The following is a 115,343-nucleotide window of genomic DNA, read 5'->3' on the forward strand; positions in this document are numbered from 1 at the left end:
CCCATACTAAGCCGAAGCATGTGCCCGGCACGCCGTACTGGGTGATCACCAACACCAATACTGGTCGTAAATGCAGCATGGTCGAACATATCATGCTCTCGATGCAGTTCCCTGCGGAACTGACCGAGAAAGTTTGCGGCACCATTTAAAACTTTAGCGTCAGGGAGCAGCGCCAATGGCCAATCACCCACGTGCCGGGCAACCCGCCCAGCAGAGCGATTTGATTAACGTTGCACAATTAACGTCACAATATTATGTCCTGCAGCCCGATGTGGCGAACCCGGAACATGCGGTGAAATTTGGTACTTCTGGCCATCGCGGCAGTGCAGGGCGTCAAAGCTTCAACGAGATGCACATTCTGGCGATCGCTCAGGCGATTGCTGAAGAGCGTAAAAAGAATGGGATCACCGGGCCTTGCTACGTTGGTAAAGACACCCATGCGCTGTCTGAACCGGCCATCCTGTCGGTACTGGAAGTGCTGGCGGCGAACGGTGTTGATGTGATCGTGCAGCAGGACAATGGCTATACGCCGACACCTGCAATCTCGAATGCGATTCTTGAGCACAACAAAGCGGGTGGCCCGCTGGCTGACGGCATCGTGATTACGCCGTCGCACAACCCACCGGAAGATGGCGGCATAAAGTACAACCCACCTAACGGCGGACCTGCAGATACCAACGTCACCAAAGTGGTGGAAGATCGCGCTAATCAGCTGATCAAAGAGGGGCTGAAAGAGGTGAAACGCCTGCCGCTGGAACAGGCTCTGGCGAGCGGTCATGTGGTCGAGAAAGATCTGATCCAGCCTTATGTTGAAGGTCTGGCGGAGATTATCGACTTTCCGGCGATTCAAAAAGCGGGCCTGAAGCTGGGTGTTGATCCACTGGGTGGTTCCGGTATTGCTTACTGGCAGCGTATTGCTGAGCACTACAAGCTGGATCTGACGCTGGTAAATGATGCGGTCGATCAAACCTTCCGCTTTATGCACCTGGATAAAGATGGTGTGGTGCGCATGGACTGCTCGTCTGAAAGCGCAATGGCAGGCCTGCTGGCCTACCGTGACAAGTTCGATCTGGCGTTTGGCAACGATCCTGATTATGACCGTCACGGCATTGTGACCCCGGCAGGTCTGATGAATCCCAACCACTATCTGGCGGTGGCGATCAACTATCTGTTCCAGCACCGTCCACAGTGGGGCCAGGATGTTGCCGTGGGTAAAACCCTGGTCTCCAGCGCCATGATTGACCGTGTGGTCAACGACATTGGTCGCAAGCTGGTGGAAGTGCCGGTTGGTTTCAAATGGTTCGTTGATGGTCTGTATGACGGCAGCTTCGGTTTCGGCGGCGAAGAGAGCGCTGGTGCCTCATTCCTGCGTTTCGATGGTACGCCGTGGTCAACGGACAAAGATGGCATCATCATGTGTCTGCTGGCGGCTGAAATTACTGCTGTGACCGGTAAAAATCCGCAGCAGCACTATGACGAGCTGGCTGAGCGCTTTGGCGCACCAAGCTACAACCGTCTGCAGGCGTCAGCCACTTCAGCGCAGAAAGCCGTGCTGTCGAAGCTGTCACCAGAAATGGTCAGTGCAGATACCCTGGCGGGTGATCCTATCACCGCGCGTCTGACGGCAGCGCCAGGCAATGGTGCATCGATCGGCGGTCTGAAAGTGATGACGGACAATGGCTGGTTTGCTGCCCGTCCGTCAGGCACCGAAGATGCCTACAAAATTTACTGTGAAAGTTTCCTCGGCGCAGAACACCGCGCGCAGATTGAGAAAGAAGCCGTAGAGATTGTCAGCGAAGTGCTGAAAAACGCCTGATAAGTCTGGCAGAGAAAAGGCGCCTCTGGCGCCTTTTTTTATGGCATAAAACGGTAGCCGATCCCGGTTTCGGTTAGCAGATGGGCCGGTTGTGTCGGATTCGCTTCCAGCTTCTGGCGCAGATGGCCCATATAGATGCGCAGATAGTGGCTGTGCTCCACTGCATTGGGTCCCCATACCTGGCTCAGCAGCTGCCGCTGCGTCAGCACTTTGCCAGCGTTGTTAAGCAGAATACTCAACAGACGAAATTCAATCGGGGTGAGGTGAATCTCGCTGCCGCCGCGCTGTACCCGTCGTGCGGCGAAATCGACGCTGACATCGGCAAAATGAATTCTGGCGTCGGGCTGCTGGCCGTTATGACGTCGTAGTGCAACCCGGACGCGCGCCAGCAGTTCGCCGATGCCGAACGGTTTAGTCAGATAGTCATCCGCCCCTGCGTCCAGTGCGGCGATCTTATCCAGCTCATCGCTGCGTGCCGACAGCACAATCACCGGCATAGCACTCCACTGGCGCAGGTCACGGATAAAATCAGTGCCATCCCCATCCGGCAGGCCAAGATCGAGGATGACTAAATCGGGTTTGCGGGTCGCCGCTTCAATCAGTCCGCGCTGCAAAGTATCGGCATCAAACACTCTAAGGGCTTCATTTTCCAGCGCCAGCCGGACAAAGCGGCGAATCTCTTTTTCATCTTCAACGAGCAAAACCGTAGTCACGCAATACCTGCTTTGAGTGAGGGCCGAAGCGCTACTTTATCAATATTTTATGCTGCCGTCCGCGGGCTTCGGCTGTTGGGTTTCTCAACTCTCGCGTCACCTTACTGTTACTTCCCTGTAACTTAGTTACAGGTTGATTCTTAAACAATAAAAATAGCGGCAAATAAGTGGTCAGATGAGTAGTAAAATGACACAACCTGGCGTAAAGTCAGACACAGATCACATTTACTGGCTTTCATTTTACCGGGAGGAGAACCATGTATCAGGCTTATCCACGTTACAAAATTGTCGCGCGACGTACGCTGGTGGTTCTTATCGGCGTACTGGCGCTTCCCGTCATGCTGTTTCGACAGGATCGGGCACGTTTCTATAGCTATCTGCACCGCGTGTGGTGCAAAACCAGCGCCAAACCGGTGTGGCTGGCGCAGTCTGAAGCCGGTGGTGGGGCGTTCTGGTAATTTGCCCTGCCGCAGAACAGGCCTGGTCAACAGACCGGGCTTTTTTGCGTTTTTTCTGAGGATAAGCGGTACGGAACCGCGTTTTAACGCTTTATTCCTGACCATTTTGCGCTACACTTAAACCTCTACAAGATTTTAGAGGTTGTACAAGTATGAGCAAAAAAATCCCCGTTGGAATCAGTGCATGCCTGCTTGGCGATAGCGTCAGGTTTGATGGTGGACATAAGCGTCTTACTTTTGCGACCGACGATCTCACCCCATTTGTCCGTTTTGAGCCTGTCTGCCCGGAAATGGCGATTGGCCTGCCAACGCCGCGTCCGGCACTACGTCTGGTAAAGCAGGGTGATGATGAGCTGCATCTTTGCTTCAGCAAAGATGGCGGCGAAGAGGTTACTGCACAGATGCGTGACTGGTCTGCTGAGCGGGTTAAATCGTTGCATCATCTCTCCGGCTATATCCTGTGCGCCAAATCACCCAGCTGTGGCATGGAACGGGTTCGGGTCTACGAATCTGACAACAACAACAATCGCAAAGTGGGTACCGGTATTTTTGCTGAATTCCTGCAGCGCGAAATGCCCTGGCTGCCGCTGGAAGAAGATGGTCGTTTGCATGATCCCGCCCTGCGTGAGAACTTTATCGGCCGCATCTGTGCGCTGCATGAGTTTAATCAGATGTGGGAAAACGGGTTGACCCGTCAGGGGCTGATCGCCTTCCACAGTCGCTACAAATTGATGATGCTGGCACATTCGCAGGAGAAATACCGCGAACTGGGACCGTTTGTCGCCTCCATGAGCGAGTGGGAGTCGCTGGACGCCTTTGCCTTTGAGTACCGCAATCGCGTGATGGCGCTGATGTCACGACCCGCCTCGCGTCGTAACCATACCAACGTGCTGATGCATGTGCAGGGTTACTTCCGCCGCCAGCTGAGTTCACCTCAGCGTCAGGAGCTGGCAACGCTGATTGACCGCTATCGTCAGGGCACACAACCCCTGCTGGTGCCGATTACCATTCTTAAGCACTACATGGCGGAGTTCCCGCATCCATGGCTGGCACAGCAACGTTATTTCGATCCCTATCCCGAAGCCTTGTGCTTACGCTACGGGCAGTAAATCAGGAGGCGTATGACCACCCATCTGGTCTGGCTGCGTAACGATTTACGCATTAACGACAATCTGGCGCTTCATGCCGCCTGCCGCGACAGCGATGCAAAAGTGAGTGCGGTCTATTTTGCCACGCCAGAACAGTGGCAACAGCATGATATGTCACCAAAGCAGGCGGCGTTTATCCACGCCAGCCTGTTGCAGGTGCAGAGTGCGCTGGCGGAGCGAGGCATTGAGCTTCACTATCTGGCGTGTCAGACCTTCAGCGACAGTATTGATGCGCTGGAGCAGTTCTGCGCGAAGCACCAGGTCGATCAGCTTTTTTACAATTACCAGTATGAAATTAATGAGCGCCAGCGCGATGCGGAAGCTGAAAAGCGTCTCGATGAAGCGGGCGTAATCTGTCAGGGCTTTGATGACAGCCTGTTGCTGCCGCCCGGCAGTGTGCAAAGCGGCGATCGCTCGATGTATAAGGTGTTCACTCCATTCAGCAAGGCCTTTGTCCGTCGGTTGCAGCAGGGGCTGCCGGAGTGCGTGCCTGCACCGAAAGCGCGCGAAAGCGCACCGTTGAAAACGGCCCCGATTCCTGCCTTTGACTATCCGATTGAAGCATTTGATCAGGATCTGTTTCCGGCAGGCGAAGCGGCCGCGCTGAAGCGGTTACGCCATTTTGCCACGCAGCCGATCATGGATTATCCCGCTAAACGCGACCTTCCGGCGCTGGATGCCACCAGTCGTCTGTCGGTTTATCTGGCGACCGGCGTGCTGTCGCCACGTCAGTGCCTGCATCGCGTGTTGCATGAACATCCCAATGCGCTGGAAAACAGCCGGGCGTTTACCTGGCTGAATGAGCTGATCTGGCGCGAGTTCTACCGTCATCTGCTGGTTGCTTACCCAGCGCTGTGTCGGCACAAACCGTTTATCGACTGGACGCGTAACGTTGAATGGCAGCATAACAACGCGCATTTCGACGCCTGGAAAGCGGGTAAAACCGGCTATCCCATTGTCGATGCTGCGATGCGTCAGATGAAGGCGCTGGGTTGGATGCACAACCGCTTACGGATGATTACTGCTAGTTTTCTGGTCAAAGACCTACTGATCGACTGGCGCGAAGGCGAACGCTACTTTATGCAGCAGCTTATTGATGGTGACCTGGCCGCGAACAATGGCGGCTGGCAGTGGGCGGCTTCAACCGGCACGGACGCAGCACCCTATTTTCGCATCTTCAACCCGACCACGCAGGGTGAGCGCTTCGATGAGCAGGGCGAATTTATCCGTCACTATCTGCCGGAACTGGCCGACGTCCCTGACAGCGATATTCACCAGCCGCACCTCTGGGCGGAGAGGCATCACAAGAAACTCGATTATCCGGTACCAATCGTGGATCATAAGACGGCACGTAAAAAGACATTAGACGCCTTTGAGCGCGCCAAAAGCGCAGCCTGAGGCCTCGAAGGAGCCTGAATGAACCATTACGAATTAGAGACGCTGATTAATCAGTATCTCGACAGCCATAGCTTCAGCGATTATGCCCCCAACGGTTTGCAGGTTGAGGGACGCAGCGAGATCAAAACGGTTATTACCGGCGTCACCGCCTGTCAGGCGTTGCTGGATGAGGCGGTGGCACGTCAGGCCGATGCGATAATCGTCCATCATGGCTATTTCTGGAAAAGTGAACCGGCCGCGATTAAAGGCATGAAGCGCCGCCGTCTGCGTACCCTTCTGGCCAACGATATCAATCTCTATGGCTGGCACCTGCCGCTCGACGCGCATCCCGAATCAGGCAACAACGCCCAACTGGCGAAACTGCTGGATATTGAAGTGCGCGGCGAAGTGATGCCGCTGGTGTTCTGGGGTGAGCTGGCTGAGCCTATCTCCGGCGAACAGCTGGCCCGCCGAATCGGTGACCGACTGAAACGTGAACCGTTGCATTGTGGTGAAAACGCGCCCGCGCTGATTCGTCGTATCGCCTGGTGCAGCGGGGGCGGGCAGGGCTTTATCGACCAGGCGGCTGCCGCAGGCGTTGATGCCTATATCACGGGTGAAGTCTCTGAGCAGACCATTCACAGCGCGCGCGAGCAGGGACTGCATTTCTTTGCCGCAGGCCATCACGCCACCGAACGCGGCGGCGTAAAAGCGCTGGGCGACTGGCTGGCACAGCACCATAATCTTGATGTGACCTTCATCGATATTCCCAACCCTGCCTGATCCCCTCCGTTGTCCTGCGCGTCTGCGCAGGACCTAAATCTGTTGACACATCCCTGTCACTTTCGCATAACTGTTTGCTTTAAGTCGATAAGCAATGGGCAGGTCCGGGAAGGCCGGCCAGGCGCGATCTCAACTGAGCGGGAGGTAGCTGTTGCAACGAGCACGGTGTTATTTATTGGGTGAACGCGCTGTCGTGCTGGAACTGGAACCGCCGGTCTCCCTGAAGAGCCAGCAACGTATTTGGGGGCTGAACCAGCGGCTGCAGTCGTATGCCAGCGTGCTGGAGGTGATTCCCGGCATGAACAACATCACCCTGATCCTGCGTGATCCTCAGCAGAGCGCGCTGGACGCGATAGAGCGGCTTCAGCGCTGGTGGGAAGAGAGTGAAGCGCAGTTGCCAGAGTCGCGTCAGATAGAGATCCCGGTGATCTACGGCGGCGAGTCTGGCCCCGATCTGGCGGGGGTGGCAGAACATGCCGCGCTGATGCCTCGTCAGGTGGTTGAGCTGCATAGCAGCAGCGACTATGTCGTGTTCTTTATCGGCTTCCAGCCCGGTTTCCCCTATCTTGGCGGATTGGAGCCGCGCCTGCACACGCCGCGTCGCGCAGAACCCAGGGTTAGCGTGCCAGCCGGTTCGGTTGGCATCGGCGGCAGCCAGACCGGTGTTTATCCGCTCGCATCGCCTGGCGGCTGGCAGCTGATCGGCCAGACGCGCACCGCGTTGTTTGATCCGCTGCAGCAACCGCCCGTGCTGCTCCGGCCCGGTGACAGAGTCCGCTTTGTGCCGCAACAGGAGGGCGTATGTTGAACATTCTGCGAGCCGGGCTGGCTGCCTCTATTCAGGATGCTGGCCGCTACGGCTGGCGCCAGTATGGTATCAGTCCTGGCGGGGTGCTGGATCAGCCCGCCATGTTCACTGCCAACGTGCTGGTAGGCAATGCTCCTGACAGCGCCGTGCTTGAGATGGTTCTCGGCCAGTTCAAAGCAGAATTTACCCGCGATGGCTGGTTTGCGCTGACCGGCGCAGGTTGTCAGGCGGAGCTTGACGGTCAACCGGTATGGACTGGCTGGCGCACGCCCGTAAAACGGGGACAGGTCCTGTCGCTGGCGATGCCGCAGCGCGGCATGCGCAGCTATCTGGCGGTACAGGGCGGTTTCGACATCCCGGCGGTGCTCGGCTCTGCCAGCACCGATCTTAAAGCAAAATTTGGCGGATTCCAGGGGCGCGCTTTACAGGATGGCGATCAAATCCCGCTGGGTAAACCGACTCGCACGTTCGATCGCAAAGTCGGGGTGCGGCAGTTGCTGTGGGGGAACCGCATTCGCGCATTACCTGGCCCGGAGTATCACGAGTTCAGCCGCGAAGCGCAGCAGGCGCTCTGGCGCACCGCATGGAAACTCAGCCCGCAAAGTAACCGGATGGGATACCGACTGGAGGGACGTGAGCTTAAGCGTGAGCGCCCACGCGAATTGCTGTCGCACGGCGTGCTGCCAGGTGTGATTCAGGTACCGCCGAATGGACAGCCCATCGTGCTGATGGCAGATGCCCAGACCACCGGCGGCTATCCGCGCATCGCCTCGGTTATCGAAGCCGATCTCTACCACCTGGCGCAAATCCGTTTGGGTGAACCGATTCACTTTATTCACTGCACCCTGCCGGACGCGATGATGGCTCGTCAGCATCAGCAACGCGCACTGGATCAGATGATGTGGGGACTCAATGAAAATTGATTTAAACGCTGACCTGGGCGAGGGCTGTGCCAGCGATCAGGCGCTGCTTCAACTGGTAAGTTCCGCCAACATTGCCTGTGGCTTTCACGCAGGTGATGCGCAGACTATGCTGCAGTCGGTACGCTGGGCACAGGCATATGGCGTCGCGATGGGTGCGCATCCAGCCTTTCCCGATCGGGATAACTTTGGCCGCAGCCCCATGAAGCTGCCGCCGGAAACGGTCTACGCCCAGATGATCTATCAGATTGGCGCGCTGAAAAGCCTGGCAGAAAGCGAAGGTGCGCGACTGGTTCACGTCAAACCCCACGGCATGCTCTATAACCAGGCCGCAACGGACCCGGTGCTGTCTGACGCCATTGCCCGCGCTATCCGGGCAGTTGACAGCCAGCTGATTGTGGTGGGACTGGCTAACAGCGAATCGATCCGTGCTGCAGCACACTATGGCTTACGCACGCGGGAGGAAGTGTTTGCTGACCGTGGTTATCAAAGCAGCGGTGCGCTGGTGCCGCGCAGCGAACCGGGCGCACTGATTGAAGATGAACATCTTGCTATCAGTCAGACGCTGACGATGGTGCAGCAGGGCAAAGTCAAAAGTATCAGTGGAGAATGGATTGTGGTGAATGCACAGACCGTCTGCTTACATGGCGACGGCGCGCACGCCCTGCAATTTGCACAGCGGTTGCGTGATGCGTTTGCCGATCAGCAGATTCGTGTCACCAGCAACTGAATAACCACATTTAGCCCGGCGTATGCCGGGTTTTTCAACTCTGAGGGAAATCCATGGATAGTGCAGTAAATCTCTGGCCATTGCTGGGCATCGCCGCCATCGTCGTCGGCTTCCTGTTACGGTTCAATCCGGTGCTGGTGGTCATTGTCGCTGGATTCGTAACCGGTCTGGCCGCAATGATGCCGCTGGCGGACATTCTGGAAAAGCTCGGGGCGGGTTTTCTGAACACCCGTAACCTGCCGTTGATTCTGCTGCTGCCGCTGGCGGTCATTGGTCTGCTGGAGCGTCACGGACTGAAAGAGCGGGCGCAGGCATGGATTGCACAGATCAAAACGGCAACAGCCGGACGCCTGCTGATTGTCTACCTGTTGGTGCGCGAAATGACCGCCGCGCTGGGGTTAACCAGTCTCGGCGGACATCCACAGATGGTACGTCCGCTGCTGGCACCGATGGCGGAAGGGGCAACTGAAAACCGCTATGGCGAGATCTCACCTGAGCTGCGCCATCGGTTGCGCGCGATGTCAGCGGCGACCGATAACGTTGGCCTCTTCTTCGGTGAGGATATCTTCGTGGCATTTGGCGCGATTATCTTTATGCATAACTTTATGCAGGCGTCGGCCGGGATTCAGACTGAACCGCTGCACATTGCCTTATGGGGCATTCCGACCGCCATTGCCGCGTTCCTGATCCATTCTGCGCGTCTGGTGCGCCTGGACCGTCAACTGGCGCGTGAGCTACAGCTGCTGAACAGTCAGGCGCTGAAAGCCAAAGGAGGCGAGTCATGTTCCAGCAACAGTATCTGATGTGGCTGGCGGGCATTATTCTGCTGGTGGTGGCAATTCTCTCCTGGCGTGACAGCGCGAATCCACGTCGATTTACCACCGGGCTGTTCTGGGCCTTATATGGCCTGGTTTTCCTGGTCGGTGACTGGACGTCGCAACTGATGAGTGCCTGGCGGGGATCGGCCGCGGACGGGACCCGTATGCTGCACATCGGCATCGGTGTGATTGTGGTGGTGATGGCGCTGATTGCGGGTTTTGGCGGTGTCCGGCTGGGGCGCTATCATCAGCGCAGCGATGAAGAGAAACAGGCCAGTGCGTTGCGTCTGCGCAATAAACTGTTTCTGCCTGCGCTGGCGATTCCGGTTGTGACCGTGGTCGGTGTGCTGGCGTTTAATCATATTCCCGGTTTACAGGATGCGGTGTTCGGTCCCGGTAATCACGCCACGCTGGTCACACTTTTTTCAATGATGGTAGGTTGCATAATTGGCTGGCTGGTGGCATTAAAACTAACCCATGAAAAAGCGGTGCAGTCGATGCAGGAGACCCGCCGCCTGCTGGATTCGATTGGCTGGGCCTTTATCCTGCCGCAGATCCTCGCCACCCTGGGACTGCTGTTTACCAGCGCCGGCGTGGGCAATGCCATTGCGCACCTGACGGAAACCTGGCTGGCGGTAGATAGTCGCTTTGTCGCGGTAACGGTCTATGCCGTCGGGATGGCGCTGTTAACGATGATCATGGGCAACGCCTTTGCGGCGTTTCCGATTATCACCGCAGGCGTCGGCATTCCGATTCTGGTATTGCAGCACGGCGGAAACCCAGCGGTGATGGCGGCGATTGGCATGTTCTCCGGCTACTGCGGCACGCTGATGACGCCGATGGCGGCCAACTTCAATATTGTCCCGGCGGCGCTGCTGGAACTGCCCGATCGGAACGCGGTGATCAAGGCTCAGATTCCGACCGGTGTGCTACTGTTAATCGTTAACATTTTCCTGCTCTATTTCCTGATGTTTCTGTGAGGCCGCATGAAAACTGTCCTGATGACCGCCTTTGAACCTTTTGGCGGGGAAACGATTAACCCTTCATGGGAAGCGGTGCGCGCGCTGGAAGGCAAAGAGATTAGCGGGGCGACAATCGTGATCCGCCGGTTGCCGGTGGTCTTCAGTCAGGTACTCACTGTGCTGAATCAGGCTCTGGCAGAGGTCAAACCGGATGCGGTGCTGTCTGTAGGGCAGGCGGGTGGCCGCAGCGACATTACTGTTGAACGCATCGGTATTAATGTCGATGACGCCCGTATCCCTGACAACACCGGTTACCAGCCGGTGGATGAGCCGATTGTGGCAGGCGGCCCGGCAGCCTATTTCTCCCGTTTGCCAATCAAAGCGATTGTGGCGGCGGTGCGCGAGGCGGGTATACCTGCATCTGTCTCGCAAACCGCAGGCACCTTTACCTGTAACCGGGTGATGTATGGCCTGCTGCACTGGCTTGAGCAGCATCAAAGTCCAGCGCGGGGCGGTTTTATCCATATTCCCTATCTGCCTGAACAGGCGGCGCAGCACCCCGGCGCGCCGAGCATGGCGGTGGAGACCATTATTCAGGCGCTGGAGATTGCGGTAAAGGTCACGCTGGAGACCGGCGACGATATTAAACAGGTTGGCGGTGCCACCCATTAAAAGGATGAACGATGCCTGAAGGACCGGAAATTCGCCGCGTGGCGGATAAACTTGAAGCCGCTATTGTAGGTCAGCCTTTAACGGAGGCATGGTTCGCGTTTCCTCAGCTCAAAACCTACGAACCTTCACTGATTGGTGAGCAAGTACAGGCGATTGAAACGCGGGGCAAAGCGCTGCTGACTCATTTCAGCAATGGCCTGACACTGTACAGTCATAATCAGCTTTATGGTGTCTGGCGCATTGTGAAACCCGATACCGAACTGAATACCACGCGTCAGTTGCGGGTGCGGCTGGCAACGGCAGGCAAAGCGATTCTGCTCTACAGCGCCTCAGAGATTGAACTGCTTAACGCGGATACGCTGGCGGCGCATCCGTTTCTTACCCGCATCGGACCGGATGTGCTGAACAGCGCGCTGACAGTAGAGGAGGTGAAAGATCGGCTGCTTTCACCCCGTTTCCGGCGGAGACAGTTCAGTGGTCTGCTGCTGGACCAGGCTTTTCTGGCCGGACTGGGAAACTACCTGCGTGCCGAAATTCTCTGGCTGGCACAGTTGCTGCCGCAGCACCGGGCGCAGACGCTCAGTGAAGATCAGCTGACTGCATTCAGTGAGGCGCTGCTCTCGGTACCGCGTCATGCCTACCGTATGCGTGGAACCATGAAGAAATATCATGAGGAAGCGGCATTTCAGTTTGAAGTATTTCATCGCCAAGGCAGGAAATGCAGACGCTGTGGCACGATGATTGAAAAGGGGACGCTCTCATCACGGCCTTTTTACTGGTGTCCAGGTTGCCAGAGATAGAAAGGGGATAAAGGCAAAAGCGTGTGAGGGCAGACACAGGTTGCTGTGAGACCGAGCCTGCTCAGATAACACGGTCAGATCGGAAAGACGCGAAGGCCGACATCCCTGTCATGCTCGGCCCTCGCCATCCATGGCGCGGGACGCTTTCCTCTTCTGACCGTGTTATCTGCGCGTTGGATTTAATCGTTGCGGCCAGATTAACTCCTATGCAGGCTTCTCAACGGGCTCAGCGGAGATCTCTCTCCGCTATCAACCGAATCTTACTTTTTCAGCTGTGAGCTAAACTCGCGCTCGGTATAACCGGTGTAAAGCTGACGCGGACGGGCAATCTTCATGCCTTCATCATGCATCTCTTTCCAGTGTGCAATCCAGCCAACCGTACGGGCCATTGCGAAGATCACCGTAAACATGGAGGATGGAATACCCATTGCTTTGAGAATAATCCCTGAGTAGAAATCCACGTTTGGATAGAGTTTGCGCTCGATAAAGTAAGGATCGTTCAGCGCAATGTGCTCCAGCTCCATCGCCACTTCCAGCAGGTCGTCCTTCATACCCAGCTCATTCAGGACTTCATGGCAGGTATCGCGCATCACGGTCGCGCGAGGATCGTAGTTTTTATAAACGCGATGACCAAAGCCCATCAGACGGAATGAGTCATTTTTGTCCTTGGCGCGTTTAACAAATTCCGGAATGTGCTCAACGGTGCTGATCTCTTCCAGCATACGCAGCGTCGCTTCATTCGCACCGCCGTGCGCCGGTCCCCACAGGGAGGCGATCCCGGCGGCGATACAGGCAAACGGATTCGCGCCGCTTGAACCCGCAGTACGTACGGTCGAGGTTGAGGCATTCTGCTCATGGTCAGCATGCAAAATCAGGATGCGGTCCATGGCGCGTTCCAGCACAGGATTCACTTTGTACTCTTCGCACGGTGTCGCGAACATCATGTGCAGGAAGTTACCCGCATAAGAGAGGTCGTTGCGCGGATAGACAAACGGCTGGCCGATAGAATATTTGTAACACATCGCTGCCATGGTCGGCATTTTAGAGAGCAAACGGAATGCCGCGATTTCGCGGTGGCGCTCAATGTTTACATCCAGCGAATCATGGTAAAACGCAGCCAGTGCGCCAGTGACGCCGCACATTACTGCCATCGGATGAGAGTCACGACGGAAACCGTGGAACAGGCGGGTGATCTGCTCATGAATCATAGTGTGGCGGGTAACCGTCGTGCGGAACTCATCAAACTGTTTCTGGTCTGGCGCTTCGCCGTTAAGCAGGATGTAACAGACTTCCAGATAGTTAGAGTGGGTCGCCAGCTCAGAGATAGGGAAACCACGGTGCAGCAGAATACCTTCATCACCATCAATAAAGGTGATTTTAGATTCGCAGGACGCTGTAGAAGTAAAACCGGGATCGAAGGTGAACAGGCCACTTGAACCCAGAGCGCGGACATCAACCACATCCTGGCCCAGCGTGCCTTTCAGCACGTCCAGTTCAATAGATGTTCCATCTTGTAGAGTTAGCGTTACTTTTTTATCTGTCATTTTCGTCTCCATAGCGCCTTATGTAGGTAAGGATCTTTAGACACCTGAAACGCGTTCATGTTGCGGTTGGCAAAACTACACAGTATCACTCTGCGGGGATAAAGCCGGTGCAGGGTACAGAGTGAGCGGCGCGTTCCTGGCGGGAACCGGTGAGCCATGGACATGCTGCATATCGCGGTTGTTAAAGATCCGTTCAGGACATAACTTCTTGGTAACCAATAACCTGATGCTTTTTAAAAGCTCTTTATCGCAATGTTACATAACTTGCGCTTAGGTGAAAGTGTATCCCCATAACTTTTGTGCATCATAGGAATTTCCAGGCTTAGTTTGTAACTGAATTGTTGAACTATTGTCAAATCAGATAATTAAATTTGTATCAATTGTGAAAATCGTGAGTAGGATCACTGTTCCACCTAAAATATACCAAAGAGTTTGTAGGGGAATTGTAATCAGAATGTGATCCTTCTATACTCCAGGCAGGTCTCCGGAACACCCTGACACCAGGAGCCACCCAGCGTTTACTACCGCGTCAATTAACACTGGATGTTGCTTTTTTGGTGACGGTTAAGTCTGCCACGCGTTGTGATTAGACTCCGCCTCAGGTCCGGAGGAAGCAAAATAAAAAAGAGCTGTGTGGGCAAAACCGTGAAAAAACAAAGACCTGTCAACTTGGATCTCTCGACGATCCGGTTTCCCGTTACTGCAATATCGTCCATTCTTCACCGTGTCTCCGGCGTAATCACATTAGTTGCTATTGGCATCCTGCTGTGGCTGCTCGGTCTTTCTCTCTCTTCTCCTGAAGGTTTCCAGCACGCTGCGTCCATCATGGATGGCTTCTTCGCGAAGTTCATTATGTGGGGCATTTTAACGGCGCTGGCCTATCACGCGGTGAGCGGGATTCGTCATATGTTGATGGATTTTGGTTATCTGGCTGAAACGCTGCAGGTTGGTAAGCGTTCTGCTCATATGACTTTTGTGATCACTGTCGTGCTGGCAATTCTGGCGGGAGTCCTCGTATGGTAAGCAATGCATCCGCTTTGGGTCGCAACGGCATTCAGGACTGGCTGCTGCTGCGGGCAACTGCAATTCTCATTACGCTCTACATTGTCTACATCCTCGGTTTCGTGGTGATGACAGACACGCTGACTTATGATCTTTGGCGTGGCTTTTTCGCTTCCGCATTCACCAAAGTGTTCACACTGCTGACGCTGTTCTCCATTTTGATCCACGGCTGGATTGGCATGTGGCAGGTGTTAACAGACTACGTCAAATCACTGCCAGCCCGCTTGCTGTTGCAATTTGTGATTGTCGTGGCGTTGTTGTGGTATGCGATTTATGGATTTGTTGTGGTGTGGGGTGTGTAAATGAGTTTGCCAATCAGAGAGTTTGATGCCGTGGTGATCGGCGCAGGTGGCGCAGGAATGCGGGCCGCACTGCAAATCTCCCAGGCCGGCCAGAGCTGCGCCCTGTTATCTAAAGTTTTCCCGACCCGTTCCCACACCGTATCTGCGCAGGGCGGTATTACCGTTGCGCTGGGTAATACCCATGAAGATAACTGGGAATGGCATATGTACGACACCGTCAAAGGTTCCGACTATATCGGCGACCAGGATGCGATTGAATATATGTGCAAAACCGGCCCGGAGGCGATTCTTGAGCTGGAGCATATGGGCCTGCCTTTCTCGCGTCTGGATGATGGTCGCGTTTATCAGCGTCCGTTTGGGGGCCAGTCGAAGAATTTCGGTGGTGAGCAGGCGGCACGTACGGCGGCTGCGGCTGACCGTACCGGTCACGCGTTGCTGCATACCCTTTATCAGCAGAACCTGAAAAACAAAACTACCATCTTTTCTGAGTGGTATGCGCTGGATCTGGTGAAAAACGCCGATGGCGCGGTAGTGGGTTGTACGGCTATCTGCATCGAGACCGGCGAAACGGTCTATTTCAAAGCGAAGGCAACCATTCTGGCTACTGGCGGCGCGGGCCGTATTTACCAGTCCACGACCAATGCACACATCAATACTGGCGACGGCGTGGGTATGGCACTGCGTGCGGGCGTACCGGTGCAGGATATGGAAATGTGGCAGTTCCACCCAACCGGTATCGCGGGTGCGGGGGTGCTGGTCACGGAGGGCTGCCGTGGTGAAGGTGGCTATCTGCTGAATAAACATGGCGAACGCTTCATGGAGCGTTATGCGCCGAACGCTAAAGATCTGGCGGGCCGTGACGTGGTTGCGCGCTCGATGATGATTGAAATCCGTGAAGGCCGCGGCTGTGACGGCCCATGGGGTCCACATCTCAAGCTGAAACTGGATCACCTGGGTAAAGAGGTGCTTGAGTCACGTCTGCCAGGCATCCTTGAATTGTCACGCACCTTTGCTCACGCCGATCCGGTGAAAGAGCCGATTCCGGTGATCCCAACCTGTCACTATATGATGGGCGGTATTCCGACCAAAGTGACCGGCCAGGCACTGCGCGTGAATGAGCAGGGCGAAGATGTGGTGATCCCAGGCCTGTTCGCTGTCGGCGAAATTGCCTGTGTATCGGTCCATGGTGCTAACCGTCTGGGCGGTAACTCACTGCTCGACCTGGTGGTCTTTGGCCGTGCTGCGGGTCTGCATCTGCTGGAAAGTATTCAGGAGCAGGGCGAACTGCGTGATGCCACAGAAGATGAGATCGCCGTGGCGATGGCGCGCTTCAACCGCTGGGAAAACAACACCACCGGTGAAGATCCGGTTGAGATTCGTAAAGCGCTGCAACGCTGCATGCAGAATAACTTCTCTGTATTCCGCGAAGGCGATGCGATGGCACAAGGTCTGGAAGAGCTGAAAGAGATTCGCCAGCGCCTGAAGTCAGCGCGTCTGGATGACCGCTCGCCTGATTTCAACACGCAACGTATTGAGTGCCTGGAGCTGGACAACCTGATGGAGACGGCCTTTGCCACGGCGGTGGCGGCTAACTACCGTACCGAGAGCCGCGGTGCGCATAGTCGCTTCGACTTCCCGGATCGTGATGATGAAAACTGGCTGTGCCACAGCCTTTATGTCCCGGAAACCGAAAGCATGACGCGCCGTGAGGTGAACATGCAGCCGAAACTGCGCGCGGCCTTCCCGCCGAAAGTGCGTACCTACTAATTTCGGAGACGATCATGAGACTTGAGTTTTCAATTTATCGCTACAATCCGGATGTTGATGACAAGCCGCGCATGCAGGATTACACCCTGGAATCGGAAGATGGTCGCGACATGATGCTGCTGGATGCGCTGATTCGCCTGAAAGAGAAAGATCCGACTCTGGCGTTTCGTCGCTCCTGCCGTGAAGGTGTCTGCGGCTCCGATGGCCTCAACATGAACGGTAAGAACGGACTGGCCTGCATTACGCCCGTCTCGGCACTGGGCAACGGCAAACAGAAAATTGTTATCCGACCATTGCCTGGCTTACCGGTTGTGCGTGATCTGGTCGTAGACATGAGCCAGTTTTATGCACAGTATGAGAAAATTAAGCCTTTCCTGTTGAATAATGGGGAAAATCCGCCAGCTCGTGAGCATTTGCAGTCGCCGGACGAGCGCGAACACCTGGATGGCCTGTACGAATGTATTCTTTGTGCCTGCTGCTCAACCTCATGCCCATCATTCTGGTGGAATCCTGAGAAATTTATTGGTCCTGCCGGCCTGCTGGCCGCATACCGCTTCCTGATTGACAGCCGCGATACCGAAACCGATGCGCGCCTCGACAATCTGAATGATGCTTTCAGCGTATTCCGCTGCCATAGCATCATGAACTGTGTGAGCGTATGCCCGAAGGGGCTGAACCCGACGCGCGCCATCGGCCATATCAAGTCGATGCTGCTGCAGCGCGGCGCATAATGAGTCTTTGCCGGGAACCTCAGGTTCCCGGTGTTTTACGGAAGCCTTTGTAAGCGCGGTGATTACCACGTTTACAAAGGTTCCCTTACGGGCCACGCGCGCTGCGCAAAGTGCTCGTATCGCTGAACTCACTACGGCAAACCGCGAAAGCGGCAACAAATGAAACCTCAAAAAAGCATAGCAATGCTTAAGGGATCACAATGCAGAACAGCGCGATGAAGCCCTGGCTGGACTCTTCCTGGCTGGCCGGCGCGAATCAGTCTTACATAGAGCAGCTCTATGAGGATTTCCTGACCGATCCTGACTCTGTCGATGCAGTGTGGCGCTCGATGTTCCAACAGTTACCGGGCACCGGAATGAAACCTGAGCAGTTTCACTCCACCACACGTGAGTATTTCCGTCGCCTGGCGAAAGATGCATCTCGTTACACCTCATCTGTCTCCGATCCGGAAACCAACTCTAAGCAAGTAAAAGTGCTGCAGCTGATAAACGCGTTTCGTTTCCGCGGACATCAGCACGCAAATCTTGATCCCCTCGGCCTGTGGAAACAGGACCGGGTAGCCGATCTCGATCCCGCTTTTCACGATTTGACCGAGGCCGATTTTCAGGAAAGCTTTAACGTTGGCTCTTTTGCCATCGGCAAAGAGACTATGAAGCTGGCCGAATTGTTCGGGGCGCTGACGCAGACTTACTGTGGCTCGATTGGCGCAGAATATATGCACATCAACAACACCGATGAGAAACGCTGGATTCAACAGCGTCTTGAGTCGGTCGCGGGCCGTGCATCCTTCAGCAATGAAGAGAAAAAAGGTTTCCTGAAAGAGCTGACCGCGGCAGAAGGGCTGGAAAAATATCTCGGCGCGAAATTCCCGGGCGCCAAACGTTTCTCGCTGGAAGGCGGCGATGCGCTGGTCCCGATGCTACGCGAAATGATCCGTCATGCCGGTAAGAGCGGTACCCGTGAAGTTGTACTGGGTATGGCACACCGTGGCCGTCTCAACGTGCTGATCAACGTGCTGGGCAAAAAGCCACAGGATCTGTTCGACGAGTTCGCCGGTAAGCATAAAGAACATCTTGGCACCGGTGACGTGAAGTACCATATGGGCTTCTCCTCTGACGTGGACACCGAAGGCGGCCTGGTTCACCTGGCGCTGGCGTTTAACCCGTCGCATCTGGAAATTGTCAGCCCGGTGGTCATGGGGTCTGTTCGCGCCCGTCTTGACCGCCTGGATGAGCCCGCCAGCAACAAAGTATTACCGATCACTATTCATGGTGATGCAGCCGTGATTGGCCAGGGCGTGGTACAGGAAACCCTGAACATGTCGCAGGCACGCGGTTATGAAGTGGGGGGTACCGTTCGCATCGTGATCAATAACCAGGTGGGCTTTACCACCTCCAACCCGAAAGATGCGCGTTCTACTCCTTATTGCACCGATATCGGCAAAATGGTGCTGGCGCCGATTTTCCACGTCAATGCTGACGATCCGGAAGCGGTCGCCTTTGTGACCCGTCTGGCGCTTGATTATCGCAACACCTTTAAGCGTGATGTATTTATCGATCTGGTCTGCTATCGCCGTCATGGTCATAACGAAGCGGATGAGCCAAGTGCGACCCAGCCGCTGATGTACCAGAAAATTAAAAAACATCCGACGCCGCGCAAAATCTATGCCGACCGTCTGGAAGGTGAAGCCGTTGCCACGCAGGAAGATGCGACCGAAATGGTCAATCTTTACCGTGATGCGCTGGATGCGGGCGAATGTGTGGTGCCGGAATGGCGTCCAATGAGCCTGCACTCCTTTACCTGGTCGCCTTACCTGAATCATGAGTGGGATGAGCCTTATCCGGCTCAGGTCGACATGAAACGTCTGAAGGAGCTGGCGCTGCGTATCAGCCAGGTCCCTGAAGAGGTGGAAGTACAGTCGCGTGTTGCCAAAATCTACAACGATCGTCGACTGATGGCAGAAGGCGAGAAAGCCTTTGACTGGGGCGGCGCGGAAAACCTGGCGTACGCCACGCTGGTTGATGAAGGTATTCCGGTGCGCCTGTCGGGGGAAGATACCGGTCGCGGAACCTTCTTCCACCGTCACGCTGTGGTGCATAACCAGGCGAACGGCTCAACCTATACCCCTCTGCACCATGTGCACAGTGGTCAGGGCCAGTTCAAAGTGTGGGACTCCGTGCTGTCAGAAGAGGCAGTACTGGCCTTTGAATATGGTTATGCCACCGCAGAGCCGCGTATCCTGACCATCTGGGAAGCACAGTTCGGTGACTTCGCCAACGGCGCACAGGTTGTTATTGACCAGTTCATCAGCTCCGGTGAGCAGAAATGGGGCCGGATGTGTGGCCTGGTCATGCTGCTGCCGCACGGTTATGAAGGTCAGGGGCCAGAGCACTCCTCTGCGCGTCTGGAGCGTTACCTGCAACTCTGCGCTGAGCAGAATATGCAGGTCTGCGTGCCTTCTACCCCAGCGCAGGTTTACCATATGCTGCGTCGTCAGGCACTGCGTGGGATGCGTCGTCCGCTGATTGTGATGTCGCCGAAATCACTGTTGCGTCATCCGCTGGCAATCTCCACGCTGGATGAACTGGCTAACGGCAGTTTCCAGCCGGCGATTGGCGAAATCGACGATCTTGATCCGCAGGGTGTTAAACGCGTCGTGCTCTGTTCCGGTAAAGTCTATTACGACCTGCTGGATCAGCGTCGTAAAAATGAGCAGACCGATGTGGCTATCGTGCGCGTCGAGCAACTCTATCCGTTCCCGCATCACGCGGTTCAGGAAGCCTTAAAACCGTATTCTCACGTGCAGGATTTCGTCTGGTGCCAGGAAGAGCCGCTGAATCAGGGTGCCTGGTATTGCAGCCAGCATCATTTCCGTGAAGTTGTGCCGTTTGGTGCCACCTTACGTTATGCAGGCCGCCCGGCATCCGCCTCTCCGGCCGTGGGATACATGTCCGTACACCAACAACAGCAGCAAGACCTGGTTAATGACGCGCTGAACGTTAATTAATTAAAAGGAAAGATAATGAGTAGCGTAGATATTCTCGTTCCCGACCTGCCTGAATCGGTTGCCGATGCCTCTGTGGCAACCTGGCACAAAAAACCAGGCGATGCCGTCACTCGCGATGAAGTTCTGGTCGAAATCGAAACCGACAAAGTGGTGCTGGAAGTGCCAGCTTCCGCTGACGGTATCCTGGAAGCGGTTCTGGAAGAGGAGGGCGCCACCGTCACTTCCCGCCAGATCCTTGGTCGTCTGAAAGAAGGCAACAGCGCCGGTAAAGAGAGCAGCGCGAAGTCTGAAAGCAAAGAGTCCACCCCGGCTCAGCGTCAGACTGCGTCACTGGAAGAAGAGAGCAATGATGCGCTCAGCCCGGCTATTCGCCGTCTGATTGCTGAGCACAATCTTGATGCCTCGCAGATCAAAGGCAGCGGTGTCGGCGGACGTCTGACCCGTGAAGATGTCGAAAAACATCTGGCGAATAAACCGCAGGCTGCTAATAAAGTCGCCGCGCCAGCTGCTGATACGGCCACCGCGCAGCAGTCAGTAGCTAACCGCAGCGAGAAACGCGTGCCGATGACCCGTCTGCGCAAGCGTGTTGCCGAGCGTCTGCTGGAAGCGAAGAACAGCACTGCGATGCTGACCACTTTCAACGAAATCAACATGAAGCCGATCATGGATCTGCGCAAGCAGTATGGTGAGGCGTTCGAGAAGCGTCACGGTGTGCGCCTGGGCTTTATGTCCTTCTACATCAAAGCGGTTGTTGAAGCACTGAAACGCTATCCAGAAGTGAATGCTTCCATTGATGGTGAAGACGTGGTGTACCACAACTACTTCGACGTCAGCATTGCTGTCTCCACGCCACGTGGTCTGGTCACACCGGTCCTGCGTGACGTTGATGCGCTGAGCATGGCGGACATCGAGAAGAAAATCAAAGAGCTGGCAGTGAAAGGTCGTGACGGTAAGCTGACGGTTGACGATCTGACCGGCGGTAACTTCACCATTACCAACGGCGGCGTCTTTGGTTCACTGATGTCTACCCCGATAATTAATCCACCGCAGAGCGCCATCCTGGGCATGCACGCCATCAAAGATCGCCCGATGGCGGTTAATGGTCAGGTTGTGGTACTGCCGATGATGTATCTGGCACTCTCCTACGACCACCGTCTTATCGATGGCCGTGAATCAGTTGGTTATCTGGTTGCAGTGAAAGAGATGCTGGAAGATCCGGCGCGCCTGCTGCTGGATGTCTGATTTTCACCGGGCGCGCTTTACCGTGCGCCCACCCTCATTACTCTTTTCAGACCTGAATGGATAGAACATCATGAACTTACACGAATACCAGGCGAAACAACTTTTTGCACGGTATGGCATGCCGGCACCAACGGGTTACGCCTGTACTACACCACGTGAAGCGGAAGAAGCAGCCTCTAAAATTGGCGCTGGCCCGTGGGTAGTTAAATGTCAGGTTCATGCCGGTGGCCGCGGTAAAGCGGGCGGTGTGAAAGTGGTTAACAGCAAAGAAGAGATTCGTGCTTTTGCTGAAAACTGGCTCGGCAAACGCCTGGTGACCTATCAGACAGATGCAAATGGCCAGCCGGTAAACCAGATTCTGGTTGAAGCGGCGACCGATATCGATCAGGAGCTCTATCTGGGCGCGGTGGTCGATCGCGCAACGCGTCGCGTTATTTTCATGGCCTCCACTGAAGGCGGCGTGGAAATTGAAAAGGTCGCGGAAGAGACCCCGCACCTGATCCACAAAATGGCACTGGATCCGCTGACCGGCCCGCAGCCTTATCAGGGCCGTGAGCTGGCATTCAAACTTGGACTGACCGGCAAGCTGGTTGGCCAGTTCACGAAGATCTTCATGGGTCTGGCGACACTGTTCCTGGAGCGTGATCTGGCGATGGTTGAGATCAACCCGCTGGTTATCACCAAACAAGGCGACTTGATCTGCCTGGATGGCAAACTGGGTGCTGATGGCAATGCCCTGTTCCGCCAGCCAGAGCTGCGCGAAATGCGCGATCCAAGCCAGGAAGATCCGCGTGAAGCCCATGCGACACAGTGGGAACTGAACTATGTTGCGCTGGAAGGCAACATCGGTTGTATGGTTAACGGCGCGGGCCTGGCGATGGGCACTATGGACATCGTTAAACACCACGGCGGTCAACCAGCGAACTTTCTTGATGTCGGCGGCGGCGCAACTAAAGAGCGCGTGACCGAAGCCTTCAAAATCATCCTGTCTGACGATGCGGTTAAAGCCGTATTCGTTAACATCTTCGGCGGTATCGTACGTTGTGACCTGATCGCTGACGGCATCATCGGCGCAGTCGCTGAAGTGGGTGTGAACGTGCCAGTCGTGGTACGTCTGGAAGGTAACAACGCCGAGCTGGGCGCCCAGAAACTGGCGGACAGCGGTCTGAACATCATTGCAGCAACCAGCCTGACAGACGCCGCACAGCGTGTTGTTGCTGCCGCGGAGGGTAAATAATGTCCATTCTTATCGACAAAAACACCAAAGTCATTTGCCAGGGTTTCACCGGTGGCCAGGGGACTTTCCATTCTGAGCAGGCGCTGGCATACGGCACTCAACTGGTTGGCGGCGTAACGCCAGGCAAAGGCGGCACTACTCACCTCGGCCTGCCGGTGTTCAACACCGTGCGCGAAGCGGTAGAAGCCACAGGCGCGACCGCCACCGTAATCTACGTTCCGGCACCTTTCTGCAAAGATGGCATTCTGGAAGCGATCGAAGCGGGTATTAAACTGATCATCACCATCACCGAAGGTATCCCGACGCTGGATATGCTGACTGTGAAAGTGAAGCTGGATGAAGCAGGCGTACGGATGATCGGTCCAAACTGCCCAGGCGTGATCACCCCAGGCGAATGTAAGATCGGCATCATGCCGGGCCACATTCATCAGCCGGGCCGCGTGGGTATCGTTTCTCGTTCAGGTACTCTGACCTATGAAGCGGTTAAGCAGACCACCGATATTGGCTATGGCCAGTCAACCTGTGTGGGGATTGGCGGCGACCCGATCCCTGGCTCTAACTTCATCGACATCCTGAAAATGTTCCAGGATGATCCACAGACAGAAGCGATCGTGATGATCGGCGAAATCGGTGGTAGCGCAGAAGAAGAAGCCGCAGCTTTCATTAAAGAGCACGTCACTAAGCCGGTTGTGGGCTACATTGCTGGCGTTACTGCGCCGAAAGGCAAGCGTATGGGCCACGCTGGCGCGATCATTGCTGGTGGTAAAGGCACAGCAGATGAGAAATTTGCTGCGCTGGAAGCGGCAGGCGTGAAAACCGTTCGCAGCCTGGCCGACATCGGTGACGCGGTGAAAGCCGTATTACCGGCAAAATAAGTCACTGCCATCTGAGACTAAGCCACCTTCGGGTGGCTTTTTTATTTTATGCCGGTCACTGACAGAGAAAACGCTGGCCGCTAAAAAATGGGCGCGGTTATTTGACCTGCCCGCCCCTCATTGCGTTAATAAAAAGTGGCAAAGGTAATCTACTTTCTTCAAATTTATTTCAATAATGACATCCCATTAACATTGACCCTACCTGACCATATCTGGAAACTTAGTGCGTTAATCCAGATCAATTAATCGCGATTTATAACCAACTATTTCTCTGGCAAAGCGCAACGCTAAGGGCGTAAATTGCGCTGCATCAATCCAGCCTTTTACAAACACGTTTCAAACGTCTGCTCAACCCGGGATGACACCCGCCTTCCTCCTGTTAAAGCACGCGTTGATAAAAGTGCTGATTGACAATTTTCAGAGCTGCTTCATTCGCTACTCGCCTGGTCGGGCAGCTCACAGACCTGTTCTGCGGGTAATAAAAAACTGGAATCAATAAACAGCCGTTCCTGTCGCTGATTACGTTCGATTTAATCGTGCGCGTGACGGAGACAAAGCGAGGAGCAAGGAGTCCTTATGTTAGATATCGTCGAGCTGTCGCGGTTACAGTTTGCCTTAACGGCGATGTACCATTTTCTGTTCGTCCCTTTAACGCTGGGTATGGCATTTTTGCTGGCGATTATGGAAACGGTATATGTCCTGAGTGGCAAACAAATTTATAAAGATATGACGAAGTTCTGGGGCAAGTTATTTGGTATTAACTTTGCGCTGGGTGTCGCCACCGGACTGACTATGGAATTTCAGTTCGGAACTAACTGGTCATATTACTCTCACTACGTTGGCGATATCTTTGGCGCACCGCTTGCCATTGAAGGTCTGATGGCATTCTTTTTGGAATCGACCTTTGTCGGCCTGTTCTTTTTTGGCTGGGATCGACTGGGTAAAGTGCAGCACATGGCGGTGACCTGGCTGGTGGCGCTGGGCTCGAATATGTCCGCGCTGTGGATTCTGGTGGCCAACGGCTGGATGCAGAACCCCATCGCCTCTGAGTTTAACTTCGAAACCATGCGCATGGAGATGGTCAGCTTCTCAGAACTGGTACTGAACCCGGTGGCTCAGGTGAAATTCGTTCACACCGTGGCGGCCGGTTACACCACCGGTGCGATGTTTATTCTGGGCATCAGCGCCTGGTACATGCTCAAAGGCCGCGACCTCGCTTTTGCAAAACGCTCGTTTGCTATCGCGGCCAGCTTTGGCATGGCGGCGGTGCTGTCCGTGATTCTGCTGGGTGATGAATCAGGTTATGAAATGGGTGACGTGCAGAAAACCAAGCTGGCCGCGATTGAAGCGGAATGGGAAACCCAGCCCGCACCCGCCTCATTTACGCTCTTTGGCCTGCCTGATCAGGCCACCCAGGAGAACCGATACGCAGTCCAGATCCCCTGGCTGCTGGGCCTGATCGCCACGCGATCCATCGATAAGCCGGTCACCGGTCTGAAAGATCTGATGGCACAGCATGAAGTGCGCATCCGCAACGGCATGAAAGCGTACACCCTGCTGAATGAACTGCGTAGCGGCAGCCAGGATCCGGCGGTACGCGATGCGTTTAACCATCACAAACAGGATCTCGGCTACGGCCTGCTGTTGAAACGCTATACCGACAACGTGGCTGATGCGACTGAAGCGCAAATCAAACGGGCGACGCAGGACTCTATCCCGCGGGTTGCCCCGCTTTATTTCGCGTTCCGTATCATGGTGCTGTGTGGCGTGCTGCTGCTGGGCATTATCGCTCTCTCGTTCTGGAGCGTAATACGCAACCAGGTTGGCAAAAACCGTTTGTTACTGAAAGCGGCACTGTTTGGTATTCCCTTACCCTGGATTGCTGTCGAGTCGGGCTGGTTTGTCGCGGAGTATGGTCGTCAGCCTTGGGCTATCGGTGAAATTCTGCCGACTGCAGTGGCCAACTCTTCTTTGACCACTGGCGATCTATTGTTCTCAATGATCCTAATCTGCGGACTCTACACGATGTTCCTGGTGGCTGAGATGTATCTGATGTTCAAATTCGCCCGCCTTGGGCCGAGCAGCCTGAAAACCGGGCGTTATCATCATGAGCAGATTACGGCAACCACCCAACCGGTTCAGGGATAAGGAGAGCGACTATGTTTGATTATGAAGTTCTGCGCTTTGTCTGGTGGCTGTTGATTGGCGTGCTGCTAATCGGCTTTGCCGTCGCAGACGGTTTTGATATGGGCGTTGGAATGCTGACGCGCATTCTGGGGCGCACCGATACTGAACGTCGCATCATGATTAACAGTATCGCCCCGCACTGGGACGGTAACCAGGTCTGGCTGATCACCGCCGGTGGCGCACTGTTTGCCGCCTGGCCGATGGTCTACGCAGCGGCCTTCTCTGGCTTCTACGTGGCGATGATTCTGGTGCTTGCTTCGCTGTTCTTCCGTCCGGTCGGCTTTGATTACCGTTCGAAGATTGAAGACAACCGCTGGCGTGGGGCCTGGGACTGGGGCATTTTCATTGGCAGTTTCGTGCCGCCGCTGGTGATTGGCGTCGCGTTTGGCAACCTGTTACAGGGCGTGCCTTTCCATGCCGATGAGTATCTGCGCCTGTTCTACACCGGTAACTTCTTCCAGCTGCTGAATCCGTTTGGTCTGCTGGCGGGCGTAGTCAGCGTGGCGATGATTCTGGCGCAGGGTGCAACCTATCTGCAGATGCGTACCACCGGCGAACTCCATCTGCGTTCCCGCACCGCAGCACAACTTGCTGCGCTGGTAATGATGGTCTGCTTCATCCTGGCGGGTGTCTGGGTGAAATACGGTATTGATGGCTATGTGGTGACCAGCACCATGGATCACTTTGCCGCCTCTAACCCATTGGGTAAAACTGTGGTGCGCGAAGCGGGTGCCTGGATAGTTAATTTCCAGAATCATCCTGTGCTATGGCTGTTCCCGCTGCTGGGCGTGGTGCTGCCGCTGCTGACCATACTCTGCTCACGGGTTGAGAAGGGCGCCTGGGCGTTCCTGTTCTCTTCTCTGACGCTGGCCTGCGTCATTATGACAGCCGGCATTGCGATGTTTCCTTTCATCATGCCATCCAGCACCGTGCCGGGTACAAGCCTGACGATGTGGGATGCAACGTCCAGCCTGCTGACGCTGCAAACCATGACCGTTGCTGCTGCTATCTTCGTTCCGATCATTCTGGCTTACACCACCTGGTGCTACTGGAAGATGTTTGGCCGTATTACCAAAGAGCATATTGAAAGCAACAGTCATTCACTCTATTAATTAAGGAGACAACGCATGTGGTATTTTGCCTGGATTCTTGGCACGTTGCTGGCCTGTGCCTTTGGTATCGTGACCGCACTGGCGATTGAGCACGTTGACGCGCAGGATGAGCCTCACTGATGCGAACGCCAATTCGGATGCTGTATGATCTGATGGAAAAGGGGCCGCTACGGGCCCTTTCACTGCTGCTTGCGCTGCTGACGGCAGGCGGCGTGATGTGGGATCCGACGCGCTTTGCCAGCCACGCTGGTCAGTTACCTGCTCTGCAAGGAATGGCGCTGATTTGGGCGGTCTGCAGTGGGGTAATTCACGGCGTGGGCTTCCGGCCACAGAAAACCCGATGGCAGGCGTTGTTTACCCCGTTACCCGCTATGCTGGTGTTGTTAATTGCGCTTTACCGTTTTTATCTTTAACACCCCGCCTCATCAGCGCTGTCAGTGAATATTTGTCAGCGTCCGGTCAAGAAATCTCCCTGAAATCGTTCCGTTTGTTACGGAACGATAATTATTTTCGCCTGGCTCTGGCGAGCCATTCCCAACCCCAATTCTCTTGCGTATAGTAGCAACGTTTAAAACGAGGCCGGGATGTAGAGTGAGTACAACGCTGTTTCGCTGGCCGGTTCGGGTCTATTACGAAGATACTGATGCCGGTGGTGTGGTTTATCACGCCAGCTATATCGCTTTTTATGAACGAGCACGTACCGAAATGTTGCGACAGCATCATTTCAATCAGCAGACGCTGTTAGAACAGCAGATCGCTTTTGTGGTGCGACGTATATCGGTGGACTATCTGGCGGCAGCACGTCTTGATGACCTTCTGGAGATCCAGAGCGAGGTCACATCAATGACGCGGGCTACCATGACGTTCACTCAGCGTATCGTGAATACTGAAGGCAAAGTGCTCAATGAGGCAGAGGTCCTGATTGCCTGCATTAACCCACATCTAATGAAGCCGATTGCGCTTCCCAAGTCTATTGTCGCGGAGTTCAAGCAGTGACTGACATGAACATTCTTGATTTGTTCCTGAAGGCGAGCCTTCTGGTCAAACTTATCATGTTGATTTTGATCGGCTTTTCTATTGCCTCCTGGGCCATCATTATTCAGCGCACACGTATTTTGAATGCGGCGGGAAGAGAAGCGGAGGCGTTTGAAGACAAATTCTGGTCTGGCATCGAACTCTCGCGCCTCTATCAGGAGAGCCAGGAGCGCCGGGAAGAACTGGGCGGCTCGGAGCAGATTTTCTATTCCGGCTTCAAAGAGTTTGCCCGCCTGCATCGCGCCAATAATCATGCGCCGGAAGCGGTCATTGACGGGGCGAGTCGCGCTATGCGCATCTCAATGAACCGCGAGCTGGAAGCGCTGGAAAACCACATTCCATTCCTCGGCACCGTCGGCTCTATCAGTCCTTACATCGGGCTGTTCGGTACCGTCTGGGGAATTATGCACGCCTTTATCGCGCTGGGCGCGGTGAAGCAGGCGACGCTGCAGATGGTGGCACCGGGTATTGCTGAAGCACTGATTGCGACCGCTATCGGTCTGTTTGCCGCGATTCCGGCGGTAATGGCGTATAACCGTCTGAACCAGCGCGTGAACAAGCTGGAGCAGGGCTACGACAACTTCATGGAAGAGTTCACTGCCATTCTGCATCGCCAGGCATTCTCCAGCGATAGCGCTAAGTAAATAGAGGTTAATGATGGCCAGAGTACGTGGTCGCAAACGCCGTGACCTGAAGTCGGAAATCAACATTGTTCCGCTACTGGACGTCCTGTTGGTGCTGTTGCTGATCTTCATGGCAACGGCGCCCATTATTACCCAGAGCGTGGAAGTGGATCTGCCTGATGCGACCGATTCTAAAACTGTTGCCAGCGATGATAATCCGCCGGTGATTGTTGAAGTGGCGGGCGTGGGGCAGTACAGCCTGGTCGTGGATCACGATCGCATGGATCAACTGCCGCCAGAGCAGGTGATAAGCGAAGCGCAGCGTCGACTGGAAGCGAATCCTAAGACGGTCTTTTTGATCGGGGGCGCGAAAGAGGTGCCCTACGATGAAATTATTAAAGCGCTCAACCTGCTGCACCAGGCGGGTGTTAAATCTGTCGGTTTGATGACGCAGCCGATTTAAAATCGAACCGTTTTTTGGGAACCGAGTGTGTCGAAGGCAACCGAGCAAAACGAGAAGTTAAAGCGCGCGATAATCATTTCGGTGATTCTGCATATCGTGCTGATTGCGCTGCTGATTTGGAGCTCGTTTAATGAGCACGTTGACCCGAGCAGTGCGGGTGGCGGAGGCAGTGATATCGATGCGGTGATGGTCGATCCTGGCGCCGTTGTGAGTCAATACAATCGTCAGCAGAACCAGCAGAGCGACAGCCAGCGCGCTGAGCAGCAGCGTAAAAAGCAGGCGCAGCAGCAGGCTGAAGAACTGCAACAGAAACAGGCTGCAGAACAGCAGCGTCTGAAAGCGCTGGAAAAAGAGCGTTTAGCCGCGCAGGAAACGGCGAAAGAAGAGGCTAAACAGCAGGCTGAGCAGCAGAAAGCGGCTCTCGATGCCGCTAAACAGGCTCAGGAGCAGCAGAAAGCCGCTGAAGCAGCGACGGCCAAAGCCAAAGCGGATGCAAAAGCGCAGGCGGATGCGCAGGCTAAAGCGACGGCTGAGCAGGCGAAACAGGCTGCAGCCGAGGCAAAGAAGCAGGCTGATCAGCAGGCGAAAGCTGCCGCAGCCGCTGCGGCAAAAGAGAAAGCCGTTGCGGAAGCGAAGGCAAAATCTGAAGCAGATGCGAAAGCAGCGGCTGAGGCCAAAGTAAAAGCGGCTACAGAGGCAAAAGCTAAGGCGGCCGAAGAGGCTAAACAAAAAGCCGCAGAAGCTGCCAAAGAGAAAGCGGAAGCGGCTAAAGAGGCGGCCAAAGAGAAGGCGGAAGCGGCAGCTAAAGCGAAAGCCGATGCCGCGGCGAAAGCCAAAGCGGATGCAGCTGCTAAAGCGAAAGCCGATGCTGCCGCAAAGGCCAAAGCTGATGCCAAAGCCAAAGCCGCCGCCGATGCTGCCAATGACAGCGATGTCGATGATTTGCTGGGTGGACTCGCTTCCGGTAAAAATGCACCGAAAAGCGGAACCTCTGGCGGTGCAGCAGGGCAGGGAAACCAGAAGAAAGCGGGGGCGTCGGGCGCGGAAATCAACTCCTACATGGGGCAGGTCGTCAGTGCGATTCAAAGCCGATTCTATGATGCGGATTTGTATCGCGGAAAAACCTGTGATTTGCGGATTAAACTTGCGCCTGATGGCTTGTTGATTGATGTTAAATCAGAGGGTGGCGATCCCGCGCTCTGTCAGGCTGCGATTGCTGCCGCCAAACAGGCACGTATTCCGAAGCCGCCTTCGCAGGCGGTCTACGAAGTGTTTAAAAACGCCCCAATGCGTTTTAAACCGCAATAATGCAGTAACGGTCGGCAAGTTGATCTATGTTTAGCTTGCCGTACTTAAGTTGTAATCGTGGTTTCCAGGAACAGTGCCAATTATCGTGGACTGAGGTTCAGATAAGGGAGATAAAATGAAGCAAGCTCTTCGCGTTACGTTAGGCTTTTTTATCCTGCTGTGGGCAGCCATGCTGCATGCAGAAGTTCGAATTGAGATCACCCAGGGTGTCAACACCGCACGCCCGATTGGTGTGGTACCGTTTAAATGGACCGGTTCTGGCGCAGCGCCGGAAGATGTCGGTGGCATCGTGGCGGCTGACCTGCGTAACAGTGGCAAATTCAATACACTGGATCGTTCGCGTCTGCCCCAGCAGCCTACCAGCGCGCAGGAAGTTCAGCCTGCTGCCTGGAGCGCACTCGGCATCGATGCCGTTGTCGTGGGTCAGGTCGCAGCTAACCCGGATGGTAGTTATCAGGTCTCTTACCAGTTGGTCGATACCGGCGGTGCGCCGGGTACCGTGCTGTCACAGAACAGCTATAAAGTGACTAAACAGTGGCTGCGCTATGCCGCTCACACGGCCAGTGATGAAACATTCCAGAAGCTGACCGGCATCAAGGGCGCTTTCCGCACCCGTATCGCCTATGTGGTGCAGACCAATGGCGGCCAGTTCCCGTATGAACTGCGCGTGGCTGACTACGATGGTTACAACCAGTTCGTGGTGCATCGTTCACCACAGCCATTGATGTCACCAGCCTGGTCTCCGGATGGCAGCAAAGTTGCCTATGTAACCTTTGAAAGCGGCAAATCCGCACTGGTGGTACAGACGCTTTCTAACGGTGCAATCCGTCAGGTCGCTTCTTATCCGCGCCACAACGGTGCGCCGGCGTTTTCGCCAGATGGTTCTAAACTCGCTTTCGCGCTCTCTAAAACGGGCAGTCTGAACCTCTATGTGATGGATCTGGCCTCAGGTCAGACGCGTCAGGTGACGGATGGTCGCTATAACAGCACTGAACCAACCTGGTTCCCGGATAGTCAGACCCTGGCTTACACCTCCGATCAGGCGGGTGCGCCTCAGATTTATAAAGTAGGACTCAATGGCGGCACGCCACAGCGTATTACCTGGGAAGGGGGTCAGAACCAGGATGCGGATGTCGCAACAGATGGTAAATCTATGGTGATGATTAGCACCAACGGTGGTGCTCAACACGTCGCCAAACAGGATCTGGAAACGGGAGCCGTTCAAACGTTAACGGACACGTTCCTGGATGAAACGCCGAGCCTGGCTCCAAACGGCACAATGGTAATCTACAGCTCTACTCAGGGTATGGGTTCCGTGTTGCAGTTGGTTTCAACCGACGGTCGTTTCAAAGCGCGTCTTCCGGCAACTGATGGACAGGTAAAATTTCCTGCCTGGTCGCCGTATCTGTAATGTCTGACATCTCAGACATCGCAAACAATAAACAATAATGGGATTCTTGAAATGCAACTGAACAAAGTGCTGAAGGGTTTGATGCTGGCTCTGCCGGTTCTGGCAGTAGCGGCTTGTAGCTCACACAAAAACAACAACAATGACCAGACTGGCATGGGTGCTGATGGCGCTTATGGTGCAAATTCTGGCATGAACGGCAACGGCGGCAACATGTCTTCTGACGAGCAGGCTCGTCTGCAGATGCAGCAGCTGCAGCAGAACAACATCGTGTACTTCGGTCTGGACAAATATGACGTTCAGTCTGATTACGCACAGATGCTGGATCAGCATGCGACTTTCCTGCGCAGCAACCCATCATACAAAGTGACCATTGAAGGTCACGCGGATGAGCGCGGTACGCCGGAATACAACATCGCCCTGGGCGAACGTCGTGCTAACGCCGTTAAAATGTACCTGCAAGGCAAAGGCGTGTCGGCTGATCAGATGTCTATCGTTTCTTACGGTAAAGAGAAGCCAGCCGTTCTGGGTCATGACGAAGCAGCATATTCTAAAAACCGTCGTGCCGTACTGGTCTACTAAGAGAATCACATGGTTAGTAACTTCAGACGTCATCTGTTAAGTCTGTCGTTACTGATTGGCGTAGCGGCCCCCTGGGCCGCTAATGCCCAAGCGTCAATCAGTAGCGTTGGCTCCGGCTCGGTCGAAGACCGTGTCACCACTCTTGAACGAATCTCTAATGCCCAGGCACAGCTGATGCAGCAATTGCAGCAGCAGATGAGCGATAACCAGCGCGATATCGATGCGCTGCGTGGGCAAATCCAGCAAAACACCTATCAGTTGAATCAGGTGGTTGAGCGGCAGAAGCAGCTTTACCAGCAGATTGACAGCCTGAGCAGCGCCAGCACCAGCGGCGGTCAACAGGCCGCGGGCAGTGATGCCGCAGCGGATACCGGCGCAGCAGCAACCGCAGGCGCGGCAGCCTCAGCGGATAGCGCACCTGTGCAGACCGGTGATGCTAACAGCGATTACAATGCGGCTGTGGCGCTGATTCTGGAGAAGAAACAGTATGACCAGGCGATCAGCGCGCTTCAGGCGTGGGTAAAACGTTACCCCGATTCGACCTATCAGCCGAACGCCAATTACTGGCTGGGTCAGCTGAACTACAACAAAGGCAAAAAGGACGACGCGGCTTACTATTACGCCACCGTAGTGAAAAACTATCCGAAGTCGCCGAAAGCTGCAGAAGCGTTGTTGAAAGTGGGTGTCATCATGCAGGAGAAAAAAGACACGGCGAAAGCCAAAGCGGTCTTCCAGCAGGTGATCAAACTTTATCCAGGCACCGATTCTGCTAAACAGGCTCAGAAACATCTGGCAAGTCTGTAATCTGTCCGGTTCAGACCAGATATCGTGTGATTTCTGGTCTTGCCGTATGAAAGGTAAGCAACTGAAGCATTTAGCAGAAATAAGAGTTGCGCTACCCCGCTAAATCAGTAATATATGCCGCCGTTGCCGGGACACATTGCAAAGTGTCTGGTCAGCCTGAAGATGGGTCGTTAGCTCAGTTGGTAGAGCAGTTGACTTTTAATCAATTGGTCGCAGGTTCGAATCCTGCACGACCCACCATCTCCTTCAGATGCGTTTTTCACCGCGCAGTTTTAAGAAGAACACTTCAGCATTGCTTCACAACCTAAGATGGGTCGTTAGCTCAGTTGGTAGAGCAGTTGACTTTTAATCAATTGGTCGCAGGTTCGAATCCTGCACGACCCACCATCTTATCTCAGCCGCCTGGCGCGTTGAACGGTTGTAAGCCCCGAGCGGGTCGTTAGCTCAGTTGGTAGAGCAGTTGACTTTTAATCAATTGGTCGCAGGTTCGAATCCTGCACGACCCACCAATTAAGAAAGAAGCGCCCTTTGGGCGCTTTTTTCGTTTCCGCGGCACGGACGTCATCGTACAGGGTGAGAACCTGCGGTATCTGACTCATTTTAATTGTAAAAATCACCGGCGTTTGGGATTTTGCTGAGGTTTGCGGCAGCCCGCTGTGAGGTAGAGCCTGCGCAGAAAACACGGTCAGATCGGAAAGACGCAAAAGCTGTCATCCATGGCCTGCTCGGCCCACGCCGTCCCTGGCGCGGGACGCTTTCCTCCTCTGACCGTGTTCCCTGCGCTTTAAACTTATTTATTGCGGTCAGATTCAGCCGGATGAAGGTTGGCCAGCAGATTGGAAGCTTCTTACGGCGCTTTTATGATTTCTGCGATACTGCCTGTGCAAGTCTGGGTGATAACCTGCATCCCTGTATCCATCCTCACGCCTTTTTCTTCACTTTTGCCACCGCCAGGCTCTCCCAGATATGCATCACCGCATAGCTGCGCCACGGACGCCATGCCTGCGATCTCGTTTCCGCGTCTTTCGCTGACATGCCGCCCAGGTTATTACGGATGGCGATATCCTCTTTGGGGAAAGCATCTGGCCAGCGCAGGGCGCGCATCGCGATATAATGCGCAGTCCACGGGCCAATGCCCGGCAGGCTGACCAGTTTTTTTATTACCTCGTCAGGCGGCTGAGCGGCACTGAGACGCAGATCCCCGCTGGCGCAGGCGGTGGCAAAGGCAATGATGGCACGGGAGCGCGCGGCGCTGACAATCCCCATAGGCGCAACATCATCCACCGTCAGTCCAGCGATGCGTTCAGGGTGTGCGGTGTAGCGAGTCAGATCGGGGAACGGCGTCTCACAGGGCTCGCCAAAGGCGGCGGCAAAGCGGCTGCTGACCGTGGTGGCTGCTTTGACCGTCACCTGCTGGCCGATAATCGCGCGCACGCCCAGCTCAAAGGTGTCAAATGCACCAGGCACACGCAAACCCGGATGCGCGATCAGGCTGGGAGCCAGCAACGCATCCTGCGCTAAACAGGCGGCGATACGCTGCGGTTGTGCATCGAGATCGAACAGGTCACGCAGACGGCGCAGCAGCAGCGGCAGCACCGGCGTTAGCGAGGTTGAAAGCGTCACCTGCAACGCGTTCTTCTGCGGCAGATGCGAAACGCTGACCCAGCCCCGGCAGCGGCCCAGCGCCACAGTGCGTCGCCAGCTACCATCGTCCACCGCTTCGACCTCCTTCATCAGGTGCGTCTGTAAAAACCAGAGCATCGCCGCCCAGTCGTAGGGTGGGCGATAGGCCAGCCGGAGCGTCACGCGGTCGCCGGGCTGCGCACGCTGAGTGCCCGTATCGTCCCGCCGCAGCGCGCTCGGCGTCATTCGGTAACGTGCCTGGAACACATCATTAAACCGGCGCAGGCTACTGAAGCCGCTGGCGTAGGCGACCTCCGTGACCGGCAGTTGCGTCTCTGTCAGCAGTTGCTTTGCCAGCAGCATACGTCGGGTCTGCTTCAGCTCCAGCGGCGAAACGCCAAGTTCACGCTGCACGATACGGCGCAGCTGACGCAGGCTGAAACCGAATTCAGCAGCGATCGCCTCCAGTCCTTCGCGTTCCTCCAGCATGCCTTCCTCAATGCGCTGAATTAGCCGCTCCGCCACACGATGCGGTTGATCAACCGGCGCATTGCCGGGAGCCAGTTCAGGCCGGCAGCGCAAACAGGGGCGAAAGCGCGCTTTCTCCGCCGCCTCGGCGCTGCTGAAGAAAAGGCAGTTCTTCTGCATCGGCGCTCTGACCGGGCAGACCGGACGACAATAGATCCCGGTGGAGGTTACGCCCACAAAGAAAACACCGTCAAAGCGGGTATCACGAGAGGTCAGCGCCTGGTAGGCAATTTCGGGATCGAGCATGGTATTCCTCCGGTAAATACGCGCAGCCTACGCCGGTAAAACCCGACAGACTGGCTGTTTTCGGACAGCACAACAGTTTATCGCCATGACCGAAAACAGCCAGTCAGACTGATGAAAAGTGCGATACTGGGTGACCAAACCGTGACGGGAGAATCACCATGTACTACTTCAAGCCGATAGTTACTCCGGTGGGCGAGCTTAAACTGGTCGCCAGCGATAACGGCCTGGCGGGCATTTTGTGGGAAAACGACAATCCGAAACGCACCCGGTTTTTGCCGCAAACGCGCAATGACGATCATCCCATTCTGATCGAAACCGAGCGTCAGCTTTGCGAATACTTCACTGGCGTTCGTCGCTGTTTTGAACTCCCGCTCGACTTCGTCGGCACCGACTTTCAGAAAAAAGTCTGGCAGGCGCTGGTGGCGATCCCGTTTGGTGAGACGCGCAGCTACAGTCAGATTGCGCGGGAGATTGGCCATCCGTTGGCGGTGCGTGCAGTCGGGGCAGCCAATGGTCGTAATCCTCTCTCGATTGTTGCACCGTGCCATCGCGTGATTGGTGCCAACGGTAAGCTGACCGGCTTTGCAGGGGGTTTGGATATCAAAGCCTTTCTGCTGGCACGGGAAGCGCCGCAGAAACCGCGGGTGCTGGCGGATGAACCGCAGTCGGGCAGGGCAGACGCTGTGATGCAGGCAGAATAAATATCTCACGACACCGTTCGGCTTTTCCGTTATCTTGTTTAGCATATAAAACACGATGGCAGATTCAATGCCATTATTCGCCTCATCGGGTGATTTTCGTTAATTAGATAAAACGAGAGCTGTGTCATGAGTGTGATGTTTGATTCTGAAAGCGCCGTTTACCCTTTTCCGCCCAAACCCGCCCGCCTGAGTGAAGACGAGAAGGCGTTCTACCGCGAGAAAATCAAAGCGCTGCTGAAGGCGCGTAACGCGGTGATGGTGGCGCACTACTACACCGACCCGGAAATTCAGGCGCTGGCGGAGGAGACGGGCGGCTGTGTCTCCGATTCGCTGGAGATGGCGCGCTTTGGCAGCAACCATTCAGCAACCACACTGCTGGTAGCGGGTGTGCGCTTTATGGGTGAAACCGCCAAAATCCTCAGCCCCGAAAAAACCGTGCTGATGCCGACACTGCAGGCGGAGTGCTCACTGGACCTCGGCTGCCCGATTGACGCGTTTAATGCCTTCTGCGATGCCCATCCCGATCGCACCGTGGTGGTCTATGCCAATACCTCGGCGGCCGTAAAAGCGCGAGCCGACTGGGTGGTGACCTCAAGCATTGCGGTTGAGTTGATTGAACATCTCGACAGCCTGGGCGAAAAAATCATTTGGGCGCCAGATCGACATCTTGGCCGCTACGTTACCCGGAAATCAGGTGCGGACGTGCTGTGCTGGCAGGGCGCTTGTATTGTCCATGACGAATTTAAAACCCAGGCGTTGCAACGCATGAAAGCGCTCTATCCTGACGCGGCAGTGCTGGTGCATCCTGAGTCACCGCAGGCGATTGTTGACCTGGCAGACGCCGTCGGTTCGACCAGCCAACTGATTCAGGCCGCTCAATCTCTCCCGCATCCGCAGATGATTGTGGCCACCGATCGCGGCATCTTCTATAAAATGCAGCAAGCGGTACCGAATAAAGAGCTGCTGGAAGCGCCGACTGCCGGTGAAGGTGCCACCTGCCGCAGCTGTGCGCACTGCCCGTGGATGGCAATGAACGGCCTTAAAGCCATTGCAGAGGCGCTGGATTCGGGTGGCATGGAACATGAGATTCAGGTCGATAGGACGCTGCGTGAGGCGGCGTTACTGCCGCTGAACCGCATGCTATCCTTTGCAGCGAAACTTAAACTCAACGTGAAGGGAAACGCTTAAGCGTTTACCGGACAGGTGCTCTGCATGGACTTTTTCAGCACACATAATATTCTGGTTCACATTCCTCTGGGTGCCGGAGGTTACGATCTCTCATGGATTGAGGCTATTGGCACGCTGGCGGGCTTACTCTGCATCTGGTTTGCCAGCCTGGAAAAAATCATTAACTACCCTTTTGGCCTGATTAACGTCACGCTGTTTGCGGTGATCTTCTTTCAGATCCAGCTTTACGCTAGCCTGTTGCTGCAGCTCTTCTTTTTTGCTGCCAATATCTATGGCTGGTATGCCTGGAGTCGACAGACCGAAGATCATCAGGCGGCCCTGAAAATCCGCTGGCTGCCGCTGCCTAAAGCGCTGGCCTGGACGGCGGGCTGCGTGATTGCGATTGCGCTGATGACACTCTATATCGATCCGGTGTTTGCGCTGTTAACCCGTGCGGCCGTGACGCTGATGAACGGCCTCGGCCTGGCGGTGGCGATGCCCGCACTGCAGCCGGATGCATTCCCATTCTGGGATGCCTGCATGATGGTGTTGTCGATTGCGGCGATGGTAATGATGACGCGCAAATATGTTGAGAACTGGCTGCTGTGGGTCATCATCAATGTGATAAGCGTGATGATTTTCGCCCGTCAGGGCGTGTATGCGATGTCGCTGGAGTATGTGATTCTGACGCTGATTGCGCTGAACGGCTCACGCATGTGGATCCGCAGCGCGCGGCAACAGGGTTCCCGCGCGCTGTCGGCTCAGTGAGTGTGCGCTTCGCCTTTAGCGTGAGCCGGGTCATGATCGTGAGCATGACTGTGATCATGGCCGGAGGCCGCTGCGCTGCTTAAGCCAAGTTCACACTCGGCACCGGCACAGGGCTGATACTCCATCTGCACCGTCGCATGCTCAATCTGGTAGTTCTGGCGCAGGTAGTCGTGAATACGATGTAGCAGCGCATCGTGGTCGTAAGGCGGGATCACCTGCGCATGCAGGGTGAGCAGCGGCTTTTCGCCGACCTGCCACAGATGTACATGGTGAACATTGCGCACTTCGGCGATGTTCAGCGTGAGATCCCGTATCAGCCGGTTCACATCAAGTGAATGCGGTGCCCCTTCCAGTAACTCCTGCAGACTCTCACGCAGCAGCGACCAGGCGCTGCGCAGCACCAGCAGGGATACCAGCAACGACAGAATCGGGTCGATGGGCGTCCAGCCGGTCAGCAAAATAATCACCGCCGCCACGATCGCGCCTACCGAACCCAGCAGGTCACCCATGACATGCAGCGCGGCGGCCCGCACGTTGAGGTTCTTCTCTTCGCTGCCGTGATGCAGCAGCCAGAACGACAGAATATTGGCCAGCAGGCCGCCAATTGCGATCCCCAGCATCAGTCCGCCGGTCACCGGTTGCGGATCGGTAAAGCGGCGCACCGCTTCCCAGACGATCAGCGCGGTAATGCCCAGCAGTGCGATGGCGTTAATAAATGCGGCCAGCGTGGTCAGACGCAACAGGCCAAAGGTGTGGCGTGCATTGGGTTTACGGCGTGAGAACTGCACTGCCAGCAAGGCCATCAGCAGCGCTGCAGCGTCGGTCAGCATATGACCGGCGTCCGCCAGCAACGCCAGTGAACCTGAGAGCCAGCCGCCAATCACTTCAGCTACCATAAAGACAACGGTCACCCCGAAGGCTGCCGCCAGACGCGTGCGATTACTATCCTGCCCGCTATGAGTGTGGGTATGTGCCATAAGATTCCAGTTTTTTCAGTAACCTGTTTGCGAATAATATCAGTAATTGCCACGTCTCAGACGTGTCCTGATGCTGTTTAACCTGATCTGTCAGTTGCTGGCTGAGTTGCGCACCATGCTCCAGTCCCACCAGTAACCAGCTTCCTTTCATCCTGTGTGCCGCTTCGGCAAACTGCGTCCAGTCTGCGCACTCACGCGCCTCGCGCATCGCAATGAGATCCTGCGTCACCGCGCTGTGCAGTGTCTGGCTCAGACGGCTGAGGAATTTGTCATTCTGTTGTGCCAGTTGCCAGAGATTGTTATCCAATGCCGCCAGCGGATCTGCCTGCCATTCCGCCAGCAGTGAACTGAGATCGGCTAGCTGCACCGGTTTTATCAGTACCCGCTCACGCGCCTCAAGCGGTCGTGACAGTAGCTGAGCGTCTGCCGAGCAGAGCACCCGCATCGCCTGACGACCTCGCTGGCGGTCACGCCGACGCAGCAGCCGCAGCAGCAATGTGCCGTCAGGACGCGGCATCATCTGGTCGATAAACAGCAGGTCATAGGGCTGCTGTGCATCGGCCTGTAGCAGCGCGCGTCCCTGTTCAAAGATGTCAGCCTGAATAGCAAAGCGCGCCAGCTGCTGCTGCAGCACCAGCAGATTGGCTGGATGGTCATCAACAATCGCCACCCGTAGCTGTGGAAAGCCGGGTAGGGTAGTCTCGTCTGCGTGGCTTACCGGCGCACAGATCTGCAGCGGCAGTGTCACGGTGACCAGGGTGCCGCGACCTGCTTCAGAGACGAGGCGGATCTCGCCGCCCATCCGCAGAACTATTTCCCGGCAGATAAACAGTCCCAGCCCGCTGCCCTGTACCGAAACAGATTTTCCAGACGGGGCCTGATACCAGGGATCAAACAGCTTCTGTTGTTCATCAGGCGGGATACCGCTGCCGCTGTCGCTCACCGTCAGAACCAGCTGCTGTTGTGCGGCCAGGGTCAGACGAATCGCGCCGTGACGGGTAAATTTCAACGCATTGGTCATCAGGTTGTTGACTACCTGCTGCAGGCGATCGGCATCGATCAGCACCGTGTCAGGCAGCGGCGTCAGCGCCTCGACGACCAGATGCGGGCCGTCAGTGCGCATTAACGGATGATAAAAATGCTGCTGCTGATTGAGCCACTGTGTCAGCGCCAGCGGACGGGGCGCCAGCGTAAAGCTATTGCTCTCAATGCGCGCATGATCCTGCAGGTCATTCAGCAGGGTCAGCAAAGATTGTGCGCTACTGTGCAGCAGCGTCAGGTTCTGACTGCTGTGCTGCTGCTTCTCCAGCTCTAAAAGCCCGAGTATCGCCTGCATCGGCGTGCGCAGTTCATGGCTGACGGTCGCCAGGAACTGGCTCTTCATCGCATTAGCGTGCTCAGCCTGTTCACGCTGCTGCCGCTCCCGGCGCTGCTGCCAGTAGCGACGCGCCAGCAGCAACAGCAGCAGCGCAATAGCCGCACCGGCTACCGCCAGCACCATCATCGGCAGTGAACGCATTATCATCACGCTGCCGGGCTGCGGCGGGGTTGACCAGCTATCGCGCATCTGGCTCTGAGTGTCGGCCGGGATCTGCTGCAGAGCACGATCCAGCAAGGTGCGAAGCACCGGTTGCCCGGACGTTATGCCCAGCGCGATAGGCCAGGCGATGTCGCTGGCGGCAAAGGCAAGGTGGATGCGTGCATCAGCGCGGCTGGCGATACGCCAGCGGGCGGAGAGCACGTTATCGACCAGCACGTCGATCTGTCCTTTTGCCAATGCGTCATAGAGGCGATTACGATCGGCGAACTGCTGCGGCTGCAGATCTTCGGGCAGCAGACGCAGCGCCAGGTCATCCTGCAACACGCCAATCCGCTTGCCGCGCAGGTCGCGCCAGTGTGCCAGCGTATCGGGCTGGATGCTGTAGATGCCCCACAGCGCGCGCCACACCGGCAGCGAGGTGCTCTGCATCGCATCACCGTTCAGCGGCTGCATCAGTTGCAGCATCGCTTGTTGCTGCTCAATCAGCGTGCTGGCCTGGCGAGGATTGCTGACCCACACCGGTTCAAACTGCAACCCGGTACTCTGGGCGATCGCTTTCAGCAAATCCACGCCATAGCCTCTGGCGGTTCCGCTGGCATCGCGATAACTCCAGGGGTAGTTGTCCGCTTCGGCGGTGTAAGTAATACGCGGATGGTTGGCAATCCAGGCACGTTCATTGGGGCTGAGCATCAGGGTCTGCGTATCCTGATAGCGTGGCAGGCTACTGCTCCAGCGCGCCTGCAGCGTATTCATCAGTTCTGCAGGCAGCTGGCGCAGGCTCTGATTCAGCCAGCTGATAAGCTGTGGATTGCGGGAGAGCGCGCGCAGGTTGAGCTGTCCGGCCTCGATATGTGAGGCGATCTGATAAATCTGCCCCTGCTGCAGCTGACTCAGCAGAAAACCGGCGCTGGTCTCATCTGCCACTACATAATCATTCTGCTGGTTCAGCAGAGTGTAGAGTGCCTGTAGATCGCTGCTGTAGCGTCGCCAGTTGTGGCGGGCCGCCAGCGCAGGCGGCAGTTGTGCCAGTGTATCGTCACTGATCGCAAGCGATGCATTCTGGCTGTTAAACATCACGGCACGCTGGTTTTGCTGATTGCGGTAGACCCGTAACGGGCTGCTGTACCAGTTATCGCTACTCAGGGTGCCGGGTGGCAGGGGGGAAATCCACATGCCAAGCGCAAAATCGATCTGGCCGCTGTCCAGCGCCTGTATCAGATGCGACTGATCGCTGTAAAGATTGAGACTGAACTGTGCGCCGGTCAACTGTCGTAGCGCATAAAGATAGTCGGCATTAATGCCATAAAGGTCCTTGCCGATGCGCATCGCCCAGGGCGCGTGATTCTCTTCCAGCAGGCCGACGCGCAGGATTTTGCCCTGCATGGTTTCTGCATGCGTCACCGGCAGCATCATCGGTAGATTGACGCTGCTCACCGGACGCAACTCAGCCAGACCGGAGCCGCACAGCAACAGCAGGATCAGCAGGAGATATTTCACTGCTGCGCCTTCCACAGGTCAGCCAGTTCCACTACTGATCCGGCGCCCGTTTTTTCCAGAATGTTCTTTTTATGGGTGCTGACCGTTTTGTTGCTGATGTGCAACTGGGCGGCGATTTGCAGATTGGAGAGGCCGCTGGCCAGCAGTGCCAGAATCTGACGCTCTTTGCGGGTCAGCGGGAGCTCAGGCTCATCATCCATCACCGGAAAGGCGGTCTGCCCGCCGAGCACCGCCAGGATAGCGCTCAGCAGTTGCGCCATGCGCTGACTTTTTACCACATAACCGGCTGCACCCAGCGTCTGAGCGCGACGCACATAGTAACGGGTCTGCTGCGCGGAGTAGATGAGGACCGGGCAATCGGGCCGATGAACCTTCAGGCGACGCAGAAACTCCAGCCCATCGCTGTCCGGCAGGCCGATATCCAGCACAATAATGTCCAGTGGCTGCTGAAGCAGGGGACGGGCGGCTCTTTCACTGTTGGCAGAGAGGAGCTGAACCGGAATAGGCGACTGGCTCAGGGCGGCTTCAAGTGCCACTTCAACCAGCGGATGATCGTCAATTAAAAGCAAAACGGCCATGAAGGAGTTCCGGTAAATTTCACAGGATTAGCATAGCGGAAGAGTGAGGCAGAGGGGAGGAAAACCAGGAGCCAGGAGAACGCGGGTTCTCCTGGTGATACAGAATTACTGCGAAGTACCGTCGGTTTTAGTGTTTACGTCACCGCCACCCACTTTAGTCTGAACTTTTTTATTGATGTTCGGGCATTTGCCATCTTTACACTGGCTGTTCTGGTCCATTTCGTTAGCAGACATAGTACCCTTGCTGGTAGTGCTGCCAGACGTTGCAGGATTGGTATCGTTGCCAGTGTTATTAATTTTACTGTTATCGACATTATTTGGTGGCAGATTTTCTTTCGCTCCACCCGCTACTGCACCTGCACTGGCTGCCTGATTCGCTGTGCCGTTATTGCTGCTGCTGTCCGCAGCCAGTACCGCGCCGCTGCTCAGTGTCATTGCTGCTGTCAAAAAGAGTAAGGCAAACTTTTTCATCATTATGCTCCCGTTAATAAATGAAGATGCGTTAAGCCCAGAGGTGCAATTTCGGGTAAGAAAATCCATGACGAAATATAATTCGCCAATTGGCTTAAACAGGGTGATCAAATTGTGTAAGCGAGACATTCCTTAATGCTTACCAGTAAAAAGTTTAGTCGCTAACCTGATTAATGCAAATATCACCCGCACATTTAACCGGTAGCGGGAATTTACACCCCTGGCGCTTCGGGCTACATTGGACAGGTTGTGTCCGGCGGGCGCCGGACCAGAAATAATATGGAATCAGTATGAATTACCAGAACGATGATTTACGCATCAAAGAGATTAAAGAGCTGTTACCTCCGGTTGCGCTGCTCGAAAAATTCCCGGCCACCGATCGTGCTGCACAGACCGTTGCACAGGCCCGCCAGGCGATTCATCAGATCCTGCAGGGCAAGGACGATCGCCTGCTGGTGGTGATTGGACCCTGCTCAATTCATGACACTGAAGCGGCGAAAGAGTATGCCGAGCGCCTGCTGGCGCTGCGTGATGAGTTGAAAGGCGAGCTGGAAGTGGTGATGCGGGTCTATTTTGAAAAGCCGCGCACCACAGTGGGCTGGAAAGGGCTGATCAACGACCCCTATATGGACAACAGCTACCAGCTTAATGAGGGTCTGCGCCTGGCACGTAAGCTGCTGCTGGAGATTAACGACAGCGGCTTACCGGCGGCGGGCGAGTTTCTGGATATGATTACCCCGCAATATGTGGCTGACCTGATGAGCTGGGGCGCGATTGGCGCGCGCACCACGGAATCCCAGGTACACCGTGAGCTGGCGTCAGGTCTCTCCTGTCCGGTCGGTTTCAAAAACGGCACCGATGGCACGATCAAGGTCGCGATCGATGCCATTAACGCTGCGGGATCGCCACACTGTTTCCTGTCAGTCACTAAATATGGTCACTCCGCCATTGTGGAAACCAGCGGCAACGGTGATTGCCACATTATCCTGCGCGGTGGCAAAGAGCCGAACTACAGTGCGCAGCATGTTACTGCTGTCAAAGAGGGCCTGGCACAAGCCGGTCTGCCACCCCAGGTGATGATTGACTTCAGCCACGCCAACAGCAGCAAGCAGTTCCAGCGTCAGATGGTCGTGGCAGACGATGTCGCACAGCAGCTGATCAACGGTGAGCAGGCGATTGTTGGTGTGATGATTGAAAGTCATCTGGTGGAAGGCAACCAGAGCCTGGAGAGCGGCGAACCGCTGGTCTATGGCAAAAGTGTTACCGACGCCTGTATCGGCTGGGAAGATACGGACAAGGTGCTGCGTCAGCTGGCGGCAGCGGTGAAACAGCGCCGCGGCTGATTGAAATAACTGACAAGGTCTGACCCGGTTAGCTGTGAGATTGCACCAGCACAGGGAACAGGGTCAGATCGTAAAGACGCAAAACCGTCATCCCTGACAGCCCGGCTCGCGTCGTCCATGGCGCGGGATACTTTCCTCTTCTGACGCTGTTCCCTGTGCTTCTAAGCATTGAGCGTCGGTTTCCAGAGGCGTAAAGCAAAAAAAAGGCCAGACTCGCGTCTGGCCTTAGTGTTTTTCAGCGCGAAATTACTTCGCTTTACCCTGATTCGCCACGGCTGCGGCTTTCGCGGCAATCTCGTCCTGGTCGCCCAGGTAGTAGCGTTTCAGCGGTTTGAAGTTTTCATCGAACTCATAGACCAGCGGTACGCCGGTAGGGATGTTCAGTTCGAGGATTTCATCTTCGCTCAGGTTATCCAGATATTTCACCAGCGCACGCAGTGAGTTGCCGTGTGCGGCAATGATCACTTTCTCACCGCTTTTGATGCGCGGCAGAATGGTTTCGTTCCAGTAAGGGATAACGCGGTCGATGGTCAGCGCCAGGCTTTCGGTGGTTGGCAGCTGCTCTGGGGTCAGTTTCGCGTAACGCGGATCATGGCCCGGGAAGCGCTCATCTGAACGGTCCAGCTCTGGCGGGGTTACGGCAAAACCGCGACGCCACTGCTTAACCTGCTCGTCGCCATATTTAGCGGCTGTTTCCGCTTTATCCAGACCCTGCAGCGCACCGTAGTGACGCTCGTTCAGACGCCAGGTTTTCTCAACCGGCAGCCAGGCCTGATCCAGCTCATCCAGCACATTCCACAGGGTGTGAATAGCACGCTTCAGTACCGAGGTGTACGCGAAATCAAAAACAAAGCCCTCTTTTTTCAGCAGCTGACCTGCTGATTTGGCTTCGCCACGACCTTTATCAGAAAGGTCAACATCATACCAACCGGTAAAGCGGTTTTCGTTGTTCCACTGGCTTTCGCCGTGTCGCACCAGAACCAGCTTAGTTACAGCCATAGCTTAACTCCTTAATACTGTGATGTTTCTGTGAGATTGGAAACCTGCTGCTGCCCGCCTGAAACACGAGCTGTTTGCGCCATACCATAACGGAAAAGCGGGCAGCGCGTAAGCCTGTGTGTGACGCACTGCGCGTTTTTCAGCCGGAGGCTCAGCGTGGCGTGAAGCGATAACGCGTCACGGATTCCCAGCGATCTCCCGGCTGCAGCCAGCAATCAGGCTGAGGCCACTCAGCATGATTGGGCGAATCCGGTAAAAATTCACTCTCCAGCGCAATACCCTGAAATGCAGTATAGCTCCCCTGCTCACGGGCACGGGTGCCCGCCAGGTAGTTGCCGGAGTAGAACTGCAACGCCGGTGCCGAGGTGGTTACGCTGAGCTGCAGTCTGCCATCTTCAGACCAGAGTTCTGCCGCAGGCTGACTGTCGTCGCCTGCGCTGTTGAGCAGAAACGCATGGTCATAGCCCTTCACCGCCCGCTGGTCGTCGTCTGCCAGAAACGCCTGCGCCACAACTCTGGCCTGACGGAAATCAAAACCGGACCCGGCGACGGCTTTCAGCGGCGCTTTGGGAATCCCTTCGCTGTCGACCGGCAGATAATGGTTGGCGTGCAGTTGTAAGCGATGCTGGCGGGCGTCGCCATGATGCGCATCAAGGTTAAAGTAGGCGTGATTAGTCAGATTCACCGGGCAGGGCTGATCGCAGCGCGCTTCGTAGCTGATGCTCAGGCAGTTCTGGTCATCCAGTTGATAACGCAGATCGGCAATCAGATTGCCGGGATAGCCCTGATCGCCATCAGGCGAATCGATGCGGTAGTGCACTTCGTTGTCTGACTGGCTGACAATCTGCCAGCGGCGTTTATCAAAGCCTTCTGGTCCGCCATGCAGCTGATGAGCGCCCTGATTAGGCACCAGCTGGCGGTTCAGTTTGTTGAGTTTTGCCCCCGCGATGCGGTTAGCGTAACGGCCCACCGTGGCACCCAGATAAGCATCCTGATGCAGATAGTCAGAGGGCGTAGCGCAGCCGAGCAATGCTTCACGCACCGTGCCATCCTGCATCGGTACGCGGGCTGAGAGCCAGGTCGCGCCCCAGTCCATAAACGTGGCCAGCATGCCGTTGGCATTGCGCAGCACCGTTATGCGCCACGGCTGACCGTCGGGCGCATGGGAGTTGACATCTTTCAGCATTGACCGGCTCCTTCAGAAGCTTTGCAAACGTAAAAGGTCTCTTTAATGCCGGTCTGCGCTTCATACTGCTCCGCGACGGCAGCTTTGACCTGATCGACCAGATCCAGCGGCATCAGGGCAACAATGCAGCCGCCAAAGCCGCCGCCTGTCATGCGAACGCCACCACGCTCACCGATCTGCGCTTTCACAATCTCAACCAGGGTATCGATCGGGGGCACGGTGATTTCAAAATCGTCACGCATAGACGCGTGCGATTCCGCCATCAGCTGACCCATACGCGTCAGGTCGCCCTGGGTCAGCGCATCGGCCGCTTCCAGCGTACGGGCGTTTTCGGTCAGGACGTGACGCACCCGTTTTGCCACCTGCGGGTCGAGCTGCGCTTGCGCCGCTTCAAACTCAGACAGTTGGACGTCTCGCAGCGCCTTCTTTTTGAAGAATCGCGCGCCCGCTTCACATTGCTCACGGCGGGTGTTGTATTCGCTCCCGACCAGGGTACGACGGAAGTTGGAGTTGATGATCACCACTGCGATATCTTCCGGCATCGACACCGGACGCGTGCCCAGGGTGCGGCAGTCGAGGAGCATAGCGTGATCTTTCTGGCCCAGCGCTGAGATCAGCTGATCCATGATGCCGCAGTTACAGCCGACGAACTGGTTTTCTGCCTCCTGACCATTAACCGCAATCGCCGCCCCATCCAGCGGCAGATTATAGAGTTGCTGCACCACGGTGCCGACCGCCACTTCCAGCGAAGCAGATGAGCTGAGGCCCGCGCCCTGTGGCACGTTACCGCTGATCACCATATCGATGCCGCCGAAATCGGCATGACGCTGCTGCAGATGTTTTACCACCCCGCGCACATAGTTGGCCCACATCGGTTCCTGCACGCTGACAATCTCTTCATCCAGCGAGAAGGTGTCCTGCGCATTTTCATAATCCGCAGCGACCACCCGAATCTGACGATCGTCCCGGCGGGCACAGGCGATTACCGTCTGATAATCGATGGCGCACGGCAGCACAAAGCCATCGTTATAGTCGGTATGCTCGCCAATCAGGTTAACGCGGCCCGGTGCCTGAATGGTATGCGTGGCGGCGTAACCGAAGGTGTCAGAGAAAAGCTGCTGCGTGATGGTTTTTAAGCTCATTATTGTGCCTCACGGAAGTGAACATCGCTGACAGAACGCAGACGTTCCGCCGCCTGTTCCGCCGTTAAATCGCGTTGGGTTTCGGCCAGCATTTCATAGCCAACCATAAATTTACGTACCGTTGCTGAGCGCAGCAGCGGCGGATAGAAGTGCGCATGCAGCTGCCAGTGATCGTTGGCTTCGCCGTTAAACGGCGCGCCATGCCAGCCCATTGAGTAGGGGAATGCGCACTGGAACAGGTTGTCGTAGCGACTGGTCAGCCGCTTCAGCGCCAGCGCCAGGTCGGTCCGTTGCGCCGCATTGAGGTCGGTAATACGTCTGACGTGTGCTTTGGGCAACAGCAGGGTTTCAAACGGCCAGGCGGCCCACCAGGGCACGACCGCCAGCCAGTGATCGGTTTCCACCACGGTGCGGCTGCCATCCTGCTGCTCGCGTGCCAGATAATCGACCAGCATCGGCGAGCCATGTTCAGCGAAATAGTCGCGCTGATGATTATCTTCGCGCTGCGCTTCATTTGGCAGGAAGCTGTTGGCCCAGATCTGACCATGCGGATGCGGGTTAGAGCAGCCCATCGCCGCGCCTTTGTTCTCAAACACTTGCACCCACGGATAGTGCTGACCCAGATCGGCCGTCTGCGCCTGCCAGGTGCGCACGACCTCTTCCAGGGCATTCAGTGACATCTCTGGCAGGGTTTTGCTGTGATCGGGTGAGAAGCAGATGACCCGACTGGTGCCGCGTGCACTTTCACAACGCATCAGCACATCGTCGCTCTCGGGCGCGTCAGGCGTATCGGTCATCAGCGCAGCAAAGTCATTGGTAAAGACGTACGTGCCAGGATAGTCCGGGTTTTTATCGCCGGTGATGCGGGTGTTGCCGGCACACAGGAAGCAGTCCGGATCATGCGCCGGTAAGGTATTGACCGTCGGGGTTTCCTGCGCGCCCTGCCACGGACGTTTGGCCCGATGAGGTGAAACTAAAATCCATTGATCAATCAGTGGATTGTAACGGCGATGCGGGTGATCGACCGGGTTGAATTTTTCCATGTGAGATCCTGGTAAGCGTCAAAAGCCAAAGAGGCATCGGTAAAAAGTAGCACATCATCGCGCCTGAAAGCGTGATCAAGTCTGGATAAATGGTATCGCTTACACAAGCTGAATATTCTTATTCCGTGGCATTGTGTGCGATGACATGGAGTAAAAGGTGGGGTGCTTAATGGTATCGCTTACACAAGAGTGAATCAGAACGCCGCAGCGATGGCGGCGGCGGCGGACGAAGCGGCGAGGGAGAATTAGTGCAGCGTTTCCTGCTGATAGTGATAGCCGCCCTCAAAGGCAATAAAGCTCAGGCGATGCGTGATGCAGGCGGGCGCATCTTCGGCATGATGCGAAACAAACAGCAGCTGAGTGCGTCCTTCGCCAATCAACACATCGACAAAGCGCCGCACCAGCTGGCGGTTAATCGGGTCAAGTCCCTGGAGCGGCTCATCCAGAATCAGCAGCGTCGGATGCTTAACCAGCGCGCGGGCAATCAGCACCAGCCGCTGCTGTCCCCAGGAGAGCGAGTGGAATGGCGCATCAGCCTGTCCGTTATCCATCCCCAGCAGCGCCAGCCACTGCTGCGCCAGCGCTTTCTGCCGGTCAGACGCCGCCTGATAGAGACCAATGGAGTCGAAGAAACCCGACAGGATCACTGTCCGCACATTAGTGCTGACGCGGTAATCAAGATGCAGACTGCTGCTGACATAGCCAATATGCTGCTTAATATCCCAGATGGTTTCGCCACTGCCGCGACGGCGGCCAAACAGGGTTAAATCATTGCTGTAGCCCTGGGGATGATCGCCGGTCACCAGACTTAGCAGGGTCGATTTCCCTGCGCCGTTCGGGCCGGTGATCTGCCAGTGCTCGCCTGCGTTAACCTGCCAGTTCAGCCCCTTTATCACAGGCCGATCGTTGTACGAGACGGTGCCGTTGCGCAGAATAACGCGCGGCGCATCATCTGCCAGTGAGGGCAGCTGATCCGGTGCATCCGCTTCAGGTAATGCCATGCCCATCAGCTGTTCACTGTGTGCCAGCTGCGCCACCAGCGCTTCCATTAAGATGGTCTGGCGCGGCCCGCTGTGGGTGAGGGTACACTCCGCCAGCACGCCAATCTGCTGAATGAAATCAGGAATATCGTCAAAGCGATTAAGCACCAGCACCAGGGTAAACGCCGGCTGCTGCAGGCTGCGCAGCGTGTCGGTCAGGCTGGCGCGCGATGCCACATCCAGACCGTCAAACGGCTCATCCAGAATCAGCAAATCTGGCTGTTTCATCAGTGCCTGACAGAGCAGGGTTTTTCGGGTTTCGCCGGTAGAGAGATATTTGAAGCGGCGTGACAACAGCGGTTCGATGCCGAACTGCTGTGCCAGTTGACTGCAACGATCGGGCTGCTGCACCTCCGACTGGATCACCTCTGCCACGGTCAGCCCGGTATCTTCTTCACCTTCGCTGAGCATATCGGTGTTGTTGCGCTGCCACTCCTGTGCCACCAGCATTTGTAATTGCTCCAGCGACAGCCGGACCGGTCGTCTGAAATCGCTGCTGACTGAACCGGACAGCGGCGGCAGTTCGCCGGAGAGTGCGCGCGCCAGCGATGATTTACCGCTGCCGTTGGCACCGACAAAGGCCCAGCTTTCGCCGCGCTGCAATTCCACCTGATTCAGGTTTAGTATCCGGGTCTCGCTGAGACGAAAGGTGCTTTGCGAAATGTGCAATGAAGCCATGTTCTGTTCCATTTTTTGCATCGTGTCACTGAGTTGTAATCATTGACCGTAATGAAGTCAAATCAACGGCTAGAGCAGGGTGGCAACGATGGCGTTTTCGGCATTGAAACTGGCGATGACCGCATCGCCGGACTGCAGTTTCAGCTGCCGGAGCTGATCGTTGCTCAGCGTGGCGCACAGCGTTTCGCCGCTGGCGAGCTGCATCAACACTTCACTCATCTGCTCGCCGGGTTCGATGGCACTGACCGTGGCTGCCAGCTGATTGTCTTCCTCTGCGGCATCTCGACTGATGCGGATCCACGGTGCCTTGACAAGCACCAACACCTCTTTACCCGCGGCCAGTTGCAGACGATCGGCACTGCGCTGGGTCAGTGCCACGCTGAGCTGCGTGACGCCATCAGCCAGTTGAATCATCAGATGCTGAACCACCCGTTTCGCATCGTTGCTCACCACGGTGCCAAACAGTTGATTACGGGCGCTGGTCTGCAGAGAGAAGCGGGCGATGGCTGCCAGCATACTGTCGAGCGGCAGCGTATCCTGCTGCAGTGCATCAAAGGCTTTCTGCTGGATCTGCTCCATTAGCTGAAACAGCTGAATCAGGCGTTCACCGTAGCGAGTCAGCGTCGCACCGCCGCCGCCTTTGCCGCCGGTGGCGCGCGCTACCAGCGTTTCGTCCGCCATCTGGTTCATCTCATTAATCGCATCCCAGGCGCTTTTGTAGCTGATGCCAGCCAGTTTTGCCCCCTGGCTGATTGACCCGGTCTGTTGTACGCGTTTCAACAGCTCAATACGCCGCGGATCGGCAAACAGTTTCTGTTGTAAACGGATATGAAGGGACAGTTCGGCTTCCATGACAGCTCCGGCAAAGGGTTAAGGCGAAGGTCGATGATAGCGGCGTTTTGTGACCAAAGTAAAAGCACGAAAAGGGCTGCGCAAAATTTTCCTGACCCGTTACAATCACTTTTTTTGTTAGCAGAGTGAGACTCTCCATGCTGGAATTACTGAAAAGCCTCGCCGTAGCCGTACTGATGGTTCCTGTGGTGATGGCGCTCATGCTGGGTATGATTTATGGCCTGGGTGAAGTGTTTAACGTCATTTCTAAATTTGGTCATCGCGAAAAATCCTCAGCCCGTTCGCACCATTGATTCCTGCCACGCCCGCCATCCGTGCGGGCGTGGTCGTTTTTGCCTCGCCCCGATTCAACCTTTTGTTCCTCCTGCCGATAATTTACTAAACCTCCCTGACATTGCGTTATATTATCCGCTACACAACGAATAGCCGGAGAAGATCATGTCATTTAAACACTATCGCTGGGGCGCAGCGGCGCTGATCACCGTTTCGCTGGCCGGGCAGGCTGTGGCCGCCGACAACATTACCGTGTTTGCTGCGGCTTCACTGACCAACGCGATGCAGGATATCGCCAGCCGGTATAAGCAGGAAAAGGGGGTAACGATCATCTCCTCATTTGCCTCCTCTTCAACGCTGGCGCGGCAGATTGAGCAGGGTGCGCCTGCTGACCTGTTTATCTCTGCCGATCAACAGTGGATGGATGATGCGGTAGCGAAAAAAAGTGTGATCACCAGCAGCCGCTATACCCTGCTGGGCAACGATCTGGTGCTGATTGCGCCTCGCAGTGCCGCAGCAAAAGCGGTGACGCTGGACCCGCAGACCGACTGGAAAACACTGCTGCGCGGTGAACGTCTGGCGGTCGGCGATCCGGACCACGTTCCGGCGGGTATTTACGCCAAAGAGGCGCTGCAAAAGCTGGGCGCCTGGCAGAGCGTTGCGCCTGTGTTAGCGCCAGCCAATAACGTGCGGGCGGCGCTGGCGCTGGTCGAGCGCAATGAAACGCCTTATGGCATTGTCTACGGTTCCGACGCGGTCGCCAGCGACAAAGTGCAGGTAGTCGGGCGTTTTCCGGCAACCAGTCATAAACCTGTGGAATATCCGATGGCGATCGTGAACGATCACGATAACAGTGTCGTTAAAGCGTTTTATGATTACCTGAAAGGGCCGCAGGCCGCGGCGATCTTCAAACACTACGGATTCACACCGACGAAATGATACTCAGCGATCCCGAATGGCAGGCGGTACTGCTCAGCCTTAAAGTCTCTGGCATAGCCGTGCTTGGCAGTCTGCCGTTTGGCATCCTGATGGCCTGGATTCTGGTGCGCTGCCGTTTTCCTGGCAAAGCGCTGCTGGACAGCCTGATCCATCTGCCACTGGTGCTGCCGCCAGTGGTGGTGGGTTATCTGCTGCTGATTAGCCTTGGCCGGCGCGGCATTATCGGCGAAAAGCTGTTTGACTGGTTTGGTTTCAGCTTTGCCTTTAGCTGGCGCGGTGCCGCACTGGCTTCTGCCGTCATCGCCTTTCCGTTAATGGTGCGGGCCATCCGCTTGGCGCTGGAGGCAGTGGATATGCGGCTGGAGCAGGCGGCGCGCACGCTGGGCGCCGGACGCTGGCGGGTATTTTTTACCATTACGCTGCCGCTGACGTTGCCAGGCATAATTGTCGGGACGGTGCTCGCTTTTGCCCGATCGCTGGGTGAATTCGGGGCCACCATCACCTTTGTTTCCAATATCCCCGGCGAGACGCGCACGCTTCCACTGGCGATGTTTACCCTGATAGAGACGCCCGGCGCGGAAGGGGCAGCGGCGCGTCTCTGCGTCATCGCGATCGTGCTGGCGCTGGCGTCACTGCTGGCGTCGGAATGGCTGGCACGCGCAGGCCGTAAGCGGATGGGAAACTGATGCTATCACTCAACTTTATGCAGCAGCAGGGCAATCACCAGCTGGAGGTCGACCTGCAGATCCCAGCCAAAGGGATCACCGCTATTTTTGGTGTGTCCGGCGCTGGTAAAACCTCGCTGATCAACGCGATCAGCGGACTGACCCAGCCGCAGCGTGGACGAATCCAGCTAAACGATCGTCTGTTGTTTGATGCAGAGCAGAAGATTGCGCTGCCGCCGGAAAAACGGCGTATCGGTTATGTGTTTCAGGACGCGCGACTGTTTCCGCACTATCGGGTCCGTGGCAACCTGCAATATGGCATGGCCCCGGCGATGAAAGCGCAGTTCGATAGCCTGGTCTCACTGCTGGGTCTGGAGGCGCTGTTGCCGCGCTTTCCGCTGTCGTTGTCGGGCGGTGAAAAACAGCGGGTAGCGATTGGCCGGGCGCTGCTGACCGCACCGGATATGCTGCTACTGGATGAGCCGCTGGCGTCGCTGGATCTGCCGCGCAAACGAGAATTGATGCCGTATCTGCAAACGCTGGCGAAGCAGGTCGAGATTCCGATGCTTTACGTCTCGCACAGTCTGGAGGAGATCCTGCAACTGGCTGATAACGTACTGGTGCTGGATGCGGGCAAGGTCAAAGCCTTTGGTCCGCTGGAACGGGTCTGGAGCAGCAGCGCGATGCGGCCGTGGTTGCCGGTGAGCGAACTGACCAGCGTGCTGCGGGTGCAGGTGCTGGAGCAGCATCCCGACTATCCGATGACCGCGCTGTCGCTGGGGGATCAGCACATCTGGGTCAGCCGGGTGAATCAGCCGATTAAAACCCCATTGCGTATTCGCATCGCCTCGGCCGATGTCTCGCTGGCGCTGCAACCGCCGCACAATAGCTCCATCCGCAACATTTTACCGGCACAGGTGGTGGAATTGCTGGAGGTCGGGGATCAGGTTGAGGTGAAGCTGCGCATCGGCATTAGCGAACTCTGGGCGCGCATCACGCCGTGGGCGCGCGATGAGCTGGGCATCCGGCCTGATCAGTGGCTCTATGCCCAGATTAAAAGCGTCTCCGTCACGCCCTGATTACAACACGTACTGATAGAGGGTATCGGCAATACCGGTTTCAAGGTTGGTGCCGATCACCTTTTTCGCCCGCGCTTTAATCGCCTCATCGGCATTCCCCATCGCGACACCCAGCCCAGCCGTTTCCAGCATGCTAAGATCGTTATAGTTATCACCGAATGCGATCACATCAGACATATTCAGCCCCAGTGATTCGACCCACTGCGCCAGCCGCTTGCCTTTACTGTTGCCGCCTTTAGCGATATCAACCTGATCGTGCCACGACCACTCGCAGGCCAGTCCCAGTTCCGCTTCCACACGGGTGGCGAATTGCTGCAGTGCCGGGATGTTGTCGTGCGACAGGGCAAACTTCCAGATCGAACCGGCGTCACGCGCCGCCTGGGCTAAGTCGGGCACCTGACGGAATAACGGGCGCTGGTGGACGGGCAGCGATTCTGCCCACTTCAGCGTGCGCGTCACGTGTCCGGTCGGCGTCTGATAGAGCATCGCATCATCCACGTAGAGCAACCCATGAATCTGCTGCTGGTTCAGCATCTCAATCACCTGTAACGCCCGCTGCGGGTCGAGGGGATCGGACGCCAGCACCCTTTTTGTCTGGTAATCATACAAATAGGTGCCATTACAGCAGATTGCGGGTGTATCCAGTTGTAACGCCTGATAAAAAGGATGGATGGCGCAGTGATGGCGTCCGGTCACGATAGCGACATGAACGCCCGCCTGGCGTGCCTGGTTTAGCGCTTCGATTGACTGCGGCAGAATCGTTTTGGCTGGGGTCAGCAGCGTGCCGTCGAGGTCGAGGGCAATTACACGGTAGTTCATTTATCCTCTCGTTTTTCCAGGTTTGCAGGGGCCAAAGTCTACACCTGACCATGGCCCGCAGACAAAAAACAGGGCACAAATGATTCCAGCGTGGGGCAATAAAACGCGCTACAGTGATTGACAGATCATGATCAGGCAGCAAAAAAGGAGAATGCATGAAACAAGTTGTCTACACCGCCAGTCCCGAGAGTCAGCAGATTCATGTCTGGCAGATGAATGATGAGGGTGGGCTGACGTTGCTTCAGGTGACCGATGTCGCCGGCCAGGTTCAGCCGATGGTGGTGAGTCCGAAACACGATTTTCTCTATGTCGGTGTACGCCCCAATTTTCGCGTGCTGGCGTTTCGCATTGCCGCCGATGGCACGCTGACCGAAGCGGGTCAGGCACCGTTGCCTGGCAGCCCGACCCACATTTCTACCGATCGTGAGGGCAGGTTCCTGTTCTGCGGTTCCTACAACGATGCCTGCGTCAGCGTCAGCCCGATTGGCGACGACGGCATTCCGCAGGTCCCGCTGCAGGTGATTAACGGACTGGATGGCTGTCACTCTGCCAATATCGACACTGACAATAAGACGCTCTATGTGCCGGCACTGAAGCAGGACCGTATCTGCCTGTTTGCGCTGGGCGCAGACGGTCAACTGACGCCGCGTAAACAGGCGCAGGTCACGACGGTAGAAGGCGCAGGCCCACGTCACATGCAGTTCCATCCAGGCGGCCAGTATGCTTACTGCGTAAACGAGCTCGACAGCACGGTTGAGGTTTGGGCATTAAATACGGGTGAAGGCGAAGCAGAAAGCGTGCAGACACTGGATATGATGCCGCCCGACTTCAGTGGCACGCGCTGGGCAGCGGATATTCATCTGACGCCGGATGGCCGTTTCCTCTATGCCTGCGATCGCACCAGCAGCACCCTGGCCGTCTTCAGCGTCAGCGAATTGGGCGACGAGCTGAACCTGGAAGGGTTTCAGCCGACCGAAACGCAGCCGCGCGGGTTCAATATCGATCACAGCGGACGCTATCTGGTGGCGGCGGGACAGAAATCTCATCACATCGAAGTTTATGCGATTACCGAACCGAAAGGGCTGTTACAGCCGCGGGGACGTTATGCAGTAGGGCAGGGCCCGATGTGGGTTGTGATTCATCAGTTACAGGCGTAACCCACTACGAAAAACGCCTTTCCTGACCAGGAGAGGTGTGAGAGTGTTGACGAAGTCTGCCACGGCCAGCGGTGAGATCGTGCAGAGACAAGGAACAGCGTCAGAGGGGAAAGAGGCAAAAACCGCCATCCATGGCACGCTCGGCCCCCGCGATTACGCACCTCATCCCTGAGGTGCGCCCGTAGCCGGGCCAACGCTTTGCGTTGTTCAAAAACGCTTCCGGCGTTTTTGTCCCTGGGCGCGGGACACTTTCCTCCTCTGACGCTGTTCCCTGTGATTTGAGCTAATGCGTTGCTGCCAGGTCACCCAGCCCTGGGTTTGTCAGCAGTCTGGCGTGCGGAATTACTGATAATTCACGGTCAGCGAGGCGTTCGCCAGGATGTGGAAATGCACATTAAAGCCGACCATTGCGCCACTGGCGCCTTCATCCACCTCAATCGCCTCCACATCCAGTGCATGCACGGTGAAAATGTAGCGATGGGTTTCGCCCGGTGGCGGAGCCGCGCCACCGTAGCCCGCCTGACCGAAATCGGTACGGGTCTGGACAGCGCCTGCTGGCAGCGACGCTTTGCCGGAACCGGCACCCTGCGGCAGCGACGTGGTGCTGGCCGGAATGTTCGCCACCACCCAGTGCCACCAGCCGGAACCGGTCGGGGCATCAGGATCGTAGCAGGTCACCACAAAACTTTTGGTGCCTTCTGGTGCCGCTTCCCAGGCCAGATGGGGAGAGATATTCTCGCCCTGATAACCCATGCCGTTGAAAACATGCTTTTCTGGCATCTTCTCGCCGTCATTAAAATCCTGACTAAAAACGCGCATCACATCTCCTTAATTGCCGATGAATAGCTTTTCATCATAACCAAAAGCGTCGTCAGTGCCAGCGGTCAGCCCGCCTCAGGCGGCAAAATGTTGAGAATGCGCCAGTGCGCCAGCAATCGCCTGCACCAGTTTGCTTAGCGCCTGGGGCGTGATGATGTAGGGCGGCATCAGGTAGATCAGCCGGCCAAAAGGCCGAATCCAGACGCCCTGTTCCACAAAGAACTGCTGCAGCGCCGCCATGTTGACCATCTGATGGGTTTCCACCACGCCAATCGCACCCAGCACGCGCACATCGGCCACCTGCGGTGCCGCCCGCAGCGGCAGCAGCTCAGCACGCAGTTGCTGTTCGATCGCGGGCACCTGACGCTGCCAGTGACCTTCCCCCAGCATACTCAGGCTCTCCGCCGCCACCGCACAGGCCAGCGGATTGCCCATAAAGGTCGGGCCATGCATAAAACAGCCCGCCGCACTGCGGCTAATGGTATCCGCGACCTCGCGGGTGGTCAGGGTTGCCGCTAGCGTCATCATGCCGCCGGTCAACGCTTTACCGACGCAAAGAATATCCGGGGTGATGCCTGCGTGTTCACAGGCAAAGAGTCTGCCGGTTCGGCCAAAGCCGCTGGCAATCTCATCCGCTATCAGCAGCACGCCATAGTGGTCGCACGCCTCCCGTACCTGCTGCAGATAGCGTGGATGGTAGAAACGCATGCCGCCCGCACCCTGCACAATCGGCTCCAGAATCACCGCCGCCAGTTGATGGTGATGCTTGTCAATCTGTCGGGCGAAATCATCGAAATCATGGCTATCCCACTCATCATCGAAGCCACAGGCCGGGGCCGCCGCGAAATGGTGCTCGGGCAGATAGCCGCGCCACAGGCTGTGCATTGAGTTCTCAGGATCGCACACCGACATTGCTGCAAAGGTATCGCCGTGATAGCCGCGTTTCAGCGTCAGAAACTGCTGGCGTGTCTCGCCACGACCCAGCCAGTATTGCAGCGCCATCTTCATCGACACTTCCACTGCCACCGAGCCGGAATCGGCCAGGAAGACGCACTCCAGCGCCTCGGGCGTCATTGCCACCAACTGACGGCAGAGCGCCACCGCCGCCGGATGGGTAATGCCGCCGAACATCACGTGCGACATCTGCGTGACCTGCTCTGTCAGCACCCGGTTCAGGCGCGGATGGTTGTAGCCGTGGATCGCCGCCCACCATGAGGACATCCCATCCACCAGCTCACGGCCATCGGCCAGTTTCAGCTGAAAACCCTGAGCGGCAACCACGGGATAGCAGGGCAGCGGATCCTGCATGGAGGTATAGGGATGCCAGATATGCTGGCGGTCAAAATGGCGATCTTCTGAGGAGAAAACGGGGAGAGTCATCGGAGTTGTAAACCAAAATAAAAAAATATAGTTTACAAGTATACCCCTGCTTTTCGTCGGGATGACACCCTTTTCTGGAGTAAGTAATGGCTCAACGCTGGACAATTGCACAGGCGCAAGCGCTGTTTGATCACCCTTTTCTTGAACTGATGTTTAAAGCACAGCAGGTGCATCGTCAGCACTTCGATCCGCGCCAGGTGCAGGTCAGTACGCTACTGTCGATTAAAACCGGCGCCTGCCCGGAAGATTGTAAATACTGCCCGCAGAGTGCGCGCTACAAGACCGGCCTGGAGTCGGAACGGTTGATGGAAGTGGAGGAGGTGCTGACCTCCGCGCGTCAGGCCAAAGCCGCCGGTTCAACCCGTTTCTGCATGGGTGCCGCCTGGAAAAATCCTCACGAGCGCGACATGCCTTATCTGGAAAAGATGGTCGAAGGCGTGAAGGCGATGGGCATGGAAACCTGCATGACGCTCGGTACCCTCAGCGAACAACAGGCGCAGCGACTGGCGGGTGCAGGTCTCGATTTCTACAACCATAACCTGGACACCTCACCGGAATTCTATGGCTCCATCATTACCACCCGCAGCTATCAGGAACGGCTGGATACATTGGGCAAAGTGCGTGACGCCGGGATCAAAGTCTGTTCCGGTGGGATTGTCGGCCTGGGCGAAACCGTAAACGACCGCGCCGGTCTGCTGGTGCAGTTAGCCAATCTGCCGACGCCACCGGAGAGCGTGCCGATCAATATGCTGGTCAAGGTGAAGGGCACGCCGCTGGCTGATAACGATGACGTCGAACCGTTCGATTTTATCCGCACCATCGCGGTGGCGCGCATCATGATGCCAACCTCACATGTGCGCCTCTCAGCGGGCCGCGAACAGATGAGTGAGCAAACCCAGGCGATGTGCTTTATGGCCGGGGCAAACTCGATTTTCTACGGCTGCAAACTGCTGACCACGCCAAATCCGGAAGAGGATAACGATCGGGTGCTGTTTCGCAAACTGGGGCTGAATCCGGAAGCTGTTCACACCCAACACGGCGATGAGCAGCAGGCGCAGCAACTCAGCGAGCAGCTATTCCATGCCGACACTGAACAGTTCTACAACGCGGCGCTGTAATGAGCTGGCAGCAACGTATCCAGCAGTCGCTGGCGCAGCGCCGTGCGGCCGATGGCTGGCGGCAGCGTCGGGTCATTGATCAGCAATCGACCCGCACACTGCAGAGTGGCGGCCGGGGTTATCTCCACTTCTCCAGTAATGATTATCTCGGCTTAACCCGGCATCCGGCGGTGATCGCCGGCTGGCAACAAGGCGCGACGCTGGCGGGGGCGGGGGCGGGTGCTTCGGGACATGTCACCGGCTATCACCGTCAGCACGCCGATCTTGAAGTGCAGCTTGCCGACTGGCTTGGCTACGACCGTGCGCTGCTGTTTATCTCCGGCTTTGCGGCTAATCAGGCGGTGATTCATCTGCTGGGCGAGAAAAACGATCGTATCCTGGCCGATAAACTCAGCCATGCCTCGCTGCTCGACGCTGCCAGCCATAGCCCGGCGCAACTGCGACGTTTCAGCCACAACGCACCGGAGAGCCTGGCGGCGCGGCTCGCCTCATCCTGCGAGGGCGAAACGCTGGTGGTGACAGAGGGAATTTTTAGCATGGATGGCGACAGTGCGCCGCTGGCCGCTCTGGCGCAACAGACGCGGCAGGCTGAGGGCTGGCTGCTGGTGGATGATGCGCACGGCATCGGCGTGGTGGGTGAGCAGGGGCGCGGCAGCTGCTGGCAGCAGGGCGTTAAACCGGAACTGCTGGTGGTCACCTTTGGCAAAGCCTTTGGCGTCAGTGGCGCGGCGCTGCTCTGCGACGCGGCTACCGCTGACTATTTCCTGCAGTTCAGCCGGCATCTGATCTACTCCACCGCGATGCCCGCGGCGCAGGCCACCGCGCTGCAGGCGGCGCTGCACGAGGTCCGGCAGGGCGATGGGTTGCGCCAGCAACTGCAGCAGAACATCCAGCATTTCCGGCGCGGCGCGGCCTCGCTGCCGTGGCAGTTGATGGACTCCGCCAGCGCGATTCAGCCGCTGCTGGTAGGCGAAAATGGTGATGCGATGGTGCTATCTCAGCGGCTGGCTGAGGCAGGCTGCTGGGTTAGTGCGATACGGCCACCCACCGTACCGCCGGGGACAGCCCGGCTGCGCATCACCCTGACCGCGGTGCATCGCCCTGAAGATATCGATCTGCTACTGGAGGCGCTGCATGACGCTGCGGGTTGACAAGCAGGCCGTAGCACGCGCTTTTGGCCGGGCGGCCTGCCATTACGATGCCCATGCTGCGCTGCAACGCCTCAGCGGCGATGCCTTGCTGGCACAGGCACCCGTGCACAGCGGTCTTCAACTGCTGGATGCCGGCTGCGGCACCGGCTGGTACAGCAGGCTGTGGCGTGAGCGGGGCAAACAGGTCACGGCACTGGATCTCTCTTTGCAGATGCTGCAACAGGCACGGGCCAACAACGTGGCGCAGCACTATCTGGCGGGTGACATCGACGCGCTGCCGCTGGCGGATAACACGATTGATCTGGTGTGGAGCAACCTGGCGGTGCAGTGGAGTGAGGATCTGCCTCGTGCGCTGGGCCAGTTCCGTCGCGTGCTGCGTCCCACGGGCACGCTGCTGTTTTCTACGCTGGGCGATGGTTCGCTGCACGAGGTTCATGAAGCCTGGTCTCATCTGGATGCATTACCCCACGCTAACCGCTTTCTCAGCGAGCCGCAGATTGCGGCAGCCTGCCACGCACAGCAATTGCGCTGCACGTCAGAGTGGGTGACCCTGCATTTTCCCGATGCGCTCAGCGCCATGCGTTCCCTGAAGGGGATTGGTGCGACCCATCTGCACGAGGGGCGCGAAGGGCAGGTCCTGACCCGGCCACGGCTTAACCAGTTAGAGGCTCACTGGCCGCGCGATCGGCACGGCTATCGCCTGAGTTACCATTTAATTTATGGAGTAAGTGCATCATGAAACGCTTGTTTATCACCGGTACCGACACCGAAGTCGGTAAAACTGTGGCCAGCGGCGCACTGTTGCAGGCGGCGGCTGCCGCAGGCTATCGCTGTGCGGGCTATAAACCGGTTGCTTCGGGCTGTGAGATGACGGCAGAAGGCATTCGCAACAGTGATGCGCTCGCGCTGCAGCGCTACAGCAGCGTGCCGTTAAGTTATCAGCGGGTCAATCCGCTGGCGTTTAGCGAACCGACGTCGCCGCATATCGTCAGCGCTGAAGAGGGCAGGCCGATCACGCATCTGGCACTGTCGGCAGGTCTGGCCGCGCTGGAGCCGCTGGCAGACTGGATTCTGGTAGAGGGCGCAGGCGGCTGGTACACCCCGCTGTCAGAGACGCACACCTTTGCGGACTGGGTTGTCAGCGAGCAGTTGCCGGTGATTCTGGTGGTGGGCATTAAGCTCGGCTGCATTAACCACGCCATGCTCACTGCAGAGGCGGTGCGTGCGTGCGGCCTGCCGCTAATAGGCTGGATTGCCAACACCGTTGAGCCACCAGGCAAACGTTATCAGGAATATCTCTCCAGCCTCAGACAGCGACTGCCTGCACCCTGCCTTGGCACAATTCCCTATCTCACCGATGCGACGCAGCAGGCGTCTTGTGGTCACTACCTGACGCTGCCTGAGTAAGCGCCTGGCCAACAGGCTATTTTATTTGTCAGTCTGAACCTGGGCGGTGCTCACAATCCTCACGTACTACCTGTACGTTTCGGTTGTTCCACGCTGTCCATGTCCAGACTGGCTGCAACCATTACGTCTGCCGGGCCAGGCTCTGAGCATCAGGCGACCGTCAGCCATTTATCGACGGTGTGGTCATCGAGCTGTTCCATGCTGCCCTGCGCCACATTGCGGCCGCGATGCAGCAGCAGGAAATAGTCCGCCACGCGACGGATCAGCGACAGGCGCTGCTCCAGCAGCAGGATGGTCAGCCCGTAGTCGAGGTTAAGCCGGCGGATAAGGTTACCCATCTCTTCTTCCAGCCACGGCGACATCCCGTCGGTGGGTTCATCCAGAATCAGCAGTTTAGGCTGCAGCACCAGCGCACGCGCCAGGGCCAGCTGTTGCTGTTGATCGATAGGCAGATCGCCGCTGCGCTGCTGGCGCAGTGAGTAGAGCGCCGGGAACAGGTCGAACACCATTTCTGGAATAGCGCGATGGCGCTCACGCTGGCTGGCGCCCGCCAGCAGTGCAATCAGCAGATTATCTTCCACACTCATCTGGGTAAAAATATGGCGACCCTGAGGCACATAGCCAATCCCCATCTGCGCCCGCTGTTCAGCCGGTTGGAGCAGCAGATCTTCCGGCGGTGAGCCATCCTCTTTCCAGGATATTGAGCCGCTGTTAATCGGTAGTCTGCCCATGATGCAGTTCACCAGCGTAGTTTTACCCATGCCAGGACGGCCCAGAATGCCGGTGCAGGTGCCAGGCGACAGATCCAGGTCCACATCCCACAGAATATGGTTTTGGCCGTAAAATTGATTTACCGAACGTAAACTCAGCATCTGACATTCTCCTTCCCGATCATTAGCCTGATTGCTTCCGCTCTCTGTCGTCTGGCAAACAAGTCATCAGCAACGGCAGCCTCGCCATTGCAGCACAGTGCGCGTTGAGCGCGGTGACGCTAATGAGTATTGCAATTCCCAGGCCAGATCTAAAAACGGACCTGTTTCCTGCTGCAGTGCTCTGTTTCAGGGTCAAAAGGTGAGCAAAACTTATCAATTCCCTGCGGTGGTCACGCGGTTGCACTTTTGCAGTGCTTCAGGGTGATGTTTCTGGTGCAGCCGTGCTGTGACGAGGCAGGGAGTCTGATTAAGAATGGTAGTCTGAGCCGTGAAAATAGGTGTGATGTCACCGATGACAGTTTAAAAATGCAGAATAATCCGTCAGCAGCCGATGCGAAAATTAACGCAAAAAAAAATATTTTCACCGTGTCGGGAGGGCAGGGAAAAATTATACACAGCTGATGGCGGCAGGGCTGCCATCAGTTATCCACCATTCCTGTGGATAACCTTGTGCATTAGGTAATGAAAACCAGTTGGAAGCGAGGAAATACGCGGCCTGGTAACATAATGACGAGAATCTGGCCTTAAGGTCTTAATTCAATAAAATCAGCTTGTTATCAAAAAACAAGCCTGAGAATTATCTGTCAGGTAACCGAACTGTAATTTTGTGACGTTCTATTGACAAATGTTAAATCAGATCCCGGCCTGGGGATAACATTGCGCAATACACTTTGCAGCACGTTTGTCACCCTGCAGGCGTTAACATTGCACCAATACTGTTTTTATATCCAGTGTTATTTTCTGGCAAAATCACCATAGCAGAGTAAAATAAGTGCCTGCCCGCCGACTTCTCCAGCAGGAACTGCATTCATGAGTAAAGCCTTTAAATTGAACTCCGCCTTTAAACCTTCGGGCGATCAGCCTGAGGCGATCCGTCGCCTGGAAGAAGGGCTGGAGGATGGACTGGCCCATCAGACCCTATTAGGCGTAACCGGCTCCGGTAAGACCTTTACCGTCGCCAACGTGATTGCCGACCTTAACCGTCCGACCATGGTGCTGGCACCAAATAAGACGCTGGCCGCCCAGCTCTATGGCGAGATGAAAGCGTTTTTCCCGGAAAACGCTGTCGAGTTTTTCGTCTCTTACTACGACTACTATCAGCCGGAAGCCTATGTGCCGAGCTCCGACACCTTTATCGAAAAAGATGCGTCGGTGAACGAACACATCGAACAGATGCGTCTGTCGGCCACCAAGGCGCTGCTGGAGCGGCGCGATGTCATTGTAGTGGCATCGGTTTCTGCTATTTACGGTCTGGGCGATCCCGATCTCTATCTGAAAATGATGCTGCACCTGACTCGCGGCATGATTATCGACCAGCGCAGTATTCTGCGCCGCCTGTCGGAGTTGCAGTACACCCGAAATGATCAGGCGTTCCAGCGCGGCACCTTCCGGGTGCGTGGTGAAGTGATCGATATCTTCCCGGCGGAGTCAGACGATATTGCGCTGCGCGTCGAGTTGTTTGATGAAGAGGTGGAGCGCTTGTCGCTGTTTGACCCATTGACGGGCCAGATCGATTCGGTGGTGCCGCGCTTTACCATCTACCCCAAGACGCACTACGTCACGCCGCGTGAGCGTATTCTCCAGGCGATGGAAGACATTAAAGTTGAGCTGGCTGACCGCCGGCGGGTGCTGCTGGAGAACAATAAGCTGCTGGAAGAGCAGCGCATTACCCAGCGTACCCAGTTTGACCTGGAGATGATGAGTGAACTGGGTTACTGCTCCGGCATTGAGAACTACTCACGCTACCTCTCCGGACGCGGGCCGGGCGAAGCGCCACCGACGCTGTTTGACTATCTGCCCGCCGATGGCCTGCTGGTGGTGGATGAATCGCACGTGACCATTCCGCAAATTGGCGGCATGTACAAAGGCGACCGGGCGCGTAAAGAGACGCTGGTGGAGTATGGTTTTCGTCTGCCGTCGGCGCTGGATAACCGCCCGATGAAGTTTGAAGAGTTTGAGGCGCTGGCACCGCAGACCATCTATGTCTCGGCGACGCCAGGCAAATATGAGCTGGAAAAATCGGGCGACGAAGTGATCGATCAGGTGGTGCGTCCTACCGGCCTGCTGGACCCGATCATCGACGTGCGTCCGGTCGGCACTCAGGTCGACGATCTGCTGTCCGAAATCCGCCAGCGCGTGGCCATCAACGAGCGTGTGCTGGTGACGGTGCTGACTAAACGCATGGCGGAGGATCTCACCGAATATCTGGCGGAGCATGGCGAGAAGGTGCGTTATCTGCACTCCGATATCGACACGGTGGAGCGCATGGAGATTATCCGCGACTTACGTTTGGGTGAGTTTGATGTGCTGGTAGGCATTAACTTACTGCGTGAGGGTCTGGATATGCCGGAAGTGTCGCTGGTGGCGATTCTCGATGCGGATAAAGAGGGCTTCCTGCGTTCAGAACGATCGCTGATTCAGACCATTGGCCGTGCGGCGCGTAACATCAACGGTAAAGCGATTCTTTACGGCGATAAAATTACGCCGTCGATGGCGCGCGCCATTGAAGAGACTGAGCGCCGCCGCGAGAAACAGCAACTGCATAACGAACAGAATGGCATTGTGCCGCAGGGCCTGAATAAAAAGATCACCGATATTCTGGAACTGGGCAAAAACGTGGTGAAAACCCGCGGCAAAGCGAAACCGGCACGTCCTGGCGAAGCCCAGGCACAGGCCGACTTCCAGTTGTTAACGCCGCAGGCCTTGCAGAAGAAAATTCACGAGCTGGAAGGGCAGATGCAGCAGCATGCGCAGAACCTGGAGTTTGAACAGGCGGCAAGCGTGCGCGATCAGCTGCACGAGCTGCGCACGCTGTTTATTGCTGCATCGTAGTGCCGTTAAAGCCCTGAATGGCGTGTTCCAGCGCCACCCGTAGCAGCTGGCGGTCGTGACGATATTTAATGTCGGCGGCCTCCAGCGGTTCACGGACAATCAGCCGGTTTTCAATGCCACGGGTATCTACGGCCGGGCTGACGACTAAAGCATCAATCACTCGCTTGCCGATATACCGCTCCATCATCTGAAGCTTGTCGGCCACCGAGAGACTGGCGGCGGCGGGACTGAGCTCACGACCCAGATTGCCGATGAACACCATGGTGGCAGGCGTGCGACGCAATGCCTGTGCCATCTCTTCCATCAGCAGAATCGGCATAAGGCTGGTGTAAAAGCTGCCGGGTCCAATCAGGATCAGATCCGCTTCACCAATCGCCTGCAGCGCCTCACGCGTCGGCTGCACATTGGGATGCAGCATCAGCTCCTGCGGTGGCTGCTTCATCTCGTCAATCGCGGTTTCGCCATAAACCATATTGCCTTCGGCATCCATCGCGACCAGATCCACCGGCTGCTCCGACATGGGGATTAAAAAGGCATCCACTTTTAACAGGTTACGAATGATGTTGATGGCTTCCAGCGGACGCACACTCAGATGATCCAGCGCCCGCAGCATCAGATTACCAAGGTTGTGTCCGGCCAGTTCGCCGTTACCGGCAAAACGGTATTCAAACATCGCCGACGCGACGCTGGGTTCCGCAATCAGCTGGTTAAGGCAGTTGCGCATGTCGCCCCAGGCGATGCCGCCTTCTGCGCGACGAATACGGCCAGTTGATCCGCCGTTGTCAGTGGTGGTGACAATGCCAGTGAGACGCGAACCCAGCGGGGAAAGGGCAGACATCACGCGGCCTAAACCGTGTCCGCCGCCCAGTGCCACAACACGATCCAGATCGGCCAATGTGCGATTCATGCTTCTCCTTACTATTTCGTCGCGTGGCGTGGCTCTAAACGCGAAGCCCGCGCGGATGACTTACGTCAAAATCTGGATCGCATTTTAACGCATCCTGTCGCGAAAATGCGGTGAAAATTCGATATGTATAAGAATATATAGCGAAAAGAGCAAATGGAAGAGTAGCGAAAATCACGCTACCATCATGCTTACCGCGCTGATCAACGGGTCAGCGTACACTCAAGCCTGAATGCCTACGTCTGCGGATAGGGGGTTCAGGCCGTAGCCGTTGAGCTGCCAGGGTGCAGGAAGAAATGACTGCATCTCCCAATCTGGAAAGGTGTTCTGGTGTCACAATTTACTGATGCATACGCGCGTAAGTTCTATTACCTGCGCCTGTCGGTCACGGATGTCTGTAATTTCCGCTGTACCTACTGTCTTCCTGACGGCTATAAGCCGCAGGGAATTCGCAACAAAAGCTTTCTTTCTCTCGATGAAATCCGCCGCGTCACGCGGGCTTTCGCCGCTGCCGGAACGGAAAAAGTGCGGCTCACCGGTGGCGAGCCGTCGCTGCGCCGTGATTTCACCGACATCATTGCGGCAGTGCGTGAAAACGCCTCTATTCGCCAGATCGCGGTGACCACCAACGGTTACCGGCTGGCGCGTGACGTGAAACGGTGGCGTGACGCGGGTTTAACGGCCCTCAACGTCAGCGTCGATAGCCTGGATGCCCGTCAGTTTCACGCCATCACCGGTCAGGATAAGTTCCATCAGGTGATGAACGGCATCGATGCCGCTCTGGACGCCGGTTTTCGCCAGGTCAAAGTCAACAGTGTGCTGATGCGCGATCTTAACAGCCGTAATCTGGCGACTTTCCTCGACTGGATCCGCACCCGTCCGATCCAGCTGCGCTTTATCGAACTGATGGAGACCGGCGACGGGGGCACGCTGTTCCGTGATCAGCACGTTTCCGGCATGGTGATCCGCGATCAGCTGATCGGCCAGGGCTGGCAGCGTCGTGAAAGCGGACGCAGCGACGGACCAGCGCAGGTCTTTTACCATCCCGATTATGTCGGCGAAATTGGCTTGATCATGCCCTACGCCAAAGATTTTTGTGCCAGTTGCAACCGTCTGCGCGTCTCGGCACAGGGTGATCTGCACCTGTGCCTGTTTGGCGATGGCGGCGTACCGTTGCGCGATCTGCTGGCATCAGATGAGCAGCAGGCCGAACTCCAGGCGCGCATTGCCAGCAGCCTGGGGCAAAAAAAGCAGACTCATTTTCTGCATCAGGGCAATACCGGCATCACACAGAATCTCTCTTACATCGGCGGCTAATTTCAGGAGGCAATATGGGCAAATCAGCCAGCGAATTTCAGGCAGTGCAGATTGCGGTGATGACCGTGTCAGATCGTCGTGATACCAGCAACGATACTTCCGGCGACTACCTGCGTGCGGCGGCGGCGGAAGCAGGTCATGAAGTGGTCGATCACGCTATCGTGCCGGATAATCTCTATCGCATTCGCGCCACCGTGTCGCGCTGGATCGCCAGTGAAGATGTGCAGGTGGTCATCATAAATGGCGGAACCGGCTTTAACCTGAAAAACAGCACGCCGGAAGCGCTGTTGCCGCTGTTTGACCGCGAGATTGATGGTTTTGGTGAGCTGTTCAGGATGATCTCCTATGAAGAGATTGGCGGTTCGACGCTGCAGTCGCGCGCCATTGCCGGTCTGGCTAATCAGACACTGATCCTGGCCGTGCCGGGTTCAACCAGCGCCTGCCGTACCGCCTGGGAACGCATTATCGCTGACCAGCTTGATGCGCGAACCGCGCCCTGTAATTTTGTCTCACATCTGAAGAAACGGTAAGTATGTCTCAACTCACACATATTAACACTGCAGGTGAAGCACACATGGTGGATGTCTCCGCCAAGGCTGAAACTGTGCGCGAAGCGCGGGCAGAAGTGCTGGTGCTGATGCAGCCGGAAACGCTGCAGAGGATTATCGATGGCAGCCACCACAAAGGGGATGTCTTCGCCACCGCGCGCATCGCCGGTATTCAGGCGGCGAAACGCACCTGGGAGCTGATACCGCTCTGTCATCCGCTGATGCTGAGCAAAGTGGAGGTAAACCTTGAGGCTGAACCGGACTATAACCGGGTACGCATCACTACGCTCTGCCGTCTTTCCGGCAAAACCGGCGTGGAGATGGAAGCGCTGACCGCAGCCTCCGTTGCTGCGCTGACCCTCTACGACATGTGCAAAGCGGTGCAGAAAGATATCGTCATCGATCACTTGCGCTTGATCAGCAAGAGCGGTGGCAAAAGTGGCGATTTCCAGGCGGTCGCACATGATTAAGGTGCTATTTTTCGCGCAGGTGCGTGAGTTGACCGGCACCGCATCGCTTGAGGTCAGCGCTGACTATGCGGATGTGGCCGCGTTGCGGCGTGCGCTGGCAGAACGTGATGACCGCTGGACACTGGCGCTGGAGCCTGACAGGTTGCTGGCAGCAGTAAATCAGACGCTGGTGCCGATGAGTCACCCGCTGCGATCCGGTGATGAAGTGGCCTTTTTCCCGCCTGTGACCGGAGGCTAAGATGGAAACGCAGATTCGCGTCGGCCCCGCGCCCTTTGATATGGCGGAAGCGTATCGCTGGCTGGCGGCCTGTGATGAAGATGGGGCGGTGGTGACCTTTACCGGCAAAGTCCGCAACCACAATCTGGGCCACAACGTGGCGGCGCTGACGCTGGAGCACTACCCCGGCATGACTGAGAAAGCGCTGCAGGAAATTGTTGATGCGGCGCGTGAACGCTGGTCGCTGCAGCGCGTCACGGTGATCCACCGCGTCGGCGAGTTGTTTCCTGGCGATGAAATTGTGCTGGTTGGCGTCACCAGTGCCCATCGTGGCAGCGCCTTTTCTGCCGCAGAGTTTATAATGGATTACCTGAAAACCCGTGCCCCTTTCTGGAAGCGCGAAGCGACAGAGCAGGGCGATCGCTGGGTGGATGCCCGCGACAGCGACCACCAGGCTGCGCAGCGCTGGGACTAAGCGCCTGGCCCATCAGGCTATTTTATTTGTCAGTCTGAACCTGGGCAGTGCTCACAATCCCCACGTACTTCGTGTACGCTGCGGTTGTTCCGCCTGTCCGTGTCCGGTCTGCCTGTAACAATTACGGCTGATGGAATAGGCTCTGAGCGGGCGTTAACGGCTCAGGGGGCAGCGGCGTCACCGCCCGCTGCGTTGCCGCCCGCTGCGTTGCCGTTGACCGCCTACACGCTACTGCCCGCAACCACACTCATCACGCCGCTCAGTGCCGTAACTTAAGGCTGCTTTAGCTGCTCTGCCGGTCCAAACCCGGTCTGGCCGTGGCTGTGTTCACCGCCGCCAGTGGTCCGCTTCAACTGAATGACCTGGCCCTGCTGCCAGGCGTTGGCACCCGCCGCCGCCGGATGTGCCACGATATCCGCCCGCTGGGCGCGGATCTTTTTGCTGTCGACGTCAAAACGGCGATCGCGGTCAGCCAGCAGTCGCGAGTCCATCTGGCCATCCTGCGTAAAGCCCATCATCAGTGCCGGAATGCCAATCGGCAGCGTTTTGTCCCGATCGGTATGCCAGGTGTGCCAGGTTTTGCCGTAAGTGTTCACAATGCGCTTCATCAGCGCATGGTCCGCGACTTCCGGTAATCCCGGCGCAATCAGCGTGCCCGATTTCACCTCATACTGATGGCTGTGCCAGAGTTTTTTTTCTTCGGGCGGCAGGGTGTTAAACAGCCGTTCGCTGATAATGTACTCCACGCCCATCAACCGTGCGTCGCGCGTGTTACCGTCGTAAATCACCGCTTGCATCACATCGTCGTTCAGCACCGTGACATAGTGATGCGCCTCCATCTGACCGTTTTTATCGCCACTATAAAAATGAAATCCGTCGAGATAGGTGTTGATGGCATCGATGGGCGGACGTGACTGCATCACGCTGGCGCCGGTTTCCAGCACTTTAAGCGAGGAGGAAGTGGGTGCGCCCGGTGACTGCACCTGGGCAGGCGTATTATTTGCGCCGCAACCGGTTAATAACAGGCTGAGCGCCGCCGCAGGCCAGAGTTTAAACATCGTAAATTCCTTTAACGGTAAAAAAGGTAACCTTAGTTCAGTTCTCTCCTGCCTGTGAAACGCAGGCGATGATAGAGTAAGGTTTTGGTTCATTCTGAGGACAGGCATGTCATCCACCCCGATTTTGCAACGTTTGACACTGGTCGCCGCGCTGGTGCTGGCGGGCTGTAGCAGCAAGAAAACCCCTGAGGTGCCGGTGCGGCAGCCCGAGGATGTTAAAGCGCAAATCCAGCGGCTGTTGCCGCCGCACGTCAGCAACAAAGCGGCGTGGAGCGACGATATCTACACCACCTTCCGCACTCAGCAGATCGATCCCAGCGCCAGCAATCTCTGCGCGGTGATCGCCGTGGCGGATCAGGAGAGCAACTTCAGCGCGGAGGCCGCCGTGCCGGGCCTGCCCAAAATCGCCTGGGGTGAGATCGATCGCCGGGCAGCGAAAGTGCACGTTCCGGCATTTCTGGTGCGCACCGCGCTGCTGATCAAATCGCCCACCGGGGAAAGCTACGCCGCCCGGCTTGACAAAGTGCGCAGTGAAAAAGAATTGAGCGCTATTTTTGATGACCTGATTGACATGGTACCAATGGGGCAGAAACTGTTTGGCAATCTCAATCCGATCCACACCGGCGGGCCGATGCAGGTCAGCATTGCATTTGCCGAAGCGCACGCCAAAGGCTATCCGTGGCCGGTCGATGGCACCATCCGGCGCGAAGTCTTTACCCGTCACGGCGGGATCTACTTCGGGACGATGCACCTGCTCGGCTATCCGGCTGACTACAGCCAGCCGCTTTACCGCTTTGCCGATTACAATGCAGGCTGGTACGCTAGCCGCAATGCGGCATTCCAGGCAGCGGTGTCGCGTGCCACCGGCATGAAGCTGGCGCTGGATGGCGATCTGATCCTCTATGGCTCGGATGCGGCGGGCGGCACCGAACTGGCGGTGCGCACGCTGTCGAAGCAGATCGCTATGAGCAACAGCGCTATGCGTCGCGATCTGGAGAAAGGGGAGAAGGAGACGTTCAGTGACAGCGATCTCTGGAAACAGGTCTTTACCCTGGCCGATAAAATGGCGGGTCGTCGGTTACCGCGTGAAATGCTACCGGGCATCAAACTGGAAAGCCCGAAAATTACCCGTAATCTTACCACCGCGTGGTTTGCGCAGCGGGTCGACAGCCGTTATCAGCAGTGTCTGTCGCGGCGTTAAGCGGCATGTTGTGGCACAGTTGAGCTGAGCTGTGCCACACTTAGAGCCAGTTCCGGGCGACTTTTATTGTTATTCTGGCCCTGCACTGTGCGCATCCTCATAAGGCCGTACGGGCCCGTGGCAGTTGTGTCGCGCTGTTGCTGGCCACATGGGCTGAAACAGAAACAACGTATGCCTGCCAGACCCGGTAATTCATCCGGTTCCGTGTGTGGAGCCGGTCCTAATCCGTTCAACAAGAGGTGCATCATGGACCGATATCCAAGAAATGATTCCATTGTTCAACCCGCCTCTCGCGGTTTACAAGCCTATATGGCGCAGGTCTATGGCTGGATGACCTGCGGCCTGTTACTGACGGCGTTTGTCTCCTGGTTCGCTGCGCGCACGCCTGCGGTCATGGAGCTGGTGTTTGCTAACCGGATCACCTTCTTCGGGTTGATTATTGCGCAGCTGGCGCTGGTGTTTTTCCTTTCAGGTATGGTGCATCGCCTGAGCGGGGCAGTGGCGACCGGGTTGTTTATGCTCTACTCGGCGCTGACCGGCATTACCATGGCGAGTATCTTCCTGGTCTACACCTACTCCTCCATCGCCAGTACCTTCTTTGTCACGGCGGGTATGTTTGGCGCGATGAGCTTTTACGGCTATACCACTAAACGCGATCTTAGCCGTTTTGGCAGCCTGCTGTTTATGGCGCTGATTGGGATCGTGCTGGCGTCGCTGGTGAACTTCTGGCTGAAAAGCCCGGCGCTGATGTGGGCGATTACTTACATCGGGGTGGTGGTGTTTGTCGGTTTAACCGCCTATGACACGCAGAAACTGAAAAACATCGGTGAGCAGATCGATGCCCGCGACACGGAAAACCTGCGTCGCTACTCGATTATGGGCGCACTGACGCTCTATCTGGACTTCATCAATCTGTTCCTGATGCTGCTGCGGATTTTCGGCAACCGCCGTTAAGCCTGATGGATAGCGGGGGAGGCGCACGGGCTGCGCATCCCCCGTTTTTATGACGACTTCTGCAATTTCTGCTCGTTCTTCTGACGCAGATGCTTCGCCCGACTCTCCAGTCCCAGATAGAGCACCAGCGCTAACAGCAGCGGCAGGATAAAGTAGAGCACACGATAAGCCAGCAGTGCCGCAATAATGGTGCCATGCGAGGCGTGCTGACCACTGAGCAGCGCCAGGAAGACCGCTTCCAGTACGCCAATGCCCGCCGGAATATGAATGATCACTCCGGCAATACTGCTGATCAGCAGCACGCCCAGCACCATCGGATAACCGACATCCCGGCCCAGCAGCAGCCAGATAATCGCTCCCATCACCATCCAGTTGGCACAGGAAACCCCAAACTGCAGCAGCGCCATGCGCAGTGAGGGCAGTTGAAGGGTCTGGCCTTTCACCGTCCAGCGCCGCTGCTTTGAGAAGGTGCAAGCCCAGAGATAAATCGCCACCAGCACCAGCAGGACCACACCAATCAGCCGCAGCGTGGTCTCACCAATAAACCAGCCGCCGGGAATCGAAACCATGCCGGCACTGAACACCACGCCAGCCAGCAGAATATAGCCCAGCCAGTTGGTGGCGATGCTCAGGGAAAAGATACGGGTGATGGTGCCGCTATCCAGACCTAATCGTGAATAGAGCCGATAGCGCATTGCTACGCCGCCCACCCAGGTGCTCAGTGTCAGGTTGAAGGCATAACAGATAAACGACACCAGCATCACCTGCCGCTTCGCCAGCTTATGGCCGCAGTAAGCGCGGCCAATCAGGTCATAGCAGCCATACACCAGGTAACTCAGTACCACCAATCCGGCGGCAGTCAGCACCACAAAGCGGTTATAGTTAACGATGACCTCATAAACATCTTCCCAGTTCACTTTGCGGGCATAAACCACCAGCAGAACGATTACTGCGACAAAAAACAGCACGGTGAGGATCTTTTTCGCCAGTTGCCAGCGCGGATGTTTTTTTGCCATCAGGATTTTGCTCCCGGGTTGTCAGTTTCAACGCGATCCTGCGTCTCCATTTCAGGTTGTACCGGTGCACTGACCTGGGCCAGCAGCGGCGTATGCGCCGGCAGCCAGCCAGCAATGGCCGGGAAATGGCGCAGGAAGTGGAATACCACTACGCTTTTGCTCAGTTGCCACCAGTTGCGCGGCGGCAAGCGATCCTCCTGCACACGCTGGCAATCATTGGCCAGCAGCGCTTCCAGGTTGTCACGCAGCGTCTGGTTAAACGGCCGATCGTGGATGATCAGATTGGCTTCAAGGTTCAGTGACAGGCTGAGCGGATCGAGATTGCTGGAGCCAACCGTAGCCCAGTGATCATCTTTTACCGCGATCTTGCCGTGCAGCGGACGACGGATATATTCGTAGACCTCCACGCCGCCATCAACCAGATAGTTGTAGAGCAGTTCCGCGCCTACTTTCACAATCGGCATATCCGGCTCGCCCTGCACAATCAGACGGACCCGGACGCCGCGCTGCGCGGCGCTGCGCATCTCACGCAGCAGACGGTAGCCGGGGAAAAAGTAGGCATTGGCAATAATCACATCCCGCTTCGCCTCCCGCAGCATCTCCAGATAATGCACTTCGATGTCATCGCGATGCTCGTCGTTGTCGCGATAGACATAGAGCACCTGAGCATCGCCGGGCGTGGCGTTAAATGCCGGGCGATGAGAGCGCGATCCCCACCAGCGACGGGTAGCCTGTTCGCTGCCAATCGCCTGTTGCAGATAGCGGGCGATGTCACCCACCACCGGGCCTTTGACCTGCACCGCATAATCCTGTTTCGCTTCCGGGCCGTAGTCGGTGTTGTGTTCTGCAGAGAAGTTGATTCCGCCGACAAAGGCCACCACATCATCTACCACCACGGTTTTGCGGTGCAGACGGCGGAAAACGTTGGTGCGCATCCCCATCACCAGCGGACGCGGGTCGTAGTAGATGAAACGCACGCCAGCGCTGGTCAGGCTGTTAACAAATTTGTCTGAGAGTTCGGCCGAGCCGTAGCCATCGACCATCACTTCGACCCGCACGCCGCGCTGGGCCGCCGCCAGCAGTTCGCGGTGCAGTGCGTTGCCAACGTCATCCTCAAAAAGAATAAAGGTTTCGATTAATACCGTGCGTTCAGCCCGCTGGATCGCGCCGAAGACGCGCGGGAAAAACGCCTCACCATTTTCCAGCAGCAGCAGCCGGTTACCTTCCTTCCAGCTAAAATTCATAGGTGAATCTCCACGGCCAGCGGCGCGTGATCGGAAAGATGAGACCAGGGCTTTCGCGGCAGCGCCCACGGATGACTGATGGCGGCGTTGCGGACATAGATGCGGTCGAGCCGCAGGATCGGAAAGCGCGCCGGGAAGGTGCGCGCCGGGCGTCCGGTTTTCATGCTGAATACCTCTTTCAGGCCTGCGCCATGTTTTAAAATAGTGTTAGCGCGTCGCTGCCAGTCGTTGAAATCACCCGCCACCACCACGGGCGCATTGGGCGGCAGCGAAGTGACCATTTCACAAATCATTTTCATTTGGGCGTGACGATGCGCCTCTTTCAGACCCAGATGAACACAGATGACATGCAGCGTGCCGTGCGGCTCGGGCAGAGCAATCTGGCAGTGCAGCATGCCGCGATTTTCACTGCCCGCCACCGAGATATCGCGGTTCTCATACTCGGTTATCGGGAAGCGGGACAGCACTGCATTGCCGTGATGTCCCTCCGGATAGACCGCATTGCGCCCGTAGGCAAAATCGTTCCACATGGTGTCGGCCAGAAACTCGTAATGGGGGGATTCGGGCCAGGCTTCATGGTTAAGTGGGTGGATGGCATGCGTGCCCATCACCTCCTGCAGAAAGACCACATCCGCCGCCGTTGCGCGAACGGCTTCGCGTAATTCGGGCAGGATGAAGCGGCGATTAAACGGGGCGAAACCCTTGTGTGTATTGATCGTCAGGACTTTTATTGAAAATCCTTGCTTGATTTGTGGCATACTCGCGACGCACTCCTTTTCATCATCAATAGAATCAAAGTGTAGTCTTTGTCACAAATGGGTGGTGAAAGAGGGCGATAATTAGGGCGTTATCCGAAAATTGTTTTACATTGAGGAAACCGTTTCCGGCTTGTGCCGGTAGCACTTGGGCGACCTGTTGGGTCTGCCAGGAGAATTGAATGAAATGGTCTAATCGTATTCAAATTATCACGGGTCAAACGTATATACATATCGCTATGCATCTGCTGGTGATCGCGGCATTGATCTGGGGCTGGAAACACAAAGCGCTGGTCGATGTTTGCAGCACGCTGGTGGCGATGTATGCATTGGTTTTTGTTGCCATGCTGGTGACACATCGCATTGCCCGTTTACGTACTCTCGGCGATTATCTTGAAGAAGCGACCACCACTTACTACTTTGGCGCCGCCATGATGACACTGTTCCTGGTGTCGCGGATTTACCACAACAACCTGCTGCTGGCGTGTCTCGGCGTGGTGATGTTGCTGGGTCCGGCGCTGGTTTCGCTGCTGGCAAAAGAGCCCCCGCGGCGAATCGAAAATAAACGTAGTTAAGTTGAAGGCCACCGACAGGTGGCCTTCCTGTTTTCAGGCAGTTAAGTTGTATCAGTAAATGTGAGCTATCTCGCACACTTCTCTTAAAGCTGTTACACTCGGCCGCTTACGCATCGTAGTTTGCGCCCTTTTCATGCGTCAGCCCCAGCTGGCGTCACTATCCCTCTGAAAACTACACCGTGAATCACGGTCAGAGCGGACCGGAGTAAATCACTTAATGTCTTTTGACTCTCTCGGCCTGAGTGCCGATATTTTGCGCGCGGTCGCCGAACAAGGCTACAGCGAACCAACACCTATCCAGCGCCAGGCAATTCCTGTGGTGCTGGCAGGCCGTGATCTGCTGGCAAGTGCCCAGACTGGTACCGGCAAAACGGCTGGCTTTACCTTACCGTTGTTACAAAAACTCTCTGCCAGCACCACGCCTGTGCGTGGCCGTCGTCCAGTGCGTGCCCTGATCCTGACCCCGACCCGTGAACTTGCGGCGCAGGTCGGCGAAAACGTCAGCGACTACAGCAAATATCTCTCGCTGCGTTCGATGGTGGTGTTTGGTGGCGTCAGCATCAATCCACAGATGGTAAAACTGCGCGGCGGCGTCGATATCCTGGTGGCAACCCCAGGTCGCCTGCTGGATCTGGCACAACAGAATGCGGTTGACCTGTCGCAGGTCGAAATTCTGGTGCTGGATGAAGCGGACCGTATGCTCGATATGGGCTTTATCCACGACATCCGTCGCGTGCTGGCACGTCTGCCGGCCAAACGTCAGAACCTACTGTTCTCTGCCACCTTCTCTGATGAGATCAAAGGCCTGGCTGAAAAACTGCTGACCAAGCCGGAGATGGTGGAAGTAGCACGCCGCAATACCGCCTCTGAGCAGGTTGCGCAGCAGGTGCATTTCGTGGATAAGAAGCGCAAACGGGAACTGCTGTCACAGCTGATTGGCGAAGGTAACTGGCAGCAGGTGCTGGTCTTTACCCGCACCAAACACGGTGCTAACCACCTTGCCGAGCAGCTGGGCAAAGATGGCATCACTGCCGCCGCCATCCACGGCAACAAGAGCCAGGGCGCCCGTACCCGCGCGCTGGCAGACTTTAAGTCAGGCGGGATCCGCGTGCTGGTCGCCACCGATATCGCGGCCCGTGGCCTGGATATCGAAGAGCTGCCACACGTTGTGAACTTCGAGCTGCCTAACGTCGCCGAAGATTACGTTCACCGAATTGGCCGGACCGGTCGTGCGGCCGCGACCGGTGTCGCCCTGTCGCTGGTCTGCGTCGACGAGCATAAACTGCTGCGTGATATCGAACGTCTGCTGAAGCGTGAAATCCCGCGTCTGGCGATTGACGGTTATGAACCCGATCCGAGCATCAAAGCGGAGCCGATCATTAACGGGCGTCAGCAGCAGTCGCGCGGCGGTGCAGGTGGTGGTGGCCGTGGTCGCAGCCAGGGCGGACAGGGTGCAGGCGCATCACGTTCATCCGGCGAAAAGCGTCCTCAGGCACGTCGTCAGAGTCAGGCTGCGCCTCAGGGCGATAAGCCCGCTGCCCGTCCGCGTCGTCCGGCAGCGAAGCGCACCGGAAACGTCTGAGTATGAGGGTTTTACTGGCGCCGATGGAGGGCGTGCTTGATTCGCTGGTGCGCCAGCTGTTATCGGAAGTGAACGACTACGATCTCTGCATCACTGAGTTTTTGCGCGTGGTCGATCAACTGCTGCCGGTAAAATCCTTCACCCGTCTCTGCCCCGAACTGCATAATGCCAGCCGCACGCCCTCGGGCACGCGGGTGCGCATGCAGCTGCTGGGGCAGCATCCCGAATGGTTAGCCGAGAACGCCGCACGCGCGGTAGAGCTGGGTTCCTGGGGTGTTGATCTCAACTGTGGTTGTCCTTCTAAACTGGTCAACGGCAGCGGAGGCGGCGCGACTCTTCTTAAAGATCCCGATCTGATTTATCGCGGCGCGAAAGCGATGCGTGAAGCGGTGCCTGCGGATTTGCCGGTAACGGTGAAAGTGCGGCTCGGCTGGGATTCCAGCACCCGCAGTCTGGAAATCGCCGATGCGGTACAACAGGCGGGTGCCAGCGAGCTGGCGGTGCATGGGCGAACCAAAACAGAGGGCTATCGCGCAGAGGCGATTAACTGGCAGGCGATTGGTGAAATTCGTCAGCGGCTGCACATTCCGGTGATTGCCAACGGCGAAATCTGGGACTGGCAAAGTGCGCAAAACTGTATGACGGTGACGGGCTGTGAGGCGGTGATGATTGGCCGTGGCGCACTGAACATCCCCAACCTGAGCCGGGTCGTGAAATATAACGAACCGCCGATGGCCTGGCCTGACGTAGTGCAGTTATTGCAGAAATACAGCCGGCTGGAAAAGCAGGGCGACACCGGCCTCTATCATGTGGCGCGTATCAAACAGTGGCTCGGTTATCTGCGCAAGGCGTATGACGAGGCAGATGGATTATTCAGTGAAATCCGTGCGTTAAAATCGTCGGGTGAGATTGCGCAGGCAATTGATCGTCACGCTATCGTTCATGGTTTATGATAAAAAATCAGGCGACCCCTTCGCTGCATGACGGTATAGTGGGCAAAATTTCCTGGACCAGAAGCCCGCTATGTCTGACACCGCTGTGTTGAGCAACAGCCAGCTCAACAAACGTATCCTCTCGGTTATCATCTTCACCTTCTTCTGCTATCTCTCTGTCGGACTGCCGCTGGCCGTGCTGCCAGGCTTCGTCAAAAATCATCTTGGCTTCAGTTCTTTTATTGCCGGACTGATAATCAGTATTCAATATTTTGCAACGCTGCTCAGTCGTCCACAGTCAGGCCGTCTGGCCGATCGGCTTGGGCCAAAACGGGTGGTGATGCTGGGACTGCTCTGCTGCGGCATGAGTGGGGTGCTGACGATCCTGGCCGCACTGCTAAGCAGTTGGCCGTGGCTCAGTCTGGCGCTGCTGGCCATAGGACGGCTGTTTCTCGGGGTGGGTGAGAGCTTCAGCAGCACCGGCTCCACGCTCTGGGGCATGAATATTGTCGGGCCGTTGCAGACCGCGCGAGTGATCTCCTGGAACGGTGTCGCCACCTACCTGGCGATGGCCGTCGGCGCACCGCTGGGCGTGTTGCTGAACAGTGAATTTGGCATGAGCGGATTTGCCGGACTGATCGCGCTGATGGGCGTAGTCGGCTATCTGATGGCCAGCCGCAAACCCGCGGTCACCGTCAGCATTGGCGAGCGCATTCCGTTTCACCGCGTCTTCTCCCGCGTCTGGCTCTTCGGGCTGGCGCTGGGCTTCGGCACCATCGGTTTTGGCGTCATTGCGACCTTTATCACCCTCTATTTTGCCAGCCGCGACTGGCAGGGCGCGGCCTATGCACTGACACTGTTCAGCCTGGGCTTTGTGCTGGTGCGGCTCAGTTTTGGTCGCTTTATTACCCGCTTTGGCGGATTGCGCGTCTCGCTCTTCTCTTTCCTGCTGGAATGTTTTGGACTGCTGATAATCTGGCAGGCGGACAGCGCCTGGCTGGTCGGGGCGGGCGCATTCCTCACCGGCAGCGGTTTTTCTCTGGTCTTTCCGGCGCTGGGTGTTGAGGCGGTTAAGCGGGTTGAGCGTCAGGATCAGGGCTCGGCGCTGGGAACCTATTCCGCTTTTCTCGATCTGGGCCTGGGCTTAACCGGCCCGGTGGCAGGACTGTTTATCGGACACTGGGGGATGCAGTCGGTCTATCTGGCTGCCGCCATGATGGTACTGGGTGCGCTGCTGATTACGCTGCGGCTCTGTGGACAGCAACGGCTCACCGCCTGACAGGCAGGAAGCCGACGGACCCTCAGAAATGGGTAAACAGCCAGTAGAGCAGGGCGGAGAGCAGAATAGAGACCGGCAGCGTTAATATCCAGGCAACCGCCAGATTACGCAGTGTCGAAAACTGCAGGCCAGAGCGATTGGCCGCCATAGTGCCCGCCACGCCGGACGACAGCACATGTGTGGTCGACACCGGCAGGCCAAAGCCATCTGCTGCGCCAATGGTGGCCATCGTCACCAGTTCGGCGCTGGCACCCTGAGCATAGCTGAGATGGGTTTTGCCAATCCGTTCGCCCACCGTCACCACAATTCGTCGCCAGCCCACCATGGTGCCTAACCCAAGCGCAATCGCCACCACCACTTTCACCCACATCGGAATAAAGCGGGTGGCGCTGTCGAGTTCTGTTTTCACCGCTTTGAGATTGCGTCCGGTCTCCTGCGGCAGTGTTACCTTCGCGCTTTGCAGATGCTTGATCGACTCTGAGGCCAGATACATCTGGTTGCGAGTGTTGGTCACTGCCTGGGCCGGAATGTTTTCCATTGAACCATAGCGACGAATTTCATCGCCCACTTCATTAAGTGTGATGGCCAGCGCCGGTAAGACATCGGCATTCATATTATTGCTGCCGACAAAGCCGGTCAGGACATCACGGGCCGCCGGGGGATGCGCGGCAGCCGGTTGCAGTTGTAGCAACTGATGTGCGGTCACTTCTGTCAGGGCTGCCACACGCGGGATCTGATCGGCGGGCAGCGATCGGTTCAGCGCGTAGGCGATCGGCATGGTGCCCACCAGGATTAACATAATCAGCCCCATCCCTTTCTGACCATCATTGGAGCCGTGCGCAAAGGAGACGCCGGTACAGGTCAGGATCAGCAGGCCTCGGATCCACACCGGGGGCGGCTGATCGCTTGTCGGCGCCTGATAAAGCTGGCGATTGCGGATAAAGAGTTTCATCACCCACAGCAGCAAACCGGCACAGACAAAACCAACCACCGGCGACAGCAGCAGTGCATAGCCAACTTTAAGCGCCTGATCCCAGTCTACGCCGCTCAGTCCGCTGCGCCCGTGCAGCATCGCATTGGCAACCCCGACGCCGATAATCGAGCCAATCAGGGTATGCGACGACGATGAGGGCAGACCGAAATACCAGGTGCCGAGATTCCAGATAATGGCGGAAAAGAGCAGCGCATAGACCATGGCGAAGCCGTTGCCGCTGCTGGCCTGCAGGATCAGTTCGACCGGCAGCAGCGAAATAATGCCAAACGCCACCACGCCGCTAGAGAGCAGCACACCCAGAAAGTTACAGAAACCGGACCAGACCACGGCAATGCCGGGCGTCAGCGAATGGGTATAGATCACCGTGGCGACCGCATTGGCGGTATCGTGAAAGCCATTGACGAACTCAAAGCCGAGCGCAATCAGTAACGCCAGTCCCAGCAGAAAGAACGGCAGATAGCTGGTGACAGGCATATTGGTCTCTTCAACGTCATTGACCAGGTTAAGTCCGGCGAACGCCAGCCCGGCGACCAGCAGAATAAAAAACAGCGGTTTACTGAAGCGACTGCCTTTGCCGTTGAAATTGGGGCGTCCCTGGGCTGATGAGGAGGAGAGACTGTTTTCGCTCATGGTGTACCTCATGTGGCTGATGCCGGATGCTGATTTGCACCGGGTTAACGCAGTGTGATACGCGCTTTATATGACAGATTAATGATGGTCGGGTGGGGAGGGCTGGGGGAACTCTGCAGTAAAACGCCTGGCGCAGGCAATAAAAAAGCCAGCGACAGGCGCTGGCTTACAAGACCTTTACGGCAGTTACGAGCTGGTGTTCACCGCTGCTGCTGGGGCTGCGGGTGTTACCGGTGCCGCTGGCTCCGTGGCCGGCTGCTGTGGCTGCGCGGCATCACTGTTTGCACCCTGTGGCGTTACCGGCGTCATTGGCTCTTCCTGTGGCGCGGCCTGCGGGTTTTCCGGCATCGGGACTGGCGCGGTCTGGATGTTGTTCTCCACACCGTTCACTTTCACTGGCATACCGGTACGGCCCTGAATTGCGCCGTTAACCTGATCCTGATTGACGCTGGCATCAACCAGAACTTTGCTCACTGCCTGAGTAAGAGTGATCGGCACCAGCTCACGCGAGTTGAACTGCTCTTCGGTGGTCGAGAGCGGGTTATGCACTTCAACATAACGCGAACCGTCTGGCTCTACAGTCGCTTTCACCGGCTGGTCAACGAACTGTACACGCGTGCCGACCGGCACGTTCTGATACAGCCATTTGATATCTTCAGCGCGCAGACGCACACAGCCGTGGCTCACGCGCAGGCCGATACCAAAGTTGGCATTGGTGCCGTGGATGGCATAGAGGCGACCAATATAGAGCGCGTAGAGGCCCATTGGGTTATCAGGGCCAGCCGGGAAGACCGCTGGCAGCGTTTCACCACGTGCCGCGTAATCCGCATGCATACCTTTGGTTGGCGTCCAGGTCGGGCCGTCTTTCTTACGTTCTACCGCTGTGGTCCAGCTAATCGGGGTATCTTTACCCAGTTCACCGATACCAATTGGCAACACCACTACCGTTTTGCTGCCTTTCGGGTAGTAGTAAAGACGCATTTCCGCGCTGTTAATCACAATGCCTTCACGCGGTGCGTCAGGCAGGATCAGCTGCTGTGGGATGATCATTTTGCTGCCAGCCTTAGGCAGATAAACGTCAACGCCGGGATTGGCCTCCAGCATATTGCTTAGGCCCATCTGATATTGCGCTGCAAAAGCTTCCAGCGGCAGCTTGCTCTCTCCAGGAACAGTAATTTCAATATTTTCCCCGATCAGACGGCTGTTGGCCGGCGGTAACGGGTAAACCACAGCAAAGGCTGACTGACTGAACGCCGCCAGAGCCAGTGCGATTGAAGCGAAAGCGCGAATAATTTTCATATTTTACAAGTCTTTATCGCCATATTTCAGGCTGGTCTATGTGTCGAATTCATGCTGGCCAATGTGACCTGCTGCGCATTATATGTTCATTAATCTGACATTGTGAATCAGGATTTTAACCTGCCTGCAATACTTTACGTAATTTCACCGCGGATGTTAGCGCATTTCCGGAAAGCAGGGCGCTTAAAATGAGACTTTCCGGGGTTCTCCCTGATTAAGGTTGCCACTGCGTCTGTTCACCGCTGAGTTTGCGGTTCAGGAAAAAGGCGGCACTGATTAACGCCAGATGCGTCAGTGCCTGCGGCGTATTGCCCAGCGCATGGCCGTGGCTGTCAAACTCCTCTGCATAAAGGCCCAGCGGATTGGCGTAGCTCAGCAGTTTCTCAAATTCAAAGTGCGCTTCCTGAATGCGGCCCGCGCGTGCCAGACACTCGATATACCAGAATGAGCAGGCCCCAAAGGAGCCTTCTGACCCCTTCAGGCCATCGGCGGGTGTCTCATGCGTATTGTAACGCCGCACCATACCGTCGCTAACCAGGTTGGTTTTGATCGCATCCAGTGTGGCAATCCAGTCCGGGTCGGTGGCCCCTACGAAGCGCACCAGCGGCATCAGCAGCATGGAGGCGTCAAGATGTTCGCCATGTCGGGTCGAAGAGAAGTGGCCACGCTCGCTGTTCCAGAAGTTAGCCCAGATATCTTCGCGGATCTCCCGGCGTGCCCGATCCCAGCGTTCGTAGGGCATCGGCAGGGAGCGCTTCATGCCCAGACGTAGCGCGCGATCCATCGCCACCCAGCACATCAGACGCGAATGCAGAAAATGCTCCGGTTCACCGCGCATCTCCCAGATACCGGCATCGGGCTGATTCCAGTTTTCACATAGCCAGTCGATCATTTTGACGACATGCTCCCAGCCGCGCTGCGAGATCGCTTCACCATATTTATTAGCCAGATAGACCGCATCCATCAGCTCACCATAGATATCGAGCTGGGTCTGCTGCCAGGCGTCATTGCCAATGCGCACCGGGCGGGAGTCGGCATAGCCGGAGAGATTGAGCAACTCCATCTCATGCAACTCGGTGCCGCTGTCGAGCCGGTACATCACCTGCAGGCGCATCTCATCATGATGGCTGTTTTCAACGCAGCGGCCGACCCAATGAGTAAAATGTTTCGCTTCATCGATGTAGCCCAGCCGCATCAGGGCATACATGCTAAATGAAGCGTCGCGGATCCAGGAGGCACGATAGTCCCAGTTGCGTTCGCCGGCCAACTCTTCAGGCAGACCAAAGGTTGCCGCTGCCGCGATAGAGCCATGCTGATGGGAGGTCAGCAGCTTCAGGACCAGCGCAGAACGCTGAACCATCTCGCGCCAGCGCCCCTGATAAGTACTGTGGGCGCTCCAGCGTCGCCAGTAGTTCAGCGTCTCTTCAAAGCAGTGTTCGGTGGCCAGTGCTTCGATATGTGCATCATCAACGCTGCCAAATTCAAACTGCGCATGTTCGCCGGGCTGCAATGTGAAAAGAGCGGTGGCACTTTCATCTTCCAGCGTCATCACCACGGTGGCGGCAAGGCGCAGCGACGGCTGGCCTTCAGCATGAAAATCGATACAGCCGTTATGCGCTTCCGCACGGGTCTGCGCCCGGGCATAGTCGTGGCGGGGCGAACAGCGCAGGCTAAAGGTCGCGCTGCCACGCACCATCTTGACTCGCCGGATCAGGCGCGGCAGCTTGTTCTCCTCGTCACAAATCGGCATGTAGTCGGTGATTTCCGCCACGCCTTCATCATCCAGCCAGCGGGTCTGCAGAATATTGGTATCGGGCAGGTAGAGCTGCTGACGTCGCGCATTGGGCCAGTCAGGTGCCAGGGAGAAAAGGCCGGCATCATCGCTGTCGAGCAGGGCAGCAAAGACCGACGGACTGTCGAGTTCAGGCCAGCAGAGATAATCGATAGTGCCGTCATTGGCGACCAGCGCACAGGTGCGCAAATCGCCGATGACGCCATGGTCTTCGATCTTACGTTTTACCTTACTCATCTTCATCTCCCGGTCAGTGTCCATCCTAACTATAGCTGAGCCATCTGATGCGGCTTCGTTTGGGCACAGATGGTTAACGCACGGTTGAATAGGGGAGGGAAGGGGAAAGCGACAGGCCGGCCGGGCGAGACCTGTGGCATCGTCAGCCGGGGCGTCTGGCTCTCCTCAGCGTCAGGCGACTTCAGCTGACGGTCACGCATCAATCCTTGACGGTGATGGGGTGCTGATGAATCCGCCGTTCAGGTGTTACTGATCGGCACGACGGGTGTGCCAGCGGCGGATCACCCAGCGCAGCGCAAAGGCGAACACGACCGCACCGACCAGCCAAAGCAAATGTTTGAGATGCTGGTCGAGTTTGTGCAGCCACGGCGCGATGATGCCGCCCGCGAAATAGCCCAGTGTTACAAAGATCACTGCCCAGATGGCCGCCCCGATGACGTTGAGAATAAAAAACTTCATTGGGTTGAGGCGGCTGGCTCCAATGATGATCGGACCAATCAGACGAAAGCCATACATAAAGCGCACGCCAATCACAAACAGGCTGGGACGGCGTTTAATCAGGCGGTTCGCCTTCACCACTTTATCCTGATGCTTTTTAAAGCGGCGCAGGATACGTGTGCCCCAGCGGCGACCGATCCAGTAGAGCAGCTGATCGCCGACAATACCGCCCCCCATCGCGGCCAGCACCACCCCCACGTAATGCAGCAGCCCCTCATGCGCGGCGACACCGCCCAGCAACGTAAATGTCTCACCTTCGGCGATACAGCCAATAAAAAGCGCCAGATAACCGTACTGCGTAATTAATGCGTTGATATCCAAATGCAAAATGACACTCCCTGTTCAGTGACTGTTCCTTCTAGTCTATACGCGATTTGGCTTCACTTCCGCCCTGCAGGGCGGGTCCGTTTATTTATGCTGTTTTTTTGTCCGTTCACCACGAAAATTTTGCTGCCGTTTATACTTGAGAGAACGCTGCCCCCTAAAGACGCATGCATGACCGGGCGGCCTTTCGCATCAGAGGAGTGACTGTATGAACCATGTCTGGGGACTTCTGGCGCATCCGAACCAGGAAATGCGTCATATCAAGCAAGAAAATGAGAGCGTATCGCACCATTACACCCACCATGTTCTGCTGATGGCGGCAATCCCGGTGATATGCGCCTTCATCGGCACAACTCAGTTGGGCTGGAATCTGGGCGAGGGGCAATATGTGCAACTGAACCTGGCGACCGGAATCGGGCTAGGCATTCTGTTCTATCTGATTATTCTGGGTGGCGTCGCAGTAATGGGACGCGTGATTCACTGGATGGCGCGTGATTATCCGCAGCGTCCCGGCGTTCAGCGCTGTACGGTGTTTGCGGGCTATGTGGCAACGCCACTGTTTCTCAGCGGGCTGGTGGCGCTCTATCCACTGGTCTGGCTCTGCGTACTGGTAGGCGCGCTGGCGCTGCTCTACACGGGCTATCTGCTCTATATTGGCATCCCACTCTTTTTAAATATTGATCGCGAAGAGAGCCTGCGCTTTTCCGGTTCAACACTGGCCATCGGCGTGCTGGTATTTGAAGTGTTACTGGCATTGACCGTGGTGTTGTGGGGATATGGACCACATTTGTTTTAACCGACCGCCGCCGTCTGGCGGCAGTTCTCTTTTTACGCCCGGAAACAATCTCACCAGGAAATTTCTTAACCTAAAGCGTATGATACCGCTGCCAGCTCGTGCGCCGACGTGACTGAAGCGGGCGGCCTGTGTCGGTCTGACACAGTACACAATCATAACCGGGTTTTTTTCTACGATGCCTGCAAAAATTCGTTTCACCTTGCTTTCGCTGGCGCTGCTCGTTTCAGGGCAGATTGTTTCACTTCCTGCGCAGGCGAAGACCTCGCTATCGCAACTTGCGCCTATTGCTCAGCCGCAGATCGCCTCTGGCAGTGCGATGATTGTCGACCTTACTACCAATAAAGTGCTGTTTTCCAGCCACCCGGATCGCGTCAGGCCCATTGCGTCCATTACCAAGCTGATGACCGCCATGGTGGTGCTGGATGCGCATTTGCCGATGAACGAGATGATAACCGTTGATGTCAGCCAGACGCCGGAAATGCGGGGCGTCTTCTCGCGCGTTAAGCTCAACAGCCAGATCAGCCGCCGTAATATGCTGCTACTGGCGCTGATGTCCTCGGAAAACCGCGCCGCCGCCAGCCTGGCTCATGCCTATCCCGGCGGTTATCAGGCTTTTGTACGGGCGATGAACGCGAAAGCACGGTCGCTGGGCATGACACAGACCCGCTACGTCGAACCCACCGGCCTGTCGACGCAAAACATCTCCAGCGCCCAGGACCTGGTTAAATTACTCAAAGCAACGCGGGAATATCCGCTGCTCGGCGCGCTCAGCACCACCAAAGAGGAGACGGCAGTTTTTGCCCATCCGAGCTATGCGCTGCCGTTCCGCAATACCAACCATCTGGTTTATAAAAATGACTGGCATATTCAGTTGACCAAAACCGGTTACACCGACGAGGCAGGCCACTGTCTGGTGATGCGCACTATGATCAACAATCGTCCGGTGGCGCTGGTGGTGCTGGATGCCTTTGGCAAATATACCCACTTCGCCGACGCAAACCGTCTGCGGAGCTGGATTGAGACCGGTAAAGCGGCTCCGGTGCCGGCCGCCGCGCTGGCTTATAAAAGGCAGAAGTCGGGTCAGGTCGCCAGCAACGGTGCCAGCAGTGCCGATGTTGAATAGAAAATAGCCGGTGTCGCGCACTTTGCGCACTGGCGTTACCGGCAGGCTCAGCAGGACTCCGGGAGGATGCCTACAGAGGCGTACAACGATTTTTACGTCCTGGTCCGCCCGGAATCAGACCGAAAAATGCCCTTTATTCCTATATTGCCATCCCTTGCAAAGCCCTACACTACGCGCGACTGTCGAGGGACGCTCGCCTGATTTACGTTGCCGGAATCTTACTCATATGTTTAAGCTACGATCCTTTTTTGCATTGTTAATGCTGGCGCTGGTGGCGTTTGCCCCGGCGCTGACGCTGGCCGCGGATGATACGGCCAGTGCTGCTCAGGAACAGGATGCTCCGCCGAAACTGAATGCCGCAGTTGAACTGCCGAAAATGCAGAAGATACTCGACAAAATCAAAAGTCAGGTATCCGTTGATGCTGGCGAAAACAAGCTGACGCAGCTGAATGAAATGGCGCTGGAGCTTTCGGGTAATGCCGATACGCTGGGCCAGGCGCTGATCCCCGATCGCCAGCAACTGGACGCCCAGTTGCAGGTACTGGGGCCGGCACCCAAGGCCGACAGCGGCGTAAAAGAGACGCCAGAAGTGACGCGCAAGCGTAACGCGCTGGAGAGTCAGAAAAGCAAACTCGACGACCAGATCAAACAGGCCGAAGGCATTAAAAATGGGGCCTTAACGCTGTCGTCGCAGATTGTTAACCTGCGCCGCGATCAGCTGAAAAGTCAACTGGCGCTGAACTCTGGTACCATTCTTGGGCCGCGCTTCTGGTCACCGCTGAACAGCAGTCAGGATCTGGATGGCGAGAAAATTAGTGAATTCCTGCAGGAGCTGAAGGACACGGCAGCGCTCTCATGGGAGCCGGGCTGGCGCGTGGGCAGTGTTTTCTGGCTGCTGGCGGCGCTGCTGGTGATGACGGTGGGTCGTCGCTACAGTGAGGAGTTCCTGGCCTGGGTCAGCATTCATAAATTGCCGGAAGGGAAGCTGCGCCGCAGTTTCCTGGCGGCAGCGATAGCCCTCACCACGCTGGTGGCGGTTGTCCTCACCTTTAACTTTATCGCCCTGGCCTTTACCCGCCGTGATGAGGTCTCTGAGAACGTTCAGGACTTTGTCGACCGGCTGGTGCAGCTCAGCGTTTTTTGTGGTCTGATTGCCGGGCTGGGACGGGCTTTCCTCTCTACCCGCCGACCCAGCTGGCGGTTACCGACTATCTCTAATGAAGTGGCGATGGCATTAAAACCGTTTCCACCGATTACCGCGATGCTGGTCTTTATCTTCCAGACGGTCGAGGCGTTTAACTACAGTGTTGGCACCAGCCTGAATACCACCATTTTTGCCAACGGACTGACAGCACTGCTGATTGGCAGTACTGCGCTCGCGATCAGCATGCGCACTAACCGTGTGCGTCGTCGTATGACCCAGGCGGGCACACCGCCGGAAGCACGCTCAACACTGGTCGGGCTAATCCAGATGGGCCTGACGCTGACGGGCTTCGCCATCCTTTTGTCGCTGCTGATCGGTTACGTCACGCTGGCGCGCTTCCTGAGTTATGAGGTGATCTGGTGCGGCCTGCTGTTTGGCTCGTTCTATTTCCTCAGTCACCTGCTGAAAGATGGCTGTGAGAGTCTCTTCTCGACCAGTAACGCCACCGGTCGCCGCATTCAGAGTTCACTCAACATCAATGAGCGTCACCTGCAGCAAACGGCCACGCTGCTGACGGCAATCGGTAAAACGATTCTGGTGCTCTTTGTGGCAATGGCGCTCATCAACGGAACCTTTGCCTCTTCAACACCGATAGAGTTGTTGCAAAAAGTGATTGAGTTCTGGGGCGGTAAAGGACTTGAATCCCTGAACATCGTACCGGCGCACATGGTGAATGCGCTAATCTGCCTGATTGTCGGCATCTATGTGCTGCGCTCGGTGCGCCGCTGGCTCGACACCGACTTCCTGCCAAAAACCACTATGGATGTGGGTATGCGGGTGTCGCTGGTGACGCTGTTCAGCAATATTGGCTATGTGCTGATCATTCTGCTGACCCTATCGATCATGGGGTTGCAGTGGAACAAGCTGGCATGGATTGTCAGTGCGCTGTCGGTCGGTATCGGTTTTGGTTTACAGGAAATTGTGAAGAACTTTATCTCGGGGCTGATTCTGTTAACTGAGCGACCTGTAAAGGTCGGCGATTTGGTGAGCATTAGCGGCATCGAAGGGGATATTCGCCGGATTAATGTGCGCGCCACAGAGATTCAACTGGGCGACAAATCCACGGTGATTGTACCGAACTCGCAGTTTATCTCGCAGAACGTGCGAAATGCGACAATGGGCAATGCGCAGGGTGTGGTGACGATTACGCTGACCTTCCCGCTCAACATCGACCCGGTAAAGGTGCGCGATATTCTGCTGGAGGTCTACAACGAAAATGAACGCATTCTGGAGACGCCGGAACCCTCTGTTTCGTTCAAAGATCTGACCCAGCAGGGCATTGTGCTGAGCGTCACCGGTAACGTGGCGGGTCAGCGGCAGATTGCGGGAGCGAAGAGCGATCTGCTGTTCGATATTCTGACGCGTCTGCGTAAAGAGGGCATTTTGCTCTCCACGCCGCAAACCATGATTATCGAACGCCGTCAGGTGCCGGGTGCTGAACCTGAAGAGAAGCTGGTTTAGGTGTCAAGGGGCCGACTTCTGTCGGCCCCTGAATGTTGATAAAGTCTGGCTCGTCAGCTGAGCAGGCTGCCACCATTCCGGGCGTGGTGCCCGTCGAGAAAGGAACTGGCGCATCAGTAAGGAGTCGCTCATGGGGGGCGAAAATCAGTCCGACTCAGCTGAGGTCGAAGCTTTATATATTAGCCTTGTGCGGGAATATTCCAACTAAACGGATGTGCATTATCTGCGATGCGCCGTGTCTGAGGGACAAACCGAAAATGGTGACCCTGGGTGGCCTGATGAGCAAACGGGTCCACTGGTGCTATGGCGTACTGAAGACAAAAACCGCATTTTGTGGCGGAAATTTTAGAGCATCTGTAGGTCTCTGCAGTTCGGCCATATTTTACACTGCATGGTCACAGATCTGACGTTAAGAGCAGAGCAACGTCCGTCTTGAGCGAATAGCGGACGTTGAGAAAAGGGATATTTGATGGATTGATTGTGTGGAACTAAATGGTTAACATTTGCTCTTTCGGACAAAGAAAATGACTGTTAACGATTCCCTCCTGACATTCTCTCTCGCCGCACTGTTACTTACCCTTACTCCCGGCCTCGATACGGCACTTATTCTTCGCACCGCTTGTGCTGAGGGGGGTAAGAAGGCTTTTCAGGCTGCTCTTGGCATTGATGCCGGCTGTTTTATATGGGGCGCGCTGGTCGCGTTAGGTCTTGGTGCTTTACTGGCGGTTTCAGAGGTGGCTTATACAGCGCTAAAAATTTGTGGAGCTGTCTACCTGAGCTGGCTGGGCTTGCAACTGCTGACACGCCCCCGATCGTCCTTCAGTGATGGCGATGATGACAATGGTTCTCAGGGGAACTGGTTTATCAGAGGAATGCTGGGGAATGTGCTCAATCCCAAAATGGGCATTTTCTATGTCTCTTTTTTGCCTCAGTTTATACCTGCCGGTCACTCTCCTTTAATATGGACTTTCATCCTTGTCAGTATCCATGTGGCGATTGGGACTATGTGGTCAGTCACACTTATTTTATCCACGCATTTTGCGTCAGCCGTATTGAAGAAGAGTCGCGTTATCCGGGTGATGGACAGAGCAACAGGGGGCTTGTTTTTATGCTTCGCGGCTAAACTTGCTGTAAGCACGAGGTAGCTATCGGTAAGTTATGAAGGTCCGCTTCTGGTACAAAGCGGAAGAAGGCACATTCTCTGGATGTGGACAATGAAGATATCGAGCCGCAATATCCGGAGTCGTCTGACCGGAAGGCGTGATGCAGAGCACTCCGACAGTATGCAGGCGTGTATTTTTTGTGGCACACATACTCAGGCTATACGTGTGCCAGATGAAATTTATCTGTTCGTTAAGTTGCCTGCAGCCGCACTGACCTTCACCGGCAGGCGCAGCACCAGGTTTGCTGCGGTGACATACAGCCACTTTCTGCCGTCCGCACCGCTGCATAACGCAAGATTGCCAGTATCCTGCGATGGCATCAGTATTTTCCCAAGACGCACCCCCTTCTCAGAAAAGATCTGTACGCCCTCTTTGCTGCTGCTCCAGACGTTGCCTTTCTCATCCGTTGTTATGCCGTCAGGTATGCCGGGCGTTACTTCTGCAAAAACGTGTCCGGCGGTCAGGCGTGTCCCCTCAAGCCGGTAGGCCATAATCCGGTGAGCAAGTTTTTTATTGCTGAAGTCGTGCGCCAGCTGCGTGTCAGATACGTAGAGCGTTTTTCCGTCAGGCGAAAAAGCCAGTCCGTTCGGGGAGTGCACCTCAGGCGTGCTGGCGCGTGATAGCTTGTGTGAGGAGGCGTCGTAACGGTAAACATATTCGCCATCCTGCTCGGGCTTTCCGCCGTAACTTTCTTGTTTATTCAGGACGCCAAACGTCGGGTCGGTAAACCATATCGCGCCGTCAGGTGCCACTGTCACGTCATTCGGGCTGTTAAGCCGCTTACCCGCCCAGGAATCAGCCAGCGTTGTCCACGTGCCATCAAACTTCTGACGCACAATCGCACGCCTGCCATGTGAGGCCCCAATGATGCGTCCTTTACTATCAACAGAATGACCGTTCTGATAGTCCGAGGGGGCAAGCCAGACCTTCAGCCCCTGCTTTTCTGACCAGCTCATGACCCGGTTCTGCTTCACGTCACTGAAAATAAACAGTCCCTTCGGCGTGCATACCGGGCCCTCGGCCCATACTGCTCTGTCGGTAATGAGTTCAGGATGGGCGTTACTGTCTGCCAGCTCGTGAAACGCGACGTTCTCCGTAACGATGTTTACGCCGGGCACCTCTGCCGCCACGGTGGAAAAACCCGTCATCATCAGAGCCAGCACAAAAGGCGTTTTCGAAAAGCGGTAACACATTTTTTTTTTCCTCAGTCTGCACAGGCACCTGTGTTACGAACACCGGGCTTAAGTTTAATGATCAGCTGTACGTTCGGCTCACTTCCCACTGTTCGCGACACGTGCCCCACTCTTTTATCATCACTGCGGGGCCGTGAGTTGCTGTCCGCATTGAACTGCACCTCGCCCGGTCCCTGGACCAGCGTTGTGCCGTCCGTGGTCTCCACGGACCATTTTCCGGACAGAGTGATGACCCACTGCGGGCCTGGTGCATGATGCCAGTTGCCAACATAGCCTGGCGGAAGTACAGCATAGGCAATGCTCTCAACCTCATCGGGCGAAACGCCAATCCACTGCGGCGCAGAAGGTGGGGCATAGCTCTTAAACTGCAGCCCTTCAAAGCGGCAGTGTCCGACGTGCGTCGCACCCTCATCGTCAGCCCAGAGGGTGGCAAATTTTACCGGCGGCTGGGTCTGTCCGTTGCTCACCGTTCGTTCTGCTGAGTCGGCGCGGACGGCATATAATCCGTCATCGGCGCAGGCAGAAGAAATGACGGTAAATCCGCATAAAAGCGCAAGCGCGTGCAGCGTGTTATTTTTCATCCTGATCTCCTTTATTGAGTGGCGCTGAAAGCATAGCGGCGAACAGCCGAGGGTGCCCTGCAACCTGCGGATAAAAAATTAAAAGGATATATGAATACCAGATGCACTCGCCTGTGACAGAAGAGTCTGCGCGGCCGGTTAGTTTGCAGCTGGCACAGAGTAACAGACATGTCACTATTGCGAGGTCCGCCAGGAGCGAACAGCGGACATTGACTAATTGGGGCTGGATTTTTTCACATTAAACATCCTATCCCGATTATGAATCAGCCTATGAGTCTCGTCTCATCAGGAATTCGTCATGAAACACTCCATCAACGCATAGCGCATCGGCATCAGTCGCCCACTCTTTGAACCCGAAGGAACGATAAAGCGCATACGCGGCCCGGTTAGTTGTAACCACTGACAGTTTCACGGTTTTTGCTGAACTGGCGGCTTCCAGCGCCGCATCCATTAATTCTGATGAAAGCCCGGAACCTCTGTTACCGGCGCGAACATACATTCCCCAGATATTCGCCACATGACTCAACTTTAGTAACGAGTTCCTGCTAACCCCAATCATGCCCTGCAAGGAGTTGTTAACATCAAAACCACCGAAAACATGACTTGTCAGCAGCCGTTCGGCAAAGAACTGCATTGGCTTCTGACTGCATTCGCCGTAGGACGCGCCAAAGGCTTCCGGATGAAGGCGCAAAGCCTCCAGCCTCAATTCCCTGAAATCGTCCAGATCGCTTTCGATTATGCGTCGTACTGTGAATGCTTCCACTCATGGGCTCCTTGCTCTTCCAGATTTGCATTGTCAGAACCTAATTAAACCAGCATAAGAGTTCATGTGAAACTTCCGCTTCTGGCACACATCGGATCTCTCACCCAGGACTGCATTTTAAAATTAAGTTACAAAATAGATTGTTAACATTACTCAGTATTAAATAAAACAGATACAATTACAGACAGATCTCTAAAAAGACATTTATGGAGAAGCACAATGCCCGAAACCCATAGCTTAATAGCATTTGCAATGATTTCGCTCGGGATGGTATTAACTCCCGGGCCAAACATGATTTATCTCATCTCACGCTCTATATGTCAGGGGCGTGTAGCCGGTCTGATTTCATTGGGTGGAGTAGCTCTTGGTTTTGTCTTTTACATGATCTGTGCTGCATTTGGCATTACCGCAATGCTAATGGCTATTCCATATGCTTACGACACTTTGCGTATAGCTGGTGCTATCTATTTACTTTGGCTAGCTTGGCAGGCAGTACGCCCGGGTGGAAAATCACTATTTCAGGTCAAGGACCTGCCTAAAGACCCCCCGAAAAAACTCTTTATGATGGGGTTTTTAACTAACATTCTGAATCCAAAAATTGCAGTTATGTATCTATCATTATTACCGCAGTTTATCACCCCGGAACATGGCCATTTTCTAACTCAATCTTTTTTTCTGGGTTTATCACAAATAATTATCAGTGTTTCAGTCAACGCCATAATTGTAATTTCGTCAGGAACCATCGCCAGTTTCTTAGTAAGAAGGCCTTCCTTCGCTCTGATTCAACGCTGGGTAATGGGCTGTGTTCTAAGCGCTCTTGCCATTAAAATATTAAGTGAATCCCGTCGTTAATCTTATAATTAAAATGGTGATAGATTTGTCGTTATTTAAGCCGCGTTGATCATGTTCTTCTTGTTTCAGAAGCGGGGTCAAAGCACTGATACTGTTGACGCTTAATTAGCACAGCCATGTTATTGAACCTTGGGGAACACCTCTGTTCAGGGGAGTATTTATCATGCCGAAATTCTGTTTCTGAATGGAGCAGGATTTTGGGGCAGGGGCACGGCGAAAGCCACAGGTGATTTAAATCCGAGGGATGAGCGACATCCTCTTTACCTCAGCAAACAAAATGCACTAGCAGATGAAGGTTCTGATGTGCATTTTCACTGCTCATCTTTATGAAAAGGAAATCACAATTGTAATGTCCGCTTTTGGCACAAAGGGGACACGGCATAAAGATTTTGCAGATTCCCTCTGCCTTCCAGGCAAGCCAAATCAGCGCGATAGCTTAACCAGTAAAGCCGCCAGGCTCTGCCGAACTGTCCGAAGCCAGTTTACGCAGGAGCTCACCATGAAGATAATAATTCACAATACTGTCATTTATTCTGCCACCTAAAGACTGATAAAAACGGTTTGCTCCGGCGTTTGATTTCTCGGCATTCCAGCTGAGGCTGCGACACTCATGTTCAAGAGCGAATTTCGCTATAAAGCGCATTATGGATTCCCCTGTGCCTTTACCTCTCTCACTCTGGGAGACATAAAGCTCTTTGATGTGCAGCTGGCCACAGTAACGGGGAGAAGGGTAGAGGATACTGCAACACGCCAGCCCAACGATATGAGCGTCGCAGCGAGCCCTGAGCACCAGAGTACCGGAGAGCTGACTGAACAATCGATTGCGGAGGTAATTATTCAACAGTGGTTCCTGAATGATGCCCTTACCATAATAGTGCTCTTCCATCTCGGTAAAAATTTTCACCATGGATTCCCATTCATCTGGCGGACACAGTTCTACCCTTACTTCCATGTTTACTCCTTTTAGCTAACAAAACGCCACAACTGAGGTAGGAATTAGCACCATTGCAGCCACTAACAATTCGGCCCGGTTGCTGGGTTAGCCCACCGACACGCCAGAAGCGTCGTTTCAATCATGTTTTGTAGCGAACGAACAGGCCAATCCTGCGCTTTTCAAATGTTAGCATTTCAATTAAGCAATTTAGATCTGTCCGCTCTGAGCGAGAAGCGGACCTCACTATCCTGTCTATAAACGCCTGTGCCCATTAATCCATGGCTATTCAGTATATTGAAACAGGCAATTCAGCTCCTTAATGCACTAACCCATGAAAAAATGTATTGCGAATCAATATCATACCTGAGTATAACTTCATCAGATTATTGGATTATTGGAAAAGTCGCATAAACAGGAGAGGTATGATGATTTCAAAAGAAAATGCAGAGCATTATGTCTGGGGCGATGATTGCGACGGCTGGTATCTGGTAAACCGACAAGACATGCTGGTCATTCATGAAAAAATGCCGTCAGGTACTGCTGAAAAGCGACACGGGCACTCTGTCTCAAGACAGTTTTTCTTTGTGCTCAATGGTATTTTATCTATGGAGTTAAAGGGTGAAACGCACAATATTAAACCCCTGCAGGGATTAGAGATTCCCCCGAGGGCAAAACATCAAGCCAGAAACGACACGGAGTCTCCCGTGGAATTTATTGTGATTTCACATCCCACAACACGAGGGGATCGTACTGACCTTCCTTGACCCTGCTGGCAACTCACGAAAAATGGCTATGGCTTGTCATAACGTAAGTCCGAGTGGTGACGCTAACGTACCTGAGTATTGGCAACGTCCGCTCCTGGCCCGAAGCGGATGCGCGAGGAAGGTCTGTTATGAGCGACAAGTGGACTTTCTATTTCAGCTTTATGCAGATGATACGTACAGGTTTTTTTCTTCTAAGACCGGTATCAGACATTCCTGGTGTGAATTCCTTCTGAAATCACATTATTTTGTGCAGGTATTGTTGCTGTAAGGCATCTGTTCCTCTGGCTGGGCTTGAAGGATAACAAGGAGGTAATATGCTGAACCCTGGATTCGTTACAAGTAGAGCACTTGCTCATTGGCAGGATATCCCGGCTTTTTTGCCACAGTTTCAGTTTCATGAAAAACACCAGACCATCATCAGGACGCAGTCGCCTGAAAAAATCCTGTCGTTAGTAGCAGAATTCGATATTCAGCAGGATACCGTCATCCGACTGTTGATGTCGGTGCGACAACTTCCGCAACATTTCCGGCGCAATCAACAACCCCAGGCGGTTAACAGGTTTGGCCTGAACAATTTCACTCTACTCGAAAAGTCACCATCCGAGCTCTGCTACGGCTTGCGCGGACAATTCTGGCGTGCAGATTTCGGACTGGAAAACGTGCCGGATACTGACGCTTATCTGACGCCGGTCGCGCCAGGCAGCGCACAGCTCTTACTGCGCTACCGGGTGACAGAAATTAAAGAAGGGCAATATGAGTTGCGAACTGAAACGTTCATTTACTGTCCGGATCGAGCTACTCAGCTGAAAATGACTGCTTACTGGCTGGCAATACGGGCAGGTAGTGGATGGATTCGAAAAAGGACGCTTATGGCTGTTCAGTCCCGTATTTAATAACAGGAAGAGGGGCTTATGGCCGAGGCCCTTATGAGCGAGAAGCGGACCTTAAGAGCAAAAGAATAGCAAGGACCGCCTTTGTTATTAAATCTGCCTTATCTACAACTGCTGAGTTACCGTACTACCATTTTCTGAGAAAAATACCTTCGCATCGGCTCCATTTACCAGTGATATTTGAGGAGGTATATGACCAATATCAACATCATACAGTACGGGCACGGCAACATTGTCAAAAGCGGCTTTAAGGGCATCCAGATAATTATGTTTAGTTGGGTCACTTATGTCGGGTGCAGCACTTCTACCTATAAGAACTCCATTTAAATTATCAAACCAACCCTGTAATCGTAAGCTAATTAATGCGCGTGTTAATTCACAGGGAGCCATTTCCACATTTTCAAAATAGAGAATTACTCCTTGAGCGCTATTGCTCGCCTTGAACAATGGTAAATTCCCGAATGGTGTACCTGCTAACCTCGATATTATTTCGAGGCAGCCGCCAATCAGTTTTCCACTAAAGGTGAGGGAAGAGGTAACACCATCAAGGCGTTTCCACTGTGTTTTTTGGGTCAGATTGAAACCTTCATCTGACGCTGTTCCCCATTGATTTTCATCAGCCTGGAATGCTGCTGAAGAGTACTGTTCTATTACAGTTCCACGATTCGATTCCAGAATTTCCCATACAGCCTAAGTGGTGGCATCTAACTTTTGAGCGCCAAGATCCATTAAGTTTGGCCCATGCAGAGTAGCCCAGCCCGAAATCGTGGTTAGTGGAAAATGAAGTGTACTTAGATCTGAAAAACCTACAAACCATTTTGGTTCAGACCGTACTAATAGATTAAAATCAATTAAATCAATCAATTCAATTGCTAGATCGCCGCCCCAGGGGGGCATGACAGCTTTTATGTCTGGGTCAGTAAGATAAGACATTAATTCTTCAGCGCGAGAACGCTTACTTGAACTTTTATTTTTGTGCTGCGCGCGTAAACAGCTTCCTTCGCGGACCTGGAAACCTTTTTTCTTTAGGTTTTCGATGGCGAGTTCCAACCTGGGGTGCAGGTGCTCAGGTACGCCAGAAGATGGAGCTGTTACACCAATAACATCTCCCGGAACCAGCCTGGGTGGAAAGAGGACATGCATGTATAAATCCTTTTCAGAACATGTGGAAATCCATAATCCATAAATTAAGCTTGGATGTAAAATCAGCAGGCGAAGACACCGCTCATTCTTTCCATGAACCTTAGCAACGTCCGCATCTGGCACAAAGTGGACTGACGGCAGGCTAAAGCCCGCTATGAGCGAAAAGCAGACGTTTGACTCACCCCCACTGCGCGTCATAGGACATCCCAGTCACAAGCTCAGGCAGCGCCTGCTGCAGATGTTCCCTGATGAAAACCCCAATCTCACTAACCTACCGCTAAATAAAACCGACCGTTATTTGTAAATTATTTTAATGATTTCCAGTTAATGCCGATAACCACTATGAGCGGGATCGATAAAATCTTCAGCAAAGAATTTAAATGTTTTAAAATCAAAGGGTTATAAAAATGAATCATCTGAAGCTCAACAGTTATTTCATGAATTTTAAGGTGGGAACCAAACTCGGTATGGGCTTTTTTGTGGTAATTGGTGCCCTTATCATTACGGCACTGGTTGCATCTGGCTGTCTTGACACCATTCAGGATAACTCGGAAAGACGAAGTCTGACCATCGAGATGAACAGCACATTCGGCACGGCCCGCCTTAATCGCACTCTGTATCAGTACACCAATGAGCAGCAGTATGCTGATAAAAATGCCGAGGCGCTTAAACAGCTGAGAAACCAGTACAATAAGCTGGCGCAATTTAACTGGGATTCAGGGGGGAAAACGTTTCTTAATGGTATTGAAGAAGCCATGAACAGTTATGGAACGCAAAGAAACATTTTAGTTGATTATATGCAGCGCATGATGGGAATGGCTGCCTCTTTGCAGCAACTTCCGTATCTCAGTCTTGCAAAAAAGATGGATTATCTTGCTGAAGGCGGAACGCTGGCTTCTGATACGTCTTCTTTAGTGGAGCGGTTGTCGTCTCAGCTTAAAGAAGTCAATTTGCAGCTTTTGACTTTTATCAAAGTACCGGAAGATAACAGCAGAGCAGCGCTGAACATTGCCCTTGGCGATGCCAGAAAAACGGCGGTTATGCTTGAAGAGGCTAAAAACCCTGCGTTGTCTGAAGTCACCTCATCAGTCCTTAACCTTATTGATAAGGTCTCTTCTTCAGTCTCTCCCTTTGAAACGCTCTGGTCTGCGCATTATGCGGCGGCAAAAACGCTGGTAAGCAGAGGTGAGAGTTTTGACGCCTCCCTGGCAAAAATGTTTGATTATCAAAAGAAAATATCTTCTGATTTTATTAAAACGGCGCAGATTAAAATTGTCTTTTTGTCGTTACTGGCCGTGATAATAAGCATTTTATTTGCCTGGCGCATAACCCTGAGTATTAAGCGGCCGTTGTCGCAAACACTCAGTATGGCACGCAGGATCTCTGAGGGCGACCTGACTCCAACTACCGTAAGCTATCGCAAAGATGAGCTGGGGCTGTTAATGCAGGCTTTTGATAATATGCGGATTAAGCTTGAAGAAATAATCAACAACGTGCGTAACGGCGTATCGAACGTAAACAGCGCGGCCACAGAAATAGCGACAGGAAATGAAGATTTATCGTCGCGTACAGAACAGCAGGCTGCCGCAGTTGTTCAGACAGCGGCCAGTATTGAGCAACTTACATCAACGGTGAAACTTAACAGCGAGAATGCGATTTGTGCCAGCAAGCTTGCCGGGGAAGCGTCATCGCAGGCCATCCAGGGAGGTCAGGTTGTCAGCGGGGTGGTTAATACTATGGAACAAATCAGGAAAAGCTCCTCACGCATTTCTGAAATAACCCAGGTAATAAATGGCATCGCTTTTCAGACAAATATTCTGGCTCTGAATGCCGCCGTTGAAGCAGCCAGGGCAGGCGAAGATGGAAGAGGTTTTGCTGTCGTCGCGGGGGAAGTAAGAAATCTGGCACAGCGCAGCGCAACAGCGGCAAAGGAAATCGAAGGGCTTATTCATGAGTCTGTCGGTCAGGTTAATACCGGCGCTACACAGGTGGAAAATGCAGGTAAAACAATGCAGTCCATTATTGAAGCTGTGGCTCAGGTGAATGAGGTTATGAAAGAAATAGCTACTGCTTCAGATGAGCAAAACCGCGGGATCAGTCAGGTCAGTCAGGCGATGACTGAAATGGACAGCACCACTCAACAAAATGCCGCACTGGTAGAGCAGTCAGCTGCAGCGGCCGGATCTCTTCAGGAAGAAGCCGGGCGTCTGGAGCAGGCGGTGGCTTTCTTCAAAACAGAATCTGTTCTGGTGTCATCGGTGCCAACGGCTGTCATAAGAAAACTGCAAAAACCGGTTACAGCTACCTCGCATTCTTCAGTGGAAAACTGGCAGTCATTTTGACGTTACATGGGCTTAAATATGCTTGAGACGAAATCATAGCAGGCTGCGGCAGATACCTCACTTGTCAGTTAATGCAATGCAGGAATGATTTGTTAGCTCAACAGTCAGGCATCTGCTTCAACTTCATTGCCCACGTTGATGCTCGTAACGGGGACATTGGCAATGTTTACTGTTAGTCACCAGCGGCCAAAACAGAAAAGCCGGAGTGAGGGGATGAGATACGAGAAGCTGAAATTGAACCATCGATTAAGGCAAACGATCGCGTGGCGTTGAGCCCAGTATAATATGAAAAGCATTTGTCGATGCCGCCTGATGACCTGTCTCATTAGAAAAACAGTTTAATATTAAAAGTTTATACTTTTAGTGCAAAGCGAACTCACTTGGGCGTAAGGCCCGCTTTGAGCGAAAAGCGGACCCTGGCCTATAGGGTCAGGCATCAGGCGGGGCAGTTTTACAGGTTAAACGGCAGTTTTGCAAAAGATGAGAACAGATAAAGATAATTGACGAAATCTATCTGACAGGCGGCCACGGCATGAGCGAGATGAACACACTTACCGGCTTGGCTCCCCACGATATGCACTTAATACTCGATTATGGCTGCGCATGTGGACGCGTCGCCAGCTTCCTATATCCAGACAACATTGCCGTTGCTTCATCCATCCGTTGGCGATCAAGTTTATAAAATACCCAGTTTTTGAACGTTTCGAGGTCACACTTCCGGCTTTAGCCAGATTTTGTAGAGGGCCTGTCACCGTGGGCTGATTCAGACCAATTTTTTCAGTGATAAATCCGGCACACACACCATCCTTGACCAGATTGCCGTCTGCGTCGATCGTGTTCTTCTTGTTTCAGAAGCCGGGATTGAAGCAGCGATGTTGTTAATGCTCGATCTGCTAGACATGTTGTAGGGCCTTCAGGCGTCGCTGCGGTTGCGCCACTTCTTCATTATGCAAAAGTGCTGGGCGGCCGAAAAGTTGACTGCATGGTGAGCGGTAGAAATATATCTGGCTCCCGCTATCTTAAACGAGTTAATGAGGCACACACTGACGAAACGGAGCAGAGGTGCGGTCGGCTGAGAGAGTGTTGAGCCACGTACTTATCAATACTCAGTGAGAGGTTGCTGTGAAAGGTTCCTTCTGATTTTTACTCATCTGATAACTGGCTGTAACAACAGAGAGGGATCAGGCGTACGGGAAGTTAAAATCTGGCTGCAAGATCCCCTGTCTCAGTGGGAGGCGGTGCTCGGTAAAGACCGGCAAAAAAGAGGGCTCCGATCCCCTCTGTATAGACGATTTCATCCAACCTTTTGCCAGCGGCAACGTATTAAAAAGCCCCCTTAGGGGCTTAAGGTTTAAATCATCATGTGGCAAGTAGAGCCGAATCAAAATCGGTATTGCAGGCCGGCTGTAATGGTATAGTTTTTATTTGAAATACCAGCCGCATCTCCACCGATGGATGCTGAATCACCTGAGAGTCTGTCAATGATCTGAGTGCTTCCTTTTCCCTCTTCATATTTGCTGTAGGTGAATTCAGCAAATACTTTGGCATTGGGCGTCACATAATATCCAGCATCTACCGAGGTTCCGTAGTAGCGCGAATTAGTCGTTTTCTCACGGAAGGTGAGATCACGCATGTAGTGCTCGTCGTTATCGTGTGCCCGAACCCAGTCACTGAATTTAAATAAGGCGTTAAATTCAAAGTCATTAATACGATACTGGCCCGCCAGGCCAATGTAAGGCATAGAAAAACGCTGGCTGTAGCCAATACCACGTTCGCCTCTTGGGAAATCACCGGTAGAAGCACCGTTATCGTAGTTGTAAGTGCCACCAAAAGCTGTCCAGCTTAAACGGGTTTCCTGATAACCCGCCATTAGCCCTGCTTTATAGCTATCGCCCTGTAATGCCCAGCCCTTTACATTGAGATCGTATTCATTGGCGTAATTGACATCCGTGCGGGGATGGGATGAATGGTCTGTCCATTCGGACTGGTTGTCATCAAGCCAGTCATAGTCATCCATGTGACCTGAACCAGAAGCCAGAGAAGTCCAGCCTCGTGCATTCAGCGTCAGAAATGAGTAAGCATCCCAGGATAGCTCGCCTTTCAGAATAGCCACATTCTTTATTTTCCAGTCCAGCTGACTGATTTTACGGCCTGTGTCAGGGTCATAAACCATCTCATGCGATTTCCCGCTCAGCATCCCGGCTGACGTCGAGACTGTAAAGCTTTCCGGGGAAAAATTCGGTGAAAAACGACCTGATTCAGCGCAGGCTCCGCCTGAGAGAGTCGCCATCATCATCACTGCAACAGTGCTTTTTTTCATTTTAAATTCCATATCCATAAAGGTAATCCTTGTACAGCAGTTCCGTTCTTTTCGTAGCACGGTTGCTGCGCTCCTGAACTCATACAAGCCCCAGAATGTTGACGAAACCCTGCGACACGACTTACAGGAAGCCGTAGGCCTATCACCTGACATTTTCGCTCGCATTTTGGAACCGTTAAGGCAAATTTCTTCATCGGCTTTTTTTTAAAAAACATTAATTATTTTTGTCATTCCGCAGGTCGTCATTCACGACGTCATCTTTTGGCCACCCAGTGATTTCTTTTCAGGTGAGCAGCCGTTGCGAATGCCTGGTATCCGCCTGGCGTAAAACGGAAATATGAGAACATCACTACAATTGTGAGTGTTATTTCCCGGAGATTGGTTCCCAGGGCACCAGCAAAATGCGCTGCTGCAATGTCCGCTTTTGGCACAAAGCGGACGTCTGACCTGAATGATCATCTTAGATCTGAAGACTGACGATGAATGGTACTGCACGTTCTTAAATGCCGCTCACCAGCATGGAGGTGCCAGATGATGTTGAAGATGGAGCAGATGCTTAAAAGGCGCGGTAAGCAAGGCGTAGCCTGTGACAGTCGTATAAATCCTGCCATACCTTTACCTGAAGCGTCATTCGGGCTTTCAACAATGCAAATGTTTATGTAAGCCCTTTTAACCCCGATGAGCGGGCTTTGTGGCGCTGGAGAGGTAAAAGACGAGATTTCCGGGGGGGGATAAAAAACACCTTGCAGCGATAGGCACGGAACTTAACACGGTAGCTGACATGCCCGCCCCGCGCCCCTCATGGCACGGAACGCTTTCCTCTTCGGGCCGTCTTCCCCGCGCTTTATAGTTTCTCCATTGCTGCCAGTTTCACCCTGATTCAGGGGGAGCAGTAATCTGAAGGTTGACGTGAGCCGGCCTGTTTTATACTCACTTTCTACCTGGAGAGCGGGCCACATGAGGCAATATCCGGCAGCGCGTTACCACCGGATGTGATTGCATCTGATGCGGCTACCCCACAAGCACTGCGGTTTTACAGAGATTCAACCCGGCTGGTGCGCTGGCCGTCATGCTTCACCGAGCGAATTATCACGGCACTGCTGACCTGCGGCAGTCTGTTGGAATCATAGCGCTGCCAGTTGGCACCGTTGTCCAGGCTGTACTCCAGCGTAACGCCGGGCAATGCCACATTCATCGACAGGATGCCATCAACGATTTTTGCTCCCGGTACCGGCAGGCGATAATCAATGCCCGCTTTATCCAGCTTCGCCCGTTCCCCTTGTCCCAGCAGATTGGCAAATCGCTGCCAGTCATGCAGGCGCGCCTGCTGATCGACGAGATGGGTCTTACCCCCGGTATACTCCTGACCCGTCTGGTAATCCCGCTCCCAACTGGCGCGGTGTCAGCTTCGTTCCGCTACCGCAAACAGGCGTGGAAAAATCATGTGTTCCATTTGTGCGTCGGTGCGTACGGTTTCGCTCCACAGTTGGGCCGAGAGTCCATAAGCACCGCTCCAGGGTTTCTCTGATTTGGCGCTGAAAACGTTGCCGTGGCGATCCACTGAGGTTTCAGCATTTTGCGGCAAGTTATCCAGAGCGAAGCTAAAGATTTTACGCTCGTCGTTGAAGCGCGTGCCCCCCTCAATACAGGGATTGAGATAGCTGGTGCGGTCGTAAAGTTGCACCGAGGTGGTATTGGCGCCGTCGGTGGGATCGATCAGGCGATACGCACTGGCCTGTTCCGGCTCTCCCGCCTTCATCAGCCGCTGGTAGCGTGCTTCCATGGCGATGACTGCCGCACGGGCATGGGCGGGCCTATCGATTTGCGGGATCACCTGAATGTGGCGGGCCTGCGCATACTTCACAATTTCTATGTAGTCGGCGCGACGGAAATAGCCGCTGCCGTTGTTATCGCTCAACGGACCGGACCCGAGCTGAGGCAGCAGACAGCGCTGTTCGGTCAGGTCATGACAGCGTTTAGCCCCTACGTCAGTCAGTTCCGGTAAGCCGGGAATTTCAATCCGCCAGCCCTCATCGTCACTGAGGTGAAAGTGGAAGCGGTTCATCATCCACGCCGCCATTTGATCCAGCAGCCGCATGACCGTCTGTTTACTGTGAAAGTTTACGGGCCACATCAAGAAATGCGCCGCGATAGGCAAAGTGCTGCGCATCATGGGCTTCCAGCGTGGCAATACGTGGCGCGCCTTCACCGGGTATCAGCGAAAGAATTGACATCAGACCGTAAAAAGCACCGGCAGCATCGTAGCCCACCACCACGCTGGCACGTCGGGGAGGGTATCCAGAGCGTATGCGCCCGATTTAGCCTGCCTGCCGCTGAAGTGACCTGGTTTGATTTGTGTCGTGACGGCAAACCCATCAGGCTCTTCTTTCAGGCCGAGCAGGATCAGACGCTGTTTCACCGCCTCTCCTGTTTCACGTGTCAGCCCGTTAAGGGATAGCCTGACGCCACGGCTGAGATCGGCCTTCTGCGGGTGGAGTTTCACCTCAAGTGGCGTTGGTGTGATTTGACCGCGCAATGCAGAGGCGGGCAGAGTAGCAACATCGCTGTTTTTCTCAAACCGGCTGGCGGGCTGCATCAGGACAATATGATCATCGGCACTGTGTTGATCACCCAATGACAACACAAACTGGCTGGGTTCTTCATGATCGGTACTGGCAATAATTTTGGGGATTGCCTGCCCGAACGTGACATACCAGCGCGGCATTACATCGGTAATAAACCGTTGCCAGTATTCATTAACGATGGGAATCTGCACCGATTCGCCCGCACCAATGCCGGTGAACGTCTCGGTCGGCTCCAGCCGGGTTAAGTCACCGACCAGGTGGGTCATTTTAAACTGATCGTTATCGACACGCAGCGTCTGGTGGACATTGCTCATGTAGATTGCCCAGTGTTTGTCAGTGAGGGCAGGGCCGTTATTGGTCAGAGTAATGGTGGCGCGATTGCAGGCGGCATAGTCGGCACCCAGCGCGGCGCAGTCAATACCCTGCAGGGCGGCCTGATTATCGTTCACCTGATAAGTGACGCCAAACTGGCTGATTTGATTCACCACCTGCTGTGCTGACAAGCTGGCGTGGACTGAGACTGCAACGCCCAGCAGAGTGAGCGCCATAAGACTTAACTTTAACATGTTGATTCATCCTTGCTGCTGAAGAGATATCCGGGAATTAGCAGGGCGTCAGAACAGCGTAAACGGCACGATAACCATAAATTTGAGGTCCTTCTCATCCTGAAAAATGTTGCCGTAACCGCCGCTGTAACTGGGCAGGTTGCTGTGGTTGTCGTAGCGGGTGTTGCGCAGTCTGAACTGGTTATCTTTGGCGCGGCCCTGCTGGATTTGATAGATCAGATCAAGGTTCCAGGCGGACTCCTTCAGCCGCTGACTCTGGTCAACGGTGGGCAGCGTGGCGGGTCTGGCATCCCAGCTCCAGACGTAGGATGCGCCCACTTTCCATCCCGCCAGTTGCCACGGCATTAAGTCGAGCATCGCACCGGCAAAGATCGCTTTTTCGCTATTGGCGTTCCAGTCGGAATGGACGTCCCACCAGATATCCAGTCTTCCCTTTGAACTGGCGTAGCCCGGCGTCATGCGTTGAAGGAAGAAACCCTGATTACCCTCTGCTTTGACCCAGCTACCTTCGAGGCGCAGATCAACCGGGCCGACGGTATAACCGACCGTGATCGCCTGTAGCCTGGCCATCATAGACATCGCGGGGGTTAGCGGCCCCGCCCGCCACGTTGTCGTGCGCGCCGTAAAACTGATAGCTGACACTGAGTGCATTGCCGTAAGGGGTGGCTGACCTCGATGCTTTGGTAAAGTACTGATCCATATAATCTGCTGCCTGACCCCGTGCGCCCTCCAGCACCAGATTATGTTTGAAGTCATATTTCATGCCGAACGAATGCAGGTGGCTGATATGGGTTTTGCCATCAGCCTCGCGGAAATCATATCAATCACGATACCAGGGGGCTTTATATTTATCGCTCCACATCCAGGAAAGCGATAATTTTCCCGCCTGCTGGAAATCATACAGCGCACCCACTTCAATGCCGCGATAGGTTCCGGGTAAAAACGCCAATGCGGCGCAATGATTGTCTGGCCGGTTAGCTGAATATAACCGTCACGTAACCAATAATCGTTATATTTCAATTTCAGCGCGGCTTTATAAATCGAGACACCACCGCTGTCACCATTCCACTTTTCATCCCAGCGCATACGCGCCTAACTGAAGCCAATTTCGTCGGGTGCGGCGGGACCGCTGCTGGCGAGTTCGTCTGCGCCAAAAACCGCAACGTCCAGACCGATCCACTCTGCGGCATAGCCTGACTGGTAGTCGAGATTACTGTTGAACGTGGCGTGATGTAAATTCGCCCGGTACTGCCCCCGATATTCACTGGATGGGTCAATATCTTTACGGTCTCGCTGGCGCTGCCAGTAAAAAACATTCCCTTTTAACGATGCGGCCTCAATAAATCCACTGGCATTCGCCGGAGATAAATTTATTGCTGTCAGCGCTAGTGTCACAGCGGGCATTTCTATTAAGGCTAACGCGTAATTAATTTTTCGCATGACCATTCCTCCCTGAATGAAATTAATATGCTTGCACAGAATATTATTTTTGTGGCGACAATCTATTTTTCGCGACGTGAATTATCAATTGGTGGCAGGGTATTTTGTGAGGTATTACGCAGAATCCGATGACAGAAAATAAAGCAGGTGCAATATGGGAGAGGAAATCAATTTTTTGATATCGATGATAGCGCAGAGCAGGGGTGTCGCAACGGGGGCGGCAGACGAGCCGGTGAAGCAGACTCTGTGACGATCAGCCTGCTCAGGCAAGCAGGCTGACCCATAACGCGCTTACACCTGCTTCACCGCCCATCCCTTTTGTTTACTGGTTTTGCCAATGCCAGGATTGAAGCTATTGGTGGGATCGAGCTGGCGATAGAACGCCGCCAGCTGTGGTTTTGCCTCATAGAGATGACCGACGTTATGTTCAGCGGGATATTCCGCGCCCCGCGCCTGAAGGATCTCCAGCATCTGCGCTTTCAGCGCATGCACATCGACGCCTTTTCTGACGATGTAATCCTGATGGAAGACGTGACAGAAGAAGTGACCATAGTAGAGGCGATGGCTCAGCGAGGTGCGGATCTCATCGGGCAGGGTTTCGAACCAGTCAGTATCGTTGCGACGCAGGGCGATATCCAGCGCCAGAATATCTTCGACTTCATCAGCATGCACCGCGTGGTAGCGCACTGCCGCACCTGCCGCGGCAAAGCGATGCAGAAAGGCATGCGCACCTTCTTTACCTTCACACTCAAAGTACTCGCCACCGCCTTCACGGAAGTAGTCGCGCAGGTAGTTACGCGCTTCCGCCACGCCATCGCCCGACATCTTCAGCATCAGATGGTGTTCATATTTGTCGCGATACTGCTTCATGCGTTTGGGCAGATGCGCCGGAAACAGTTTACTCAGGCGCTGTAACAGGCGATCGCTGAAGTGTGGTTTAACGAATGAGAGTTTGCTTAGCCAGGCATCAATCCGCCCCTTCAGTGTGAAAAACAGCGGCATCTTGTCGGTGCCCAGCTTGTCGATCATCAGGAAGGTATCTTTGCCGTAGACTTCCGCAACGTCATAGATGTCGCGGTGCATATATTCTCCCGCTACCGGCAGATGGGTGAAATGCGCCAGTATGTGACGGCGGATATCGTTAAGGACGCCGGGTTCGTTGGTGCCGATATAAAACACCTGCTGCTGGGGTTCGCGGGCGAAGGTATCGAGTCGCACCGCGAATACCGCCAGTTTCCCGGCACAACCGGACGCTTCAAACAGGCGACGCGCATCCGCGTTATAGCGGGCGGGCGTATCCGCATCCACTTCACGAACCCGATCGGCATATTCATGATCGGAGGCGTGACGGCCATCGTGCTGCACATCTTCAGGCTGCCAGCGGTCGTCATCCAGCCGCCCCAGAATCTCTTCCGGTGACGTCCCAAGATCGATGCCCAGATGGTTCACCAGCTTCAGTTTTCCCTGCGCATCAATCTGGGCAAACAGCGCCATTTCGCTGTAGGCCGGTCCGCGCTTGATCAGCGACCCGCCGGAGTTATTACAGATGCCGCCCAGCACCGAGGCACCAATACAGGAGGAGCCAATCACCGAGTGAGGTTCACGTCCCAGCGGCTTCAGCGCTTTTTCCAGCTGATAGAGTGTGCTGCCGGGAAACGCCAGCACCTGCTGGCCTTTGTCGATCAGCTGAAGCTTATCCAGCCGCAGGGTGCTGACAATCACCAGCGGACGATCGTAATCGTCGCCATGCGGCGTCGAGCCTTCTGTCAGGCCGGTATTCGCCGCCTGCATCAGGATAATGACATCCGCATTCACCAATGTTTGCAGTACCCGCCAGAGCTCCAGCAGCGTACCAGGAAACGCCACCGCCAGCGCCTCGCCTTCGCCGGAGCGAAAGCCTTTGCGATAGCGGGCGGTCTGTTCAGGTTCAGTCAGCAGATGGGGGGGGCCGACCAGGCGGCGCAGGTCAGAAAGCAGGGCAGAGGTTTGTATCATGAGCAATTCCCTTGTCTTATCAGTGCGATCTAACTGTAGCACGTCAACTCACCTCAGCGCAGTGTGACAGCGGCAGCTACCTGCTATTCTCATCTTGTGGCACACTGCCGCCTGTTTATTCGCTATTGCGCAGTTACTTAAGAGAACCCAACCTGATGAAATGGATTTACTCTGTTAGTCTCGCTGTCTCCCTCGCGATGCAACCGGCATTGGCTGAGGCAGTGCCAGGTAACCACCCGATGACCGAACAGGCGCGGGATGCCTTCGTCAACCAACTGCTAAAAAAAATGACGCTGGACGAGAAGATCGGCCAGCTGCGTTTGATCAGCGTCGGACCTGATAATCCCAAAGAAGCGATTCGCGACATGATTCAGAAGAGTCAGGTTGGCGCGATTTTTAACACTGTCACGCGTCAGGATATCCGCGCGATGCAGGATCAGGCGATGCAGCTCAGCCGTCTGAAGATCCCGCTGTTTTTTGCCTTTGATGTCATTCACGGTCAGCGCACCATTTTCCCGATTCCCCTAGCCCTGGCGGCCAGCTGGGATCTGGAGGCAGTAAAAGAGGTAGGGCGCGTCTCCGCCTATGAAGCGGCCGACGATGGTCTGAATATGACCTGGGCACCGATGGTCGATGTCAGCCGTGAACCGCGCTGGGGCCGGGGATCCGAAGGTTTCGGTGAGGATACGTACCTCACCAGCGAAATGGGTCGCAGCATGGTGCAGGCGATGCAGGGAAAAAGTGCCGCCGATCGCTACAGCGTGATGACCAGCGTTAAGCACTTCGCACTCTATGGCGCGGTCGAGGGTGGCCGGGATTACAACACCGTGGACATGAGCCCGCAGCGCATGTTCCAGGATTATCTGCCGCCTTATAAAGCGTCACTGGATGCGGGCAGCGGTGGGGTGATGGTAGCGCTAAACTCGATCAATGGCGTACCGGCTACGGCGGATAGCTGGCTGCTGAAAGATCTGCTGCGCGATAAGTGGAAATTCAAAGGCATCACCATCAGCGATCACGGCGCTATCAAAGAGTTGATCAAACATGGCGTCGCCAGCGATCCGCAGGAAGCGGTGCGCATCGCCCTGAAGTCGGGCGTTGATATGAGCATGAGCGACGAATATTACAGTAAATATCTGCCGGATCTGGTGAAGAGCGGCGACGTCAGCATGGCTGAAATTGATGATGCGGCACGCCACGTGCTCAACGTCAAATATGATATGGGTCTGTTTAACGATGCTTACAGCCATTTAGGTCCGAAAGAGAGCGACCCGCAGGACACCAATGCGGAAAGCCGTCTGCACCGGGCTGAAGCGCGCGATGTGGCGCGTAAGAGCATCGTGTTGCTGAAAAACCGGCTGGAAACGCTGCCACTCAAAAAATCGGGCACCATTGCCCTGATTGGCCCGCTGGCAGACAGTCAGCGTGACATTATGGGAAGCTGGTCAGCGGCGGGCGTGGCGAAGCAATCCATTTCGCTACTGCAGGGCATGCGCAATGCCACTGAAGGCAAAGCGACGCTGCTCTATGAGAAGGGCGCCAATGTCAGCGACAACAAGGGGATTCAGGCGTTCCTGAACCTCTACGAACCGGCGGTCTCGGTGGATGCGCGTTCGCCGCAACAGATGATTGACGATGCTGTCGCCAAAGCAAAGCAGGCAGATGTGGTGGTTGCCGCGGTGGGCGAAGCGCAGGGAATGGCGCATGAAGCCTCCAGCCGCAGCGACCTGGTGATCCCGCCAAGCCAGCAGACGTTATTAGCCGCGCTTAAAGCCACCGGTAAGCCGCTGGTGATTGTGCTGATGAACGGACGTCCATTGTCGATAGTGAATGAAGATCGCATAGCAGATGCCGTGCTGGAGACCTGGTTCAGCGGCACCGAAGGTGGCAATGCTATCGCTGATGTACTGTTCGGCGACTATAACCCGTCGGGCAAACTGCCGGTTTCCTTTCCGCGCTCAGTCGGTCAGATTCCGATCTATTACAACCATCTGCCAACCGGCCGGCCTTACAACTTTGCTAAGCCAAACAAATACACATCGCACTACTACGATGCGGTTAACGGCCCGCTCTATCCGTTTGGTTACGGCCTGAGCTACACCACTTTCACCGTATCGCCGGTAAAAATGTCCTCACCGACCATGCCACGCAACGGCAGCATCGAAGCCAGCGTCACGGTGACCAACAGCGGTCAGCGCGATGGCGCGACGGTGGTGCAGATGTACCTCAACGATCCGGTCGCTTCCATTAGCCGTCCGGTGCAGGAGCTGCGAGGCTTTAAACGCATCATGTTGAAAGCGGGCGAGTCGCAAACCGTGACCTTTAAAATCGACGTCGATGCATTGACGTTCTGGAACCAGCAGATGCAGCACGTTGCGGAGCCTGGTAAATTCAAGGTGATGATTGGACTCGATTCCGTTCGTACTGAGGATGCGCAGTTCAACTATTTATAACCGTCAGCCTTTCCCCTGAATGCAGGGGAAGGTGATGCGGCGCGTCGTTAGCGTCCTGCGACCACGCGCCGCATCATATCCACTATCAGAGCTGCCATGATTAATCTGCGTGATCGCATTCAGCAGCAGGTATTCCGCCTTAATGGCCTGTCGATGAATGAATTTGACCTTTCTCAACCGCCTGGCGATCCCGGTCTGTTTGGCCCGGACAGCGTGATCTGGCGCGTCCACGGTGACTTCACCTCCATGATGTGCGGCGGAATCAGCGCGCTGCTGTTGCAGATGCTGCATCCGGCTGCGCTGGCGGGCGTTTGGGATCACTCCAATTTCCGCGAAGATATGATGGGCCGCCTGCGTCGCACCAGTCAGTTTATCGCCGTGACCACCTACGGGAATCAGCAGGATGCACAGACGTTGATCGACCGGGTGAAACGCATTCATCTTAACGTCAGCGGCGTCGACAGCGCCGGTAAACCCTATGCCGCCAGCGATCCGCATCTGCTGACCTGGGTGCATGTGGCGGAGACCAGCCGTTTTCTGGCAGCACACCTGCGCTATAAAAATCCGCGGCTCGGCCGCGCCGAACAGGACCGCTACTATCAGGAAGCGGCGCAGATTGCCGAAGCGCTGGGGGCGGAGCGGGTGCCGAAAAGCGTCACTGACGTAGCGGACTATTTGCAACAGATGCGGACGGAGCTGCGCTTTGATCAACGTACTGCCGAAGTGACCCGATTGCTGATGAATGCCCCCGCACCAAGCTGGCAGGCAAAACCGGTAATGAAAGTGATGCTGAAGTCAGGGTTCGGGCTGATGCCCGCGTGGGCGCAGGCGATCTCCGGCCGTGAGATTGGCCGCTTTCAGCAGACGATGATTGACCAGAAGATTAATGCGATAGCGGTGGGTTTGCGGTGGTCGATTCAGCGCGGAGCCTTGTATCGGGCGAGGGTACGGATGGGAAGGGAGCCGGGCTGATGGGGCCGGTCATGGCCACTATCTCTGCAACTTCGGCGTTTTTTTGCGGTTGACAAACCCATTCCGGCAGTCGGACGGTGCAGGAAAATAAAAAGGGGGACGGTAGTCCATAAAGAGAGTACGCAACCACAGTAATTAAGAGCAGACGCTGGGGAGATGCTTTTGATGTGACAGTTAACGTATTGAAGCTCAATCAGGGCAGACCGATAGGTGTAAATGCCAGCGTCTGCTGTGTTCCGGCGGCAGCCAATAACATTAGCTCACGCATATTCAGAAGAACTCGCCCCCAGAGGGGAGTAGACCCGGATATCACTCCGAACAGGCTCTCCCGGTCCATCAAGGTAAATGCTGATACCCCTATTATGATTCTCTCTTTTGAGATAGACAGGTACCCCGGCGTGGACCGGGGAAAGGGCAGCTGTGGATTCAGGACAGCTTCTGGTCAAATAACCAGTCTCTGGCTGCGCTGATATAGAAAAATTTTCTCGCGGATGCCATGTGATCAACCTGTTTAAAGGTCAGAAACGTAATGTTACCGTTCTGCCGGAGGTAACCGTTGACCTGGTCTGTGAGTGCATGCTGGTTCCCCGTTGGGAAGATCAGCGTTGGATCAAGAAGTTCACCCGACCGCACGACTTTGCCGCCGGCTTTTTCCCAGACCGGAACGCATTTTTCGTTCCACGGGGTCGCTTTATTATCGTCAGATCCCGTAATGATAAGCAGCTTCTGGCTGGCAAGCGTGACGACATCTGCGGGTCGCTGCTGTCCCGCTATAATGAGTCCGCCGGCAAAAATGCCAGGATGCTTCGCCATTAGCCACAGCGAGGTCATTGCGCCCATTGACCAGCCGGTGCAGTACACCCGTTTAGGGTCGATTCGGAGCACCTTGTCACGGCGGTCTTCCAGGTTCGGGTTGCCGTAATTCCATGTGTTCTTCAACAGTGACTCGACGAGTCGGAAGGTATTTTCAACATCGCTGGTGTGCTCCCAGTAGTCATTCATGGTAGTGCGCTCATAACGTGGCGTGATGACAACGCACTCATGACGCGCCTGCTCCTCAGGCAGCCCCCAGATGCTGGCAATACACTGTTCGGTCAGCGTCTGACGGCAGGTGCCGTCATAGCTGGTTCCTGAGTGGGTTACGGCGAGCAGCAAGGGATAGGATTTATTTTCCCCGCCGGGCTTAAGAAAGGCGTCAGGCAGAAAAATACTGTATTCCAGCCAGGCTGAACGTGAATCGTCCCACCACCAGTGGTT

100 protein-coding genes, 3 tRNA genes, 4 pseudogenes and 1 riboswitch (2 of these 108 running past the window's edge) are annotated in these 115,343 nt (G+C 55.4%); of the genes and pseudogenes, 70 read left to right on the forward strand and 37 right to left on the reverse strand.

Annotated elements, in window-relative coordinates; genetic code table 11:
• Both seqA and pgm read left to right on the forward strand, forming a co-directional pair.
• Positions 1 to 149, forward strand: partial view of a replication initiation negative regulator SeqA gene (gene seqA / locus WFO64_RS01455; protein WP_337008330.1) — the final stretch only. The gene continues 400 nt to the left of window position 1, outside the view; only the last 149 of its 549 coding nucleotides appear in the window; its start codon lies beyond the left edge, outside the window; its stop codon occupies positions 147 to 149.
• Positions 150 to 175: 26 nt separating this feature from the next.
• Complete coding sequence (pgm, locus tag WFO64_RS01460; protein WP_337008332.1) at positions 176 to 1,816, forward strand: phosphoglucomutase (alpha-D-glucose-1,6-bisphosphate-dependent); 1,641 nt, start codon at positions 176 to 178, stop codon at positions 1,814 to 1,816.
• 38 nt (positions 1,817 to 1,854) lie between these two features.
• Here the strand turns inward: pgm and kdpE are convergent, their stop codons facing one another.
• A complete protein-coding gene (gene kdpE / locus WFO64_RS01465) occupies positions 1,855 to 2,529 on the reverse strand; it encodes a two-component system response regulator KdpE (protein WP_337008335.1) in 675 nt (224 codons plus the stop codon).
• 257 nt (positions 2,530 to 2,786) lie between these two features.
• Between kdpE and WFO64_RS01470 the strand changes: the two genes are divergently transcribed.
• The 11 genes from WFO64_RS01470 (at position 2,787) to nei (ending at position 12,005) form a co-directional block, all read left to right on the forward strand.
• Positions 2,787 to 2,987: a YbfA family protein gene (locus WFO64_RS01470; protein WP_337008337.1), complete on the forward strand. Its 201-nt coding sequence runs from the start codon at positions 2,787 to 2,789 to the stop codon at positions 2,985 to 2,987.
• 152 nt (positions 2,988 to 3,139) lie between these two features.
• The gene (locus tag WFO64_RS01475; protein WP_337008339.1) at positions 3,140 to 4,096 is read left to right on the forward strand and encodes a YbgA family protein; all 957 of its coding nucleotides are present in this window, start codon (positions 3,140 to 3,142) and stop codon (positions 4,094 to 4,096) included.
• A gap of 12 nt (positions 4,097 to 4,108) precedes the next feature.
• Positions 4,109 to 5,533, forward strand: a complete 1,425-nt coding sequence (gene phrB / locus WFO64_RS01480) for a deoxyribodipyrimidine photo-lyase (RefSeq protein WP_337008341.1) — start codon at positions 4,109 to 4,111, stop codon at positions 5,531 to 5,533.
• Between the two features lie 18 nt (positions 5,534 to 5,551).
• Complete coding sequence (locus tag WFO64_RS01485; RefSeq protein WP_337008343.1) at positions 5,552 to 6,295, forward strand: type 2 GTP cyclohydrolase I; 744 nt, start codon at positions 5,552 to 5,554, stop codon at positions 6,293 to 6,295.
• A gap of 151 nt (positions 6,296 to 6,446) precedes the next feature.
• Positions 6,447 to 7,103 (forward strand): 5-oxoprolinase subunit PxpB, encoded by a 657-nt coding sequence (pxpB, locus tag WFO64_RS01490; protein ID WP_337008344.1) that lies wholly within the window; start codon positions 6,447 to 6,449, stop codon positions 7,101 to 7,103.
• On the forward strand, positions 7,097 to 8,026 hold the full coding sequence (gene pxpC, locus WFO64_RS01495) for a 5-oxoprolinase subunit PxpC (RefSeq protein ID WP_337008345.1): 930 nt from the start codon (positions 7,097 to 7,099) through the stop codon (positions 8,024 to 8,026). The genes pxpB and pxpC overlap by 7 nt, the downstream gene beginning before the upstream one ends.
• The gene (pxpA, locus tag WFO64_RS01500) at positions 8,016 to 8,753 is read left to right on the forward strand and encodes a 5-oxoprolinase subunit PxpA (protein WP_337008346.1); all 738 of its coding nucleotides are present in this window, start codon (positions 8,016 to 8,018) and stop codon (positions 8,751 to 8,753) included. The genes pxpC and pxpA overlap by 11 nt, the downstream gene beginning before the upstream one ends.
• A gap of 53 nt (positions 8,754 to 8,806) precedes the next feature.
• Positions 8,807 to 9,556 carry a DUF969 domain-containing protein gene (locus WFO64_RS01505; protein WP_337008347.1) on the forward strand — a complete coding sequence of 250 codons (750 nt, stop codon included), beginning with the start codon at positions 8,807 to 8,809 and terminating at the stop codon, positions 9,554 to 9,556.
• A complete protein-coding gene (locus tag WFO64_RS01510; RefSeq protein ID WP_337008349.1) occupies positions 9,535 to 10,551 on the forward strand; it encodes a DUF979 domain-containing protein in 1,017 nt (338 codons plus the stop codon). Before WFO64_RS01505 ends, WFO64_RS01510 begins: the two co-directional genes overlap by 22 nt.
• A gap of 6 nt (positions 10,552 to 10,557) precedes the next feature.
• A complete protein-coding gene (gene pcp, locus WFO64_RS01515) occupies positions 10,558 to 11,205 on the forward strand; it encodes a pyroglutamyl-peptidase I (protein WP_337008351.1) in 648 nt (215 codons plus the stop codon).
• 11 nt (positions 11,206 to 11,216) lie between these two features.
• Positions 11,217 to 12,005 (forward strand): endonuclease VIII, encoded by a 789-nt coding sequence (gene nei / locus WFO64_RS01520; RefSeq protein ID WP_337008353.1) that lies wholly within the window; start codon positions 11,217 to 11,219, stop codon positions 12,003 to 12,005.
• A gap of 260 nt (positions 12,006 to 12,265) precedes the next feature.
• Here the strand turns inward: nei and WFO64_RS01525 are convergent, their stop codons facing one another.
• On the reverse strand, positions 12,266 to 13,549 hold the full coding sequence (locus WFO64_RS01525) for a citrate synthase (protein WP_337008355.1): 1,284 nt from the start codon (positions 13,547 to 13,549) through the stop codon (positions 12,266 to 12,268).
• Positions 13,550 to 14,182: 633 nt separating this feature from the next.
• On the opposite strand from WFO64_RS01525, the gene sdhC reads away from it, so the two are divergent.
• From sdhC to WFO64_RS01635, 22 genes are all read left to right on the forward strand, one after another.
• A complete protein-coding gene (gene sdhC / locus WFO64_RS01530) occupies positions 14,183 to 14,572 on the forward strand; it encodes a succinate dehydrogenase cytochrome b556 subunit (RefSeq protein ID WP_029519433.1) in 390 nt (129 codons plus the stop codon).
• Positions 14,566 to 14,913 (forward strand): succinate dehydrogenase membrane anchor subunit, encoded by a 348-nt coding sequence (gene sdhD / locus WFO64_RS01535; protein WP_095707549.1) that lies wholly within the window; start codon positions 14,566 to 14,568, stop codon positions 14,911 to 14,913. Before sdhC ends, sdhD begins: the two co-directional genes overlap by 7 nt.
• Positions 14,914 to 16,680 carry a succinate dehydrogenase flavoprotein subunit gene (gene sdhA / locus WFO64_RS01540; RefSeq protein WP_337008357.1) on the forward strand — a complete coding sequence of 589 codons (1,767 nt, stop codon included), beginning with the start codon at positions 14,914 to 14,916 and terminating at the stop codon, positions 16,678 to 16,680.
• A gap of 14 nt (positions 16,681 to 16,694) precedes the next feature.
• On the forward strand, positions 16,695 to 17,411 hold the full coding sequence (locus WFO64_RS01545; RefSeq protein ID WP_013357144.1) for a succinate dehydrogenase iron-sulfur subunit: 717 nt from the start codon (positions 16,695 to 16,697) through the stop codon (positions 17,409 to 17,411).
• A 200-nt stretch (positions 17,412 to 17,611) separates the two neighbouring features.
• The gene (sucA, locus tag WFO64_RS01550; protein ID WP_337008359.1) at positions 17,612 to 20,419 is read left to right on the forward strand and encodes a 2-oxoglutarate dehydrogenase E1 component; all 2,808 of its coding nucleotides are present in this window, start codon (positions 17,612 to 17,614) and stop codon (positions 20,417 to 20,419) included.
• Positions 20,420 to 20,434: 15 nt separating this feature from the next.
• Entirely contained in the window at positions 20,435 to 21,661 is a 1,227-nt protein-coding gene (odhB, locus tag WFO64_RS01555; protein ID WP_337008360.1) for a 2-oxoglutarate dehydrogenase complex dihydrolipoyllysine-residue succinyltransferase, read from the forward strand.
• A gap of 70 nt (positions 21,662 to 21,731) precedes the next feature.
• Positions 21,732 to 22,898, forward strand: a complete 1,167-nt coding sequence (sucC, locus tag WFO64_RS01560; protein ID WP_003853151.1) for an ADP-forming succinate--CoA ligase subunit beta — start codon at positions 21,732 to 21,734, stop codon at positions 22,896 to 22,898.
• Positions 22,898 to 23,773 carry a succinate--CoA ligase subunit alpha gene (gene sucD, locus WFO64_RS01565; protein WP_013357147.1) on the forward strand — a complete coding sequence of 292 codons (876 nt, stop codon included), beginning with the start codon at positions 22,898 to 22,900 and terminating at the stop codon, positions 23,771 to 23,773. Before sucC ends, sucD begins: the two co-directional genes overlap by 1 nt.
• Before the next feature lie 576 nt (positions 23,774 to 24,349).
• Entirely contained in the window at positions 24,350 to 25,921 is a 1,572-nt protein-coding gene (gene cydA / locus WFO64_RS01570; protein WP_337008361.1) for a cytochrome ubiquinol oxidase subunit I, read from the forward strand.
• Positions 25,922 to 25,932: 11 nt separating this feature from the next.
• The gene (cydB, locus tag WFO64_RS01575; protein ID WP_337008362.1) at positions 25,933 to 27,072 is read left to right on the forward strand and encodes a cytochrome d ubiquinol oxidase subunit II; all 1,140 of its coding nucleotides are present in this window, start codon (positions 25,933 to 25,935) and stop codon (positions 27,070 to 27,072) included.
• A 15-nt stretch (positions 27,073 to 27,087) separates the two neighbouring features.
• A complete protein-coding gene (cydX, locus tag WFO64_RS01580; RefSeq protein WP_337008363.1) occupies positions 27,088 to 27,192 on the forward strand; it encodes a cytochrome bd-I oxidase subunit CydX in 105 nt (34 codons plus the stop codon).
• Positions 27,192 to 27,485, forward strand: a complete 294-nt coding sequence (gene ybgE / locus WFO64_RS01585; RefSeq protein ID WP_337008364.1) for a cyd operon protein YbgE — start codon at positions 27,192 to 27,194, stop codon at positions 27,483 to 27,485. The genes cydX and ybgE overlap by 1 nt, the downstream gene beginning before the upstream one ends.
• Positions 27,486 to 27,663: 178 nt before the next feature.
• Positions 27,664 to 28,068 (forward strand): tol-pal system-associated acyl-CoA thioesterase, encoded by a 405-nt coding sequence (ybgC, locus tag WFO64_RS01590; RefSeq protein ID WP_010260759.1) that lies wholly within the window; start codon positions 27,664 to 27,666, stop codon positions 28,066 to 28,068.
• Positions 28,065 to 28,751 (forward strand): Tol-Pal system protein TolQ, encoded by a 687-nt coding sequence (gene tolQ / locus WFO64_RS01595; RefSeq protein WP_003853142.1) that lies wholly within the window; start codon positions 28,065 to 28,067, stop codon positions 28,749 to 28,751. Before ybgC ends, tolQ begins: the two co-directional genes overlap by 4 nt.
• Before the next feature lie 13 nt (positions 28,752 to 28,764).
• Positions 28,765 to 29,193 carry a colicin uptake protein TolR gene (tolR, locus tag WFO64_RS01600; RefSeq protein WP_010260764.1) on the forward strand — a complete coding sequence of 143 codons (429 nt, stop codon included), beginning with the start codon at positions 28,765 to 28,767 and terminating at the stop codon, positions 29,191 to 29,193.
• Positions 29,194 to 29,220: 27 nt separating this feature from the next.
• A complete protein-coding gene (tolA, locus tag WFO64_RS01605) occupies positions 29,221 to 30,501 on the forward strand; it encodes a cell envelope integrity protein TolA (protein WP_337008365.1) in 1,281 nt (426 codons plus the stop codon).
• A 115-nt stretch (positions 30,502 to 30,616) separates the two neighbouring features.
• Positions 30,617 to 31,912, forward strand: coding sequence for a Tol-Pal system beta propeller repeat protein TolB (gene tolB / locus WFO64_RS01610; RefSeq protein ID WP_337008366.1), 1,296 nt, complete (start codon positions 30,617 to 30,619; stop codon positions 31,910 to 31,912).
• Between the two features lie 51 nt (positions 31,913 to 31,963).
• Entirely contained in the window at positions 31,964 to 32,491 is a 528-nt protein-coding gene (pal, locus tag WFO64_RS01615) for a peptidoglycan-associated lipoprotein Pal (RefSeq protein WP_003853135.1), read from the forward strand.
• Between the two features lie 9 nt (positions 32,492 to 32,500).
• Positions 32,501 to 33,295, forward strand: a complete 795-nt coding sequence (gene cpoB / locus WFO64_RS01620; RefSeq protein WP_337008368.1) for a cell division protein CpoB — start codon at positions 32,501 to 32,503, stop codon at positions 33,293 to 33,295.
• A gap of 164 nt (positions 33,296 to 33,459) precedes the next feature.
• Positions 33,460 to 33,535 (forward strand) — tRNA-Lys (locus tag WFO64_RS01625).
• A gap of 71 nt (positions 33,536 to 33,606) precedes the next feature.
• Positions 33,607 to 33,682, forward strand: a tRNA-Lys gene (locus tag WFO64_RS01630).
• Positions 33,683 to 33,728: 46 nt separating this feature from the next.
• Positions 33,729 to 33,804: transfer RNA gene (locus WFO64_RS01635), tRNA-Lys, on the forward strand.
• A 412-nt stretch (positions 33,805 to 34,216) separates the two neighbouring features.
• Here the strand turns inward: WFO64_RS01635 and WFO64_RS01640 are convergent.
• Positions 34,217 to 35,692 carry an AlkA N-terminal domain-containing protein gene (locus WFO64_RS01640; RefSeq protein WP_337008370.1) on the reverse strand — a complete coding sequence of 492 codons (1,476 nt, stop codon included), beginning with the start codon at positions 35,690 to 35,692 and terminating at the stop codon, positions 34,217 to 34,219.
• A 158-nt stretch (positions 35,693 to 35,850) separates the two neighbouring features.
• On the opposite strand from WFO64_RS01640, the gene WFO64_RS01645 reads away from it, so the two are divergent.
• The 3 genes from WFO64_RS01645 (at position 35,851) to pnuC (ending at position 38,328) form a co-directional block, all read left to right on the forward strand.
• Entirely contained in the window at positions 35,851 to 36,393 is a 543-nt protein-coding gene (locus WFO64_RS01645; RefSeq protein ID WP_337008371.1) for a methylated-DNA--[protein]-cysteine S-methyltransferase, read from the forward strand.
• Positions 36,394 to 36,519: 126 nt separating this feature from the next.
• Positions 36,520 to 37,581: a quinolinate synthase NadA gene (nadA, locus tag WFO64_RS01650; RefSeq protein WP_337008372.1), complete on the forward strand. Its 1,062-nt coding sequence runs from the start codon at positions 36,520 to 36,522 to the stop codon at positions 37,579 to 37,581.
• Positions 37,582 to 37,605: 24 nt separating this feature from the next.
• Entirely contained in the window at positions 37,606 to 38,328 is a 723-nt protein-coding gene (pnuC, locus tag WFO64_RS01655; RefSeq protein WP_337008373.1) for a nicotinamide riboside transporter PnuC, read from the forward strand.
• On the opposite strand, the gene zitB is transcribed toward pnuC, so the two are convergent.
• From zitB to WFO64_RS01675, 4 genes are all read right to left on the reverse strand, one after another.
• Positions 38,322 to 39,305, reverse strand: coding sequence for a CDF family zinc transporter ZitB (gene zitB / locus WFO64_RS01660; RefSeq protein ID WP_337008375.1), 984 nt, complete (start codon positions 39,303 to 39,305; stop codon positions 38,322 to 38,324). The two genes, pnuC and zitB, sit on opposite strands and share 7 nt — an antisense overlap.
• Complete coding sequence (locus WFO64_RS01665) at positions 39,283 to 42,342, reverse strand: ATP-binding protein (protein WP_442956116.1); 3,060 nt, start codon at positions 42,340 to 42,342, stop codon at positions 39,283 to 39,285. The genes zitB and WFO64_RS01665 overlap by 23 nt, the downstream gene beginning before the upstream one ends.
• Complete coding sequence (locus tag WFO64_RS01670) at positions 42,339 to 42,920, reverse strand: response regulator transcription factor (RefSeq protein ID WP_337008379.1); 582 nt, start codon at positions 42,918 to 42,920, stop codon at positions 42,339 to 42,341. Before WFO64_RS01670 ends, WFO64_RS01665 begins: the two co-directional genes overlap by 4 nt.
• A 105-nt stretch (positions 42,921 to 43,025) precedes the next feature.
• Positions 43,026 to 43,394, reverse strand: coding sequence for a YbgS-like family protein (locus tag WFO64_RS01675; protein WP_337008381.1), 369 nt, complete (start codon positions 43,392 to 43,394; stop codon positions 43,026 to 43,028).
• Between the two features lie 287 nt (positions 43,395 to 43,681).
• Here WFO64_RS01675 and aroG point away from each other — a divergent pair, with 287 nt between their 5' ends.
• Positions 43,682 to 44,734, forward strand: a complete 1,053-nt coding sequence (gene aroG, locus WFO64_RS01680; protein ID WP_337008383.1) for a 3-deoxy-7-phosphoheptulonate synthase AroG — start codon at positions 43,682 to 43,684, stop codon at positions 44,732 to 44,734.
• Between the two features lie 246 nt (positions 44,735 to 44,980).
• On the opposite strand, the gene gpmA is transcribed toward aroG, so the two are convergent.
• The 6 genes from gpmA to modE form a co-directional block, all read right to left on the reverse strand.
• Positions 44,981 to 45,733 (reverse strand): 2,3-diphosphoglycerate-dependent phosphoglycerate mutase, encoded by a 753-nt coding sequence (gene gpmA / locus WFO64_RS01685; RefSeq protein ID WP_337008385.1) that lies wholly within the window; start codon positions 45,731 to 45,733, stop codon positions 44,981 to 44,983.
• 151 nt (positions 45,734 to 45,884) lie between these two features.
• Positions 45,885 to 46,919: a galactose-1-epimerase gene (gene galM / locus WFO64_RS01690; protein WP_337008387.1), complete on the reverse strand. Its 1,035-nt coding sequence runs from the start codon at positions 46,917 to 46,919 to the stop codon at positions 45,885 to 45,887.
• Positions 46,913 to 48,061 (reverse strand): galactokinase, encoded by a 1,149-nt coding sequence (gene galK / locus WFO64_RS01695; RefSeq protein WP_337008389.1) that lies wholly within the window; start codon positions 48,059 to 48,061, stop codon positions 46,913 to 46,915. The genes galM and galK overlap by 7 nt, the downstream gene beginning before the upstream one ends.
• Positions 48,061 to 49,104 carry a galactose-1-phosphate uridylyltransferase gene (galT, locus tag WFO64_RS01700; RefSeq protein ID WP_337008391.1) on the reverse strand — a complete coding sequence of 348 codons (1,044 nt, stop codon included), beginning with the start codon at positions 49,102 to 49,104 and terminating at the stop codon, positions 48,061 to 48,063. Before galT ends, galK begins: the two co-directional genes overlap by 1 nt.
• A 245-nt stretch (positions 49,105 to 49,349) precedes the next feature.
• Positions 49,350 to 50,822: a molybdate ABC transporter ATP-binding protein ModF gene (gene modF, locus WFO64_RS01705; RefSeq protein WP_337008393.1), complete on the reverse strand. Its 1,473-nt coding sequence runs from the start codon at positions 50,820 to 50,822 to the stop codon at positions 49,350 to 49,352.
• A gap of 69 nt (positions 50,823 to 50,891) precedes the next feature.
• Positions 50,892 to 51,674 carry a molybdenum-dependent transcriptional regulator gene (modE, locus tag WFO64_RS01710; protein WP_337008395.1) on the reverse strand — a complete coding sequence of 261 codons (783 nt, stop codon included), beginning with the start codon at positions 51,672 to 51,674 and terminating at the stop codon, positions 50,892 to 50,894.
• 137 nt (positions 51,675 to 51,811) lie between these two features.
• Between modE and WFO64_RS01715 the strand changes: the two genes are divergently transcribed.
• The 4 genes from WFO64_RS01715 to modC all read left to right on the forward strand — a co-directional run bounded on the left by WFO64_RS01715 (position 51,812) and on the right by modC (position 54,630).
• Complete coding sequence (locus tag WFO64_RS01715; RefSeq protein ID WP_337008397.1) at positions 51,812 to 51,967, forward strand: AcrZ family multidrug efflux pump-associated protein; 156 nt, start codon at positions 51,812 to 51,814, stop codon at positions 51,965 to 51,967.
• Positions 51,968 to 52,112: 145 nt separating this feature from the next.
• On the forward strand, positions 52,113 to 52,886 hold the full coding sequence (modA, locus tag WFO64_RS01720; RefSeq protein WP_337008399.1) for a molybdate ABC transporter substrate-binding protein: 774 nt from the start codon (positions 52,113 to 52,115) through the stop codon (positions 52,884 to 52,886).
• Complete coding sequence (gene modB, locus WFO64_RS01725; RefSeq protein ID WP_337008401.1) at positions 52,883 to 53,572, forward strand: molybdate ABC transporter permease subunit; 690 nt, start codon at positions 52,883 to 52,885, stop codon at positions 53,570 to 53,572. Before modA ends, modB begins: the two co-directional genes overlap by 4 nt.
• On the forward strand, positions 53,572 to 54,630 hold the full coding sequence (gene modC / locus WFO64_RS01730; protein WP_337008403.1) for a molybdenum ABC transporter ATP-binding protein ModC: 1,059 nt from the start codon (positions 53,572 to 53,574) through the stop codon (positions 54,628 to 54,630). Before modB ends, modC begins: the two co-directional genes overlap by 1 nt.
• Here modC and WFO64_RS01735 read toward each other — a convergent pair whose 3' ends face one another.
• A complete protein-coding gene (locus WFO64_RS01735; RefSeq protein WP_337008405.1) occupies positions 54,631 to 55,449 on the reverse strand; it encodes a pyridoxal phosphatase in 819 nt (272 codons plus the stop codon). It abuts the gene before it with no gap.
• A 155-nt stretch (positions 55,450 to 55,604) separates the two neighbouring features.
• Here WFO64_RS01735 and pgl point away from each other — a divergent pair, with 155 nt between their 5' ends.
• Complete coding sequence (gene pgl, locus WFO64_RS01740; protein ID WP_337008407.1) at positions 55,605 to 56,606, forward strand: 6-phosphogluconolactonase; 1,002 nt, start codon at positions 55,605 to 55,607, stop codon at positions 56,604 to 56,606.
• A gap of 342 nt (positions 56,607 to 56,948) precedes the next feature.
• Here pgl and WFO64_RS01745 read toward each other — a convergent pair whose 3' ends face one another.
• Together WFO64_RS01745 and bioA are read right to left on the reverse strand one after the other, a co-directional pair.
• Positions 56,949 to 57,425, reverse strand: coding sequence for a kinase inhibitor (locus tag WFO64_RS01745; RefSeq protein WP_337008409.1), 477 nt, complete (start codon positions 57,423 to 57,425; stop codon positions 56,949 to 56,951).
• Between the two features lie 75 nt (positions 57,426 to 57,500).
• The gene (gene bioA / locus WFO64_RS01750; protein WP_337008412.1) at positions 57,501 to 58,805 is read right to left on the reverse strand and encodes an adenosylmethionine--8-amino-7-oxononanoate transaminase; all 1,305 of its coding nucleotides are present in this window, start codon (positions 58,803 to 58,805) and stop codon (positions 57,501 to 57,503) included.
• 86 nt (positions 58,806 to 58,891) lie between these two features.
• Here bioA and bioB point away from each other — a divergent pair, with 86 nt between their 5' ends.
• The 4 genes from bioB to bioD are packed head-to-tail and all read left to right on the forward strand — an operon-like array spanning position 58,892 to position 62,481.
• Positions 58,892 to 59,923, forward strand: a complete 1,032-nt coding sequence (gene bioB, locus WFO64_RS01755) for a biotin synthase BioB (RefSeq protein ID WP_337008414.1) — start codon at positions 58,892 to 58,894, stop codon at positions 59,921 to 59,923.
• Positions 59,923 to 61,074 carry an 8-amino-7-oxononanoate synthase gene (bioF, locus tag WFO64_RS01760; RefSeq protein WP_337008416.1) on the forward strand — a complete coding sequence of 384 codons (1,152 nt, stop codon included), beginning with the start codon at positions 59,923 to 59,925 and terminating at the stop codon, positions 61,072 to 61,074. Before bioB ends, bioF begins: the two co-directional genes overlap by 1 nt.
• Positions 61,058 to 61,813, forward strand: coding sequence for a malonyl-ACP O-methyltransferase BioC (bioC, locus tag WFO64_RS01765; RefSeq protein WP_337008417.1), 756 nt, complete (start codon positions 61,058 to 61,060; stop codon positions 61,811 to 61,813). The genes bioF and bioC overlap by 17 nt, the downstream gene beginning before the upstream one ends.
• Positions 61,810 to 62,481, forward strand: a complete 672-nt coding sequence (gene bioD, locus WFO64_RS01770) for a dethiobiotin synthase (RefSeq protein WP_337008418.1) — start codon at positions 61,810 to 61,812, stop codon at positions 62,479 to 62,481. Before bioC ends, bioD begins: the two co-directional genes overlap by 4 nt.
• A 149-nt stretch (positions 62,482 to 62,630) precedes the next feature.
• Here the strand turns inward: bioD and WFO64_RS01775 are convergent, their stop codons facing one another.
• Positions 62,631 to 63,353, reverse strand: a complete 723-nt coding sequence (locus WFO64_RS01775) for an ABC transporter ATP-binding protein (protein WP_207254383.1) — start codon at positions 63,351 to 63,353, stop codon at positions 62,631 to 62,633.
• 870 nt (positions 63,354 to 64,223) lie between these two features.
• Between WFO64_RS01775 and uvrB the strand changes: the two genes are divergently transcribed.
• A complete protein-coding gene (gene uvrB / locus WFO64_RS01780) occupies positions 64,224 to 66,245 on the forward strand; it encodes an excinuclease ABC subunit UvrB (RefSeq protein WP_337008422.1) in 2,022 nt (673 codons plus the stop codon).
• Here uvrB and WFO64_RS01785 read toward each other — a convergent pair.
• Positions 66,229 to 67,152, reverse strand: a complete 924-nt coding sequence (locus WFO64_RS01785; RefSeq protein WP_337008424.1) for a gluconeogenesis factor YvcK family protein — start codon at positions 67,150 to 67,152, stop codon at positions 66,229 to 66,231. The genes uvrB and WFO64_RS01785 overlap by 17 nt on opposite strands.
• Before the next feature lie 204 nt (positions 67,153 to 67,356).
• Positions 67,357 to 67,490, forward strand: a riboswitch (molybdenum cofactor riboswitch).
• Here WFO64_RS01785 and moaA point away from each other — a divergent pair.
• The 5 genes from moaA (at position 67,477) to moaE (ending at position 70,176) form a co-directional block, all read left to right on the forward strand.
• Positions 67,477 to 68,466 (forward strand): GTP 3',8-cyclase MoaA, encoded by a 990-nt coding sequence (gene moaA / locus WFO64_RS01790; protein WP_337009464.1) that lies wholly within the window; start codon positions 67,477 to 67,479, stop codon positions 68,464 to 68,466. It overlaps the preceding riboswitch by 14 nt.
• Positions 68,467 to 68,480: 14 nt before the next feature.
• Positions 68,481 to 68,996 carry a molybdenum cofactor biosynthesis protein B gene (moaB, locus tag WFO64_RS01795; protein WP_337008426.1) on the forward strand — a complete coding sequence of 172 codons (516 nt, stop codon included), beginning with the start codon at positions 68,481 to 68,483 and terminating at the stop codon, positions 68,994 to 68,996.
• A 2-nt stretch (positions 68,997 to 68,998) separates the two neighbouring features.
• The gene (moaC, locus tag WFO64_RS01800) at positions 68,999 to 69,484 is read left to right on the forward strand and encodes a cyclic pyranopterin monophosphate synthase MoaC (protein WP_337008428.1); all 486 of its coding nucleotides are present in this window, start codon (positions 68,999 to 69,001) and stop codon (positions 69,482 to 69,484) included.
• On the forward strand, positions 69,477 to 69,722 hold the full coding sequence (moaD, locus tag WFO64_RS01805; RefSeq protein WP_337008430.1) for a molybdopterin synthase sulfur carrier subunit: 246 nt from the start codon (positions 69,477 to 69,479) through the stop codon (positions 69,720 to 69,722). The genes moaC and moaD overlap by 8 nt, the downstream gene beginning before the upstream one ends.
• Before the next feature lies 1 nt (position 69,723).
• Positions 69,724 to 70,176: a molybdopterin synthase catalytic subunit MoaE gene (moaE, locus tag WFO64_RS01810; RefSeq protein ID WP_337008432.1), complete on the forward strand. Its 453-nt coding sequence runs from the start codon at positions 69,724 to 69,726 to the stop codon at positions 70,174 to 70,176.
• A gap of 272 nt (positions 70,177 to 70,448) precedes the next feature.
• On the opposite strand, the gene WFO64_RS01815 is transcribed toward moaE, so the two are convergent.
• Positions 70,449 to 71,234 carry an OBAP family protein gene (locus tag WFO64_RS01815; protein WP_337008434.1) on the reverse strand — a complete coding sequence of 262 codons (786 nt, stop codon included), beginning with the start codon at positions 71,232 to 71,234 and terminating at the stop codon, positions 70,449 to 70,451.
• 106 nt (positions 71,235 to 71,340) lie between these two features.
• Between WFO64_RS01815 and WFO64_RS01820 the strand changes: the two genes are divergently transcribed.
• Complete coding sequence (locus WFO64_RS01820) at positions 71,341 to 72,435, forward strand: DUF1615 domain-containing protein (protein WP_337008436.1); 1,095 nt, start codon at positions 71,341 to 71,343, stop codon at positions 72,433 to 72,435.
• Positions 72,436 to 72,681: 246 nt separating this feature from the next.
• Positions 72,682 to 73,389, forward strand: coding sequence for a Bax inhibitor-1/YccA family protein (locus tag WFO64_RS01825; protein WP_061061965.1), 708 nt, complete (start codon positions 72,682 to 72,684; stop codon positions 73,387 to 73,389).
• Between the two features lie 47 nt (positions 73,390 to 73,436).
• Here WFO64_RS01825 and WFO64_RS01830 read toward each other — a convergent pair whose 3' ends face one another.
• Genes WFO64_RS01830 through WFO64_RS01840 form a run of 3 tightly spaced genes read right to left on the reverse strand, consistent with a single transcriptional unit; the run spans position 73,437 to position 76,407 of the window.
• Positions 73,437 to 74,405 (reverse strand): lysylphosphatidylglycerol synthase domain-containing protein, encoded by a 969-nt coding sequence (locus WFO64_RS01830; RefSeq protein WP_337008438.1) that lies wholly within the window; start codon positions 74,403 to 74,405, stop codon positions 73,437 to 73,439.
• Positions 74,405 to 75,649, reverse strand: coding sequence for a cardiolipin synthase ClsB (clsB, locus tag WFO64_RS01835; protein WP_337008440.1), 1,245 nt, complete (start codon positions 75,647 to 75,649; stop codon positions 74,405 to 74,407). The genes WFO64_RS01830 and clsB overlap by 1 nt, the downstream gene beginning before the upstream one ends.
• Complete coding sequence (locus WFO64_RS01840) at positions 75,646 to 76,407, reverse strand: endonuclease/exonuclease/phosphatase family protein (protein ID WP_337008442.1); 762 nt, start codon at positions 76,405 to 76,407, stop codon at positions 75,646 to 75,648. The genes clsB and WFO64_RS01840 overlap by 4 nt, the downstream gene beginning before the upstream one ends.
• Before the next feature lie 179 nt (positions 76,408 to 76,586).
• On the opposite strand from WFO64_RS01840, the gene WFO64_RS01845 reads away from it, so the two are divergent.
• The 4 genes from WFO64_RS01845 (at position 76,587) to WFO64_RS01860 (ending at position 80,772) form a co-directional block, all read left to right on the forward strand.
• Entirely contained in the window at positions 76,587 to 76,979 is a 393-nt protein-coding gene (locus WFO64_RS01845) for a YbhQ family protein (RefSeq protein ID WP_337008444.1), read from the forward strand.
• A 217-nt stretch (positions 76,980 to 77,196) separates the two neighbouring features.
• Positions 77,197 to 78,561, forward strand: coding sequence for an ATP-dependent RNA helicase RhlE (gene rhlE / locus WFO64_RS01850; RefSeq protein ID WP_337008446.1), 1,365 nt, complete (start codon positions 77,197 to 77,199; stop codon positions 78,559 to 78,561).
• A gap of 2 nt (positions 78,562 to 78,563) precedes the next feature.
• The gene (gene dusC / locus WFO64_RS01855; RefSeq protein WP_337008448.1) at positions 78,564 to 79,514 is read left to right on the forward strand and encodes a tRNA dihydrouridine(16) synthase DusC; all 951 of its coding nucleotides are present in this window, start codon (positions 78,564 to 78,566) and stop codon (positions 79,512 to 79,514) included.
• A 70-nt stretch (positions 79,515 to 79,584) separates the two neighbouring features.
• Positions 79,585 to 80,772, forward strand: coding sequence for an MFS transporter (locus WFO64_RS01860; protein ID WP_337008450.1), 1,188 nt, complete (start codon positions 79,585 to 79,587; stop codon positions 80,770 to 80,772).
• A 22-nt stretch (positions 80,773 to 80,794) separates the two neighbouring features.
• On the opposite strand, the gene WFO64_RS01865 is transcribed toward WFO64_RS01860, so the two are convergent.
• The 4 genes from WFO64_RS01865 to WFO64_RS01880 all read right to left on the reverse strand — a co-directional run bounded on the left by WFO64_RS01865 (position 80,795) and on the right by WFO64_RS01880 (position 86,549).
• Positions 80,795 to 82,396, reverse strand: a complete 1,602-nt coding sequence (locus WFO64_RS01865) for an inorganic phosphate transporter (RefSeq protein ID WP_337008452.1) — start codon at positions 82,394 to 82,396, stop codon at positions 80,795 to 80,797.
• Positions 82,397 to 82,582: 186 nt separating this feature from the next.
• The gene (locus WFO64_RS01870) at positions 82,583 to 83,695 is read right to left on the reverse strand and encodes a L,D-transpeptidase family protein (RefSeq protein WP_337008454.1); all 1,113 of its coding nucleotides are present in this window, start codon (positions 83,693 to 83,695) and stop codon (positions 82,583 to 82,585) included.
• Positions 83,696 to 83,909: 214 nt separating this feature from the next.
• Positions 83,910 to 85,724 (reverse strand): glycoside hydrolase family 15 protein, encoded by a 1,815-nt coding sequence (locus tag WFO64_RS01875; RefSeq protein WP_337008456.1) that lies wholly within the window; start codon positions 85,722 to 85,724, stop codon positions 83,910 to 83,912.
• 246 nt (positions 85,725 to 85,970) lie between these two features.
• Positions 85,971 to 86,549: a DedA family protein gene (locus WFO64_RS01880; RefSeq protein WP_337008458.1), complete on the reverse strand. Its 579-nt coding sequence runs from the start codon at positions 86,547 to 86,549 to the stop codon at positions 85,971 to 85,973.
• A gap of 205 nt (positions 86,550 to 86,754) precedes the next feature.
• Here WFO64_RS01880 and WFO64_RS01885 point away from each other — a divergent pair, with 205 nt between their 5' ends.
• From WFO64_RS01885 to WFO64_RS01900, 4 genes are all read left to right on the forward strand, one after another.
• A complete protein-coding gene (locus WFO64_RS01885) occupies positions 86,755 to 87,342 on the forward strand; it encodes a Yip1 family protein (RefSeq protein ID WP_337008460.1) in 588 nt (195 codons plus the stop codon).
• 175 nt (positions 87,343 to 87,517) lie between these two features.
• Positions 87,518 to 88,465, forward strand: a complete 948-nt coding sequence (gene pbpG, locus WFO64_RS01890; protein ID WP_337008462.1) for a D-alanyl-D-alanine endopeptidase — start codon at positions 87,518 to 87,520, stop codon at positions 88,463 to 88,465.
• A 226-nt stretch (positions 88,466 to 88,691) separates the two neighbouring features.
• A complete protein-coding gene (locus WFO64_RS01895; RefSeq protein ID WP_337008464.1) occupies positions 88,692 to 91,130 on the forward strand; it encodes a DUF3772 domain-containing protein in 2,439 nt (812 codons plus the stop codon).
• Between the two features lie 524 nt (positions 91,131 to 91,654).
• Positions 91,655 to 92,275, forward strand: a complete 621-nt coding sequence (locus tag WFO64_RS01900) for a LysE family translocator (protein WP_337008466.1) — start codon at positions 91,655 to 91,657, stop codon at positions 92,273 to 92,275.
• A gap of 197 nt (positions 92,276 to 92,472) precedes the next feature.
• On the opposite strand, the gene WFO64_RS01905 is transcribed toward WFO64_RS01900, so the two are convergent.
• From WFO64_RS01905 to WFO64_RS01915, 3 genes are all read right to left on the reverse strand, one after another.
• A complete protein-coding gene (locus WFO64_RS01905) occupies positions 92,473 to 93,486 on the reverse strand; it encodes an SMP-30/gluconolactonase/LRE family protein (RefSeq protein ID WP_337008468.1) in 1,014 nt (337 codons plus the stop codon).
• Between the two features lie 11 nt (positions 93,487 to 93,497).
• A complete protein-coding gene (locus tag WFO64_RS01910) occupies positions 93,498 to 94,067 on the reverse strand; it encodes a hypothetical protein (RefSeq protein WP_337008470.1) in 570 nt (189 codons plus the stop codon).
• A 268-nt stretch (positions 94,068 to 94,335) separates the two neighbouring features.
• Positions 94,336 to 94,830 carry a GNAT family N-acetyltransferase gene (locus tag WFO64_RS01915; protein WP_337008472.1) on the reverse strand — a complete coding sequence of 165 codons (495 nt, stop codon included), beginning with the start codon at positions 94,828 to 94,830 and terminating at the stop codon, positions 94,336 to 94,338.
• A 219-nt stretch (positions 94,831 to 95,049) separates the two neighbouring features.
• Between WFO64_RS01915 and WFO64_RS01920 the strand changes: the two genes are divergently transcribed.
• Positions 95,050 to 95,682: a LysE family translocator gene (locus WFO64_RS01920; RefSeq protein ID WP_337008474.1), complete on the forward strand. Its 633-nt coding sequence runs from the start codon at positions 95,050 to 95,052 to the stop codon at positions 95,680 to 95,682.
• Between the two features lie 436 nt (positions 95,683 to 96,118).
• Here WFO64_RS01920 and WFO64_RS01925 read toward each other — a convergent pair whose 3' ends face one another.
• Positions 96,119 to 96,589 (reverse strand): GNAT family N-acetyltransferase, encoded by a 471-nt coding sequence (locus WFO64_RS01925; RefSeq protein WP_442956124.1) that lies wholly within the window; start codon positions 96,587 to 96,589, stop codon positions 96,119 to 96,121.
• 452 nt (positions 96,590 to 97,041) lie between these two features.
• Here WFO64_RS01925 and WFO64_RS01930 point away from each other — a divergent pair, with 452 nt between their 5' ends.
• Positions 97,042 to 97,380, forward strand: a complete 339-nt coding sequence (locus tag WFO64_RS01930) for a cupin domain-containing protein (RefSeq protein ID WP_337009466.1) — start codon at positions 97,042 to 97,044, stop codon at positions 97,378 to 97,380.
• 314 nt (positions 97,381 to 97,694) lie between these two features.
• Entirely contained in the window at positions 97,695 to 98,273 is a 579-nt protein-coding gene (locus tag WFO64_RS01935) for a hypothetical protein (RefSeq protein ID WP_337008476.1), read from the forward strand.
• A 102-nt stretch (positions 98,274 to 98,375) separates the two neighbouring features.
• On the opposite strand, the pseudogene WFO64_RS01940 reads toward WFO64_RS01935, so the two are convergent.
• Positions 98,376 to 99,413, reverse strand: a pseudogene (locus tag WFO64_RS01940) (S66 family peptidase).
• Positions 99,414 to 99,820: 407 nt separating this feature from the next.
• On the opposite strand from WFO64_RS01940, the gene WFO64_RS01945 reads away from it, so the two are divergent.
• Positions 99,821 to 101,755, forward strand: coding sequence for a methyl-accepting chemotaxis protein (locus WFO64_RS01945; RefSeq protein WP_337008477.1), 1,935 nt, complete (start codon positions 99,821 to 99,823; stop codon positions 101,753 to 101,755).
• Positions 101,756 to 102,346: 591 nt separating this feature from the next.
• On the opposite strand, the pseudogene WFO64_RS01950 reads toward WFO64_RS01945, so the two are convergent.
• The 5 genes and pseudogenes from WFO64_RS01950 to dld form a co-directional block, all read right to left on the reverse strand.
• A pseudogene (locus tag WFO64_RS01950) lies at positions 102,347 to 102,579 on the reverse strand (ArsR/SmtB family transcription factor); the annotation flags it as partial.
• 557 nt (positions 102,580 to 103,136) lie between these two features.
• A complete protein-coding gene (locus WFO64_RS01955) occupies positions 103,137 to 104,075 on the reverse strand; it encodes an omptin family outer membrane protease (RefSeq protein ID WP_337009469.1) in 939 nt (312 codons plus the stop codon).
• 1,033 nt (positions 104,076 to 105,108) lie between these two features.
• A pseudogene (locus WFO64_RS01960) lies at positions 105,109 to 107,226 on the reverse strand (family 20 glycosylhydrolase).
• 48 nt (positions 107,227 to 107,274) lie between these two features.
• Positions 107,275 to 108,630 (reverse strand): annotated as a pseudogene (locus tag WFO64_RS01965) (OprD family outer membrane porin).
• Positions 108,631 to 108,957: 327 nt separating this feature from the next.
• Positions 108,958 to 110,661 (reverse strand): D-lactate dehydrogenase, encoded by a 1,704-nt coding sequence (gene dld, locus WFO64_RS01970; protein ID WP_337008478.1) that lies wholly within the window; start codon positions 110,659 to 110,661, stop codon positions 108,958 to 108,960.
• A 155-nt stretch (positions 110,662 to 110,816) separates the two neighbouring features.
• Here dld and bglX point away from each other — a divergent pair, with 155 nt between their 5' ends.
• Together bglX and WFO64_RS01980 are read left to right on the forward strand one after the other, a co-directional pair.
• Positions 110,817 to 113,114: a beta-glucosidase BglX gene (gene bglX / locus WFO64_RS01975; protein ID WP_337008479.1), complete on the forward strand. Its 2,298-nt coding sequence runs from the start codon at positions 110,817 to 110,819 to the stop codon at positions 113,112 to 113,114.
• A 96-nt stretch (positions 113,115 to 113,210) separates the two neighbouring features.
• On the forward strand, positions 113,211 to 114,086 hold the full coding sequence (locus WFO64_RS01980; protein WP_337008480.1) for an oxygenase MpaB family protein: 876 nt from the start codon (positions 113,211 to 113,213) through the stop codon (positions 114,084 to 114,086).
• Between the two features lie 426 nt (positions 114,087 to 114,512).
• On the opposite strand, the gene WFO64_RS01985 is transcribed toward WFO64_RS01980, so the two are convergent.
• Positions 114,513 to 115,343 carry the 3' portion of a prolyl oligopeptidase family serine peptidase gene (locus WFO64_RS01985; RefSeq protein ID WP_337008481.1) on the reverse strand. 636 nt of this gene lie beyond the right edge of the window, so the window shows 831 of its 1,467 coding nt (coding positions 637-1,467); its start codon lies beyond the right edge, outside the window — the gene reads right to left on this strand; it ends in the stop codon at positions 114,513 to 114,515.

This window comes from Pantoea sp. AS142 (genome assembly GCF_037152305.1).
Classification (GTDB): Bacteria; Pseudomonadota; Gammaproteobacteria; order Enterobacterales; family Enterobacteriaceae; genus Pantoea.

Excerpts from the sequence above, each read along its gene's own strand:
- WFO64_RS01945 (WP_337008477.1), top strand. The coding sequence starts at position 99,821 with ATGAATCATCTGAAGCTCAACAGTTATTTCATGAATTTTAAGGTGGGA.
- WFO64_RS01885 (WP_337008460.1), top strand. The coding sequence starts at position 86,755 with ATGAACCATGTCTGGGGACTTCTGGCGCATCCGAACCAGGAAATGCGT.
- WFO64_RS01840 (WP_337008442.1), bottom strand. The coding sequence starts at position 76,407 with ATGCCACAAATCAAGCAAGGATTTTCAATAAAAGTCCTGACGATCAAT.
- WFO64_RS01845 (WP_337008444.1), top strand. The coding sequence starts at position 76,587 with ATGAAATGGTCTAATCGTATTCAAATTATCACGGGTCAAACGTATATA.
- WFO64_RS01645 (WP_337008371.1), top strand. The coding sequence starts at position 35,851 with ATGTACTACTTCAAGCCGATAGTTACTCCGGTGGGCGAGCTTAAACTG.
- modA (WP_337008399.1), top strand. The coding sequence starts at position 52,113 with ATGTCATTTAAACACTATCGCTGGGGCGCAGCGGCGCTGATCACCGTT.
- WFO64_RS01510 (WP_337008349.1), top strand. The coding sequence starts at position 9,535 with ATGTTCCAGCAACAGTATCTGATGTGGCTGGCGGGCATTATTCTGCTG.
- WFO64_RS01935 (WP_337008476.1), top strand. The coding sequence starts at position 97,695 with ATGCTGAACCCTGGATTCGTTACAAGTAGAGCACTTGCTCATTGGCAG.
- WFO64_RS01900 (WP_337008466.1), top strand. The coding sequence starts at position 91,655 with ATGACTGTTAACGATTCCCTCCTGACATTCTCTCTCGCCGCACTGTTA.
- bioF (WP_337008416.1), top strand. The coding sequence starts at position 59,923 with ATGAGCTGGCAGCAACGTATCCAGCAGTCGCTGGCGCAGCGCCGTGCG.
- WFO64_RS01865 (WP_337008452.1), bottom strand. The coding sequence starts at position 82,396 with ATGAGCGAAAACAGTCTCTCCTCCTCATCAGCCCAGGGACGCCCCAAT.
- sucA (WP_337008359.1), top strand. The coding sequence starts at position 17,612 with ATGCAGAACAGCGCGATGAAGCCCTGGCTGGACTCTTCCTGGCTGGCC.
- pxpC (WP_337008345.1), top strand. The coding sequence starts at position 7,097 with ATGTTGAACATTCTGCGAGCCGGGCTGGCTGCCTCTATTCAGGATGCT.
- pal (WP_003853135.1), top strand. The coding sequence starts at position 31,964 with ATGCAACTGAACAAAGTGCTGAAGGGTTTGATGCTGGCTCTGCCGGTT.
- dusC (WP_337008448.1), top strand. The coding sequence starts at position 78,564 with ATGAGGGTTTTACTGGCGCCGATGGAGGGCGTGCTTGATTCGCTGGTG.
- WFO64_RS01875 (WP_337008456.1), bottom strand. The coding sequence starts at position 85,724 with ATGAGTAAGGTAAAACGTAAGATCGAAGACCATGGCGTCATCGGCGAT.
- galT (WP_337008391.1), bottom strand. The coding sequence starts at position 49,104 with ATGGAAAAATTCAACCCGGTCGATCACCCGCATCGCCGTTACAATCCA.
- cydX (WP_337008363.1), top strand. The coding sequence starts at position 27,088 with ATGTGGTATTTTGCCTGGATTCTTGGCACGTTGCTGGCCTGTGCCTTT.
- tolB (WP_337008366.1), top strand. The coding sequence starts at position 30,617 with ATGAAGCAAGCTCTTCGCGTTACGTTAGGCTTTTTTATCCTGCTGTGG.
- WFO64_RS01980 (WP_337008480.1), top strand. The coding sequence starts at position 113,211 with ATGATTAATCTGCGTGATCGCATTCAGCAGCAGGTATTCCGCCTTAAT.
- WFO64_RS01745 (WP_337008409.1), bottom strand. The coding sequence starts at position 57,425 with ATGCGCGTTTTTAGTCAGGATTTTAATGACGGCGAGAAGATGCCAGAA.
- sucD (WP_013357147.1), top strand. The coding sequence starts at position 22,898 with ATGTCCATTCTTATCGACAAAAACACCAAAGTCATTTGCCAGGGTTTC.
- WFO64_RS01955 (WP_337009469.1), bottom strand. The coding sequence starts at position 104,075 with ATGAAAAAAAGCACTGTTGCAGTGATGATGATGGCGACTCTCTCAGGC.
- WFO64_RS01910 (WP_337008470.1), bottom strand. The coding sequence starts at position 94,067 with ATGAAAAATAACACGCTGCACGCGCTTGCGCTTTTATGCGGATTTACC.
- WFO64_RS01470 (WP_337008337.1), top strand. The coding sequence starts at position 2,787 with ATGTATCAGGCTTATCCACGTTACAAAATTGTCGCGCGACGTACGCTG.
- dld (WP_337008478.1), bottom strand. The coding sequence starts at position 110,661 with ATGATACAAACCTCTGCCCTGCTTTCTGACCTGCGCCGCCTGGTCGGC.
- WFO64_RS01930 (WP_337009466.1), top strand. The coding sequence starts at position 97,042 with ATGATTTCAAAAGAAAATGCAGAGCATTATGTCTGGGGCGATGATTGC.
- aroG (WP_337008383.1), top strand. The coding sequence starts at position 43,682 with ATGAATTACCAGAACGATGATTTACGCATCAAAGAGATTAAAGAGCTG.
- clsB (WP_337008440.1), bottom strand. The coding sequence starts at position 75,649 with ATGAATTTTAGCTGGAAGGAAGGTAACCGGCTGCTGCTGCTGGAAAAT.
- WFO64_RS01775 (WP_207254383.1), bottom strand. The coding sequence starts at position 63,353 with ATGCTGAGTTTACGTTCGGTAAATCAATTTTACGGCCAAAACCATATT.
- WFO64_RS01670 (WP_337008379.1), bottom strand. The coding sequence starts at position 42,920 with ATGGCCGTTTTGCTTTTAATTGACGATCATCCGCTGGTTGAAGTGGCA.
- WFO64_RS01485 (WP_337008343.1), top strand. The coding sequence starts at position 5,552 with ATGAACCATTACGAATTAGAGACGCTGATTAATCAGTATCTCGACAGC.
- phrB (WP_337008341.1), top strand. The coding sequence starts at position 4,109 with ATGACCACCCATCTGGTCTGGCTGCGTAACGATTTACGCATTAACGAC.
- WFO64_RS01820 (WP_337008436.1), top strand. The coding sequence starts at position 71,341 with ATGTCATCCACCCCGATTTTGCAACGTTTGACACTGGTCGCCGCGCTG.
- nei (WP_337008353.1), top strand. The coding sequence starts at position 11,217 with ATGCCTGAAGGACCGGAAATTCGCCGCGTGGCGGATAAACTTGAAGCC.
- odhB (WP_337008360.1), top strand. The coding sequence starts at position 20,435 with ATGAGTAGCGTAGATATTCTCGTTCCCGACCTGCCTGAATCGGTTGCC.
- rhlE (WP_337008446.1), top strand. The coding sequence starts at position 77,197 with ATGTCTTTTGACTCTCTCGGCCTGAGTGCCGATATTTTGCGCGCGGTC.
- WFO64_RS01830 (WP_337008438.1), bottom strand. The coding sequence starts at position 74,405 with ATGGCAAAAAAACATCCGCGCTGGCAACTGGCGAAAAAGATCCTCACC.
- tolR (WP_010260764.1), top strand. The coding sequence starts at position 28,765 with ATGGCCAGAGTACGTGGTCGCAAACGCCGTGACCTGAAGTCGGAAATC.
- bglX (WP_337008479.1), top strand. The coding sequence starts at position 110,817 with ATGAAATGGATTTACTCTGTTAGTCTCGCTGTCTCCCTCGCGATGCAA.
- pbpG (WP_337008462.1), top strand. The coding sequence starts at position 87,518 with ATGCCTGCAAAAATTCGTTTCACCTTGCTTTCGCTGGCGCTGCTCGTT.
- sucC (WP_003853151.1), top strand. The coding sequence starts at position 21,732 with ATGAACTTACACGAATACCAGGCGAAACAACTTTTTGCACGGTATGGC.
- pxpA (WP_337008346.1), top strand. The coding sequence starts at position 8,016 with ATGAAAATTGATTTAAACGCTGACCTGGGCGAGGGCTGTGCCAGCGAT.
- modF (WP_337008393.1), bottom strand. The coding sequence starts at position 50,822 with ATGGCTTCATTGCACATTTCGCAAAGCACCTTTCGTCTCAGCGAGACC.
- cydA (WP_337008361.1), top strand. The coding sequence starts at position 24,350 with ATGTTAGATATCGTCGAGCTGTCGCGGTTACAGTTTGCCTTAACGGCG.
- pnuC (WP_337008373.1), top strand. The coding sequence starts at position 37,606 with ATGGACTTTTTCAGCACACATAATATTCTGGTTCACATTCCTCTGGGT.
- gpmA (WP_337008385.1), bottom strand. The coding sequence starts at position 45,733 with ATGGCTGTAACTAAGCTGGTTCTGGTGCGACACGGCGAAAGCCAGTGG.
- WFO64_RS01920 (WP_337008474.1), top strand. The coding sequence starts at position 95,050 with ATGCCCGAAACCCATAGCTTAATAGCATTTGCAATGATTTCGCTCGGG.
- moaB (WP_337008426.1), top strand. The coding sequence starts at position 68,481 with ATGGGCAAATCAGCCAGCGAATTTCAGGCAGTGCAGATTGCGGTGATG.
- bioB (WP_337008414.1), top strand. The coding sequence starts at position 58,892 with ATGGCTCAACGCTGGACAATTGCACAGGCGCAAGCGCTGTTTGATCAC.
- galM (WP_337008387.1), bottom strand. The coding sequence starts at position 46,919 with ATGCTGAAAGATGTCAACTCCCATGCGCCCGACGGTCAGCCGTGGCGC.
- WFO64_RS01735 (WP_337008405.1), bottom strand. The coding sequence starts at position 55,449 with ATGAACTACCGTGTAATTGCCCTCGACCTCGACGGCACGCTGCTGACC.
- galK (WP_337008389.1), bottom strand. The coding sequence starts at position 48,061 with ATGAGCTTAAAAACCATCACGCAGCAGCTTTTCTCTGACACCTTCGGT.
- modE (WP_337008395.1), bottom strand. The coding sequence starts at position 51,674 with ATGGAAGCCGAACTGTCCCTTCATATCCGTTTACAACAGAAACTGTTT.
- bioA (WP_337008412.1), bottom strand. The coding sequence starts at position 58,805 with ATGACTCTCCCCGTTTTCTCCTCAGAAGATCGCCATTTTGACCGCCAG.
- WFO64_RS01870 (WP_337008454.1), bottom strand. The coding sequence starts at position 83,695 with ATGAAAATTATTCGCGCTTTCGCTTCAATCGCACTGGCTCTGGCGGCG.
- moaE (WP_337008432.1), top strand. The coding sequence starts at position 69,724 with ATGGAAACGCAGATTCGCGTCGGCCCCGCGCCCTTTGATATGGCGGAA.
- modB (WP_337008401.1), top strand. The coding sequence starts at position 52,883 with ATGATACTCAGCGATCCCGAATGGCAGGCGGTACTGCTCAGCCTTAAA.
- WFO64_RS01675 (WP_337008381.1), bottom strand. The coding sequence starts at position 43,394 with ATGATGAAAAAGTTTGCCTTACTCTTTTTGACAGCAGCAATGACACTG.
- sdhD (WP_095707549.1), top strand. The coding sequence starts at position 14,566 with ATGGTAAGCAATGCATCCGCTTTGGGTCGCAACGGCATTCAGGACTGG.
- WFO64_RS01640 (WP_337008370.1), bottom strand. The coding sequence starts at position 35,692 with ATGCTCGATCCCGAAATTGCCTACCAGGCGCTGACCTCTCGTGATACC.
- pgm (WP_337008332.1), top strand. The coding sequence starts at position 176 with ATGGCCAATCACCCACGTGCCGGGCAACCCGCCCAGCAGAGCGATTTG.
- WFO64_RS01505 (WP_337008347.1), top strand. The coding sequence starts at position 8,807 with ATGGATAGTGCAGTAAATCTCTGGCCATTGCTGGGCATCGCCGCCATC.
- WFO64_RS01860 (WP_337008450.1), top strand. The coding sequence starts at position 79,585 with ATGTCTGACACCGCTGTGTTGAGCAACAGCCAGCTCAACAAACGTATC.
- WFO64_RS01905 (WP_337008468.1), bottom strand. The coding sequence starts at position 93,486 with ATGTGTTACCGCTTTTCGAAAACGCCTTTTGTGCTGGCTCTGATGATG.
- WFO64_RS01815 (WP_337008434.1), bottom strand. The coding sequence starts at position 71,234 with ATGTTTAAACTCTGGCCTGCGGCGGCGCTCAGCCTGTTATTAACCGGT.
- WFO64_RS01525 (WP_337008355.1), bottom strand. The coding sequence starts at position 13,549 with ATGACAGATAAAAAAGTAACGCTAACTCTACAAGATGGAACATCTATT.
- WFO64_RS01785 (WP_337008424.1), bottom strand. The coding sequence starts at position 67,152 with ATGAATCGCACATTGGCCGATCTGGATCGTGTTGTGGCACTGGGCGGC.
- moaC (WP_337008428.1), top strand. The coding sequence starts at position 68,999 with ATGTCTCAACTCACACATATTAACACTGCAGGTGAAGCACACATGGTG.
- zitB (WP_337008375.1), bottom strand. The coding sequence starts at position 39,305 with ATGGCACATACCCACACTCATAGCGGGCAGGATAGTAATCGCACGCGT.
- nadA (WP_337008372.1), top strand. The coding sequence starts at position 36,520 with ATGAGTGTGATGTTTGATTCTGAAAGCGCCGTTTACCCTTTTCCGCCC.
- pcp (WP_337008351.1), top strand. The coding sequence starts at position 10,558 with ATGAAAACTGTCCTGATGACCGCCTTTGAACCTTTTGGCGGGGAAACG.
- WFO64_RS01895 (WP_337008464.1), top strand. The coding sequence starts at position 88,692 with ATGTTTAAGCTACGATCCTTTTTTGCATTGTTAATGCTGGCGCTGGTG.
- sdhA (WP_337008357.1), top strand. The coding sequence starts at position 14,914 with ATGAGTTTGCCAATCAGAGAGTTTGATGCCGTGGTGATCGGCGCAGGT.
- uvrB (WP_337008422.1), top strand. The coding sequence starts at position 64,224 with ATGAGTAAAGCCTTTAAATTGAACTCCGCCTTTAAACCTTCGGGCGAT.
- WFO64_RS01545 (WP_013357144.1), top strand. The coding sequence starts at position 16,695 with ATGAGACTTGAGTTTTCAATTTATCGCTACAATCCGGATGTTGATGAC.
- modC (WP_337008403.1), top strand. The coding sequence starts at position 53,572 with ATGCTATCACTCAACTTTATGCAGCAGCAGGGCAATCACCAGCTGGAG.
- bioC (WP_337008417.1), top strand. The coding sequence starts at position 61,058 with ATGACGCTGCGGGTTGACAAGCAGGCCGTAGCACGCGCTTTTGGCCGG.
- ybgE (WP_337008364.1), top strand. The coding sequence starts at position 27,192 with ATGCGAACGCCAATTCGGATGCTGTATGATCTGATGGAAAAGGGGCCG.
- cpoB (WP_337008368.1), top strand. The coding sequence starts at position 32,501 with ATGGTTAGTAACTTCAGACGTCATCTGTTAAGTCTGTCGTTACTGATT.
- bioD (WP_337008418.1), top strand. The coding sequence starts at position 61,810 with ATGAAACGCTTGTTTATCACCGGTACCGACACCGAAGTCGGTAAAACT.
- WFO64_RS01925 (WP_442956124.1), bottom strand. The coding sequence starts at position 96,589 with ATGGTGAAAATTTTTACCGAGATGGAAGAGCACTATTATGGTAAGGGC.
- pgl (WP_337008407.1), top strand. The coding sequence starts at position 55,605 with ATGAAACAAGTTGTCTACACCGCCAGTCCCGAGAGTCAGCAGATTCAT.
- moaD (WP_337008430.1), top strand. The coding sequence starts at position 69,477 with ATGATTAAGGTGCTATTTTTCGCGCAGGTGCGTGAGTTGACCGGCACC.
- WFO64_RS01825 (WP_061061965.1), top strand. The coding sequence starts at position 72,682 with ATGGACCGATATCCAAGAAATGATTCCATTGTTCAACCCGCCTCTCGC.
- WFO64_RS01715 (WP_337008397.1), top strand. The coding sequence starts at position 51,812 with ATGCTGGAATTACTGAAAAGCCTCGCCGTAGCCGTACTGATGGTTCCT.
- WFO64_RS01475 (WP_337008339.1), top strand. The coding sequence starts at position 3,140 with ATGAGCAAAAAAATCCCCGTTGGAATCAGTGCATGCCTGCTTGGCGAT.
- cydB (WP_337008362.1), top strand. The coding sequence starts at position 25,933 with ATGTTTGATTATGAAGTTCTGCGCTTTGTCTGGTGGCTGTTGATTGGC.